General features: G+C 67.4%; 107 protein-coding genes and 1 other RNA gene (2 of these 108 cut by a window edge). 61 read left to right on the top strand and 47 right to left on the bottom strand.

All coding sequences use genetic code 11. The annotated features are described in order from the left end of the window. From rho to ACTHQV_RS03760, 8 genes are all read left to right on the top strand, one after another. A protein-coding gene (gene rho, locus ACTHQV_RS03795; RefSeq protein WP_066692595.1) for a transcription termination factor Rho crosses the window boundary here: on the top strand, nt 1–1,221 show its 3' portion. It extends 36 nt beyond the left edge of the window; 1,221 of the gene's 1,257 nt are visible here — the last part of the coding sequence; the start codon falls outside the window, past its left edge; its stop codon occupies nt 1,219–1,221. A 198-nt stretch (nt 1,222–1,419) separates the two neighbouring features. After that, nucleotides 1,420–1,650: a DUF6489 family protein gene (locus ACTHQV_RS03790; protein WP_242414913.1), complete on the top strand. Its 231-nt coding sequence runs from the start codon at nt 1,420–1,422 to the stop codon at nt 1,648–1,650. Next, nucleotides 1,640–2,923 (top strand): tRNA uridine-5-carboxymethylaminomethyl(34) synthesis GTPase MnmE, encoded by a 1,284-nt coding sequence (gene mnmE, locus ACTHQV_RS03785; RefSeq protein WP_440488447.1) that lies wholly within the window; start codon nt 1,640–1,642, stop codon nt 2,921–2,923. Before ACTHQV_RS03790 ends, mnmE begins: the two co-directional genes overlap by 11 nt. A gap of 21 nt (nt 2,924–2,944) precedes the next feature. Continuing rightward, a complete protein-coding gene (gene mnmG / locus ACTHQV_RS03780) occupies nt 2,945–4,771 on the top strand; it encodes a tRNA uridine-5-carboxymethylaminomethyl(34) synthesis enzyme MnmG (RefSeq protein ID WP_440488446.1) in 1,827 nt (608 codons plus the stop codon). Continuing rightward, nucleotides 4,768–5,388 carry a 16S rRNA (guanine(527)-N(7))-methyltransferase RsmG gene (rsmG, locus tag ACTHQV_RS03775; RefSeq protein ID WP_440488445.1) on the top strand — a complete coding sequence of 207 codons (621 nt, stop codon included), beginning with the start codon at nt 4,768–4,770 and terminating at the stop codon, nt 5,386–5,388. The genes mnmG and rsmG overlap by 4 nt, the downstream gene beginning before the upstream one ends. Beyond that, complete coding sequence (locus ACTHQV_RS03770; protein WP_056457743.1) at nt 5,385–6,164, top strand: ParA family protein; 780 nt, start codon at nt 5,385–5,387, stop codon at nt 6,162–6,164. Before rsmG ends, ACTHQV_RS03770 begins: the two co-directional genes overlap by 4 nt. Then, complete coding sequence (locus ACTHQV_RS03765) at nt 6,161–7,087, top strand: ParB/RepB/Spo0J family partition protein (RefSeq protein WP_440488444.1); 927 nt, start codon at nt 6,161–6,163, stop codon at nt 7,085–7,087. The genes ACTHQV_RS03770 and ACTHQV_RS03765 overlap by 4 nt, the downstream gene beginning before the upstream one ends. A 38-nt stretch (nt 7,088–7,125) precedes the next feature. Beyond that, nucleotides 7,126–8,775 carry an ATP-binding protein gene (locus ACTHQV_RS03760; protein WP_440488443.1) on the top strand — a complete coding sequence of 550 codons (1,650 nt, stop codon included), beginning with the start codon at nt 7,126–7,128 and terminating at the stop codon, nt 8,773–8,775. Here the strand turns inward: ACTHQV_RS03760 and ACTHQV_RS03755 are convergent, their stop codons facing one another. Next, nucleotides 8,776–10,221: a M23 family metallopeptidase gene (locus ACTHQV_RS03755; protein WP_440488442.1), complete on the bottom strand. Its 1,446-nt coding sequence runs from the start codon at nt 10,219–10,221 to the stop codon at nt 8,776–8,778. A gap of 198 nt (nt 10,222–10,419) precedes the next feature. Here ACTHQV_RS03755 and ACTHQV_RS03750 point away from each other — a divergent pair, with 198 nt between their 5' ends. From ACTHQV_RS03750 to ACTHQV_RS03725, 6 genes are all read left to right on the top strand, one after another. Then, nucleotides 10,420–12,927 carry a helicase-related protein gene (locus ACTHQV_RS03750; protein WP_440488441.1) on the top strand — a complete coding sequence of 836 codons (2,508 nt, stop codon included), beginning with the start codon at nt 10,420–10,422 and terminating at the stop codon, nt 12,925–12,927. Continuing rightward, nucleotides 12,927–13,250: an RNA-binding S4 domain-containing protein gene (locus tag ACTHQV_RS03745; protein ID WP_440488440.1), complete on the top strand. Its 324-nt coding sequence runs from the start codon at nt 12,927–12,929 to the stop codon at nt 13,248–13,250. The genes ACTHQV_RS03750 and ACTHQV_RS03745 overlap by 1 nt, the downstream gene beginning before the upstream one ends. A gap of 39 nt (nt 13,251–13,289) precedes the next feature. After that, nucleotides 13,290–13,628, top strand: coding sequence for a ferredoxin FdxA (gene fdxA / locus ACTHQV_RS03740; RefSeq protein WP_055757295.1), 339 nt, complete (start codon nt 13,290–13,292; stop codon nt 13,626–13,628). A 261-nt stretch (nt 13,629–13,889) separates the two neighbouring features. After that, nucleotides 13,890–14,423, top strand: a complete 534-nt coding sequence (locus ACTHQV_RS03735) for a CarD family transcriptional regulator (RefSeq protein ID WP_055757298.1) — start codon at nt 13,890–13,892, stop codon at nt 14,421–14,423. Nucleotides 14,424–14,544: 121 nt separating this feature from the next. Then, complete coding sequence (locus ACTHQV_RS03730; RefSeq protein WP_440488439.1) at nt 14,545–15,240, top strand: head GIN domain-containing protein; 696 nt, start codon at nt 14,545–14,547, stop codon at nt 15,238–15,240. Between the two features lie 40 nt (nt 15,241–15,280). Next, nucleotides 15,281–15,958: a GIN domain-containing protein gene (locus ACTHQV_RS03725; RefSeq protein WP_440488438.1), complete on the top strand. Its 678-nt coding sequence runs from the start codon at nt 15,281–15,283 to the stop codon at nt 15,956–15,958. A 1-nt stretch (nt 15,959) separates the two neighbouring features. On the opposite strand, the gene ACTHQV_RS03720 is transcribed toward ACTHQV_RS03725, so the two are convergent. Beyond that, nucleotides 15,960–17,048, bottom strand: coding sequence for an alkene reductase (locus ACTHQV_RS03720; RefSeq protein WP_440488437.1), 1,089 nt, complete (start codon nt 17,046–17,048; stop codon nt 15,960–15,962). 94 nt (nt 17,049–17,142) lie between these two features. Between ACTHQV_RS03720 and ACTHQV_RS03715 the strand changes: the two genes are divergently transcribed. Beyond that, the gene (locus ACTHQV_RS03715; RefSeq protein ID WP_440488436.1) at nt 17,143–18,015 is read left to right on the top strand and encodes a DMT family transporter; all 873 of its coding nucleotides are present in this window, start codon (nt 17,143–17,145) and stop codon (nt 18,013–18,015) included. On the opposite strand, the gene ACTHQV_RS03710 is transcribed toward ACTHQV_RS03715, so the two are convergent. From ACTHQV_RS03710 to ACTHQV_RS03690, 5 genes are all read right to left on the bottom strand, one after another. Then, the gene (locus ACTHQV_RS03710; RefSeq protein WP_440488435.1) at nt 18,016–18,621 is read right to left on the bottom strand and encodes a hypothetical protein; all 606 of its coding nucleotides are present in this window, start codon (nt 18,619–18,621) and stop codon (nt 18,016–18,018) included. Continuing rightward, nucleotides 18,618–19,820, bottom strand: coding sequence for a M48 family metalloprotease (locus ACTHQV_RS03705; protein ID WP_440488434.1), 1,203 nt, complete (start codon nt 19,818–19,820; stop codon nt 18,618–18,620). The genes ACTHQV_RS03710 and ACTHQV_RS03705 overlap by 4 nt, the downstream gene beginning before the upstream one ends. Then, nucleotides 19,817–20,581, bottom strand: coding sequence for a hypothetical protein (locus ACTHQV_RS03700; protein ID WP_440488433.1), 765 nt, complete (start codon nt 20,579–20,581; stop codon nt 19,817–19,819). The genes ACTHQV_RS03705 and ACTHQV_RS03700 overlap by 4 nt, the downstream gene beginning before the upstream one ends. Nucleotides 20,582–20,693: 112 nt before the next feature. Next, nucleotides 20,694–21,884 carry an amino acid aminotransferase gene (locus tag ACTHQV_RS03695; protein ID WP_440488432.1) on the bottom strand — a complete coding sequence of 397 codons (1,191 nt, stop codon included), beginning with the start codon at nt 21,882–21,884 and terminating at the stop codon, nt 20,694–20,696. An 88-nt stretch (nt 21,885–21,972) separates the two neighbouring features. After that, nucleotides 21,973–22,227 (bottom strand): glutaredoxin domain-containing protein, encoded by a 255-nt coding sequence (locus ACTHQV_RS03690; protein ID WP_440488431.1) that lies wholly within the window; start codon nt 22,225–22,227, stop codon nt 21,973–21,975. A gap of 99 nt (nt 22,228–22,326) precedes the next feature. Between ACTHQV_RS03690 and ACTHQV_RS03685 the strand changes: the two genes are divergently transcribed. Genes ACTHQV_RS03685 through feoB form a run of 3 tightly spaced genes read left to right on the top strand, consistent with a single transcriptional unit; the run spans nt 22,327 to nt 25,188 of the window. Next, nucleotides 22,327–23,013 (top strand): COQ9 family protein, encoded by a 687-nt coding sequence (locus ACTHQV_RS03685; RefSeq protein ID WP_440488430.1) that lies wholly within the window; start codon nt 22,327–22,329, stop codon nt 23,011–23,013. Between the two features lie 52 nt (nt 23,014–23,065). Continuing rightward, a complete protein-coding gene (locus tag ACTHQV_RS03680) occupies nt 23,066–23,323 on the top strand; it encodes a FeoA family protein (protein ID WP_056457784.1) in 258 nt (85 codons plus the stop codon). 11 nt (nt 23,324–23,334) lie between these two features. Then, nucleotides 23,335–25,188: a ferrous iron transporter B gene (feoB, locus tag ACTHQV_RS03675; RefSeq protein WP_440488429.1), complete on the top strand. Its 1,854-nt coding sequence runs from the start codon at nt 23,335–23,337 to the stop codon at nt 25,186–25,188. A 20-nt stretch (nt 25,189–25,208) separates the two neighbouring features. Here the strand turns inward: feoB and ACTHQV_RS03670 are convergent, their stop codons facing one another. After that, nucleotides 25,209–25,385, bottom strand: a complete 177-nt coding sequence (locus ACTHQV_RS03670; protein ID WP_440488428.1) for a DUF4169 family protein — start codon at nt 25,383–25,385, stop codon at nt 25,209–25,211. 119 nt (nt 25,386–25,504) lie between these two features. On the opposite strand from ACTHQV_RS03670, the gene ACTHQV_RS03665 reads away from it, so the two are divergent. Next, the gene (locus tag ACTHQV_RS03665; RefSeq protein WP_440488427.1) at nt 25,505–26,398 is read left to right on the top strand and encodes an endo alpha-1,4 polygalactosaminidase; all 894 of its coding nucleotides are present in this window, start codon (nt 25,505–25,507) and stop codon (nt 26,396–26,398) included. A 66-nt stretch (nt 26,399–26,464) separates the two neighbouring features. Next, nucleotides 26,465–27,028 carry a single-stranded DNA-binding protein gene (gene ssb / locus ACTHQV_RS03660; RefSeq protein ID WP_440488426.1) on the top strand — a complete coding sequence of 188 codons (564 nt, stop codon included), beginning with the start codon at nt 26,465–26,467 and terminating at the stop codon, nt 27,026–27,028. A 104-nt stretch (nt 27,029–27,132) separates the two neighbouring features. On the opposite strand, the gene ACTHQV_RS03655 is transcribed toward ssb, so the two are convergent. Both ACTHQV_RS03655 and ACTHQV_RS03650 read right to left on the bottom strand, forming a co-directional pair. Further along, complete coding sequence (locus tag ACTHQV_RS03655) at nt 27,133–28,629, bottom strand: glycoside hydrolase family 30 protein (RefSeq protein WP_440488425.1); 1,497 nt, start codon at nt 28,627–28,629, stop codon at nt 27,133–27,135. A 63-nt stretch (nt 28,630–28,692) separates the two neighbouring features. Continuing rightward, nucleotides 28,693–29,397, bottom strand: a complete 705-nt coding sequence (locus tag ACTHQV_RS03650) for a FadR/GntR family transcriptional regulator (RefSeq protein WP_440488424.1) — start codon at nt 29,395–29,397, stop codon at nt 28,693–28,695. A 157-nt stretch (nt 29,398–29,554) separates the two neighbouring features. Here ACTHQV_RS03650 and ACTHQV_RS03645 point away from each other — a divergent pair, with 157 nt between their 5' ends. The 11 genes from ACTHQV_RS03645 (at nt 29,555) to ACTHQV_RS03595 (ending at nt 44,280) form a co-directional block, all read left to right on the top strand. Beyond that, nucleotides 29,555–32,398 (top strand): TonB-dependent receptor, encoded by a 2,844-nt coding sequence (locus ACTHQV_RS03645; RefSeq protein WP_440488423.1) that lies wholly within the window; start codon nt 29,555–29,557, stop codon nt 32,396–32,398. 60 nt (nt 32,399–32,458) lie between these two features. Beyond that, nucleotides 32,459–33,160: a DUF6445 family protein gene (locus ACTHQV_RS03640; RefSeq protein WP_440488422.1), complete on the top strand. Its 702-nt coding sequence runs from the start codon at nt 32,459–32,461 to the stop codon at nt 33,158–33,160. After that, entirely contained in the window at nt 33,157–34,674 is a 1,518-nt protein-coding gene (locus ACTHQV_RS03635; RefSeq protein ID WP_440488421.1) for a tryptophan halogenase family protein, read from the top strand. The genes ACTHQV_RS03640 and ACTHQV_RS03635 overlap by 4 nt, the downstream gene beginning before the upstream one ends. 55 nt (nt 34,675–34,729) lie before the next feature. Beyond that, a complete protein-coding gene (locus tag ACTHQV_RS03630; protein ID WP_440488874.1) occupies nt 34,730–37,930 on the top strand; it encodes a glycoside hydrolase family 2 TIM barrel-domain containing protein in 3,201 nt (1,066 codons plus the stop codon). Then, complete coding sequence (locus ACTHQV_RS03625) at nt 37,930–39,285, top strand: family 43 glycosylhydrolase (RefSeq protein ID WP_440488420.1); 1,356 nt, start codon at nt 37,930–37,932, stop codon at nt 39,283–39,285. The genes ACTHQV_RS03630 and ACTHQV_RS03625 overlap by 1 nt, the downstream gene beginning before the upstream one ends. 175 nt (nt 39,286–39,460) lie before the next feature. After that, nucleotides 39,461–40,672 (top strand): alpha/beta hydrolase, encoded by a 1,212-nt coding sequence (locus ACTHQV_RS03620; protein WP_440488419.1) that lies wholly within the window; start codon nt 39,461–39,463, stop codon nt 40,670–40,672. Nucleotides 40,673–40,741: 69 nt separating this feature from the next. Beyond that, on the top strand, nt 40,742–40,930 hold the full coding sequence (locus tag ACTHQV_RS03615; protein ID WP_440488418.1) for a hypothetical protein: 189 nt from the start codon (nt 40,742–40,744) through the stop codon (nt 40,928–40,930). Between the two features lie 116 nt (nt 40,931–41,046). Then, complete coding sequence (locus tag ACTHQV_RS03610; RefSeq protein WP_440488417.1) at nt 41,047–41,943, top strand: amidohydrolase family protein; 897 nt, start codon at nt 41,047–41,049, stop codon at nt 41,941–41,943. 9 nt (nt 41,944–41,952) lie between these two features. Next, nucleotides 41,953–43,638, top strand: a complete 1,686-nt coding sequence (locus ACTHQV_RS03605; RefSeq protein ID WP_440488416.1) for an alpha-L-fucosidase — start codon at nt 41,953–41,955, stop codon at nt 43,636–43,638. An 85-nt stretch (nt 43,639–43,723) separates the two neighbouring features. Then, nucleotides 43,724–44,077 carry an alcohol dehydrogenase catalytic domain-containing protein gene (locus ACTHQV_RS03600; protein ID WP_440488415.1) on the top strand — a complete coding sequence of 118 codons (354 nt, stop codon included), beginning with the start codon at nt 43,724–43,726 and terminating at the stop codon, nt 44,075–44,077. Continuing rightward, the gene (locus ACTHQV_RS03595; protein WP_440488895.1) at nt 43,987–44,280 is read left to right on the top strand and encodes a hypothetical protein; all 294 of its coding nucleotides are present in this window, start codon (nt 43,987–43,989) and stop codon (nt 44,278–44,280) included. Before ACTHQV_RS03600 ends, ACTHQV_RS03595 begins: the two co-directional genes overlap by 91 nt. Here the strand turns inward: ACTHQV_RS03595 and ACTHQV_RS03590 are convergent. Both ACTHQV_RS03590 and ACTHQV_RS03585 read right to left on the bottom strand, forming a co-directional pair. After that, the gene (locus ACTHQV_RS03590; RefSeq protein WP_440488414.1) at nt 44,270–45,316 is read right to left on the bottom strand and encodes a serine hydrolase domain-containing protein; all 1,047 of its coding nucleotides are present in this window, start codon (nt 45,314–45,316) and stop codon (nt 44,270–44,272) included. The two genes, ACTHQV_RS03595 and ACTHQV_RS03590, sit on opposite strands and share 11 nt — an antisense overlap. Before the next feature lie 92 nt (nt 45,317–45,408). Beyond that, a complete protein-coding gene (locus tag ACTHQV_RS03585; protein WP_440488872.1) occupies nt 45,409–46,710 on the bottom strand; it encodes an MFS transporter in 1,302 nt (433 codons plus the stop codon). Nucleotides 46,711–46,926: 216 nt separating this feature from the next. Here ACTHQV_RS03585 and ACTHQV_RS03580 point away from each other — a divergent pair, with 216 nt between their 5' ends. The 4 genes from ACTHQV_RS03580 to ACTHQV_RS03565 all read left to right on the top strand — a co-directional run bounded on the left by ACTHQV_RS03580 (nt 46,927) and on the right by ACTHQV_RS03565 (nt 52,684). Continuing rightward, nucleotides 46,927–48,696 carry a sensor histidine kinase gene (locus ACTHQV_RS03580; protein ID WP_440488413.1) on the top strand — a complete coding sequence of 590 codons (1,770 nt, stop codon included), beginning with the start codon at nt 46,927–46,929 and terminating at the stop codon, nt 48,694–48,696. Then, nucleotides 48,680–49,984 (top strand): sigma-54-dependent transcriptional regulator, encoded by a 1,305-nt coding sequence (locus ACTHQV_RS03575; protein ID WP_440488412.1) that lies wholly within the window; start codon nt 48,680–48,682, stop codon nt 49,982–49,984. The genes ACTHQV_RS03580 and ACTHQV_RS03575 overlap by 17 nt, the downstream gene beginning before the upstream one ends. Further along, entirely contained in the window at nt 49,981–51,321 is a 1,341-nt protein-coding gene (locus tag ACTHQV_RS03570) for an FAD/NAD(P)-binding protein (protein ID WP_440488411.1), read from the top strand. Before ACTHQV_RS03575 ends, ACTHQV_RS03570 begins: the two co-directional genes overlap by 4 nt. 67 nt (nt 51,322–51,388) lie before the next feature. Next, nucleotides 51,389–52,684, top strand: a complete 1,296-nt coding sequence (locus ACTHQV_RS03565) for a dicarboxylate/amino acid:cation symporter (RefSeq protein WP_440488410.1) — start codon at nt 51,389–51,391, stop codon at nt 52,682–52,684. A gap of 2 nt (nt 52,685–52,686) precedes the next feature. Here ACTHQV_RS03565 and ACTHQV_RS03560 read toward each other — a convergent pair whose 3' ends face one another. Continuing rightward, complete coding sequence (locus ACTHQV_RS03560) at nt 52,687–53,283, bottom strand: ankyrin repeat domain-containing protein (protein WP_440488409.1); 597 nt, start codon at nt 53,281–53,283, stop codon at nt 52,687–52,689. A gap of 54 nt (nt 53,284–53,337) precedes the next feature. On the opposite strand from ACTHQV_RS03560, the gene ACTHQV_RS03555 reads away from it, so the two are divergent. From ACTHQV_RS03555 to ACTHQV_RS03545, 3 genes are read left to right on the top strand one after another with little or no spacing between them, the layout of a single operon-like run. After that, nucleotides 53,338–53,946, top strand: a complete 609-nt coding sequence (locus ACTHQV_RS03555) for an SCO family protein (protein WP_440488408.1) — start codon at nt 53,338–53,340, stop codon at nt 53,944–53,946. After that, nucleotides 53,934–54,377, top strand: coding sequence for a YcgN family cysteine cluster protein (locus ACTHQV_RS03550; RefSeq protein ID WP_440488407.1), 444 nt, complete (start codon nt 53,934–53,936; stop codon nt 54,375–54,377). The genes ACTHQV_RS03555 and ACTHQV_RS03550 overlap by 13 nt, the downstream gene beginning before the upstream one ends. Continuing rightward, nucleotides 54,374–55,168 carry a M48 family metallopeptidase gene (locus ACTHQV_RS03545; protein WP_440488406.1) on the top strand — a complete coding sequence of 265 codons (795 nt, stop codon included), beginning with the start codon at nt 54,374–54,376 and terminating at the stop codon, nt 55,166–55,168. The genes ACTHQV_RS03550 and ACTHQV_RS03545 overlap by 4 nt, the downstream gene beginning before the upstream one ends. On the opposite strand, the gene ACTHQV_RS03540 is transcribed toward ACTHQV_RS03545, so the two are convergent. The 11 genes from ACTHQV_RS03540 to rimP all read right to left on the bottom strand — a co-directional run bounded on the left by ACTHQV_RS03540 (nt 55,135) and on the right by rimP (nt 68,620). Then, nucleotides 55,135–57,279, bottom strand: coding sequence for a PBP1A family penicillin-binding protein (locus tag ACTHQV_RS03540; RefSeq protein ID WP_440488405.1), 2,145 nt, complete (start codon nt 57,277–57,279; stop codon nt 55,135–55,137). The two genes, ACTHQV_RS03545 and ACTHQV_RS03540, sit on opposite strands and share 34 nt — an antisense overlap. A 137-nt stretch (nt 57,280–57,416) precedes the next feature. Continuing rightward, entirely contained in the window at nt 57,417–59,747 is a 2,331-nt protein-coding gene (pnp, locus tag ACTHQV_RS03535; RefSeq protein WP_440488404.1) for a polyribonucleotide nucleotidyltransferase, read from the bottom strand. A gap of 230 nt (nt 59,748–59,977) precedes the next feature. Then, nucleotides 59,978–60,247 carry a 30S ribosomal protein S15 gene (gene rpsO, locus ACTHQV_RS03530; protein ID WP_242118915.1) on the bottom strand — a complete coding sequence of 90 codons (270 nt, stop codon included), beginning with the start codon at nt 60,245–60,247 and terminating at the stop codon, nt 59,978–59,980. Between the two features lie 11 nt (nt 60,248–60,258). Next, a complete protein-coding gene (gene truB / locus ACTHQV_RS03525) occupies nt 60,259–61,260 on the bottom strand; it encodes a tRNA pseudouridine(55) synthase TruB (RefSeq protein WP_440488403.1) in 1,002 nt (333 codons plus the stop codon). Continuing rightward, nucleotides 61,260–61,823 carry a thymidine kinase gene (locus tag ACTHQV_RS03520; RefSeq protein ID WP_440488402.1) on the bottom strand — a complete coding sequence of 188 codons (564 nt, stop codon included), beginning with the start codon at nt 61,821–61,823 and terminating at the stop codon, nt 61,260–61,262. Before ACTHQV_RS03520 ends, truB begins: the two co-directional genes overlap by 1 nt. Beyond that, nucleotides 61,824–62,231 carry a 30S ribosome-binding factor RbfA gene (gene rbfA, locus ACTHQV_RS03515; RefSeq protein ID WP_440488401.1) on the bottom strand — a complete coding sequence of 136 codons (408 nt, stop codon included), beginning with the start codon at nt 62,229–62,231 and terminating at the stop codon, nt 61,824–61,826. Between the two features lie 3 nt (nt 62,232–62,234). Beyond that, a complete protein-coding gene (locus ACTHQV_RS03510) occupies nt 62,235–62,840 on the bottom strand; it encodes a hypothetical protein (RefSeq protein WP_440488400.1) in 606 nt (201 codons plus the stop codon). Next, complete coding sequence (infB, locus tag ACTHQV_RS03505; RefSeq protein ID WP_440488399.1) at nt 62,837–65,695, bottom strand: translation initiation factor IF-2; 2,859 nt, start codon at nt 65,693–65,695, stop codon at nt 62,837–62,839. Before infB ends, ACTHQV_RS03510 begins: the two co-directional genes overlap by 4 nt. Before the next feature lie 4 nt (nt 65,696–65,699). Further along, nucleotides 65,700–66,455, bottom strand: a complete 756-nt coding sequence (locus tag ACTHQV_RS03500) for a DUF448 domain-containing protein (RefSeq protein ID WP_440488398.1) — start codon at nt 66,453–66,455, stop codon at nt 65,700–65,702. Beyond that, a complete protein-coding gene (gene nusA / locus ACTHQV_RS03495; protein WP_440488397.1) occupies nt 66,436–68,058 on the bottom strand; it encodes a transcription termination factor NusA in 1,623 nt (540 codons plus the stop codon). Before nusA ends, ACTHQV_RS03500 begins: the two co-directional genes overlap by 20 nt. Before the next feature lies 1 nt (nt 68,059). Next, complete coding sequence (gene rimP, locus ACTHQV_RS03490) at nt 68,060–68,620, bottom strand: ribosome maturation protein RimP (RefSeq protein WP_440488396.1); 561 nt, start codon at nt 68,618–68,620, stop codon at nt 68,060–68,062. 185 nt (nt 68,621–68,805) lie between these two features. On the opposite strand from rimP, the gene ACTHQV_RS03485 reads away from it, so the two are divergent. Next, nucleotides 68,806–69,978, top strand: coding sequence for a PQQ-dependent sugar dehydrogenase (locus ACTHQV_RS03485; RefSeq protein ID WP_440488395.1), 1,173 nt, complete (start codon nt 68,806–68,808; stop codon nt 69,976–69,978). On the opposite strand, the gene ACTHQV_RS03480 is transcribed toward ACTHQV_RS03485, so the two are convergent. After that, entirely contained in the window at nt 69,975–70,391 is a 417-nt protein-coding gene (locus ACTHQV_RS03480) for a DUF1810 domain-containing protein (RefSeq protein ID WP_440488394.1), read from the bottom strand. The two genes, ACTHQV_RS03485 and ACTHQV_RS03480, sit on opposite strands and share 4 nt — an antisense overlap. A 127-nt stretch (nt 70,392–70,518) precedes the next feature. Between ACTHQV_RS03480 and ACTHQV_RS03475 the strand changes: the two genes are divergently transcribed. Then, entirely contained in the window at nt 70,519–71,046 is a 528-nt protein-coding gene (locus tag ACTHQV_RS03475) for a hypothetical protein (protein WP_440488393.1), read from the top strand. Nucleotides 71,047–71,064: 18 nt separating this feature from the next. Here ACTHQV_RS03475 and ubiG read toward each other — a convergent pair whose 3' ends face one another. Then, nucleotides 71,065–71,805, bottom strand: coding sequence for a bifunctional 2-polyprenyl-6-hydroxyphenol methylase/3-demethylubiquinol 3-O-methyltransferase UbiG (gene ubiG / locus ACTHQV_RS03470; RefSeq protein ID WP_440488392.1), 741 nt, complete (start codon nt 71,803–71,805; stop codon nt 71,065–71,067). Between the two features lie 80 nt (nt 71,806–71,885). Between ubiG and ACTHQV_RS03465 the strand changes: the two genes are divergently transcribed. Then, nucleotides 71,886–73,133, top strand: coding sequence for an aspartate kinase (locus ACTHQV_RS03465; protein WP_440488870.1), 1,248 nt, complete (start codon nt 71,886–71,888; stop codon nt 73,131–73,133). A 28-nt stretch (nt 73,134–73,161) separates the two neighbouring features. Here the strand turns inward: ACTHQV_RS03465 and ACTHQV_RS03460 are convergent, their stop codons facing one another. Continuing rightward, nucleotides 73,162–73,578, bottom strand: a complete 417-nt coding sequence (locus tag ACTHQV_RS03460) for a secondary thiamine-phosphate synthase enzyme YjbQ (RefSeq protein ID WP_440488869.1) — start codon at nt 73,576–73,578, stop codon at nt 73,162–73,164. Between the two features lie 47 nt (nt 73,579–73,625). Between ACTHQV_RS03460 and ACTHQV_RS03455 the strand changes: the two genes are divergently transcribed. Next, complete coding sequence (locus ACTHQV_RS03455) at nt 73,626–74,654, top strand: NAD(P)H-dependent flavin oxidoreductase (RefSeq protein WP_440488391.1); 1,029 nt, start codon at nt 73,626–73,628, stop codon at nt 74,652–74,654. A gap of 194 nt (nt 74,655–74,848) precedes the next feature. On the opposite strand, the gene ACTHQV_RS03450 is transcribed toward ACTHQV_RS03455, so the two are convergent. After that, nucleotides 74,849–75,256, bottom strand: a complete 408-nt coding sequence (locus ACTHQV_RS03450; RefSeq protein WP_440488390.1) for a hypothetical protein — start codon at nt 75,254–75,256, stop codon at nt 74,849–74,851. 55 nt (nt 75,257–75,311) lie between these two features. After that, nucleotides 75,312–76,325, bottom strand: a complete 1,014-nt coding sequence (locus ACTHQV_RS03445) for a polyprenyl synthetase family protein (RefSeq protein ID WP_440488389.1) — start codon at nt 76,323–76,325, stop codon at nt 75,312–75,314. A 117-nt stretch (nt 76,326–76,442) separates the two neighbouring features. On the opposite strand from ACTHQV_RS03445, the gene ACTHQV_RS03440 reads away from it, so the two are divergent. After that, nucleotides 76,443–76,733, top strand: a complete 291-nt coding sequence (locus tag ACTHQV_RS03440) for a chorismate mutase (protein ID WP_440488388.1) — start codon at nt 76,443–76,445, stop codon at nt 76,731–76,733. After that, complete coding sequence (locus tag ACTHQV_RS03435; protein ID WP_440488387.1) at nt 76,730–77,839, top strand: glycosidase; 1,110 nt, start codon at nt 76,730–76,732, stop codon at nt 77,837–77,839. The genes ACTHQV_RS03440 and ACTHQV_RS03435 overlap by 4 nt, the downstream gene beginning before the upstream one ends. 144 nt (nt 77,840–77,983) lie before the next feature. Here ACTHQV_RS03435 and ACTHQV_RS03430 read toward each other — a convergent pair whose 3' ends face one another. Together ACTHQV_RS03430 and ssrA are read right to left on the bottom strand one after the other, a co-directional pair. Next, nucleotides 77,984–78,757 carry a TSUP family transporter gene (locus ACTHQV_RS03430; RefSeq protein WP_440488386.1) on the bottom strand — a complete coding sequence of 258 codons (774 nt, stop codon included), beginning with the start codon at nt 78,755–78,757 and terminating at the stop codon, nt 77,984–77,986. A 78-nt stretch (nt 78,758–78,835) separates the two neighbouring features. Further along, nucleotides 78,836–79,181: a transfer-messenger RNA gene (gene ssrA, locus ACTHQV_RS03425) on the bottom strand. Between the two features lie 43 nt (nt 79,182–79,224). On the opposite strand from ssrA, the gene ACTHQV_RS03420 reads away from it, so the two are divergent. The 5 genes from ACTHQV_RS03420 (at nt 79,225) to ACTHQV_RS03400 (ending at nt 84,293) form a co-directional block, all read left to right on the top strand. Next, nucleotides 79,225–79,656 (top strand): RrF2 family transcriptional regulator, encoded by a 432-nt coding sequence (locus tag ACTHQV_RS03420; RefSeq protein WP_056455391.1) that lies wholly within the window; start codon nt 79,225–79,227, stop codon nt 79,654–79,656. Nucleotides 79,657–79,717: 61 nt separating this feature from the next. Further along, nucleotides 79,718–80,539, top strand: coding sequence for a sulfurtransferase (locus tag ACTHQV_RS03415; RefSeq protein WP_440488385.1), 822 nt, complete (start codon nt 79,718–79,720; stop codon nt 80,537–80,539). Continuing rightward, complete coding sequence (gene metC / locus ACTHQV_RS03410; RefSeq protein WP_440488384.1) at nt 80,536–81,729, top strand: cystathionine beta-lyase; 1,194 nt, start codon at nt 80,536–80,538, stop codon at nt 81,727–81,729. The genes ACTHQV_RS03415 and metC overlap by 4 nt, the downstream gene beginning before the upstream one ends. Continuing rightward, nucleotides 81,726–83,006: a mechanosensitive ion channel family protein gene (locus ACTHQV_RS03405; RefSeq protein WP_440488383.1), complete on the top strand. Its 1,281-nt coding sequence runs from the start codon at nt 81,726–81,728 to the stop codon at nt 83,004–83,006. Before metC ends, ACTHQV_RS03405 begins: the two co-directional genes overlap by 4 nt. A gap of 156 nt (nt 83,007–83,162) precedes the next feature. Then, a complete protein-coding gene (locus ACTHQV_RS03400) occupies nt 83,163–84,293 on the top strand; it encodes a GNAT family N-acetyltransferase (protein ID WP_440488382.1) in 1,131 nt (376 codons plus the stop codon). A gap of 139 nt (nt 84,294–84,432) precedes the next feature. On the opposite strand, the gene ACTHQV_RS03395 is transcribed toward ACTHQV_RS03400, so the two are convergent. The 3 genes from ACTHQV_RS03395 to ACTHQV_RS03385 are packed head-to-tail and all read right to left on the bottom strand — an operon-like array spanning nt 84,433 to nt 88,199. Beyond that, entirely contained in the window at nt 84,433–84,747 is a 315-nt protein-coding gene (locus ACTHQV_RS03395) for a hypothetical protein (protein WP_440488381.1), read from the bottom strand. Nucleotides 84,748–84,758: 11 nt separating this feature from the next. Then, the gene (locus ACTHQV_RS03390; RefSeq protein ID WP_440488380.1) at nt 84,759–86,399 is read right to left on the bottom strand and encodes a hypothetical protein; all 1,641 of its coding nucleotides are present in this window, start codon (nt 86,397–86,399) and stop codon (nt 84,759–84,761) included. A 9-nt stretch (nt 86,400–86,408) separates the two neighbouring features. Continuing rightward, nucleotides 86,409–88,199: a hypothetical protein gene (locus tag ACTHQV_RS03385; RefSeq protein ID WP_440488379.1), complete on the bottom strand. Its 1,791-nt coding sequence runs from the start codon at nt 88,197–88,199 to the stop codon at nt 86,409–86,411. A gap of 104 nt (nt 88,200–88,303) precedes the next feature. Here ACTHQV_RS03385 and ACTHQV_RS03380 point away from each other — a divergent pair, with 104 nt between their 5' ends. Beyond that, entirely contained in the window at nt 88,304–89,518 is a 1,215-nt protein-coding gene (locus tag ACTHQV_RS03380; RefSeq protein WP_440488378.1) for a glycosyltransferase family 2 protein, read from the top strand. 18 nt (nt 89,519–89,536) lie between these two features. Here the strand turns inward: ACTHQV_RS03380 and ACTHQV_RS03375 are convergent, their stop codons facing one another. The 5 genes from ACTHQV_RS03375 to ACTHQV_RS03355 form a co-directional block, all read right to left on the bottom strand. Then, nucleotides 89,537–90,754: an argininosuccinate synthase gene (locus tag ACTHQV_RS03375; protein ID WP_242118648.1), complete on the bottom strand. Its 1,218-nt coding sequence runs from the start codon at nt 90,752–90,754 to the stop codon at nt 89,537–89,539. Nucleotides 90,755–90,994: 240 nt separating this feature from the next. Beyond that, the gene (locus ACTHQV_RS03370) at nt 90,995–94,396 is read right to left on the bottom strand and encodes a chromosome segregation SMC family protein (RefSeq protein ID WP_440488867.1); all 3,402 of its coding nucleotides are present in this window, start codon (nt 94,394–94,396) and stop codon (nt 90,995–90,997) included. Nucleotides 94,397–94,442: 46 nt separating this feature from the next. After that, complete coding sequence (locus ACTHQV_RS03365; protein WP_242118646.1) at nt 94,443–95,174, bottom strand: thioredoxin domain-containing protein; 732 nt, start codon at nt 95,172–95,174, stop codon at nt 94,443–94,445. Nucleotides 95,175–95,200: 26 nt separating this feature from the next. Beyond that, the gene (locus tag ACTHQV_RS03360) at nt 95,201–95,902 is read right to left on the bottom strand and encodes a thioredoxin domain-containing protein (RefSeq protein WP_440488377.1); all 702 of its coding nucleotides are present in this window, start codon (nt 95,900–95,902) and stop codon (nt 95,201–95,203) included. Then, a complete protein-coding gene (locus ACTHQV_RS03355; RefSeq protein WP_440488376.1) occupies nt 95,902–96,435 on the bottom strand; it encodes a DUF721 domain-containing protein in 534 nt (177 codons plus the stop codon). Before ACTHQV_RS03355 ends, ACTHQV_RS03360 begins: the two co-directional genes overlap by 1 nt. Nucleotides 96,436–96,463: 28 nt before the next feature. Here ACTHQV_RS03355 and ACTHQV_RS03350 point away from each other — a divergent pair, with 28 nt between their 5' ends. Genes ACTHQV_RS03350 through nudC form a run of 3 tightly spaced genes read left to right on the top strand, consistent with a single transcriptional unit; the run spans nt 96,464 to nt 99,671 of the window. Beyond that, nucleotides 96,464–97,495, top strand: a complete 1,032-nt coding sequence (locus tag ACTHQV_RS03350) for an A/G-specific adenine glycosylase (RefSeq protein WP_440488375.1) — start codon at nt 96,464–96,466, stop codon at nt 97,493–97,495. Continuing rightward, nucleotides 97,492–98,817, top strand: coding sequence for a serine hydrolase domain-containing protein (locus ACTHQV_RS03345; protein ID WP_440488374.1), 1,326 nt, complete (start codon nt 97,492–97,494; stop codon nt 98,815–98,817). Before ACTHQV_RS03350 ends, ACTHQV_RS03345 begins: the two co-directional genes overlap by 4 nt. Next, the gene (nudC, locus tag ACTHQV_RS03340) at nt 98,814–99,671 is read left to right on the top strand and encodes an NAD(+) diphosphatase (protein ID WP_440488373.1); all 858 of its coding nucleotides are present in this window, start codon (nt 98,814–98,816) and stop codon (nt 99,669–99,671) included. The genes ACTHQV_RS03345 and nudC overlap by 4 nt, the downstream gene beginning before the upstream one ends. Before the next feature lie 31 nt (nt 99,672–99,702). Here the strand turns inward: nudC and ACTHQV_RS03335 are convergent, their stop codons facing one another. Continuing rightward, nucleotides 99,703–100,395 carry an extensin family protein gene (locus ACTHQV_RS03335; protein ID WP_440488372.1) on the bottom strand — a complete coding sequence of 231 codons (693 nt, stop codon included), beginning with the start codon at nt 100,393–100,395 and terminating at the stop codon, nt 99,703–99,705. A gap of 209 nt (nt 100,396–100,604) precedes the next feature. Between ACTHQV_RS03335 and ACTHQV_RS03330 the strand changes: the two genes are divergently transcribed. From ACTHQV_RS03330 to ACTHQV_RS03320, 3 genes are read left to right on the top strand one after another with little or no spacing between them, the layout of a single operon-like run. Further along, nucleotides 100,605–101,258, top strand: coding sequence for a GntR family transcriptional regulator (locus ACTHQV_RS03330; protein ID WP_440488371.1), 654 nt, complete (start codon nt 100,605–100,607; stop codon nt 101,256–101,258). 26 nt (nt 101,259–101,284) lie between these two features. Further along, nucleotides 101,285–102,136, top strand: a complete 852-nt coding sequence (locus ACTHQV_RS03325; protein ID WP_440488370.1) for a DUF4886 domain-containing protein — start codon at nt 101,285–101,287, stop codon at nt 102,134–102,136. Beyond that, nucleotides 102,133–102,561, top strand: a complete 429-nt coding sequence (locus ACTHQV_RS03320) for a c-type cytochrome (protein WP_440488369.1) — start codon at nt 102,133–102,135, stop codon at nt 102,559–102,561. Before ACTHQV_RS03325 ends, ACTHQV_RS03320 begins: the two co-directional genes overlap by 4 nt. Here ACTHQV_RS03320 and ribA read toward each other — a convergent pair whose 3' ends face one another. From ribA to glpX, 4 genes are all read right to left on the bottom strand, one after another. Further along, complete coding sequence (gene ribA, locus ACTHQV_RS03315) at nt 102,562–103,623, bottom strand: GTP cyclohydrolase II (protein WP_440488368.1); 1,062 nt, start codon at nt 103,621–103,623, stop codon at nt 102,562–102,564. After that, nucleotides 103,620–104,414, bottom strand: coding sequence for an exodeoxyribonuclease III (locus ACTHQV_RS03310; RefSeq protein ID WP_440488367.1), 795 nt, complete (start codon nt 104,412–104,414; stop codon nt 103,620–103,622). The genes ribA and ACTHQV_RS03310 overlap by 4 nt, the downstream gene beginning before the upstream one ends. Before the next feature lie 249 nt (nt 104,415–104,663). After that, nucleotides 104,664–105,284 carry a LolA family protein gene (locus ACTHQV_RS03305; RefSeq protein WP_440488366.1) on the bottom strand — a complete coding sequence of 207 codons (621 nt, stop codon included), beginning with the start codon at nt 105,282–105,284 and terminating at the stop codon, nt 104,664–104,666. An 82-nt stretch (nt 105,285–105,366) separates the two neighbouring features. After that, the gene (glpX, locus tag ACTHQV_RS03300) at nt 105,367–106,326 is read right to left on the bottom strand and encodes a class II fructose-bisphosphatase (RefSeq protein ID WP_440488365.1); all 960 of its coding nucleotides are present in this window, start codon (nt 106,324–106,326) and stop codon (nt 105,367–105,369) included. 114 nt (nt 106,327–106,440) lie between these two features. Between glpX and ACTHQV_RS03295 the strand changes: the two genes are divergently transcribed. Together ACTHQV_RS03295 and ACTHQV_RS03290 are read left to right on the top strand one after the other, a co-directional pair. Then, the gene (locus ACTHQV_RS03295) at nt 106,441–106,800 is read left to right on the top strand and encodes a hypothetical protein (protein WP_440488364.1); all 360 of its coding nucleotides are present in this window, start codon (nt 106,441–106,443) and stop codon (nt 106,798–106,800) included. A 56-nt stretch (nt 106,801–106,856) separates the two neighbouring features. After that, nucleotides 106,857–107,132, top strand: a complete 276-nt coding sequence (locus ACTHQV_RS03290; protein ID WP_440488363.1) for a hypothetical protein — start codon at nt 106,857–106,859, stop codon at nt 107,130–107,132. 34 nt (nt 107,133–107,166) lie between these two features. Here the strand turns inward: ACTHQV_RS03290 and ACTHQV_RS03285 are convergent, their stop codons facing one another. Then, nucleotides 107,167–107,682, bottom strand: coding sequence for a YciE/YciF ferroxidase family protein (locus ACTHQV_RS03285; protein ID WP_440488362.1), 516 nt, complete (start codon nt 107,680–107,682; stop codon nt 107,167–107,169). Between the two features lie 59 nt (nt 107,683–107,741). Continuing rightward, nucleotides 107,742–108,524: a histidinol-phosphatase gene (gene hisN, locus ACTHQV_RS03280; protein WP_440488361.1), complete on the bottom strand. Its 783-nt coding sequence runs from the start codon at nt 108,522–108,524 to the stop codon at nt 107,742–107,744. Nucleotides 108,525–108,621: 97 nt separating this feature from the next. On the opposite strand from hisN, the gene ACTHQV_RS03275 reads away from it, so the two are divergent. The 3 genes from ACTHQV_RS03275 (at nt 108,622) to ACTHQV_RS03265 (ending at nt 111,382) form a co-directional block, all read left to right on the top strand. Further along, on the top strand, nt 108,622–109,617 hold the full coding sequence (locus ACTHQV_RS03275; protein WP_440488360.1) for a phospholipase A: 996 nt from the start codon (nt 108,622–108,624) through the stop codon (nt 109,615–109,617). A gap of 41 nt (nt 109,618–109,658) precedes the next feature. Next, nucleotides 109,659–110,210 (top strand): peroxiredoxin, encoded by a 552-nt coding sequence (locus tag ACTHQV_RS03270; RefSeq protein ID WP_440488359.1) that lies wholly within the window; start codon nt 109,659–109,661, stop codon nt 110,208–110,210. Nucleotides 110,211–110,329: 119 nt separating this feature from the next. Beyond that, entirely contained in the window at nt 110,330–111,382 is a 1,053-nt protein-coding gene (locus ACTHQV_RS03265) for a GGDEF domain-containing protein (protein WP_440488358.1), read from the top strand. A gap of 250 nt (nt 111,383–111,632) precedes the next feature. Here ACTHQV_RS03265 and ACTHQV_RS03260 read toward each other — a convergent pair whose 3' ends face one another. Next, nucleotides 111,633–111,813: the end of an NAD(P)/FAD-dependent oxidoreductase gene (locus tag ACTHQV_RS03260; protein WP_440488357.1), read on the bottom strand. 1,442 nt of this gene lie beyond the right edge of the window; 181 of the gene's 1,623 nt are visible here — the last part of the coding sequence; its start codon lies beyond the right edge, outside the window — the gene reads right to left on this strand; it ends in the stop codon at nt 111,633–111,635.

Below are 111,813 nucleotides of genomic sequence, written 5' to 3'. Positions count from 1 at the left end.
GAACTGGTCTCGATGGCCGAGGAATTGGGGGTCGAAGGCGCGTCGACGATGCGCAAGCAGGACCTGATGTTCGCGATCCTCAAGGCGCGCGCCGAAAATGGCGAGCAGATCATGGGGGTCGGCACGATCGAGGTTTTGCAGGACGGCTTCGGCTTTCTGCGCAGCCCGGAAGCCAATTACCTGGCCGGACCGGACGATATCTATGTCTCGCCCAACCAGGTCCGCAAGCACGGCCTGCGCACCGGTGACACGGTCGAGGGCGAGGTCCGCGCGCCCAAGGACGGCGAGCGCTATTTTGCGCTCAGCAAGCTAGTCTCGGTCAATTTCGACGATCCCGATGCGGTCCGCCACCGGGTCAACTTCGACAATCTGACGCCGCTCTATCCCGAGCAGAAGCTGACGCTCGACCAGCTCGATCCGACGATCAAGGACAAGTCGGCGCGGGTCATCGATATCGTCAGCCCGCAGGGCAAGGGCCAGCGCACGCTGATCGTCGCGCCGCCGCGCGTCGGCAAGACCGTCATGTTGCAGAACATGGCGAAGGCGATCACCGACAACCACCCCGAAGTCTTCCTGATCGTCCTGCTGATCGACGAGCGGCCCGAAGAAGTGACCGACATGCAGCGCAGCGTGAAGGGTGAGGTCATCTCCTCGACCTTCGACGAACCGGCGCAGCGTCACGTCCAGGTCGCCGAAATGGTGATCGAAAAGGCCAAGCGGCTGGTCGAGCACAAGAAGGATGTCGTGATCTTGCTCGACAGCATTACGCGTCTGGGCCGCGCGTACAATACGGTCGTGCCTTCGTCGGGCAAGGTGCTGACCGGCGGTGTCGACGCCAATGCGCTCCAGCGGCCGAAGCGCTTCTTCGGTGCGGCGCGCAACATCGAGGAGGGTGGGTCGCTGTCGATTATCGCCACCGCGTTGATCGATACCGGCAGCCGCATGGACGAGGTCATCTTCGAAGAGTTCAAGGGCACCGGCAACTCGGAAATCGTGCTCGACCGCAAGGTGGCGGACAAGCGCATCTTCCCGGCGCTCGACGTCGGCAAGTCGGGCACCCGCAAGGAAGAGCTGCTGGTCGACAAGACCAAGCTGTCGAAAATGTGGGTCCTGCGTCGCATCCTGATGCAGATGGGCACGGTCGATGCGATGGAGTTCCTGCTCGACAAGATGAAAAATTCGAAGACCAACGAAGACTTCTTCGACAGCATGAACCAGTAAGCGTTCGCCCTGCGACATACTGTCGCAGGAGTCGAACGCGACCGGCCGGCGGGGCAAAGCCCCGACCGACGACGCGGGCTCCGCCCGCGTGCCGCCCCAACCCCCAACGCCCGCTTTTCCATCGGGAAAGGCGGGCGTTGTCGCATTCCGAACCTTTTCCCCCTATCTTGGCGCAAACTCGTATCGGGAAGGGCTCCCATGAAGATCAACGTCGAAGTCGATTGCACCCCGGAGGAAGCGCGCCGCGCGATGGGCTTGCCCGACTTCACGCCGGTCCACGAACGCTATGTGGCGATGCTGACCGAGACGATGGAGAAGGGCGCCAGCCCCGAACTGCTGAACCAGCTGATGCAGAGCTGGGCGCCGATGGGCGAAGCGGGCATGACCTTCTGGCGCAAGATGTTCGAGACGGCGGGCCGTGGCGGCTGACACGATCTTCGCGGTGTCGAGCGGGCGTCCGCCCGCCGCGATCGCCGTACTGCGGATTTCGGGACCAGATGCTGTCGCCGCCGCGACCCGATTGGCGGGCAGGCTGCCGGCGCCCCGCCGTGCGGGCGTTCGGGCGCTGCACGATCCTGTGGATAACCAGTTGCTCGACCGGGCGTTGGTGCTGGTGTTTCCGGGACCGGCGACGGCGACCGGCGAGGATCTGGTCGAGTTGCATCTTCACGGGGGTCGTGCAGTCGTGGCGGCGGTCGAGCGAGCGCTGGCGGTGATGGAGGGGCTGCGCGCGGCCGAGGCGGGGGAGTTCACCCGGCGGGCATTGGCGCATGGCCGTATTGACCTGACCGAGGCCGAGGGGCTGGGCGACCTGTTGTCGGCAGAGACCGATGCGCAGCGGCGTATGGCGCTGGCCAACAGCGACGGACGGTTGCGGCGCACGGTGGCCGATTGGAGCGCCACTGCCACGCGACTGTCGGCAATGGTCGAGGCGGTGCTCGACCATGCCGACGAGGACGATGTCGATGCCAGCGACGATGTGCTGGCGATGGTTCGTCGCGAAGCGGCGGCGCTGTCTGGCGCGATCGATGATGTCTTGGCGGTGCCGCCTGTCGAGCGGTTGCGCGACGGCGTCCGGGTCGTCCTAGCTGGGCCACCCAATGCCGGCAAGTCGACCCTGCTCAACGCACTGGTTGGTCGCGAGGCAGCGATCGTTTCGCCGCTGGCCGGCACGACGCGCGACGTGATTGAGATACCGGTCACCCGCAGCGGCATCGCATGGCTGTTCCTCGACACTGCCGGGCTGCGCGACGATACGAGCGATCCGATCGAACGCATCGGCATCGATCGCGCGACCGGGTCGATGGCGACGGCGGACATCGTGTTGTGGCTGGGGGACGGAACGGCGCCGGTCGAAGCGGTCGCGTTGCATGCCCGTTGCGATGCCCGCGACGACGTTGCGCCGGATCGCATCGCGGTATCGGCGACCACGGGGCAGGGGTTGGCGGTGCTTTGGCAGGTACTGGTCGACCGGGCATCGGCCCTGCTGCCGAAGGTCGACGATCTAGCGCTCAACCGGCGGCAGGCAGGTCATGCCGGTACCGCGGCAGCGGCGCTGCGCCGTGCAAGCCGGCAGCAGGATCCACTGTTGCTGGCGGAAGAACTGCGCTATGGCGTGCAGGCATTCGCGGCACTGACCGGAATGCGCGCGACCGAAGCCGTTCTTGACGATCTGTTTGGTCGCTTCTGTATCGGCAAATGATGTTCCACGTGGAACCTGTGCATGACTTTTGATGTGATAGTGATCGGTGGCGGCCATGCCGGTACCGAAGCGGCGTCGGCAGCGGCGCGGCGCGGCGCGACGACGCTGCTGATCGATTTCGAGCCGGCGCGGATCGGCGCGATGTCGTGCAATCCGGCGATCGGCGGATTGGGCAAGGGCCATATCGTCCGCGAGATCGACGCGTTTGACGGGTTGATGGGACGCGCAGCGGATGCGGCAGCGATTCATCACCGGATGCTGAATCGGTCGAAGGGATCGGCGGTACAGGGGCCGCGGGTGCAGGCGGATCGCGTTCGCTATGCCGCCGCGGTGCGCGCGTTGCTGTTGCATCCGAAGCTGACGATCATGGCGGGCGATACGGTTGCGCTGACCGTGGATGGCGAGGGTGTCAGCGGCGTCGAACTGGCCGATGGCACGCGGATCGCGGGGCGGACCGTCGTGCTTGCGACCGGCACGTTTCTCGGTGGAACGATGTTTCGCGGTGACGAGCGGGCGATCGGCGGCCGGACCGGCGAACGGGCCGCGACACGGCTGGGGCAGCAGTTGCGCGATCTCGGGCTGCCGATCGCGCGGCTGAAGACCGGCACGCCGCCAAGGCTGGACGGGCGGACGATCGACTGGGCGGCTTTGCCCGAGCAACCGTCCGATGCCGATATCTGGACGATGTCGCCGCTGTCCGATCCGGCACGACGGCTGCCGCAACTGGCCTGCGCCATCGCTCGGACGACCGCGCAGACGCATGACATCATCCGTGCCGGGCTGGACCGATCGCCCTTGTTCAGCGGATCGATCGAGGGGCGCGGTCCGCGCTATTGCCCGTCGATCGAGGACAAGGTCCATCGTTTCGGCGATCGCGACGGGCACCAAATCTTTCTCGAACCCGAAGGGCTCGACACCCATCTGGTCTATCCCAACGGCGTGTCGACCTCGCTGCCGACCGATGTGCAACAGACGATGCTACGCAGTGTCGCTGGGCTAGAGCGTGTCGAGATTGTTACACCGGGCTATGCGGTCGAGTATGACTATATCGATCCGCGCGCGTTGACGCCGACGCTGGCGCTGCGGGCGCTAGGTGGCCTGTATTTCGCCGGACAGATCAACGGCACGACCGGATATGAAGAAGCGGGCGGACAAGGATTGATCGCCGGTGCCAATGCCGCTGCGGCCGCGCTGGGATTGGACCCGCTCTTCCTGTCGCGCGAGTCGAGCTACATCGGGGTGATGATCGACGATCTGGTGTTGCAGGGCGTATCCGAACCCTATCGGATGATGACGGCGCGTGCCGAATATCGCCTGCACCTCCGGTCCGACAATGCCGCGACCCGGCTGGGTGCGATCGGTGCGGCGGCGGGGCTGTTGTCGCCCGCGCGTCAGGCACAGCAGGATGCTCGCAACGCGCGACGCGATGCGTTGTCCGACGAGCTTGCCCAGCGACACGTTGCGAACGCGCTGGCCGCCAGGGGAGCGCCGGTGAGCGGCAGCGACACGCGCAGCGGTAGCGAGTGGTTGCTGGTCGCGGGGATCGAACCACGCCATCTTGGGATCGTCGACGAGGACGAAGTGCTCAGCGAATTGATCGAGGATGCGCGCTACGCGCCCTATCTGGAACGGCAGGCGGCGGAACTGGCGGCGGCGCGGGTCGATCATGTCGATCTTAGGCCGGACTTCGCCTACCGGGCGGTTCCCGGTCTGTCGAACGAGATGGTCGAGAGGCTGACCAGCGCTGCTCCGGAGACGCTGGCAGCGGCCGGGCGCATCCAGGGCGTAACGCCGGCGGCGCTGGTTGCGATTCTGCTGCATCACCGTTCCGGCAAGCTCGCGGCATGACCGAAGCGGAGGCGCGCGACTGGATCGAGTCGCGCTTTGGGACCGAACGGACCGCGCTACTGGCGCGTTTCGCCGATCGCATCATTGCCGAAACCGAGCATCAGAACCTGATCGCGGCGTCGACGATTGACCATATCTGGGAGCGGCACCTGCTCGATTCTGCGCAACTCGTACCGCTGGCAGCGACCGCCGGTACCGGCGACTGGATCGATATCGGATCGGGGGCGGGCTTTCCCGGCATCGTTGCGGCGGTGCTGACCGATCGGCGGGTCGTCCTGGTCGAACCGCGCGCGCGGCGGGCCACACTGTTGACGGACATGGCGCGGGACCTTGGCCTGACGAATGTCGTCGTGCATCAGGCAAAGATCGAAAAACTAGCCGCCGATCGCCCTGCGGCGATCATCAGCGCGCGTGCCGTCGCGAAACTTTCGATGCTGTTCGCGATCGGCCATCGGCATAGCAACGCCGATACGATATGGGTGTTGCCGAAGGGACGTTCGGCCGCCGATGAGGTCGCCGAGGCCGGCGCCGACTGGGCCGGAACGTTCCACGTGGAACACAGCGTAACCGATCCGACCTCGTCGATCGTGGTCGCCAGGGGAGTGCGCCGAGCATGATTTGCATCGCCATCGCGAACCAAAAGGGGGGCGTCGGCAAGACCACTACTGCGATCAATGTCGGCACCGCGCTGGCGGCGACTGGGCTCGATGTGCTGATCCTCGACCTTGATCCGCAGGGCAATGCTTCGACCGGACTCGGTATCGGCCGCAACGACCGCGAATATTCGACCTATGACCTGTTGGTCGGCGACATGATGCTGAACGAAGCAGCCGTCGCGACGCGGGTGCCGCGGCTGTCGATCGTGCCGGCGACCGTCGATCTGTCGGGGGCCGAGATCGAGTTGATCGAGTTCGAGGCACGGACCCACCGACTCGATCGGGTAGTCGAAGCAAGCGGCGGCAAATGGGACGTGATCCTAATAGACTGTCCGCCGTCGTTGGGGCTGCTGACGATCAACGCGATGGTCGCTAGCCATGCGCTGCTCGTGCCGCTGCAGTGCGAGTTCTTTGCGCTGGAGGGTTTGAGCCAGTTGCTGACCACGGTCGAACGTATCCGTGGTCGGTTCAATCCGGGGCTGGCGATCCTGGGCGTAGTGCTGACAATGTATGACCGCCGCAACCGGCTGACCGATCAAGTGTCGGACGATGTGCGCGCGGTGTTGGGGAAAGTGGTGTTCGATACAGTGATTCCGCGCAACGTCCGTCTGTCCGAAGCGCCGAGCCACGGGATGCCCGCGCTGATCTACGATTATCGCTGTGCCGGGTCGGAAGCCTATATCGCGCTCGCCCGCGAAGTGATCGCACGACTGCCCGGCCTGGCGGAGGCGGCATGAGCGAACAGGCAGCACCGCGTCGACCACGCGCCGGCGGGCTGGGACGCGGGTTGAGCTCGCTGCTGGGCGAACCCGATGGCGAGCCGACCAACCCGCGCAGTTCGAGTCCGCCCAGCGGCGTCCGCCAGATGCCCGTTACCGCACTGTCGCCGCTGCCGGGACAGCCGCGACGCTTCTTCGACGAATCGGCGCTCGACGAACTAGCGGAATCGATTTCGGCACGCGGCGTGATCCAGCCAATCGTCGTGCGCCCGCACGGCAAGGGCTATCAGATCGTCGCCGGCGAACGCCGCTGGCGCGCGGCCCAACGCGCACGACTGCACGAGGTGCCGGTGGTCGTTCGCGACTTCACCGATACCGAGACGATGGAAATCGCGCTGGTCGAGAATATCCAGCGTCGCGACCTGACCGCGATCGAGGAGGCGGAAGGCTATCGTCGACTGATAGATGAATTCGGCCATACGCAGGAGGCGCTGGCGAACCTCGTCGCCAAGTCGCGCAGCCATGTCACCAATTTGCTCCGGCTGCTCGAACTGCCCAAGCCGATCCAGGATATGGTCGGCGATCAGCGGCTGAGCATGGGTCATGCCCGCGCACTCATCAACGTGCCGGGCGCGGAAACGATCGCCGAGAAGGTCGTCGCCAAGGGGCTGTCGGTTCGCGACGCCGAACGGCTGGCCCGCAATGCGCGCGAACCACGCGAGGGCAAGCCGACGCGCAACCCCCGCCCAACGAACGAAGGTGGCAGCGGGGACGGTGCCAGCGACGCCGATCTGCGCGCACTCGAACGGCAGCTTGGTGACGTGCTCGGACTGAAGGTCGATATCGTCTTCGGCGAGAAGGGCGGGACGATCACCGTTGGCTATTCGACGCTCGGGCAGCTCGATATGGTTTGCCAACGGTTGAGCGGCGAACGCATCTAATACGCAAAATTTACGGGTCCGTCGGTAGGTTGCCGGGCATGACGCTTCACACCCGCCCGCCATCGTCCGTTCCAATAGCGGCCGAGTCGATCGACGTGGCAGGACCGATCGGCATCCTGCTGGATATCGCCGGCGCATCGAGCCGGTTGCTGCTCGACCTGCCCTCGCTACAGGCGCTGGCAACCGATCCCGACGATCCGGCGGGCCAGGTCGGGCAGGTCGGGTCGCTGGTGACGATGCAGGTTGGCCAGATGTGGATCGTCGCTGCCATTCGATCGATCCGACTGGCCGATGACGGTATCAACCTGGTCGCCGATGTCGATTTGATGGGCGAGGCGTATCAACCCGACCCTACCCAAGGGCTGCGCGGGTTCCGGCGCGGGGTGACGCGCTATCCGTTGCCGGGAAGTCCGGTCTATCCGGTGTCGCGCGACGCGCTGCGACAAATCTATGCCAAGCAGGACCGGCCACATATCACGGTCGGACGGGTGCATATGGCCCCCGATATGCAGGCCGCGCTGTATGTCGACGCGCTACTCGGAAAGCATTTTGCCCTGGTTGGGTCGACCGGCACCGGCAAGTCGACCTCGGCCGCCCTGATCCTGCACCGCATCTGCGAGGCGAGCCCGCACGGTCACATCGTCGTAATCGACCCGCATGGCGAATATGCCGCCGCATTCGTCGGCACCGGCGAACTGCTCGACGTGACGAACTTGCAGCTGCCCTATTGGCTGCTCAGTTTTCAGGAGCATTGCGACATATTGCTGTCGCCCGATGGTCCGGCGCGGCAGGTCGAGGCGGATATTCTCGCCCGCTGCCTGCTCGCCGCCAAGGGCAAGAGCCGCATGGCGGCGGAGGTCGCGCGCCTGACCGTCGATACGCCGATCCCCTATCTGCTGACCGACCTGTCGAACATCGTCCAATCGGAGATGGCACGGCTCGACCGGGCCAGCGACAATGCGCCGTTCCTGCGGCTGAAGGCGCGGATCGAGGAACTGCGTGGCGACCCGCGCTACAGCTTTATGTTCTCAGGCATGCTGGTCGCAGATACGATGGCGGCGTTCGTCAAACGCGTGTTCCGTCTGCCGGCACAGGGCAAGCCGATCTCGATCATCGACGTGTCGAGCGTACCGTCGGAAATCACCTCGGTGGTGGTCGCGGTGCTCAGCCGGCTGGTGTTCGATTTCGCGCTATGGTCGCGCGGGGAAGCGTCGCGGCCGGTGCTGTTGGTCTGCGAAGAGGCGCATCGTTACGTGCCGAACGAACGCTCGGGCACCAATTCGGCGGCGGCGACGATCCTTGGCCGCATTGCCAAGGAAGGGCGCAAATATGGCGTGTCGCTGGGGCTGATTACCCAGCGCCCCTCCGACCTTGCCGAAGGGGTATTGTCGCAATGCGGCACGATCCTGACCATGCGGCTCAACAACGAACGCGATCAGGCGTTCGTGCGCGCAGCGATGCCCGAGGATGCGCGCGGCTTTCTCGACGCGATCCCGGCGCTGCGCAACCGCGAATGCATCATCGTCGGCGAAGGGGTGACCACCCCGATCCGCGTCGCCTTCGATCCGCTGGAGGCCGAACGCTGCCCGGCATCCGCTTCGCCATCGTTCACGTCGCTGTGGCAGGAATCGGGTGGCGAGGAGGTGATGGTCGACCGCACCATTCGTCGCTGGCGGACGGGGCGTTGATTAGCGCGCGGCGACGCCCATCAGGCGGCCGACCAGCGCGCGGAAGCGACCGAGTTCCGCACCCTGCAGCCGCTGCACCGTCGCGAAGGCGACCGAGCGCGGATTGACCGGCACGCCGTTCTTCCACAGTTCGTAATGCAGATGCGGGCCGGTCGACAGGCCGGTCGACCCGACATAGCCGATCACCTGGCCACGCGCGACGCGCGTACCGGGAGCGACGACGATCCGGCTCATATGGCCATAGCCGGTGGCGAGACCGCCGCCATGGTCAAGCTTCACGAAATTGCCATAGCCGCCGTGCCGTCCGGCGATCGCGACGCGGCCATCGGTCGTCGCGCGGATCGGGCTGCCATAGGCGGCGGCGAAGTCCATCCCCTTGTGCAGTCGGCGGAAGCCGAGCACCGGATGGACCCGCCAGCCGAAGTTGGACGAAATGCGCGCCGCGACCGGCCAGATCATCGAGCCCTTGCGCTCGCCGACCCCCTTGGGATCGAGCCATTCGGTGCGGCTGCCATCCTGCCAACGGACGAGGCGGACGTCGCGACGCCCTTCGAGCCCGGCATAGAGGAGTTGGCCGAGCTGGACCTCGCCAGTAGCGGCGCGGGCCTGCTCGACGATCAGGTCGAATCGGTCGTCCTGTCCGACCTGGCCCATGGGCACGAGGCCGGAGACGGTGCGGATATAGGATTCGACCGCCTTGGCTGGGGCGCCGGCGGCGCGCGCGGCACGGTACAGGCTGGCACCGACGCGCCCACGAATGCGCAGCGGCGTGTGGTCGATCGCGATCGGGCGCGCGTCGAGGCGCAGCGTGCCGCCTTCGCGCACGACCTCCAGCGCAAGATCGAACTTGGCACGGAAGGCGAGCCGTTCGAGGGGGCGCGGCAGGCTGGGTGTGGCGCGACGACCAAGCGTGATGTCGAGCCGGGTACCGGGCGTCAGTTCGGCGGGATCGACGCGGCCCGCGATCATCGCCGCGACCTGCTGCGCCTCGCCCGCACCGACGCCGGTGCGCTGCAATGCGCCGGCGACGCCGCTGCCAAGCGTCGCGGTCGCCTCGACGATCGGGCGTTCGGGGGTGTTGGCGAGCGGACGGACCCGCGATGTCGCCGCCAGCCGCATGCCGCTGGTGCCGCCCAGCGCACTGGCGCCGAACGACAGGCTGCGCGCTTCGTCGAGCGCGCTACCGTCGAGCGCCGCGGGCACCGCGCTATAGATCGGGCGATCGAAACCGGGTGAGAGCATCCACACCGCGCCGCACAGCGCGGTGCAGGTGGCAAGGCCCCGCCACCAGTCGCGCGATCCGATGTCGGCGCCAAGATCGGGGGTCCAGTCGAACGACTCGATCCGCCCGCGCCATGCCGGGGCAGCGACTACAGGCGCACGACCGAAGCGCAGCGCGCTGGTGCCGCCGGCCAGTTCCAGTCCTTCATCGGTACGCAGGAACACCCATAGCCCCCAGTTTAGGCCGCCCGACCCGGCCCCATCTTCTCCCCTGTGAAGCCGAAGATTTAAAGTCAAATGAACCATTCCGCAGACGGTCGCCCCCTGCGGCAGTCCGTGGTGCGGTAGCGGCAGGGCGAAACTGTCCCACGGAACCGCGGAAAGCCGTTGCGTCGTGCCGCGACAGCCCCGATGTTGTAGGGGATGAGCCAGTTCGCGCGTAGCCCGGTCACCGCTGTGCTGGGGCCGACCAATACCGGCAAGACCTATCTCGCGATCGAGCGGATGTGCGGGCATGCGTCGGGGATGATCGGGTTTCCGTTGCGCCTGCTCGCGCGCGAGAATTACGACCGGGTCGTGGCGCTGAAGGGCGTCGAGAATGTCGCGCTGGTCACCGGCGAGGAACGCATCGTTCCGCCCAAGGCGCGCTGGTTCCTGTGCACCGCCGAATCGATGCCGCTGGAGCGCGAGACCGCATTCGTTGCCCTGGACGAAGCGCAACTGGGGGCTGATTCCGAACGCGGCCATGTCTTTACCGACCGGCTGCTGCGGGCGCGCGGGCGCGAGGAGACGATGATCCTTGGCTCCGATTCGCTGCGGCCGATGGTGCGCGCGCTGATCAAGGATGCCGAGATCATCTCGCGCCCGCGCTTCTCGACGCTGAGCTATGCCGGCGCGCGCAAGCTGTCGCGACTGCCGCGCCGGTCGGCGATCGTCGCCTTCTCGTCCGAGGAAGTCTATGCCGTGGCGGAGGCGATCCGCCGGATGCGCGGCGGAGCGGCGGTGGTCATGGGCGCGCTGTCGCCGCGCACCCGCAATGCCCAGGTCGAGATGTTCCAGTCGGGCGAGGTCGATTATCTGGTCGCGACCGATGCGATCGGCATGGGGCTGAACCTCGACGTTGCGCATGTCGCCTTCGCTTCGCTGCGCAAGTTCGACGGACGGCGGCAGCGGCGGCTGACCATCGCCGAAATGGCGCAGATCGCCGGCCGCGCCGGACGGCATCACCGCGACGGGACGTTCGGCGCGCTGGTCGAGGAAGGGCCGAACGCCTTCACGCCCGAGGAAGTGCTGGCGATCGAGGGGCATCATGTCCCGCCGCTCGAACGGCTGTATTGGCGGCGCGGCGAGCCTGATTTTTCGAGTATCGACGCGCTGATCGATAGCCTGTCCGAACGGCCGACCGATCCGGTGCTGACCGCCGCGCCCGAGGCGATCGACCTGATCGTGCTGAAACGGTTGGCCGAAGAGGATTGGGTGCGGGCGCGGACCCGGTCGCCGGCAATGGTCCGCCGGCTATGGGCGGCGTGCGGCGTGCCCGACTTTCGCAAGCTCGGCCCCGATCCGCACAGCCGTTTCGTCGGGCGCATCTTTGGTCACTTGAGCGAGGGGGCCGGGCATATTCCGCATCAATGGTTTGCCGACGAATTGCAGCGGCTCGACCAGATGAGCGGCGATGTCGAGACGATCGCCGGGCGGATTGCGGCGGCGCGCAGCTGGGCCTATATCGCGCATCGCGCTGACTGGCTGCTCGACCCCGAACATTGGGCGGCCCGGACCCGCGGCGTCGAGGAAAAGCTGTCCGATGCGCTCCACGACCGGCTTCGCCAGCGCTTCGTCGATCAGCGGACCACGCTGCTGCTGCGGCGTATCGGGGCGGGCGCAGCCGACCTGCCGGTCGATGTCGCTGTCGATGGTGCGGTCAGCGTCGACGGCCATGCGCTCGGCCGGCTGACCGGCTTCCGGTTCGAGGTGTCGCCCGATACCAAGGTCACCGACAAGCGCCTGCTGATCGCCGCTGCCGAGAAGGGGCTGGCCGCCGAACTGCGCAAGCGTGGCGCCGAACTGGCGGTCGCGGGTGAGGCCGAACTTGCGCTGGTGGCCGAGCCCGGCTCCGTGCCGGCGTTGACGTGGAACGGGTTGCAGGTGGCGACGCTGACTGCTGGGACGACGCTCGACCGACCGGTAGTGACGCTCGACCGCAGCCTGCAGGTGCTGGACCGTACCGCACAGGGGCAGGTGCGCGATCGGCTGACGGCATGGGTACAGCATGAAATGGCCAAGCGTGCGCCGACGCTGGGCGCGTTGGCGGCGCTGGCGCGCGATCCCGATGCGGGCGGTAGTGTGCGCGCGGTGGCGGCGGCGCTGACCGAGGTCGGCGGCATTGCGCCGCGCGATGGGTTCGAGGCGATGCTGGTGCCGCTGTCGGCGGACGACCGGCGGCGGCTGCGCAAGGCCGGGGTGGCGATCGGCACGCTCGACCTGTTCGACGCGCGCCTGTTCAAGCCGGCCGCGGCGCGGTGGCGGGCGGCGCTGCTGGCGGCGCGTGACGGGCATGTGATCGAACCGCTTGCCCCCAATGCCGCGACGGTGCTGCCGGCAGGGCAGGGGGCGTGGGGCTATCGCCGCTTCGGGCCGCAAGCGGTGCGCGTCGACCTGGTCGAACGGCTTGCCCGCGCGGCGCATGACGCGCGGCGCGGCAATGCGCCCTTCGCCCCCGATCCGGCGCTGGCGACGTCGATCGGGCTTAAGCAGGAGACGATCGCACGAATGATGGCGCAGCTCGGCTTCCGCCCGATCGCGGCAGAGGGCGAGCCACCGCAATGGCGTTGGCAACCGCCGCGCCGCCGTGGCCCGCCGCCGGTACAGCCACCCCGCCCGCGTCCCGGCAACGCGTTTGCCGCGCTCGCCGAACTCACGTCGCGCCGTTGATGGCGGCACGCGCGCCCGAGCCGGTCCCGCATATGCGGCTCGACATGTTCCTGTGGTATGCGCGCTTGGCAAAGACGCGCAGCGCGGCGCAGGCGATCGCGATCAAGGGGACGCTACGCCTCAACGGACGGCGGATCGAACGCGCGCATTGCCCGGTGCGCGTTGGCATGGTCATCGCCTTTCCGCAACAGGGCCGGGTGCAGATCCTGCGGGTCGAGGCACTGCCGACCCGGCGTGGACCGCCCGCCGAAGCGTTGACGCTGTACACCCGGCTGGAACCGACCGGGTCCGCCCCCGTTGACGAGGGCGAAGACCCGGCATAACGCGGGATCGACTCGATTTTCCCGGAGCTTGTTCGACCCATGACCTACGTCGTCACCGACGCCTGCATCCGCTGCAAATATATGGACTGCGTTGAGGTGTGTCCGGTCGACTGCTTTTATGAGGGCGAGAACATGCTCGTCATCAACCCCAGCGAATGCATCGATTGCGGGGTGTGCGAACCCGAATGCCCGGCCGAAGCAATCCTGCCCGACACCGAAAGCGGCTTGGAACAGTGGCTGGAGCTCAACAATACCTATTCGGCGCAATGGCCTAACGTCACCCGCAACGCCAACCAGACCCCGCCCGACGCCGACAAGTGGAAGGGCGTCGAGAACAAGATCGAGCATTTCTCGGCTGAACCCGGCGCGGGCGACTGACCGGCCGGCCGGGCCGGCGCACTGTCCCAAATCGTTTCACGTGGAACCACGGCCGGTCCGCACGCGCGGTTCTGGACGCGTGGCTTTGCACTGGTAATTTTCTTACCAAGATGTTATAGACTGACGGGACGGAGGCAAACATTCCATGCTCCGCCCGGAGATCACCTTTAGCAACGTTCCCTGACCACCCCGCAGCCGCCGTTCGAACAGCGATTGGCGGAGGACGATGGTATCGGAGCGACGACCACGGAAAGGTTACCAATGGCTGCCAAGGCATTGTCCTTCGATGTCGGCGACTATGTCGTTTACCCCAAGCACGGCGTCGGCCGTGTGATCGAACTCCAGCGTAGCGAAATCGCTGGCATGCAACTCGAACTCTATGTGCTGCGCTTCGAGAAAGAGCGGATGACGCTGCGCGTTCCGACCAACAAGGCGGAAAGCGTCGGCATGCGCAAGCTGTCGTCGGACAAGACGATGCGCGAAGCGATGGAAACGCTGAAGGGCAAGCCTAAGGTCAAGCGGACCATGTGGTCGCGCCGTGCGCAGGAATATGAAGCGAAGATCAATTCGGGCGACCTCGTGTCGATTGCCGAAGTGGTCCGCGACCTCTTCCGTGCCGACGACCAGCCCGAGCAGAGCTATTCCGAACGCCAGATCTTCGAAGCCGCGGCCAGCCGTCTGGCGCGCGAGCTGGCGGCGATGGAACAGGTCGACGAACCCAAGGCGTTGGAGCGGATTATCGAGATCCTGCGCGATGCCGCGGCGATCTATAACAAGGAAAAGACTGCCGCCTGAACCGGTTGCAGTCGAACGACAAAAAGGGCGGCCGGCAACGGTCGCCCTTTTTCATGTCGTTGCAGTAGCATGGTCTTCCGCCTTAGTGTATCGTATCACCGATACACATCGGGAGAGGGCGATGCGGTGGGCGGCAGCGATGATAATCGGTCTGGCCGGCTGTAGCAGCGGCGAGACGGCGCGCGATGCGGCGCCGACCGTCCGTGAGATAGCGCTGCGCGACTTTACCGGCGTTGCGCTCGACAGCGGCGATCAGGTCGAGATCACGCAAGGTGACGGCTTTTCGGTTCGTGTGGAGGGCGATGCCGCGACACAGGACCGGATCGACATCCGCCGCGAAGGCGACCTGCTGAAGATTGGCCGCAAGCCTGGCGGGCTGTGGAGCAGCAGCGATACGGTCGCCCGAGTCCGCGTCACCATGCCGGCGATTCGCGTCGGCGTGCTCGCCGGGTCGGGCGACCTGTCGATCGACCGTACGGGCGACGACTTCGCAGGGACGCTCGGCGGATCGGGTGACATGACGATCGGCCAGTTGCACGGGGACACGGCGGCGCTGACCGTCGCTGGCACCGGCAAGATCGCCGCGGCCGGCGCGGTGCGACACCTGAACCTGTCGGTCGCGGGCAGCGGCGATATCGATGCGCGACAGGTCAAGGCGTCGGAGGCGACGGTATCGGTGGCGGGCAGCGGCGACGTCGCCGCCGACATCGCCGGGCCGGTGCAGGTCTCGCTGGTCGGCAGCGGATCGGCGACGCTCGGTCGCGATGCCCGCTGTGTCGTCAACCGGATCGGCACCGGCAGCGTCGATTGCGGCTGATCCGCTTGCCAACCGCCAAGCGACAGGGGATGCAGGAGCCATGCTCGCCGCCCTGATCGTGCTCGCCCTTACTCCGCCCCTCGTGACCCAGCCGATACAGGCCGAGCGGCGGCTGATGCTGACCTGGTTCGATCGGATTCGCGTCGATGGCCCCTTCACGGTCGAAATCCGCGCCGGCCCGGGACCGAATCGGGTGGTCGGCGATCCCCATTCGATCGAGGCGGTGCAGGTCCGCCTTGATGGCCGCACGCTGGTCGTCAGCCCGGCGCGCGACGACCGTGGCCGCCCGGTCGCCGCGCCCTCGCCGGTGGTCGAGCTGTCGACCGATCGGCTGACGGCGATCGCCGCCGATGGCGCGGGGATGGTCCGTATCGATCGCATGGCCGGGCCGCGCGTCGATATTGCACTGAGCGGCGACGGCGCGGTCACGATCGGCGCGGTCGATGCGGAAGTCCTTTCCGCGATGGTGATCGGCAGCGGCAGGCTGACCCTGTCGGGCAAGGGCGGGCAGGGCCGCTTTGCAGTCAACGGTCCGGGCAGTATCGACGCGGCAGCGCTGACCATCGACATGCTGCAGGTCCGCAGCGAAGGGGCAGGCAACAGCCACTACCGCGCCCGCTATTCGGCCGATGTCAGCGCCGAAGGGTCGGGCAGCGTCACGGTCGACGGATCGCCGCAATGCCGGCAGCGCGGCACCGCGACGATCCGCTGCGGCTGACTTACGCCGCTTCGCGCGCCAGCACCGGATAGTCGGTATAGCCCTCGCTCCCGCGCGAATACCATGTCGCCATATCGTCGGCGTTCAGGTCCGCGCCGAGCTTCAGCCGCTCCGGCAGGTCGGGATTGGCAAGGAACGGCCGGCCGAAGGCGATGGCATCGGCGATGCCGGCATCGAGTTCTGCCTGCGCATTCTCGCCGCGATAATCCTGGTTCAGCACCAGCGGTCCGGCAAAGACCTTGCGGATCTCGGGCGACACGCGCGGCTGGGTCGCGCTGCCGAAGGTGCCGTCGGGGCCCGGTTCGCGCAGTTCGAGGAAGGCGATGCCCTTGTCCGCCAGTAGCTTCGCCGCGGGGACGAACACCGATGCCGGATCGCTGTCGATCACCCCCTGCGTATCGCCATTGGGCGAGAAGCGCACCGCGGTCCGTCCTGCGCCGACTTCGGCGATCAGCCGGTCGACGACTTCGTCGAGCAGCCGGATACGGTTTTCGGGCGACCCGCCATAGGCATCGTCGCGGTGGTTGGCGCCGTCACGCAGGAACTGGTCGATCAGATAGCCATTGGCAGCATGCAACTGCACGCCGTCGAACCCCGCGGCCTTCGCATTGCGCGCGGCACGCGAATAATCGTCAAGCACCCGCGCAATATCGTCCAGTGTCGCGGCGCGCGCCGCCGCATACGGCTTCTTGCCGTCATAGGTATGCGCCTTGCCCGGCGCGGTCGTCGCCGACGACGACAGCGGGGCGGCACCACCCAGGAAATCGGGATGCACGACCCGGCCCATATGCCATAGCTGGGTCACGATCCGGCCGCCGGCTTTGTGGACGGCGTCGGTCACCGGCTTCCACGCGTCGACCTGTTCGTCAGTCCACAGTCCCGGCGCATAGGGCCAGCCCAGCCCTTCGCGGCTGATGCCAGTCCCTTCCGAAATCAGCAGCCCCGCCGAGGCGCGCTGCGCATAATAATCGGCCATGATCGCGGTCGGCACATGCTCCCGCGTTGCCCGGCCACGGGTCAGCGGCGCCATCAGCACGCGGTTGGGCGCTTCGATATCGCCCAGCGTGATCGGATCGAACAGAGTCGGCATAGGGTAAACTCCACAAAACTTGGAAATCAGGCGACGCCGCAAAAATAGGGCGGTAGGGGGCGGCATGCAGCCGGTAACGCCTGAAACAAAAATTATGCCGCACCCAAGATCACCGCGTCGCGCAATTGCCGCCGTCATCGCCGCCAATGTCGCGCTGGCGTTCGGGCCATGGTTCGTGCGGTTGGCCGATACCGGGCCGGTCGCCGCCGCCTTCTGGCGGATCGCGCTGGCGCTGCCGGTGCTGCTGATTGCAGCGCTATGGACCGATCGCCGTGCGGTCGGGCGGGCGGGATCGATATTGGCGCCGCTGCTGATCGGTGGCATCGCCTTCGCCGTCGATCTCGGCGCATGGCATATCGGTATCCTGCGCACGACGCTGGCTAATGCGACGCTGTTCGGCAACTGCGCGGTGCTGATCTTCCCGATCTATGGCTTCGTCGCGATGCGCCGCTGGCCGACGCGGGCGCAGGGGGCGGCACTGCTACTGGCGGCGGTGGGCGGGGTGCTGCTGCTCGGGCGCTCGGCCGAATTGTCGTCGCGCCATCTGGCCGGCGACCTGTTCTGCGTGCTCGCCGGAGTCCTCTACGCAGTCTATTTCATCGCGATGCGCCGCGTGCGGCAGACGATGGCACCGGTGCCCGCGCTCGCTCTGTCGAGCATTGCCAGCGTACTGCCGCTGCTGCTGCTGGCGATGGCGCTGGGGGAAACGATCCTGCCGACGCAATGGGGTCCGCTATTGGCACTGGCGCTGGTCAGCCAGATCGCCGGGCAGGGGCTGATGATCTATGCGCTCGGGCATCTCAGCCCGCTGGTCGTCGGCCTCGCGCTGCTGGTCCAGCCGCTGGTCGGCGCGACGATCGGCTGGGCGGCCTATGGCGAGCGGCTGACGATGCTCGACGCGGTCGGCGCCGTGCTGGTCGCCGCGGCGCTGGCATTGGTCAGCGCGCGGCGACCGGCGGCGCAGTAGTCAGGACAGCGTCGCCGTATCGGTCAGCGCGCGGAAGTCGCTCAGCGACCGGTCGAAGAAATGCGTCCGCGGCGCATCGAAGGTCGCCATGTACAGCTTGCCCGCGATCAGCGTCGCACGCGCCTCGCCCCGGCGGGGCAGACGGTCATTGTCGAGATAGCTATAGCTGAAGCGGATACCCGGCTGGCCGAGAAACGGGTCCGGTGCCGATCCGGTGACCTGGAAATCGGCGATCTGCCGTTCGGTGCGATAGGTCGTCTCCAGCAGTTCGGGGATTTCGACCAGCAGCGTCGATTGCTTGAGTTTCGGCAGCGGCTTCTGCTTGCGGCTGGTTTCGCGGACCAGCGGTTCGTCGGCGGCAATTCCAGCATACCAGGTGACGTCGTTCAGCTGCTCGCCGTCGAGCGTCCACGTCTCGGCCTTCTTGCCCGGACGGATCGACAACAGGTTCCAGTCGCGCGGCGGCGTGACGCGCAGCGTCGATCCGGCGATCACGACCGGCTTTCCCTTCTCGCGATAGCCATTGGCGGCGACCGGGGCCGCCAGCATCGAAACGGCAACGAACAGCAGCGCACTACGGCGCAGGCGGCGGACAGACATGGTCATGGCTCCACGGGTTCGGCCGGGGCGAGCATGGCGATCATGCCAGCATCCGGCGCATCGGGTTTCAGGTGCAGATAGCGGCGCAGCGCTGTGCGCCCCTCGCTCGGCCGGCCGGTCTTGAGCAGCGACAGCCCCAGCCCGCGATAGGCATCGGCAAGCGCGGGATCGCCGGCGACGGCATTGGCGTAGAATTCGGCGGCATTGACCAGATCGCGCGGATTGCCGCGCGCGCGGTACAGGTCGCCGCGCGCCAGCCACAGCCGCGGGGTCCAGCCCTGTTCGGCCAGCATCGCGATCAGATAGTCGCTGGCGCCGAAATCGTTCAGCTTGATCTGATCGTCGAGAAAGGTTGGCAGCCACGGCGCCAGCGCCTGCGCATAGCGATCCGCCCCGTCGTCGCGGGCGTCCCCCTGCGGATCGGCGAGCGCCGCCATCGTCGCAGCGCGCTCGGCGTCGGGCGGATGTGACGCGGAAAAGGCGAACAGGTCGTAGCGCGGCTTCGACAGTCCGCGCGCACGCGACGACGCTTCAGCCTCCGCCATGACGTTGCGCCAGACGCTGGCCGCTGCCTGTGGCCGCAACATGCCCTGATTGAGATAGCCGAGACCCAGCAGATCGGCCTCGCGTTCCTGATCGCGCTTGTACCGGTACAAATGGCCGTACACCGACCATTGCAGGTCATTGTACCCGGCGCGCGTCTGATAACCCGGTGCCATTGACGCCAGCACCGCCGCCCAGCTCAGGATGTCGGTCCCAGTCCGCCGCGCCTTGAACCTCTCCAACGAATGGCGGCGTTCGAAATGGCCGAATTCATGGCCGAGGATCGCGCCCAGTTCGGCCTCGTTGCGCACCCGCAGCAACAGGCCGCTATACACACGCATGGTGCCGTTCGGGGACATGCTCGCGTTGAAGAACGGCACGCGCAGGATATAGATTCGCGTCGCTGCGCAGCGATCCTTGCCGACCGTCGCGCACAGCACGCCGCGGACATAGCCGTTCAGCGCCTCGTCGCGGATCACCTCGGGCGCATTGGCCAGCGCGCGCTCGTCCTCGTCGGCCTCGCGCCAGAAACCGATCTCGTCGACACCCTGCGGCTGATAGACGCCGGCATAGGGCGGCGGGGGCGGTGCCTTGTCTACGGGCACGGCGGCGGTGGCGAGCAGCGCGACCAGCGCCGCCGCGCCGCGCGCGAACGCGGTCATCGCGCGGCGGTCTTGACCGGCGTCGCCGCTGCGGCCGGGGCCGCGGTGCTGCCGGGAATGCCTTCGAGCAACTGGCTGATCCGCTTCTGCGCACCCTCCGGCGTCCGCACGTCACCGCCCATGGCATTGTCGGCGTTCAGCCAGACCAGTTCACCGGTCTTCAGATCGACTAGTCCGGCATAGCCAGCATGTTCGCCCGACTTGACCGCGACGCCCGGCCCGAGCAGCGCCACGACCTGCAGGATCTTGCGCCCGGTCGATCCGTACGCGTCCTTGTTATACAGGAACAGCGCATAGTCGGCGTCCTTGGCACCGGGCAGCGCGGCGATGCCGCTGCCCAGCGACCAGTCGAACACGCTCGATTTGTTGTCGCGCTTCTTCGTCGGCAGGCGGTTGCCGGGGAAGAATTGATAGTTGATGACCGATTGCGAGACCGCCGCGAACAGCCCGGCATATTCCTCGACCAACTGCGCATCGGCGCCATAGCTTTCGGGGGCGGTAATCACCTTGTTGCCCAGCCGCTGCTGCTGTTCGGCAAGCGCGGTTTCGAGGTTCTTGCGCGCCTGTTCGGTCCAGTCGCCATTCGGTTCGAACATGCCGCCGGTCGATTGCGCACCGACCGACACGGTCGGACGGAAGACCAGGATCGTCTTGCCGCTGCCGGCGGGCAGTTCGAACCCGGCCTTCGCCGCGGTACGCTCCTGCGCGCTCGCATCGACGACCGCCAACGACAGCACCGCCGCAACCGCGACGGCCAACATCCGACCTACGTACATGAAGCCCCCCAGCTTGATATACGATCGACGATATCGCCGCGACCGTAATCGCGCAAGCCGGCGGCAGCAGACAGACCGCACCGTTTCGGGGCGATCGTCAGGCGACTCCCGCCCGGCCGAGATCAACCAGCGCCTCGCCGAAGCGGGTGATATCGCCCGGCGCGAAACCGGCGATGTTGATCCGGCCGGAGCCCGCCATATAGATGCCGTGCGTCGCGCGCAGCCATTCGATCTGGGTCGGCGACAGCGGCAAGGTGGCGAACATCCCCTTGCCGCGACCCAGCGGGGCGAGATCGACCGATCCCGCCCGTCCGATCGCCGCCAGCTCGGCGCGCAGCCCTTGCAACCGGGTGCGCAGCGCATCGAGCTCGCCGCGCCAGTCGGCGGCGAGCTGTTCGTCCTCCAGCACGATTCGCACCGCCGCCGCGCCATGATCGGGCGGCATCGACCAGTTCGCCCGGGCGAGCGCCAGCAGGTTCGACAGCACGATGTCGCGCGCCTCGGCATCGGGCGCGGTCGCCCACAGCGCACCGGTACGTTCGCGGTACAGCCCGAAATTCTTGTCGCAGGAATAGGCGACCAGCGCGAACGGCACCGCATCGATCACCGCGCGCGTGCCCGCCGCATCGCTCGCCATGTTGTCGCCCAGCCCCTGATAGGCGAGGTCGATGAACGGCACGAGCCGGCTGTCGGCGATGGCGGCGGCGATCGCTTGCCAATCCTCGGGCGTGGGATCGATGCCGGTCGGATTGTGACAGCAACCGTGGAGCAGGATCGCGTCGCCCGCCTCCGCCTGACCGATCGCGGCCTGCACCGCAGGCAGGTCGACAGTCTGCGCGCCCATATCGAACATGGCGTGGGGCACGACGACGATGCCGGCGGCGGCAAAGACCGGCGCGTGATTGGCCCAGCTCGGCTGCCCGATCAGGATGCGGCGCACGCCCGCCTTTGCCAGCAACTCCGCGCCCAGCCGCAGCGCGCCGGTCCCGCCCGGCGTCTGCAATCCGCAGCGGCGGTCGGCGGCAGGGGTGGGGCCGAACACCAGCGGTTCGAGCAGCGCGACGAAGCCCTTGTCGCCCTCCGGCCCCAGATACGCCTTGCTGTCCTGCGTCGCGATCAGCCGCATTTCGGCTTGCTTCACCGCCTGCATCACCGGGGTATGGCCGTGATCGTCGCGGAAGACGCCGACGCCCAGGTCGATCTTGTGCGCGCGCGGATCGGCCCGGAACGCACCGATCAGGCGCAGCAAGGAGTCGGCGGGCTGCGCGACCAGCGAACGAAACGGCATGAACATCCCCGAAATGGCGGTACCGCCGCGCCTATAGGCCGATCGATCCGGCGAAGGCAGGCCAAAACGGCGTACCGCTTTCGGACGATTACTCCTGTCGTTCGGCCAGATAACGTTCGAGATCGTCGCTGCCGCCGATGCGCTCGCCGTCGATGAACACCTGCGGGGTCGTGCCGACGCCGTGCTCGGCCTTGAACGCGTCGACCTCCTCGCGCGATCGCAGGATCTGGTCGTCGACGCTGTAGCCCGCCGATTGCAGCAACTGCTTGGCATGCACCCCGAACGGACAGATGTGATCGGGCAGGACCATGCGATAGAGCGTGGCGTTCGGGGTATCGGCCATGACGAAATCCTTCTGGAACAGGCGGTCCCCGCCACAGCGCCCGGACCGTCCCCGGGTTCCGCCGTTGCCGTTTGTGCCGCCACCCCCTAGCTAGACGAGATGATGGAGGATGCGATGGCCCCGCTGGCACCTGCCGACCTGACGCTCGACGAACTGCGCGCGGCGCTTGCCCCGCTGGTCGCGGCCAATGCTGCGTTCGACGGCTGGAACGACAAGGCGGTTGCCGCCGCCGCGCAGACCTTCGGCGCCAATCCCGATGTCGCGCGCCTCGCCTATGCCGGTGGCGCGGTCGACATGATCGATGCCTGGTTCGCCGAGATCGATCGGCGCATGATCGACGCGTTGCCCGCCGACCGCCTGTCGGCGATGAAGATCCGCGAGCGCATCACCGCGCTGGTCGAGGCGCGGCTGGCGGCGGTAGCGGGCGAGCGCGAGGCGCTGCGCCGCGCGCTGGCGATCCTCGCCATGCCGCAGAATGTCGCGCGTGCGGCGAAGCTCGGCTGGCGGACCGTCGACCTGATGTGGCGGTTGGCCGGCGACAGCGCGACCGATTACAACCATTATACCAAGCGGGCGATGCTGGGCGCGGTCTATGCCGCGACCGTCACCGTGTTCCTCGACGACGAAAGCGGCGGCCATGCCGATACCCGCGCGTTCCTTGCGCGGCGGATCGACGGCATCATGCGCTTCGAAAAGTTCAAGGGGCGGATGCTGGCATCGCGCGATCCCGAACGGCGGTTAAGCCTGTCGCGCTTCGTCGGCCGGCTGCGCTATCCGGCTGTTTGAGCCAAAAAAGAATCCGCTTTCCTTGGGTCGGGCTTATTGCTAATTAGTCGCAATGCTCGCTCCCAACCTCAATCTCGCCCAGTTGCCGCGGACCCAGCAGGCGACGGTCGCGTCGATCGAATGGGACCGGATGTCGCCGACCGAGGCACGGCGCCTGCGTGAATTCGGGCTGGATGAGGGCGTCGATATCGAACTACTCCACCGCGCAATGCTAGCCGGCGGGCCGCTCGCCTGTCGCATCGGGCGGATGACCGTCGCGCTGCGTGCCCATGTCGCCGGCGCGATCCGCGTCGCACCGTTGGCAGGCTGACCGGACCCGACGTGAACCCCGCACCTCTGGTCGCACTGGTCGGCAATCCCAATGCCGGCAAGACCGCGCTGTTCAACGCGCTGACCGGCGCCCGGCAGAAGGTCGGCAATTATCCGGGCGTAACCGTCGAACGCCATTCGGGTCGCCTCGCGCTCGACGACGGGCGACCGGTCGAGCTGGTCGACCTGCCAGGTACCTATAGCCTTGATCCGTCCAGCCCCGACGAAGCGGTCACCCGCGACGTCGTGCTCGGGCGGCAGGCGGGCGAGCGTGTCCCCGATGCGATGATCGTCGTCGCCGATGCGACCAATCTCGACAATCACCTGCGCTTCGTCCTCCAGCTGAAGTCGCTTGGGCGGCCGATGGTGCTGGCGCTCAACATGATCGACATGGCGGCGCGCGACGGGTTGAAGATCGACCTCGCCGCGCTGTCCGCCGAACTCGACCTGCCGGTGGTGGCGACCGTCGCGGTGCGCAAGCGCGGGCTCGACGAATTACGCGCCGCGCTGGCCGCCGCGCTGTCGGGCGCTGCACGCTCGACACCGATCGATGGGGTCGAGGCCGATATCCGCCATTTCCAGCGCGAGGCGCGCCGCATCGCCCGCACCGCCGTCGTCGAACAACCCCGCTCGCGCGCGGTGACCCGCGGCGTCGACCGCATCGCGCTCCACCCCGTCGCCGGGCCGATCCTGCTGCTCGCCATCCTGTTCGTGATGTTCCAGGCAGTGTTCAGCTGGTCCGAAGCGCCGATCGGCTGGATCGAGGGGGCACAGGGCTGGTTGGCCGATACGGCGGTGGCGACGCTGCCCGACAATTTCCTGCGCGACCTGCTGGTGGAGGGGGTCATTAACGGCGTCGGATCGGTGGTGGTGTTCCTGCCGCAGATCCTGATCCTGTTCGTGTTCATCCTGCTGCTCGAGGCATCGGGCTATATGGTCCGTGCCGCCTTCCTGATGGACCGGTTGATGAGCGGGGTCGGCCTGTCGGGTCGCGCCTTCATCCCGCTGCTGTCGTCCTTCGCCTGCGCGATCCCCGGCATCATGGCCACGCGCTCGATCGACGATCCCAAGGAACGCTTGACCACGATCCTGATTGCACCGCTGATGACCTGTTCGGCGCGGCTGCCGGTCTATGCGGTCATCATCGGCGCGTTCATCCCGGCACGACAAGTGCTGCCGGGGGTCGGGTTGCAGGGGCTGGTGCTGCTGGTGCTATACCTGACCGGCATATTGGGCGCGGTCATCGCCGCCTTCGTGCTGCGCCGCACCGCGACCAAGGGCGTGGGCGGCGGGTTCCTGATGGAAATGCCGCGCTATCAGCTGCCCTCGATCCGCGACATCGCGATCGGGCTTTGGCAGCGCGCCTATGTGTTCCTGCGCCGCGCAGGCACGATCATCCTGCAGGTCACGGTCGCGCTGTGGTTGCTCACCTCCTACCCGGTCGCACCGGCGGGGGTGAAGCAGTCCGAATATTCGATCGCCGGGCGGATCGCGTCGGGGCTGGAGGTCGTGCTGCGGCCGATCGGCTTCAACCACGAAATGTCGCTGGCGGTGATCCCGGCGATGGCGGCGCGCGAAGTCGCGGTGTCGGCGCTCCAGACCGTCTATGCGATCGATGCGGCGGACGAGGAACAGGGCGCGCAGGAACTGGGCGGGCGGCTGGCCGGTCGTTGGAGCCTCGCCACCGCGCTCGCCTTCCTCGCGTGGTTCGTGTTCGCGCCGCAATGCCTGTCGACGATCGCCGTTGCCCGGCGCGAGACCAATGGCTGGAAATGGCCGCTGGTGATGATCGGCTATCTGTTCGCGCTCGCCTATATCGCGGCGGGGGCGACCTATTGGACGGCGGTCGCCTTCGGGCTCGGCTGACCTTCTCCGACAATCCGGGATCAATCCTCCCGCTTGACCCCATCCAGCAACGCCTTGCGCCGGGCGGCATCGGCGTCGTCGCGGGCCTTTTCGGCGGCGGTCCGACCGAATTTCGCGCGGTTGGCATCGGCTTCGTGGGCACGTTCCGCCTTGGCGCGGGCCTTGCGGAAACGGTTGAGGTTGATGACGTCGCCCATCGCGATTCCTTTCGACCCGAAATCTGCCGTGTCATCGCCGGATTGACCAGTCCGAAACGCATGTTGCCGCAAGGGGCGATGCGGCGTAGCGGGCGCCGGCGGGGAAGGGCGACAGGCGGATGGGAACAGGCAGGACGGCAGCACTGGCGCTCGCGCTATTGGCGACTGCCTGTGGCGGCGGTGGTGAGGCGGAGGGCGGCACGGTAATCGCGCCGAATCCGACGCCGACCCCGACGCTCGCACCTTCGCCGACCCCAACCCCGACGCCCAGCCCGACCGGCTGGTGGCGCCCGACGTCGGCGACGACGTGGCAATGGCAGTTGAGCGGCACGATCGACACCCGCTATGCCGTCGACGCCTATGATATCGACCTGTTCGACGCGCCGCCCGCGACGATCGCCGCGCTGCATGCCGCCGGGCGGCGCGTCATCTGTTATTTCTCCGCCGGATCGTCCGAAAACTGGCGCAACGACGATAGCCAGTTCACCGCCGCCGATCGCGGTGCGGCGCTCGACGGCTGGGCGGGGGAGCGCTGGCTGGCGGTCACCTCGACCAATGTCCGCCGGGTGATGGCGCTGCGGCTCGATCTGGCCAGGGCCAAGGGCTGCGACGCGGTCGAACCCGACAATGTCGATGCCTATGCCAACCGCAATGGCCTCAACATCACCGCCGACCAGCAACTCGACTATAACCGCTTCCTCGCCGCCGAGGCGCATAAGCGCGGCCTGTCGGTCGGCTTGAAGAACGATCTGGATCAGGTGGCGCTACTCGCCCCGGCGTTCGATTTCGCGGTCAACGAACAATGCCATGAATATGCCGAATGCGGCCGACTGGCCCCGTTCCTGACCGCCGGAAAGCCGGTGTTCGTCGCCGAGTATAAATCCGCCTATCGCACCAACAGCGGCGGTGCACGCGACACGATGTGCGCGGCGTCGCGGGCGCAGGGGCTGCGGACGCTGGTGCTGCCGATCGAACTCGACAACCGCTTCCGCTTCAGCTGCGACGCCAACTGACGCTGGCAAAGCGGTCCGCGCTGGCATAACAGCGACGATCAGGTTTCGAACGAGGATTTTTCAGCGATGGCTGGTAGCGTCAACAAGGTCATTCTGGTGGGCAATCTGGGCCGCGACCCCGAGTCGCGCTCGTTCCAGAATGGCGGTAAGGTGGTGAACCTGCGCATCGCCACGTCGGAATCGTGGAAGGACCGCAATTCGGGCGAGAAGAAGGAAAAGACCGAATGGCATTCGGTCGCGATCTTCAACGAAGGGCTGGCGAACGTCGCCGAACGCTTCCTGCGCAAGGGCTCGAAGGTCTATATCGAAGGTCAGCTCCAGACCCGCAAATGGCAGGACCAGAACGGTCAGGACAAGTACAGCACCGAAATCGTGTTGCAGGGTTTCAACAGCGTGCTGACGATGCTCGACGGTCCCGGCGGTGGTCAGGGCGGCGGCGGTAATCGTGGCGGCGGCGACTTTGGCGGCGGTGACGATTTCGGCGGCGGCTCGGGTGGCGGCTATGGCGGCGGCCAGAGCGGCGGATCGCGGGGCGGCGGCAGCGGCGGCGGCTATAATTCGGGCGGTAACAAGGGCGGGAATTTCGGCGGCGGCTTCGGCGACGATCTCGACGACGACGTGCCGTTCTGATCGCGGGCGCGGTACGTCTCCCTCTCCCGCCGGGAGAGGGAAGCGGCCCGTCCGGCGCAGCCGGAGGGGAAGGGTAAGGGTGAACCTTATCGGGCAGAAAACCCTTAGCCCGGCCGTTTCAACACGAAGGTCGTAACCGACCGGGGCGGCGCGACCATCACGCGCCCCGCGACCGGCGCGGCATTGTGTGTCGCATCGGTCACCACCGTTTCCGACAGGCGATAGCCGGTCATGGCCAGCGACAGGTCGCGGCGGATCGGCCCCGGATTGACATGCACCACCACCAGCGTCGCTCCATCGGGCGACAGGGCGGCGATGCTGTCGATATCGTCGATCGGCACCAGCCGGTAGCCGGGCCGGATGTAGCGGCTGAAATTGGCCATCGCCCAATATTTGCGGGTGATGTGGATCGGATGCGGAGCCGCCGCGGGTGCGGTCAGGTCCATCTTGATAAGGCCCCAGTTCGATCCCGGCTTGCCGTTGCGCCCGCTCAGCGTCTCGACCGCCTGCCAGAATACCCAGGCCGCCGGTTCCAGCCGCCGGAAATCGCCGACCAGATGCTCGGCAAAGGCGAGCGGCGTCGTCATGCTCTCGAAATTCTCTAGGTCCTTGTCGGCGCTCATGTCGTGCTCGCTCATCCACAGCCGGATGTTCGCAGCGCGCGCGATGTCGCGGACGGCGGTCTGGTGGGTGTTGCCATAGCTGTGGACGTTCAACTGCCCGACCCGCGCCCGCGTCGCCGGGCTCCAGCCTTCCCAGTCGCGGACGAACAGCGTCGAATTGGTCTCGTCGGGGGCGGCGATCACCGTCTTGAGCCCGCGTGCTTTCAGCGCCGCGTCGGCCGCATCGATCATCTGCCCCTGCCGCGCCGGGCTCCAATGCGCGCCCTCCTGCGTATTGGCGGCGAACCAGTAATCGGTATTCGGCTCGTTGACCGGCGACAGCGTGCGGAAGGTGATGCTGTGGCGGCGCTGCAACTCGTCGACGACCCGCGCCAGATAGGCCGCGAAGTACGTCTCGGCACCGGGGCGCAGATTGTCGTCAGTCCCCTTGGTCGCGCCCGACACCCGCCCGCTGACGGTCATGAACCATGGCGGCGAATTGGAGAAGGCTTCGAAGATCGGCTGGCGGACGCGGCTGCGGATCGCGTCCAGCCACCATCGTTGATCGGCATCGGCCGACCAGTCCCACATCGCCGGATCGTCGGGCCGCCACCAATCGGTACCCGTTGCACTCGCGGGTTGCCGCCAGAAACCCGGCACCGCCGCCCCGGTGCGCAGATAGGGCGGGGTATCGGCGGCATTGCCCCCACCGATATTGTAGCGCGCGATCGTCCAGCCGAGCCCGCCCGGACCGTAGAACAGATCGGCCAGCCGCTCGCGCGTGGCCGGCGGATAGCCGCCGGTGACGTTCGCGAACCAGGCCAGTGCCGTGCCCCAGCCTTCGAACGTCGTCCCCGGTCGGTCGGTCGCGACATGCAGCGTGATCGCCACCTTTGCCGGTGCCACCGCAGTGGGTGCCTGCGCAACCACCGGCGCCGATATGCCGGCCAGAAGCAGCATCGCCGCCAGTTTCCGCATCGTCCGCCGCCGTACTTTCATCGTCACTCCCCGAATTGTCCGACAAGCGTCACATTCTGGATCGCCTGCCCATTTTCTGAAACGTCAGCCGATTGACGATTGCGTGTCCTCACGCGCCTGCTGCAACAGCGCGACCGTCGCTTCGCGCGCGCCCGCAGCGTCGCCAGCGGCGATCGCTCCGAACAGTTGCCGATGCTGCGGGATCGAGTCGCGCGGCTGGCGACTCTTGCGGTGTTTGAACATCGTCGTCCACCGCACCGCCGCCCCAATACTCCCCGCCAGGCTGACCAGCAGTTCGTTTGCCGTCGCCTCGAGGATGATGTGGTGAAAGCGCTGGTCGGCAGCCTGCCCGGTCGCGCTGGCGAGGCCATGGCGCGCCATTTCCTCCAGCGCATGGCCCATCTGCGACAACTGCTCGCCAGTGCGCAGCACGGCGGCCAGTTCGGCAGCGGCGGGTTCGACGATCATCCGCAACTGGAACAGGTTGTCGACGAAGCCCGCCGGCGGCTCGCCTTCGAACATCCATGCCAGCACATCGGGATCCAGCAGGTTCCACCGCGTGCGGTTGCTCACCTTGGTGCCCGTCTTCGGCCGGCTGACGATCAGTCCCTTGCCCGACAACATCCGCAGCGCCTCACGTACGACGCCGCGCGAAATCCCGCGTTGGTCGGCTAGGTCATATTCCCCGGGCAGGATCGATCCCGGCGGATAGCGGCCGGTGACGATGGCGATGCCGATATCGCGCGCCGTCTGGGCATGGGCCGATCCCGTGTTCCGCTCATTCGTCAATGTGGTGTCGCTCCTGCCCGCCTAACCTGAAGCAATCCAAAAAATCGTCAACACGGTATATTGTTTAACAAATAGGATACGGTTATTAAATCGGACAACTGGACGGCGTTACGACGCGATCATGCGCGACGACCGCCCGGTAATGGGGAGGATGACGATGGCTTCTTTGCGTACTTCGTTCCGTCTGGGCGCGTCGCTCACGGTAATCGGGATCGCCGGACTGGCCCAGGTCGCGGCGGCACAGGACGCGCCGACGCGCGGTTCGCTGAATGCCGCACAGGCCGCCGAACAGGGTGTCGATGGCGACGATATCGTCGTGACCGGGGTGCGCGAGAGCCTTCGCACCGCACAGGCGATCAAGCGCAATTCGGACCAGATCGTCGATTCGGTCAGCGCGCAGGACATCGGCAAGCTGCCCGACGTCAATACCACCGAAGCGTTGCAGCGCATCACCGGCGTGCAGATCCAGCGCCGATATGGCGAAGGCGCCACCGATTTCGACCACCGTACCCAGCCGGCGATCACCGTCCGCGGCCTGACCCAGGTGCAGAACTTCCTCGACGGCCGTGCGGTCTATTCGGCGTCGGGCGGCCGCGCCTTCGACCTCGAAGGGATTCCGCCCGAACTGCTGTCGGGCATCGACGTGTACAAGAACGCGCCGGCCAACATCATCGAAGGTGGCGTCGGTGGAGCGGTCAATCTGCGTACCCGCCGGCCGTTCGATTCGTCGGGCGAAGTCATTTCGGCAACCGCCCGTGGCAATTACTATGACCGCGTCGATAAGCCGGGCTATGCCTTTTCCGGCCTCTATTCCAACCGTTACGATACCAGCATCGGCGAAATCGGCCTGTTGGTGAACGCGGTCTATTCGAAGAGCCAGTATCGTCAGGACGGCCTGCTCGCCGGACCGTTCGGCGAAGCGCGCCCCGGTTCGATCGCCAACGCGCCGTCCAACGCACAAATTCCCTACGGCTTCGAAGTCTATGACGATACCGGCGACCGCAAGCGTTTCGGCATCGCCGCCGCGGTCCAGTGGCAGGCGAGCGACGATCTGCTGCTGACCGCGCAATATCAGGGGACCAAATACTGGTTCAACCGGACCGGCGCCTATTATTACGATTACAACAACCTGCCCGGCAACCAGTATGATGCGCAGGGCCGAGTGACGCAGTACAACACGTTGCCGACGCCGGGCGCCGCCTTCACCTTCAACGACGATGGCTATGCGACCAGCGGTTCGCTGTCGCCGCAGACGTTCGAAACCGGCCGTTTTGACCAGGAATTGTGGAGCGCGTCGCAGAACCTGACGTTCAACGCCGCATGGCAGGCGACCGACCGTGCCAAGGTCAGCTTCGACGTCCAGTATCTGACGTCCTATTACAATGCCGACCGCAACGGCCACGTCCTGTCGCTCTACAGCCGCACCGGACAGAATGCGACCGGTCAATATGGCAGCACGGTTGCGCCGCACCCGTCGACCGTCATCTTCGACCTGCGCGGCAAATATCCGCGCTGGGACGTGACCAATCCGGCGGTGCTCAACAATCCGGCCAACTATACGCTGCCGTTCATCGCCGACTCGCTCCAGCGCAACGACGCCGATACGCTCGCGCTCGCCTACGACCTCGAATATGAGGTCGAGGGCGGCTTCCTGAAGAAGCTGCGCGGCGGTGCGCGCTATGCCGACAATTCGATCGATCTGCGCGGCACGTGGAACGGCGTCTGCCTGTATCAGGGAATCGCACCGGGCTGCCGCGACGTGCCGCAGGGTACGCCGCTGATCCCGCTCAGCAACTTCCCGCAGCTGGCGATGAAGGGTCCGTCGAAGAACTGGTTCGACGGCAATACCGTGACCGGCGGCATCCTCTACCCGGCCTTCCCGGCCGGCGACGGGGTGTGGGAACAGACCAAGGCGCTCTACGCGCTGTTCGGTGCGCAGACCAAGGATGCGTTCACCCCGGGCGACCTCAACACCCAGACCGAAAAGACCTATACCGCCTGGGGTATCGCCGATTACGCCTTCGACGTCGGCAGCGTGAAGCTGGATGGTGGTCTGGGCATCCGCATCGTCAAGACCAAGACGACGTCGATCGGTACCCAGTTCAATGCGAATGGCAGCATCACGCCGCTGTCGGTCGGCAACGACTATACCAATGTCCTGCCGAGCGTGAACATCCGCGCCCGCTTCACCGACCAGTTCCAGATGCGTTTCGCCTATTCGAAGGGGGTGGCGCGGCCGAACTTCGACGTGCTGTCGACCAACGTGACGTTGCAGAACCCGAACCAGGTCGATCCCAGCAACGGGCTGCCCTTCGCCAGTTCGGGCAACCCATATCTGCGCCCGATCAAATCGGACAATCTCGACCTGACCGCCGAATGGTATTTCGCGCCCACCGGATCGCTGACCGCCGGCCTGTTCTACAAGTCGGTCAACGGCTTCCTGTCGAGCGGCCGGTTCATCGGCACCTATGGCGGACGGTCGTACAACGTGAATTCTTCAGTCAACTCGGGCGACGGCACGGTCAAGGGGCTGGAGGCCGGCTATCAGCAGTTCTTCGACTTCCTGCCGGGCGTGTTCAGCGGCCTGGGCGTGCAGGCGAACTACACCTATGTCGATTCGAACGTCGAAAACCCGTTCTCGTCGTCGGCGAACAACCTGCCGTCGTCGCTGCCGCTCGAAAAGCTGTCGAAGCACAGCTACAACCTGATCGGCCTGTACGAAAAGGGTCCGATCACCGCCCGCGTCGCGTGGAACTGGCGGTCGAGCTATCTCGAACAGACCACCGGCAGCGGCGCCAACGGCCAGGGCCAGTTCGCCAAGCCCTATGCCTCGCTCGACGCATCGGTCAGCTACAACCTGACCGACAAGATCGCGGTATCGGCCGACGTCGTGAACCTGAACAACCGCATGAACGTGCTCTACATCGGCACGCCATCGGCACCGCTGCAATATCAGTTGAACGATCGTCGCTTCGGCCTGTCGGTCCGCGCGACCTATTGATCCCCTCCTGCCGGCGTGGTGACCTCCGCCACGCCGGCAATTTTTCGGGGTAGAGTTTCGATGCGGATCGCACTGGATCGGGTGACCGTCCATCATGTCGGAAACGAACGCGAACCCGTCGTGGTGATCGACGGCGCGACCGGGGTTGCCGATGCGCTCATCGATCATGCCGCGACGCGCGCTACCTTCGCACCGGCGGCTAGTGTCGGCAGCCATTATCCGGGGCTGCTCGGCACCGCGCCGACCGCCTATATCGATGGGCTGGTGCGCGACGTCCTGCCCTTGCTCTCGCATCATTTCGGCGGACCGGCGTTGCGCCCGGTCCGCGCGCGCGGCAATTTCTCGCTGGTGACCGCCGATCCCGCCGACCTGTCGGTCGAACAGCGCGCGCCCCATGTCGATGCCGCCGACCGGCTGCAATTCGCAGCGGTCCATTATCTTTGTTCGGGGGATCAGGGCGGGACCGGCTTCTTCCGGCACCGCGCGACCGGCTTCGAAACCATCGATCCCGATCGCCTGTCCGCCTATGACGCCGCCCGGCGCGAGGAGGAGGCACGCTCCCCCGATGGGTATCCCGGACAGGACGGCGATGCTGCCTTCGCGCCGATCGCCCAGTGCCGGGCAGTGCGCGACCGGATCGTGCTGTACCGCGCGGCGCTGCTCCATTCGGGGCTGATCGCGCGCGTGCCCGACCATGCCGACGATCCGCGGCGCGGGCGGTTGACTGGCAATCTCTTCCTGCAATGCGCGGTCGCGGCATGAGCGCGCCGCTGACCAGCATTGCCATCATCGGCGGCGGTACCGCCGGCTGGATGGCCGCCGCGGCGCTGTCGCGGGTGCTCGGCCGATCGGTCGCGATCACCCTCGTCGAATCCGAAGCGATCGGCACGGTCGGGGTGGGGGAGGCGACGATCCCGCCGATCCAGGCGTTCAATGCGCTGCTCGGCATCGACGAGAATGATTTCGTCCGCGCGACCCAGGGCAGTTTCAAGCTCGGCATCGAATTCGTCGATTGGGGGGCGAAGGGCGACCGCTATTTCCATCCGTTCGGGGTGTATGGCATCGATTTCGGCCCGATCCCGTTCGAGGCGATGTGGCACCGGCTGCGCGCGGCCGGCGAAGCGGGGCCGCTCGACGCCTATTCGATCTGTGCGGCAGCGGCGCGGAGCAACCGGTTCCAGCGTCCGCTCGATCCGCCGGGCAATACTCCGCTCCACCATATCGGCTATGCGTTCCACTTCGATGCGGCCCTCTATGCCGCCTATCTGCGCCGCCTCGCCGAGGCGGCGGGCGTGGTCCGACGCGAGGGGCAGGTGGTCGATGTCGTGCGCGCCGCCGGGGACGGCCGGATCGAGCGCGTGACGCTCGCCGATGGCGGGCAGGTCGCGGCCGATCTCTTCATCGACTGTTCGGGCTTCCGCTCGCTGCTGCTCGGCGAGACGCTCGGCAGTCCGTTCCAGGACTGGTCGCACTGGCTGCCCAACGACCGTGCGGTCGCGGTGCCCAGCGCCAATGCCGGACCGCCGACGCCCTATACCCGATCGACCGCGCGCGCCGCGGGCTGGCAATGGCGCATTCCGCTCCAGCATCGCACCGGCAATGGCTATGTCTTTTCGAGTGCGCATTGTTCGGAGGACGAAGCGACCGCGACGCTGCTTGCCAATCTCGACGGGGCACCGCTCGCCGATCCACGCATGCTGCGCTTCCGCACCGGGCGGCGGCAGGAATGCTGGATCGGCAATTGCGTCGGCCTCGGGCTGTCGACCGGCTTTCTCGAACCGCTCGAATCGACCAGCATCCATCTGATCCAGGCGGGTATCGCGCGGCTGCTCGAAATGCTGCCGGGGCGCGACCCCGATCCGGCGATGGTGCGGCGCTACAACCGGCTGATGGCGGCCGAATTCGACGGCATCCGCGACTTCGTCATCCTGCATTTTCACGCGACGGCACGCGACGATACGCCCTATTGGGACCATGTCCGCACCATGGCGGTGCCCGACACGCTGGCCGACCGCATCGCCGAATATCGGGCGACCGGGCGAGTCTATCGCGAGGCCGACGATCTGTTCACCCGGACCAGCTGGCTGGCGGTGCTGGATGGGCAGGGGGTGCGCGCGGCCGGGCATGATCCGCTGGCAATGGCGATGCCGCTGGCCGAAGCGCGCGAACGGCTGGCACGGATCGCGGCGGTGACGGCGGCGGCGGCGGGACGGATGCCGGGGCATGGCGCGTTCATCGCCGCGCACTGTGCGGCGCCGATTGCATCGCCGGCCTGATTGTATATTGTCAGACAAAATTGGTAGTCGGGAGAGAGACGTGAAGCTGAGCAGGATGCTGGTCGGGGCCGGTGCGATGGCATTGGCGATGCCGGCAATGGCGCAGGCGCCGAAGGTCGATCCGGTACAGGTCGATCCCAGCCGGCCCGACTGGGAAAATCCGGCGGTGTACGCGCGCGGCAAGATGCCGGCGCACGCGACCGGTTTCGCCTTCGAGACCCGCGACCGCGCGCTCGCCGGCGATCGCGCGCAGTCGAGCCGCTTCCTGTCGCTGAACGGCGACTGGCGCTTCAACTTCAGCCCGTCGGTCGATGGTGCGCCAAAGGGGTTTGAGGCGCCGAACTACGACGTGTCGGGGTGGAAGACGATTCCGGTGCCGGCGATGTGGCAGGCGCAGGGCTATGGCCAGCCCAAATACAACAACATCACCTATCCGTTTCCCGCCAATCGCCCGCTCGTTCCGCACGACACCAACGAAACCGGTTCCTATCGCCGCGACTTCGACCTGCCCGCAGCGTGGAGCGGCGACGATGTGATCCTGCACATCGGTGCGGCGGGATCGGCGTACCGCGTCTGGGTCAACGGACAGGAGGTCGGCTATTCGGAGGACAGCAAGCTGCCGTCCGAATTCGACGTGACGCGCGTCGTGAAGCCCGGCCGCAATACCGTGGCGGTACAGGTCATCCGCTGGTCCGACGGTTCGTATCTGGAGGATCAGGATTTCTGGCGCGTGTCGGGGATCGAGCGCGAAGTCTATGTCGCGGCGGTGCCAAAGACGCGGATCGCGGACTTCTTCGTCCATGCCGGGTTGGACCCGCAATTTCGCGACGGCCGGCTGGCCGTCGACGTCGCGGTCAAGGGGACGGGTGCGGCCAAGGCGCGCATCGTCCTGCTCGACGGCACCCGCGAAGTCCTGTCGCGCGAAGCGGCGGTCGGCGGGCGCGGCGATGCGCGTGCGGTAACGCTCAAGGCCGATGTGGCGGGGGTGCGGCAATGGAGCGCCGAGACGCCCAATCTCTACACCCTGCTGGTCGAACTGGTCGATGCGCAGGGCCGGGTGATCCAGTCGACGCCGCAGCGGATCGGGTTCCGTGACGTGCGGATGCTGAACGGCAAGGTGACCGTGAACGGCCGCCCGATCGTGATCCGCGGCATCAACCGCCACGAGCATGACCCGGTGACGTTCCACGTCATTTCCGAAGAATCGATGCGCCGCGACATGGAGTTGATGAAGCGCAACAATTTCAACGCGATCCGCACCTCGCACTATCCCAACGACCCGCGTTGGTATGCCCTTGCCGACGAGATGGGCATGTACGTGATGGACGAGGCCAATATCGAGAGCCACGCGTATATGGACTACGCGAACAAGCATCCGGAATCGCGCGCGAAGTTCCAGATCGGCTTCGATCCCGCCTGGGAAGGTGCGCATGTCAGCCGCGTCATGAACATGGTCGAGCGCGACAAGAACCACCCGTCGGTCATCTTCTGGTCGCTCGGCAACGAAGCCGGCATCGGCCCCAATTTCGAAAAGGCGGCGGCGGCGATCCGCAAGCGCGATAGCGGGCGGCTGGTCTCCTATCTCGGCTGGGGCACGCTCGACTGGGATCATCAGCCCAACCCCTATGTCGATATCTATGCGCCGATGTACGACGACGTCGAAAAGATGGTCGACTGGGCCAAGGATCCAAGCCGCAAACAGCCGATGATCCAGTGCGAATATGCCCATATGCAGGGCAATTCGGGCGGCAATTTCAAGGAATACTGGGACACCATCTACCGTTACCCGGACAAGCTGCAGGGCGGCTTCATCTGGGACTGGGTCGACCAGTCGATGTACCGCACCAACAAGGACGGCAAACGCTATTGGGGCGATGGCGGCGAATACGGCCCCAATCCCGGCGGCGATATCGAGTTCGGCGACGGGCTGAACCAGCCCGACCGCACGCCCAATCCGCAGCTCTACGAGGTGCAGAAAGTCCTGTCGCCGATCCAGTTCGAAGGGTTCGATCCCGCGACCGGCCGCCTGACCGTGCGCAACCGCCACGATTTCCGCGACCTGTCGGGCTTCGCCTTCGACTGGGTGATCGAGGAGGACGGGGTGCCGGTCGCGACCGGGCAGTTGCCCGCGCTGACCACCGTCGCGCATGGTACCGAGGCAGTGACCGTGCCGCTGGCGTCGCTGCAACGCAAACCGGGTGCCGAATATCTCGTGACGGTCCGCGCGCGGGCAAAACAGGGCGCGGTGCCGATGGTCCCCGCCAACTATGTCGTCGGCTGGGAACAGTTCGCGCTCGGCAAATCGGTCGCGCCGGTCGCAGTGCGCAAGGGTAATGTGACGGTCGCCGATAGCGCCGATGCGGTCCGGCTGTCGGCGAACGGCGCGTCGCTGTCGATCGATCGCAAGACCGGCCTGCTGGAGGGATATCGTAGCGGCGGTACGACCCTGATCGAAGGGGGCGCGCCGAATTTCCACCGGGCGCCGACCGACAACGACCTTGCCAACGGCAACCTCGCCGATACCTCTGCCTGGGAGCCGATCGCCGCCAACCGCCAGGTCCGCTCGGTCACGACCGAGCGTGGTGCGGACGGTACGGCCAGCGTGCGCGTCGATTACGAGATGGGCGCGGGCGCCGCTTCGTTCGTCACCACCTACACCATGGCTGGCGACGGTTCGGTGGCGGTGGTCGGTGACTTCGTACCGCTCAAGAGCGACCTGACCGCACCGATCCGCATCGGCATGGCGTACACGCTGCCGACGTCGATGAAGACCGTCGAATGGTATGGCCGCGGCCCGCACGAAAGCTATGTCGATCGCAAGACCAGCGCCGCGATCGGCTTGTGGCGCGGCGCCATCGCCGACCAGAACCATGATTACATGCGACCGCAGGATACCGGCAACAAGGTCGATGTGCGCTGGATGGAGTTGAGCGGGGCGGGACGCGGGGTCCGCGTCGTCGGCGACACGCCGCTGATGATGCAGGCGCTGGCCTTCCCCTACACCGACCTCGACCGTCGCGAACCGGGCACGTGGAAGTCGAGCGACATCGTGCCGCACGATCATGTCACGTTGAACATCGACGCCGCGCAATGGGGCATCGGCGGCGACACGACATGGGGCCATGTCGGCCAGCCGCACATGGAATATCGCACCAAGCTGGTGCCAACGCGCATCGCCTTCCGCCTCGAACCGTTCAGCGGCGAGGGAACCATGCCGAACAAGGCACGTCCGGCCCGCGCGACTGAGGCGCAGTGATGCACCGCGCGGGCATTGCGGTGGTGCTGGCGGCGGGACTGCTGGTGTCCGCCGCCGCGCCCGCGCCACGCTGGGACAAGCCGGCTGCGGCCAACCCGCTGCTGCCGGGCTATTTCGCCGACCCGTCGATCGTGCGCGACGGCGGTCGCTGGTACATCTTCGCTACCATCGATCCGTGGGGTGACGACCGGCTGGGGCTGTGGACGTCGGACAATGGCCGCGACTGGCGCTTCTCGCTACCCAACTGGCCGACCAAGGCGGCGGCGACCAGCCCGAGTTCGGGCGATTCGAAGGTCTGGGCACCCTCCGTCGTAAAGGCCGCCAATGGGCGCTGGTACATGTACGTCTCGGTCGGCAGCGAGGTGTGGGTCGGCAGCGCGGCCTCGCCCGCCGGGCCATGGGCCGACGCCAATGGCGGCAAACCGCTGATCGCCAAGGCGTTCGCCCCTGACTATCACATGATCGATGCCGAAGCGTTCATCGACGATGACGGGCAAGCCTATCTCTATTGGGGATCGGGCTGGAACTGGACCAACGGCCATTGCTTCGCCGTGAAGCTGAAGCCAGACATGGTGACGTTCGACGGCGCCCCGCGCGACGTCACCCCACCCAATTATTTCGAGGGGCCATTCATGGTCCGGCAGGGGCGGCACTATCTGCTGACCTATAGCGACGGCAAGACGACCACCGACACCTACAAGGTCCGCTATGCGATCGGCGACACGCCGTTCGGGCCGTTCCGCGAAGGGCCGGACAGCCCGATCCTGTCGACCGACGCGGCACGGCAGGTCATCAGCCCCGGCCATCACGCCGTGTTCCGCTCGGGTGGCCAGCCCTATATCCTGTATCACCGGCAGGGCCTGCCCTTTCCGCCGCCGGGCGACGCGGTGCTGCGGCAGGTGGCGGTCGATCCGCTGACGATCCGGTCCGATGGCAGCATCGCGCGGGTCGTGCCGAGCCATGGCGGCGCGGTTAAGGGCTTCGCCGCGCGGCGCGACACCGGCTTGCACTGGCAAGCGAGCGGGCAGGGCAGCGACGCGCTCCACGGACCGGAGCGGGCGGCCGACGACAATTACGCGACGTGGTGGGAACCGGCCAAGGGCGCGCCGCCGCAATTGACCGCCGATTTGAGCGCGGTGCGATTGGTCAAGGGCAGCGCTTTGCGGATGCGCTTCCCAACCCGGCGCTACATGTTGTCGGTCGAGGGATCGCGCGACGGGCGGGTCTGGCAAAAGCTGGCGACGGCGGATCAGGCGACCGGATCGCCGATCGAGCTAAACCACCCCGCCGGTGTCCGCTATCTGCGGTTGCAGGTTCCCGCCGATGCTGGCGTCTGGGAGTGGACGTTGCGTTAACGCGATCCCCCGAACTGCACTGAAACACTGATGCCTACGCCCTGACAGGACCGTGGAAGGGTGGAGCGATCGGCGCTGGTCGCGGTCGCAGCCATGCAGCACGCCGCCCCAGATTTCCGTTGCACGAACGCCGCCTTTCCCCAACCATGCCTGCAACGAACAGGGGGAGGGATCGATGAAGGCACCGGTTTCGCTCGCGATATTGGCGTTTGCGCTCTGGCCAGCGGTTGCGGCGGCGCAAACGCCGGCACCGGCCGCGCCGGTCGCCAATTGCCTGCCGAAAAGCTGGCTCGACCTGCAACCGCCTTATAAGTCGGTCGAGGTCCTGCCCGATGGTCGCGTCACCTTCCGCCTGTGTGCGCCGCTCGCGCGCGAGGCGAAGGTCATCAGCCCCGATTTGGGCGATCTGATTCCCGGCGGGGTGACCGATGGCGTCGTCAACGGGCTGGCGCTGACCCGCGACGCGACCGGCCTGTGGACCGGCACGACCGGCCGCGCGGTGCCCGCCTCCCCCTATCGCTTCAGCTTTCAGGTCGATGGCGCCCCGGTGCCCGATCCGCAGGGGACGATGTTTTCGGAACGGCTGACCGGCGTGACCAGCGTGTTCGAAGTCCCCGGCCCCGCCGCCGCGTTTCAGGAATATCGCAAGGACGTCGCGCACGGCATGGTCGGCACGATCGAATATTGGTCGAACGGTCTCGGGATGAAGCGGCGCGCGCATGTCTATACGCCGCCGGGCTATACGGGCGATGCGCGGCGCTATCCGGTGCTGTATCTGGTCCATGGCGCCGGCGACAGCGACGACAGCTGGACCAGCATCGGCCATGCCCAGTACATCCTCGACAATCTGATCGCCGCTGGACAGGCGGTGCCGATGATCGTCGTCATGCCCAACGGCCATACGCCGATGCGGCCGAACCAGAATATGCTGGTCAACACCGATTTCGGCAGCGACCTGACCACCGATCTGATCCCCCTGATCGATCGCAGCTATCGCACCGTCGCCAAGCCCGACATGCGGGCGATGGCGGGATTGTCGATGGGCGGCGCGCATACGCTGAACTTCGGCCTGCCGCGCTCCGACCTGTTCCGCTATGCCGGCATCTTCTCGATGGGATTGGGGTTCCAGGACCCGGCGAAAGAAATCCCCGACTACGAAACCCGCAACGCCGCCGCGCTGCGCCGTTCGGCCCGCGACATGAAGCTCGTCTGGTACGGCATGGGCAAGACCGATTTCCTCTACCGCACCGTCGCACCGACGCGGGCGATGCTCGACCGATACGGCATCCGCCACACCTATGTCGAAAGCGAGGGCGGGCATGAATGGGGCAATTGGCGCAGCTATCTCAACCAGTTCGTACCGAAGCTGTTTCGGGTCCGCAGCTGACGCCAATCTACCCGACAGGCGGTAGTTCTGTACGATATGGCGGACCCGGTGGCGGGGGTAGGATCGGCCATGCCCAACCAGACCCCACCCCAACCGCACGTCGCCCCCGAACCCGAGGATCGCGACTATCTGCTCAAGCGCGCCGACCAGCATCGGCGGCAGGGCGAGCAGTGCGACGACGCCAGCCGCGCGCTCCATGCGCGGTTCCAGCGCATGTATGAGGATCGCGCCGCCGCGCTGCCACCCGGCGACGACTGACCGCTTGCCACCGGGCGGTTTCGCACCGTAGGATCGCACCCATAAAAAGGTCGCGCATCGGCACGCGGCCTGTCGGAAGAGGCAGCGACGATGCGTCGGCAGCAACAGGAACGGCGGTGACTGCAGGCGACGCCCATCGCCCGCCGTTCATCGATGCGCATTTCCATCTGTGGGACCATGGCGTGCTGCGCTATCCGTGGCTCGACGATCCGGCGAACGCCGCGATCGCCGCCGACTACCGGATCGACGATTACCGGCGCGAGACCGCGGCATGGAATCCGGTCGGCGCGGTGCATGTCGATGCCGGGGCGCATCCCGATCAGGGGCGGGCGGAAACCGACTGGCTGGGCGGGGTCGCGGCAGCGGATCACCTGCCCAGCGCGATCGTCGCCCGCGTCGCGCTCGACCGCGCGGATGTCGAGGCCGAACTGGCGTGGCAGGCGGCACAACCGGGGGTGCGCGGAATCCGCCACCTCATCAACTGGCATCCCCGCGATGCCGCCCGCTGCGCCTATGATCGCGACCTGACCCGTGATTCCGCATGGGGCCGGGGGTATGCGCTGCTCGGCAAGTACGGGCTAAGCTTCGATTTTCACGGTTTTCCGCCGCAACTGGCGGGCCTTGCCGAACTGGCGCGGGCGCATCCCGACGTTCCGGTGGTGCTAAACCACCTCGGCCTGCCGATCCTGTCCGACGGGCTCGACGAATGGCGGCGCGGACTGATCGCCTTTGCCGAACTGCCGCATGCCGCGATCAAGCTGTCGGGGGCGGGGTTCGTCGACCCGGCGCTCGACCGTGCGGTGCTGGCGCCGATCGTGGGGGAGGTGATCGACCGCTTCGGTCCCGACCGGGTGATGATCGCGACCAATTTCCCGACCGACCGGCTGGCGGCGGGGCTCGATGCGACGTTGGCGACCTATGCGGCGCTATTGTCGGACCTGTCCGACGATGAACGGCGGGCGGTGTGGGGGCGGAGTGCCGATCGCTTCTATCGGCTGGGCCTGAATCTGTAGGAGAGACGCATGAAGGCGACACGGCGCGAGATGATCGGGGGCAGTCTGGCTGCGGCGGCAATGGCGCCCGCTGCGGCGTCGGCCGTACCGACCCAGCCGACGCCGATGGGCGCGGGCCGCGCGCTGAAGGTGCCGCCGCCCGCGCGCTTCACTGCCGACTGGGCCTCGCTCACCTCGGGCTACAGCGCGCCCGACTGGTTCCGCGATGCGAAGTTCGGCATCTGGGCGCACTGGACCGCGCAGTGCGTGCCGGAGGCGGGCGATTGGTATGCGCGCGAGATGTATCTGCCGGGCAGCCGCGCCTACGACCATCACCTCAAACACTATGGCCACCCCGCCGATCGCGGCTTCATGGAAATCCAGAACCTGTGGAAAGCGGACCGCTGGGACCCCGCGCGGTTGCTCGACATCTACAAGAAAGCCGGCGCCCGCTACTTCATGGCCTTGGCCAACCACCACGACAATCTCGATGCCTATGCGTCGCGCCATCATGCCTGGAACACGACGCGGGTCGGGCCAAAGCGCGACATCGTCGGCACCTGGGCGAAACTGGCGCGGGAACGGGGACTTCGTTTCGGGGTGTCGAACCATTCGGCGCACGCGTGGCACTGGAACCAGCCCGCCTATGGCTATGATCCCGACGGGCCGCGTGCGGGACAGCGCTACGACGCGTACAAGCTGACCGCTGCGCAGGGGCGGGGCAAATGGTGGGACGGGCTCGACCCGCAACAGCTTTATACCGGGCGGCACATGCCGATGCCCGACGGCATCCGCACCCGCGACGAAGCCAATCTCTGGCACGAGGCGACCGACCGGCTATGGACCGAGGGCGTGCCGGCCAACAGCGACTTCGCGCGCAACTGGGAACTGCGCTGCCGCGACCTGATCGAGCAGCACCGCCCGGACATGGTCTATTTCGACAATTTCGACCTGCCGCTCGAACAGCACGGGCTCGACCTGACCGCATGGTATTACAACCAGTCGATGGCGTGGAACGGCGGCCGGTTGGAAGCCGTGGTCACCGCCAAGACGACGCCGCCGCAGCGGCGTATGGGAATTGTCGATGACGTTGAACGTGGCGGCAAGAGCTATATCGAGCGTTTCCCCTGGCAAACAGATACTTGCATCGGCAATTGGCACTATGACGCCGATCTGGCGGCGCGCGACGGATACAAGTCCGCGGCCACCGTCATCCATACGTTGTGCGATGTCGTGTCGAAAAACGGCAATCTGATGCTGTCGGTGCCGATGCGCGGCGACGGCACGATCGACGAGAAGGAGGAGCGGATCGTCGGCGAGATCGGCGACTGGATGCAGCGTTTCGGCAGCGCGATCTATGCGACGCGGCCGTGGAAGCGGTTCGGCGAGGGGCCGACCCGGGCAGGCCAAGGGCTGTTTTCGGAAGGCGGTCCCAAGTCGCCCTATGGTGCCAAGGACATTCGCTACGCGACGCGCGGCGACGATCTGCACGCGCTGGTGCTCGGCTGGCCCGACGACAATGTCGTGCGGCTGACGCTGCTCGGCAGCAACGATCCGACGCTGACCGGCGAAGTGCGCCGCGTGACCTTGGCCGGCGATACCACACCGCTGTCGTTCCGCCGCAGCGGCGAAGCGCTGGAGGTGACGCTGCCGCCCGCCGCGCGTCATCCGATCGGGGTCGCGCTGGTGCTGTCGGGGCGGGGGCTGACCGCTTGAAGGCGCTGGTCTGTGCCAGCCGTTCGACCTTCGCCTCGAATCCCGCGAACCGCCGCGTCCGGCGGCGGGCGAGGTACTGCTGCGGATGCGGCGCGTCGGGCTGTGCGGCACCGACTATCACATCTATGCCGTCAAGCACCCGTTCCTTAAATATCCGCGCCTAATCGGTCACGAACTGGCGGCCGAGGTCGCCGAGGTGCCGACAGGCAGTCGGTTGACCGTCGGGCAGGTGGTGACGGTCAATCCCTATCTGCCATGCGGTACCTGCCGCGCATGCCGGCGCGGCAAGCCCAATTGCTGCGCAGCAATTCGCGTGCTGGGCGTGCATGTCGATGGCGGGCTGTGCGAATGGCTGCCGTGCCCGAGACGGCGATGGTCGAATTTCTCGCGATCGGGGCGCACGCCGTCCGGCGGGCGGAGGTCGGCACCGCGCTGTTAGCGCGTATCGCGGGGACCGAGCGGATCGTACTGGCCGATACGCAGCCGCAACGGTTCGACTATGCCCGCGGCCAGTTCGGGTTCGAGGAGAGGGTCGTCGCCGATGCGGCGTTGGCCGATACGCTGGCGGCGATGGCGCTGACGCGGATGCCGCAACTGATCGACGACGCGGACAGCGTGTTGAAGGCGATCGTCATCCTTTAGCGCCTGCCTCCGCCGCCGGGATCACGCCATCGGCGACCAGCCGGTGCAGCGCGTCGATATGGCCATTGTCGCGCGCGGCGTCGGCGACCGAGGTCATGACGACGGTGAGGCGCAGGTCGGGTACGACATACACCATCTGCCCGCCATAACCCCAGGCGAAGCGCACCGGATGGCCGCGCATCTCGGTCAGGAACCAGCCATAGCCATAGGCCTGTCCGCTCCATGGCGAGACCGCGCGCGGCGTCCAGCAGGTCCGTACCCAGCCGGCCGGCAGGATACGGCGTCCGTCGACCACCCCGTCCAGTCGGTAGAGTTCGCCGAACCGAGCGAGCGCGCGGGGCGACAGTCGCATCTCGTTGCCACCGAAATAAATGCCCTGCGGATCGGCCGGCCAGACCGGAATGGTGAGCCCAAGCGGTTCGCCCAGCCAGTCGCGGGCATTGGCTAGCGTACTGCGACCGCTCGCGCGGGTTAGCGCGGCGGAGAGCAGATGCGTCGATCCGGTCGAATAGAGCATCGCCGTTCCCGGATCGGCGACGAAGGGACGGGACAGCGCGAAGCGGACCCAGTTGGGGCTCGATACCCAGCGGCCATAATATTCGCCCGAGGTCCGCTCCAGCCCGGCCTGCATCGACAGCAGGTTGCCGATCGTCACCCGGGCCAGCCGCGGGTCGGGATCGGCCGGGGCATCGGCGCGCAGGATCGGCAGCACCGGCTGGTCGACGCCGGTGAACACGCCGCGGGCGATGGCGATGCCGACCAGCGCCGACATCACCGATTTCGACGCCGACTTGATATTGACCGGCCGGTCGAGCGCCGGGCCGCCATTGAACACCCGTTCAGTCAGCGGCCGACCGTCGCGCAACACCAGCAGCGAGCGCAGGCGGGGCAGGCGTTCGGCATCGGCGATCGTCGCCCGCATCCGCCCGGCGTCGAGCCCGTTTGTCGTCGGAGTCGCCATCGGTTGCGGCGGGGGTGTCGCGCCGCCGTCGCACGCGGCGGTCAGCAGCAACAAGCAAGGGAGCAGGGCGCGCATCCATTCCCATGTCGGCGGCCGTCGCCCACATACAAGTCGGGCGGCAGGTTTCCCCGCCGCCCGTCGAAGGTGGAAGGAGATCGGGAAGCCGATCAATCCTCCTGAATGAGGCTGGTCTTGGCCGAGTCGCGCATCCGCAGATAGACGATCAGCGAGATGCCGATCATCGCGGTGACGTACCAGTAGAAGCCCTGTTCCCAGCCGGCATCCTTGAACTTCAGCGCGACGAATTCCGCCGTGCCGCCGAAGATGGTGTTGGCCAGCGCATAGGGCAGCGCCACGCCCAGCGCCCGGATATGCGCCGGGAACAGCTCCGCCTTCACCACTGCGTTGATCGAGGTGTAGCCGGTGACGATGATGAGCGCGGCCATCACCAGCAGCCCGGCGGTCGTGGCATCGCGCGTTTGTTCGAGCGCGCTGAAGATCGGATAGGTGAACAGCACGCCGGCAATGCCGAAGCCGATCATCAGCGGCTTGCGCCCGATCTTGTCCGACAGGCCGCCCGCGATCGGCTGCAACAGCATGAACACGAACAGGGTGATCGCGTTGATCTGGGTCGCGGTCTCCTTGGTGAAGCCCGAGGTGTTGACCAGGAACTTCTGCATGTAGATCGAATAGGCGTAGAAGGCGAGCGTACCGCCGGCGGTCAGCAGCATGACCAGCGCGGTTTCCTTCGGATGGTTGCGCAGCAGCATCAGGAAGCCCGACTTCGGCGCATCGGTCTTCTTGGCGTTCTTGTAGCTCTCGGTCTCGGCAAGGCCGCGGCGCAGGTAGAAGACGACGACGGCGAGCACCGCGCCGACGAAGAACGGGATGCGCCAGCCCCATGCCTCCAACTCCGCCTTCGGCATGACCGATTGCAGCAGCAGGAGCAGCAGGATAGCGAGCAGCTGGCCGGAGATCAGCGTGACATATTGGAACGACGAGAAGAAGCCGCGCCGGTCCTTGCCCGCCATTTCCGACAGATAGGTCGCGCTGGCGCCATATTCGCCCCCGACCGACAGCCCCTGCATCAGCCGCGCGAGCACCAGTAGCGCCGGGGCGATCAGGCCGATCGATTCATAGACCGGGGTGCAGGCGATGATGAGCGAGCCGGCGCACATCAGCGTCACCGACAGCGTCAGCCCGGCCTTGCGACCATGGCGGTCGGCATAGATGCCCATGATCCACGCGCCGATCGGCCGCATGACGAAACCGATCGCGAACACCGCCGCCGCGCTCAGCAATTGTGCGGTCTGGCTGGTTGATGGAAAGAAATGCGGCGCGAAATAGAGGGTGAAGGCGGAATAGACGTACCAGTCGAACCACTCGACCAAGTTGCCGGTCGATCCGCCGATGATCGATTTCAGGCGCGAATTGGTCGACGGACCGGTCGCGACCGATGGATGGGGTATGGAGGCCACAGCATCTCTCCCAAGATTGCTCGTGCCGACATTGTTGCCGCACTACGAACCATAGAATGACCGATCCCAAGCATTCTACGAACCGCTTTTCGCGTTATGATAACATACTGAAAAATAGCGTTATAAACTCTTGCCGGCATATTTGCGCGGTGGATCCGCGCAAAAATCCGCATGGCGCTGTGGGGCGCCGTGCGATAACCTGCACGCATGGGCTGGCTGTACCGCAGGACGACGTTGATCGCCGGGATCATCGTCGCGATCGCCACGATCGGGATGATCTGGCTGGCGGCTTTCCTCTGGTTCGAGCAATCGGGGCTTGCCGCGTTGCGCGACGATACCGCCCGCACCGCGCGGCAGCAGGTGCGCCTGTTCGCCAGCGACCTTGCCAAATTCCGGCTGCTGCCGATCGTGCTCGGCGAATATACCGACCTGCTCGATGCGCTGCGCTGGCGCGATCCGGCGGCGACCGATCGCATGAACGGGAAGCTGGCGCTGTTGGCGCAGCGGACCGGCGCGCCGGTCATCTATCTGCTCGATCGGACCGGGATGACGGTGGCGGCGTCGAATGCCGGCACGGCGGAGAGCTTCGTCGGGCGCGACTATCGCTTTCGACCCTATTTCGTCCGGGCGATGCGACAGGGCGCGGCCGAATATTTCGCGGTCGGCAATGTCAGTGGCCGGCCGGGCCTGTTCCTCGCCCGCCGGATCGGCAGCGCCGGCGACCCGGCGGGGGCGATCGTGGTGAAGGTCGAGTTCGACGACCTGATCCGGGCCTGGGCCGGCGATCCGGGTCAGACATTGGTGACCGATGGTCGCGGCATCATCTTGTTCGCGACCGATGCCGGCGAACGCTTCCGCATTACCCGGCCGCTGTCGGGGGCGGCACGCGCCGATATCGCCCGCAGCGGCCAGTTCGGCGACGCGCCGCTGTCGCCCAGCCGCTATCGCTTCGACGGCGGCACCGCGCGGGGGCCGGGGGGCGAGGCAATGCTGCTCGCCCGTGCCGCCATGCCGCTTGCCGGGTGGCAGTTGCTGCATGTGGTGCCGACGCAGCGGACGCTGCGCGATGCGGCGGCGCTGGCGCGGTTGACGACGATCGCGGCATCGCTGGCGATTGCCGCGCTGCTGGCGCTGTTCCTGTGGCGATCAGTGCGGGCGGCGCAGGCGGCGCGGTACCGTGCGTCGCTGGAAAGGGTGGTGGCGGAGCGGACCGCCGCCCTGCGCGCGGAAATCGCCGAGCGCGCGACGATCGATCGTCGCTTCCGCGAGGCGCGCGAGGAACTGGCGCAGGCCAATCGGCTGGGGTCGCTGGGGTCGATCACTGCTGGCCTCGTCCACGAAATCAACCAGCCGGTGGCGACGATCCGTACGCTGTCGGAGAATGCGCAGCATCATCTGGCGAGCGGGCGGATCGACCGGGTGGCGGCGAACCTGTCGACCACGGTCGAACTGACCGCGCGGATCGGCGCGATCACGCAGGAGATGCGGCGCTTCGCCCGGCGCGGAAAGGGGACGATCGGTCCGGTGCCGCTTGATGCGGTGATCGCCGGCGCGCTGCTGCTGGTCGGGGACCGGTTTCGCATGGCCGGGGTAACGCTCGCGGTGCCGGCCGCCGGGCAGCCGGTGGTGCGCGCTGGGCGGGTGCGGCTGGAACAGGTGCTGGTCAATTTGTTGACCAATGCGTTGGAGGCGGTGCGGGACACGCCCGACGCGCGGGTCGAGGTGCAGGTCGAACCGGCCGGCGATCGGGTATTGCTGATCGTCGCCGACAACGGCCCCGGCATCGATCCGGCGATCGCCGACGACATTTTTCAACCCTTCGTCACCAGCAAGGCCGATGGGCTGGGACTGGGGCTGGGGATCGTGCGCGACATCGTCACCGAATTCGGCGGCACGGTGACGGTGGTGCCGTCGCCCGCCGGGGCGACGTTCCGCGTGACATTGCAGAAGGAGACGGGCGATGATCCTGCTGATTGATGACGACGACGCGCTGCGCGCGGCACTGGTCGATTCCTTCGCCATTGCCGGGCTGGAGGTGGACGACTTCGCCGATGCAGCGGCCGCGCTGGCGCGCGTCACGCCCGACTTTCCGGGCATCGTCGTCACCGACATCCGCATGCCCAAGATGGACGGCCATGCCGTGTTCGAGGCGGTCAGCGCGCGCGATGGCGAGATTCCGGTGTTGCTGATGACCGGCCATGGCGACGTCGCGATGGCGGTGGCGGCGATGCGCGACGGGGCGTTCGACTTCATCGCCAAGCCCTTTGCAGCCGATCACCTGATCGCCAGTGTTCGCCGCGCGTTGGAGGTCCGGCGGCTGGTGCTCGAAAACCGGCGGCTGCGCGCGTCGGTCGATGCGGCGGCGGAGGACGATTATCCGCTGATTGGGACGACGTCGGCGATGGATGCGCTGCGCGACAAGCTGCGGCAACTGGCGCAGATCGACGTCGACGTGCTGATCGAGGGGGAGACCGGCACCGGCAAGGAACTGGCGGCGCGGCAACTGCATCGCTGGAGCAAGCGGCGGCATCACGGCTTTGTGTCGGTCGACTGCGCGGCGCTGCCCGACCATCTGGTCGACGAGATATTGTTCGGCACGCGCGGCAGCGGCGGGCGGATTGCCGAGGCGGATCGCGGCACGCTGTTCCTCGACGAGATCGACAGCATGTCGAGCGCGGTACAGGGCAAGCTGCTGCGCGTGATCGAGGAGCGCGAACTGCCCGCCAATGGCCGCGAACCGCCGCGCGTCGTCAATCTGCGCGTCATCGCCGCCGCCAAATCGAACCTGGCCGAGGAAGTCGCGAGCGGGCGGTTTCGCGAGGATCTGCTGTACCGGCTGGAGACGATCCGGCTGCGCATCCCGCCGCTCCGCGAACGCCGCGCCGACGTGCCGATGCTGTTCGCCTGGTTCCTGCGCGATGCCGCCGCCCAGTATAATCGGCCGGTGCCGGCGATCACCGCCGAGGTCGAGGCGCGGCTGATGACCGATCCGTGGCGCGGCAATGTCCGTGCGCTGCGCAATTTCGCGGTGCAGACCGTGCTGGCGCTGACCCGCGACGATCCGGGCGAAGCGGGGCTGTCGCTGACCGAGCGGCTCGCGCGGCTGGAGGCGGCGATGATCGGGGAGGCGCTGCAACAGGCGGGCGGCGACGTGACCGCCACGGCCGAGACGCTGGGACTACCGCGCCGCAGCCTGTACGACCGGTTGCAGCGCCACGGCATCGACGCCAGCAGCTTCCGCCGGCGTGAGGGGGATGCGGCATGATCGGCCATGTCGCGATCATCGGCGCGGGCTTTTCGGGAACGCTGCTCGCCATCAACCTGCTGCGCCATGACGGGCCGCGCGCCACGTTGATCGAACGCGGCGGGGCGGCCGGGCAGGGGGTCGCCTACGGCATGGCGCAGCCCGACCATCTGCTGAACGTCCGTGCCGCCAATATGAGCGCCTTTCCCGACCGGCCCGATCATTTCGTCCGCTGGCTGGCCGAGCGCGGCGACGGGCAGGGTGGCGGCGATTTCGTGCCGCGCGCGACTTATGGCACCTATCTGCGCGACCTGCTGGCCAGCGCGCAGGCAGCGGCGCCCGACCGGCTCACGATCGTCGAAGGCGAGGCGGTGGACTGCGACGGCGGCACGGTTCGCCTGCACGACGGGCGGACCGTCGCCGCCGATGTCGCGGTGCTGGCGGTCGGCAATCTCGCGCCGCAGGTGCCGCCGGGGCTCGATGCGGTGGCCGGATCGCCCGCCTATGTCGGCAATCCATGGGAGGCGCGGGCGACGGCCGGGCTTGGCGACGAGGATTGCGTGCTACTGGTCGGCACCGGGCTGACTATGGTCGATGTCGTGCTGACGCTGGAGGCGCGGGGGTTTGCCGGGCGGATGGTCGCGCTGTCGCGGCGGGGGCTGTTGCCGCACCGTCATGCCCCCGCCACGCCCGGCGACCCGCCGCTGGCCGAACGACCGCGCCCGCCGCTGTCGGCACTGGTGCGCGCGGTCCGCGAACGGGGCGACGCGATCGGCTCGCGCAGCGCAATCGACGAACTGCGCCCCTTCACGCAAGGCATCTGGGCGGCAGCGGACGGCGAGGAACGCCGCCGGTTCCTGCGCCATTTGCGGCCATGGTGGGATATCCATCGCCACCGGCTGGCCCCCGCCGTCGCCGACCGGATCGCCGCGCTGGTCGACAGCGGGCGGCTGACCGTGCTGGCGGGCAAGACCTGCGATGCCGCACCGGCCGAAGGTGGCATCGACGTGCGCTGGCGACCGCGCGGCAGCGATGCGGTGCAGACGCTGCACGTCACCCGGATCATCACCTGCACCGGACCGCAGGGCGATCTGGCGCGGACCGACGAGCCGCTGCTCGCGCATCTCCATGCCACCGGCCGCATCCGTCCCGATCCCGAGCATCTGGGCATCGAGGTCGAATCGACCGGTCGGGTGGTTCGAGCCGATGGCGCGAGCGACGATGCGCTGTTCGCGATCGGCCCGATGACGCGCGGTGCGTTCTGGGAGATCGTTGCCGTGCCCGACCTGCGGCGCCAGGTGTGGGACGTCGCCCGCTATCTGTCGAACGCGCACTGGGTCGGCGGCGAGGGACTGTAATAGTGCGTTGCAGCAACGCTAGTTTTGCTTCGTTGCTGCGCAGGCCCCTCGCTCCGACATAGGTGCGATGCAGATTTCCAGAGTTTGGCCGTCGTTCGGCGTACAGGTCGCGATCGGTATGACGGTCGGTGTCGGTCTCGGCTTCGTCGCGGCGCAGGCGGGCGGGGCCGATGGCGCGATCGGTACGACGCTGCACACCGTCGGGCAGATTTTCGTGCAGCTGCTCAAGGTGCTGGTCCCGGCGCTGGTGTTCACCGCGATCGTCGGATCGATCGCGGCGCTGCGCGACCTGCCCAATGCCGCGCGGCTGGTCGGGCAGACGCTATTGTGGTTCGCGATCACCGCGCTGATCGCGGTATCGATCGGTATCGTGCTGGCATCGGTCATCCAGCCCGGCCTGCACAGCAGCGCGGCCGTCGCCACCGCCACCGCGCCGACGACCGTGGGTAGCTGGCTCGATTTTCTGAAAGGGCTGGTGCCGGCCAATCTGATCGGCCTGACCGCGACGACGAAGGTCGCCGACGGCGCGGCGACCACCGCGCTCGGCTTCAACGTCTTGCAGATCATCGTCGTCGCAATCGCGGTCGGCGCCGCCGCGGTCCGGGTCGGGGCGGCGGGCGAACCGTTCCTCGCCTTCAACACCTCGGCGCTGATGATTCTGCGCCGGCTGCTGCGCTGGGTGATCGCGCTGACCCCGATCGGGTCGGCGGCGCTGATCGGCGATGCGATCGTCCGCTATGGCTGGAGCACGCTGTCGTCGCTCGGCGCGTTCGCAGGCACGGTCTATCTCGGCCTCGGCCTCGTGCTGCTGGTCGTCTATCCACTGTTGCTGGCGGTGCATCGCATCGATCCGCTGTGGTTCTTCCGCCGCGCATGGCCGGCGATCCAGCTGGGCTTCGTCACCCGCTCGTCGGTCGGCACGCTGCCGGTGACGCAGGAGTTGACCGAGCGCGCCCTAGGCGTGCCGACCGCCTACACCGCCTTTGCCGTACCGCTGGGGTCGACGACTAAGATGGACGGATGCGCCGCCATCTATCCGGCGGTCGCGGCAATCTTTGTCGCGCAGTTCTTCGGCCTAATGCTGCATGCCGCCGACTATGCGCTGATCGTAATGGTATCGGTGCTGGGATCGGCGGCGACCGCCGGGCTGACCGGTGCGACGGTGATGCTGACGCTGACGCTGACCACGCTCGGCCTGCCGCTGGAGGGGGCGGGGCTGTTGCTGGCGATCGACCCGATCCTCGACATGGGCCGCACCGCCGTGAACGTCGCCGGACAGATGCTGGTGCCGACGATCGTCGCCAAGCGCGAGGGGCTGCTGACCGAACGGTCCGCGCCGGCCGAGGTCGCGCTGGCTGGCTAAGTTTAAAGCCGCGGGCCGGCGACCGGTGCCTTTTCGGCGGCGGCCGGCTTGTCCTCAATCGTCTTGAGCAGCACCGGGGTGCGGGTATCGCGCTTGGCGTAGTCGCGCGCCGACATGCCGGCGAGGACGTCGGGCTGATCGGGATTGGCCCCGGCGGCAATCAGCGTGCGCACCATGTCGACGTTGCGCAACTGGACCGCGCGGATCAGCGGGGTCTCGCCGCTGCTGTTGCCGAGGTTCAGGTTCGCCTTGCGCGCCGCTAGCGCGTTGATCGCCTCGACCGACCCGGCCTCGACCGCCAGCAGCGCGGGCGTGTTGCCGCGATTGTCCTGGATATTGGGGTTGGCGCCTTTGGCGAGCAGGAAGCGGAGATAGGTCAGGTTGCCGTTCTTCGCGACGATATGCAGCGCGCTTTCGCCGGTCGACCGGTCCTTGGTATTGATGATCGTCTGGCCCGGCTGGCCGAGGATGTCGTTGACCTTGTTCCCGTCCTCGTCGCGGATCGCCTTCAGGAAGGTATAGCCCGGTGACATCTGCTGGGCCTGCGCGGCGGCGGGCAGCATCAGCGCGGCGGCGAGGAGGAGGCGGATGGCGGGCATGGAACAGGCTCCGAAAGGACGTTACGCGGCTTGCAAGGCGTCGCCTATCAGATCATGGCTGGCAACACCATGAACAGCATCGTCCGCATCCTCGCGCCAGCGCTCGCGCTGGTCCTTGCCGCCTGTGGCGGACAGGCCGAATCGCCGGGCACGCCGCCTTTGGCCGGGGCGCGTATCGGCGGGCCGTTCGTCCTGACCGATTCGTCCGGCAAGGTGGTGCGCGACACCGATTTCGCCGGCAAATGGCGGATCATGTATTTCGGCTATACCTATTGCCCCGATGTCTGCCCGGTCGATGTCCAGAACATCGCCGCGGGCGTGAAGGCGTTCGAGGAGGAGTCGCCCGAATTGGGGGCGAAGGTCGTGCCGATCTTCGTCACGGTCGATCCCGAACGCGATACGCCGGCGGTGGTCGGCAAGTTCGTCTCCGCCTTCCACCCGCGCATGGTCGGCCTGACCGGCAGTGCGCAGGCGATCGCCGACGCCGCGCGTGCGTACGGCGTCACCTATGCCAAGTCGCAGCCGCCCGGCGCCACCGAATATCTGATGGACCATAGCCGCACCGCGATCCTGATGGACCCACAGGGCCGCCCGGTCGCGCTGCTGCCGCAGGACGAGGGCGGGCCGGCGGTCGCCGCCGAGCTGAAGAAATGGGTCCGGTGAGCGGGCGTTTCTGGGAAGAGCTGCCGCTCGCCGCGCTCGACCGTGCGCAGTGGGAGGCGCTGTGCGACGGTTGCGGCAAATGCTGCCTGCACAAGCTGGAGGATGAGGATACCGGCGAAATCCATGCGACCAATGTCGCGTGCAAGCTGCTCGACCGGCGCATGGGCCAGTGCAGCGACTATCGCCACCGCCATGCCTATGTTCCCGAATGCGTCCGGCTGAACGCGCGCAATGTCGGCGAGATCGAATGGCTGCCCTCTACCTGTGCCTATCGGTTGCGGAACGAGGGCAAGCCGCTGCCCGACTGGCATTATCTGAACAGCGGCGACCGCGAGAGCGTGCATACCGCCGGCCAGTCGACGCGCGGCTGGACGGTGTCGGAGAATGACGTCGGCGACCTCGAACATCACCTGACCGACCGGACGCTGTGATCGACGGGGTCGAGGTCGTCCGCCATCCCCGCGCACGCGTCGCGCGGCTGTCGGTCGATCCGGCGACCGGGCGGGTACGGCTGACCGTGCCGAAGCGGATGGCGCTGGCCAAGGCGGTGGCCTGGGCCGGCGAGAAGGCGGAGTGGATCGCGGCACAGCGGGCAAAGCTGCCGCAAGGGCGGCCGTTCGTCGATGGCGCGGTAGTGCCGGTGGCGGATCGCGCGGTGCGGCTGGTGTGGGTTGAAGGAGGTTCGCGGACGGTGCGCTTCGTCCCTGCCGCCGACCGTGCCCCCGCGCAGGCGGGGGCCCAGGGCCAAGCAGAACAGCCGTCAGCGATTGGAGCTCTGAATCCCCGCCTGCGCGGGAATACGGCTGAGGATGACGAATGGGCGCTCACCTGTGGCGGCCCGATCGAACAATTCCCCGCCCGTATCGAACGCTGGCTGAAGCGCGAGGCACTGCGCCTGCTGACCGAGGATACCGCACATTATGCGGCAAAGGCCGGGGTCACCGTCGCGCAGGTCGCGGTCGGCGATCCGAAAGCGCGCTGGGGCAGTTGCAGTTCGAGCGGAACGATCCGCTACAGCTGGCGGCTGCTGCTCGCCCCCGGCCATGTCCGCCGCGCGACCGTCGCGCATGAGGTCGCGCACCGGGTGCATATGCATCACGGCCCGACCTTCCACGCGCTGTTCGCCACGTTGTTCGAGGGCGATCCCGACGCCGCCCGCCGCTGGTTGCGCGCGGAAGGGGCGGCGCTTCACTGGTTCGGGCGGGGGTCCTCTTCCGGGTAGCCAAGCGGGGGCTGGCGACGATCGGGCAGTGGCCGGCGCTGCGCCGGTGCCGGCTGATCGGGGCGCGGGCCGCGGCCGAGCGCGCGGTCGATCCAGTCCTGGTCGAGCTGTTCGTCGGGCACGCGCGGCTGCGCCGGTGCGTCGTCGCTCGGATCCACATCGCCCTGTTCGTGGCCGGTGCGCGGTTGTTCGATCGGATTGCCGTCGGGATCGACATAGACCCGGTCGTCGGGCGCGCCGTAATAGCTCTCCGCGTCGGGCTCCTCCTGCCATTCGGGCAGCGTCACCTTGGTATTGAACTCCTCGACCGGGCGGTTGGCCACCGCTTGGCGCATGAACGCGGCGAAGGCGCGCGCGGGGGCGGTGCCGCCCTGCAGACCGGCGACCGCCTTCGCATCGTCGCGGCCCATCCACACGCCGGTGGTGATGCCCGACGAGAAGCCCATGAACCAGCCGTCCTTGTACGACGTGGTCGTGCCGGTCTTGCCCGCGACCGGGCGGCCGATCTGCGCCGCGCGACCGGTGCCGGTGTTGACCGCGGTCTGGAGCAGGTCCGTCATCTGCTGCGCGACATAGGGCGCGACCAGTACCCGCGAACTGTCGACCTGATGCTGGTAGATCACCGATCCGTTGGCGGTGACGCGGGTAATGCCATAGGGCACAACCGCCGTCCCGCCGCTCGCGACCGAGGCATAGGCGCGGGTCAGGTCGATCAAGCGGACGTCCGACGTGCCGAGCACCATCGCCGGCTTGGTATTGATCGGGGTGGTGATGCCGAAGCGGCGCGCCATGTCGGCGACGGTCGCGAAGCCGACCTCCTGCCCCAGCCGCGCCGACACGGTGTTGAGCGAATAGGCGAAGGCGGTGCGCAGCGACACCTGCCCGCTGAAGCGGCGCGACGCGTTGCGCGGGGTCCAGCCGTCGATGGTGATCGGCGCGTCGTTGACTTGGCTGTCGGGGTTCATGCCGGCTTCGAGCGCCGCGAGATACACGAACAGCTTCCATGCCGACCCCGGCTGACGCGTCGCCTGCGTCGCGCGGTTGTATATCGACGACACATAATCCTTGCCCCCAACCAGCGCCCGCACCGCGCCGTCGCGGTCGAGCGCGACCAGCGCGCCCTGCACGCCGGCCGGGGCGTTGGCGCGGATCGCGGTATCGGCGCTTTGCTGCATCGCCGGGTCGAGCGTGGTCCACACGTCGAGCGGCGCCTCGGTCTCGTCGATCAGCGTTTCAAGCTGCGGCAGCGCCCAGTCGGTGAAATAGCGCACGCTGTTCTGCTGCGGTTCGGGGGCGAGCTTGATCGCCTGCGGATCGGCGTCCATCGCCTGCGCCGCGGTGATCGCGCCGGTTTCCTGCATCAGCTTCAGCACGACGCCGGCCCGCCCGACCGCCGCCTCGGCATCGGCAGTGGGGGAGTAGCGCGAGGGTGCCTTGACCAGCCCGGCGATCACCGCCGCTTCGGACAGCGACAGGCTGGTGCCGGGATGGTTGAAGAAGCGCCGCGACGCCGCGTCGATGCCGTAGGCGCCGCCGCCGAAATAGACCTTGTTGAGGTACAGCTCGAGGATCTGGTTCTTGGTGAACTTGCGCTCCAGCGCCAGCGCGAGGATGATCTCGCGGAACTTGCGCCCGACGGTATAGCTGTTCGACAGGAAAATGGTGCGCGCGACCTGCTGCGTGATCGTCGATGCGCCCTGCAACCGCCGGCCGGTGCCGCGATTCTCGATCGCGAACTTGGTGATTCGCGCCAGCGCCACCGGATCGACGCCCCAGTGCGAGCGGAAGCGGCGATCCTCGACCGCGACCATCGCCTCGCGCATCGGCGCCGGGATCTGCGAATACGGGATCCATTCGCCATAGCTCGGCCCGAGCGACACTAGAATCGACCCGTCGGCGGCGCGCACGCGAATCATCTGCCCATTGGGTGATGATTTGAGCTGGTTGAAGGACGGAATGTTCGATTTGGCGTTGTAGACCGCGACGACCAGCGCGATCGCCGCCATCACCGCCAGGCCCAAGCCGATCCCCAGCGTCCAGCGCAGGACGCGCCGCCAGCGGGAGGGAGCGGCGGCGGGCCGCTTCTGCGGACGTTGGGAAGAGCGTGCCATGAAGATGCGCCGGATACCGCTTCCATGCCAAGGGGCACAAGCCCTGTGCGGCGATGCGCGCCGGACTCGCCGCGTTCCGCACAACGAAAAAGGGCTCGCGTCGCCGCGAGCCCTTCTTCAAACCGATCGGCGGACGATCAGTTGTCGGTGATGAACGACGGCAGGCCGTTGCCGCCTTCGTTACCCTCTTCGCGACGCGGACGGTCGCCACGGTCGCGGCGCGGACCGCGATCGCCACCGTCGCGGCGGGGACCACGATCGCCGCCTTCGCCGCGGGGACCACGGTCGCCGCCATCACGACGCGGCCCGCGCGGGCCACGGTCGCCGCCTTCACGCGGTTCGCGCGCCGGGCGGGTGTCTTCCAGCTCGGCACCGGTTTCCTGATCGACGACACGCATCGACAGGCGCACCTTGCCGCGCGGATCGACTTCGAGAACCTTGACCTTCACTTCCTGCCCTTCGGACAGGACGTCGGCGACCTTCTCGACCCGCTCGTTGCGGATTTCGCTGACGTGGACGAGGCCGTCCTTGCCGCCCATGAAGTTCACGAACGCGCCGAAATCGACCAGGTTGACGACCTTGCCGTTGTAGATCTTGCCGACCTCGGCTTCTTCGACCAGTCCCTTGATCCAGTTAACGGCGGCTTCGATCTGCGCCGGATCGGACGACGACACCTTGATGACGCCCTCGTCGTCGATGTCGACCTTCGCGCCGGTGGTGGCGACGATCTCGCGGATCACCTTGCCGCCGGTGCCGATCACTTCGCGGATCTTCGACTTGTCGATCGAGAAGGTCTCGATGCGCGGCGCGTGGGCCGACAGCTCGGTGCGGGTTTCGCCCAGCGCCTTCGCCATTTCGCCGAGTATGTGGGCGCGGCCTTCATTGGCCTGCGCCAGCGCGACCTTCATGATCTCTTCGGTGATGCCGGCGATCTTGATGTCCATCTGCAGGCTGGTGATGCCTTCGCTGGTGCCCGCCACCTTGAAATCCATGTCGCCGAGGTGATCCTCGTCGCCCAGAATGTCGCTGATGACCGCATAGTCCTTGCCTTCGAGGATCAGGCCCATGGCGATGCCCGACACCGGACGCTTCAAGGGCACGCCTGCGTCCATCATCGACAGCGATCCGCCGCACACCGTCGCCATCGACGACGAGCCGTTCGACTCGGTGATGTCCGACAGGACGCGGATCGTGTAGGGGAACTCCTCCTTCGACGGCAGCACCGGGTTCAGCGCGCGCCACGCCAGCTTGCCGTGACCGACCTCGCGACGGCCCGGCGCACCGAAGCGACCGACTTCACCGACCGAATAGGGCGGGAAGTTGTAGTGCAGCATGAAGCGTTCATAGTGCAGGCCGTTCAGGCCGTCGATCATCTGCTCGGCGTCCTTGGTGCCGAGCGTGGTGGTGCAGATCGCCTGCGTTTCGCCGCGGGTGAACAGCGCCGAACCATGCGCGCGCGGCAGGAAGTGGACCATCGCCTCGATCGGGCGGACCGTCTTAGTATCGCGACCGTCGATGCGGCGGCCGTCTTTCAGGATGGCGGTGCGAACGATCTCGGCTTCCAGCTTCTTCACGAGCTTGAGCGTGCCGAGATACTGCGCCGGATCGCTTTCCTTCAGGTCGGCGAACGCGTCGCGCGCCTTGGTCCGGGCGTCGTTGATCGCGTTCTGGCGGGCCTGCTTGTCGGTCAGCTTGTAGGCGGCGGTCAGGTCCTTGCCGATCAGCGACCTCAGCTTCTTCTTGGCGGCCGACTGGTCGGCGACCGGTGCCAGTTCCCACGGATCCTTGGCAGCCTGTTCGGCCAGGTCGATGATGCAGTCGACGATCTTCTTCGACGCGTCGTGCGCGAACACGACGGCGCCCAGCATGACCTCTTCCGACAGCTCCTTGGCTTCGGATTCGACCATCATCACCGCATCGCCGGTGGCGGCAACGACCAAGTCGAGATCGCCTTCCTTCACCTGATCCAGCGTCGGGTTCAGGATGTAGTCGCCGTCCTGATAGCCGACGCGCGCCGCGCCGATCGGGCCCATGAACGGCACGCCCGAAATCGTCAGCGCCGCCGATGCCGCGATCATCGCGAGGATGTCGGGCTCGTTTTCGCCGTCATAGCTCAGCACCTGGGCGATGACGTTGATTTCGTTGTAAAAGCCTTCAGGGAACAGCGGGCGGATCGGACGGTCGATCAGGCGGCTGACCAGCGTTTCCTTTTCGGTGGCACCGCGCTCGCGCTTGAAGAAGCCGCCGGGGATGCGGCCCGCCGCCGAATATTTCTCCTGATAATGGACGGTCAGCGGAAAGAAGTCCTGCCCCTCCTTGACCGAGCGTGCGGCGGTGACCGCGCACAGCACCACCGTCTCGCCCAGCGTCGCGATGACCGCGCCGTCGGCCTGGCGAGCAACGCGGCCCGTTTCGAGGGTCAGCGTCTTGCCGCCCAGGTCCATGGTGCTTTTCTTGATATCAAACATGTCGTTTCCTTTACACCGGCGGCCCTATGCGCGCCGGGGCAGCTTGGATGGATGCCCATCCCGAGTGTCGGACCGTTTCGGCCCGGTGTCCCATGTCGCCGGATTGCGACGGGACGGCTTGGCCGGAGATCCGGTCGCAAAGCCTATACCCCGTTTTGCGGGGAATTTCGTGGGCGGAGTTGGCCGCCCCCCATGGAAAAAGGGCGGCCCGTCGGACCGCCCTTTCTTCGTTACTTCCGAAGGCCGAGCTTCGCGATCAGCGCGCTGTAGCGCTCCGCGTCCTTCTTCTTCAGATAGTCGAGCAGCGAACGCCGCTTGTTGACCAGCATCAGCAGACCGCGACGCGAGTGGTTGTCCTTCGCATGGGTCTTGAAATGCTCGGTCAGGTTCTGGATGCGGGTGGTCAGGATCGCGACCTGCACTTCGGGGCTGCCGGTGTCGCCTTCGGCGCGGGCATGTTCCTGGATGAGGGCCTGACGGTTTTCAGCAGTGATCGACATCGTCGTCCTTTCTATTCGAGGTTGAAGCCGCGGACGACCCGGGTTTCCCCGCCTTGGGTCTCGACCAGCGCCACCGGCACATCGTCCAGTGTCGCAAAGCCCAGACCATCCTCCGCTGCAAACCCGATCAGTCGAAGCCCCTTGCGGAGCCGCCCTGCCTGATCGGGGTCGAGGGACAGAGCCGGGATGTCGTCCAGCCCCGCCCCCAGTGGCAGGAGCGTTTCTTCAAGCGCGTGGCCCTTACCCAATTCCGCCAGTTTGTCCAGCGAAATGGCCGGGGCGAGGGTGAAGGGGCCGGCCTTGGTGCGGCGGAGCATGGTGACATGACCCACTGTGCCGAGCGCCAGCGCGATGTCGCGGGCGAGGCTGCGGATATAGGTGCCCTTCGAGACGAAGGCCGAAAGGGTGATTTCCTCAAGCTTCTCCCCGGGACGGGGAGGGGGACCATCCGCAGGATGGTGGAGGGGGGAGGCCTCGTCCACAACGGTTGCGTTGCGGGGCGCACCCTCTCCACCAGCTTCGCTGGTCCCCCTCCCCGTGCCAGGGAGGATTTGAAGTTCGAACACCGACACCTGGCGAGTCGCGAGGACGACTTCCTCGCCCTTGCGGGCAAGGTCATAGGCGCGTTCGCCATCGACCTTGAGCGCTGAATAGGCCGGCGGCACCTGCTCGATCGGTCCGGTAAATTGCGCCAGCACCGATTCGACACCGGCCAGCGTCGGCCGCACGGGCGACTCGGCGATCACCTTGCCCTCAAGGTCCAGCGTATCGGTCTGCACCCCGAACCGGATGGTGAAATCATAGACCTTCGACGCATCAAGCATCCGCCCAGCGAGCTTCGTCGCCTCGCCGATCGCCACCGGCAGCACGCCGCTCGCCAGCGGGTCGAGCGTGCCGCCATGGCCGACCTTGTGCTTGCCATAGCCGCCCTCGCGCAGCGCGCGCTTGACCGCCGACACGATCTGGGTCGAGCCGGGGCCGAGCGGCTTGTCGATGATGATCCAGCCGTGCATCAGCGCATTGCCTCGCAGAAATGGCGGCGGCACAGCGCGACATAGCGGTCGTTGCCGCCGATCTCGGTCTGTTGACCGGCGCGGACGGCATGGCCGTCTGCATCGACACGCAGGTTCATCGTCGCCTTGCGCCCGCAGGTGCAGACCGACTTGAGTTCGATCAGCGCGTCGGCAATCGCCAGCAGTCGCGCCGAGCCGGGGAACAGGTGCCCCAGGAAATCGGTGCGCAGGCCATAGGCCAGCACCGGCACGCCAAGTTCGTCGGCGATGCGGGCAAGCTGGTCGACCTGCCCCTCGGTCAGGAACTGCGCTTCGTCGACCAGCACGCAGCCAACCGGGTCGGCGGCGATACAGGCGTACAGGTCGCTGCTCTCATCGAACGGGATCGCGGGCGCCGACAGGCCGATGCGCGATCCGATCACGCCCATCCCCTCGCGCGTGTCGATCGCGGCGGTGAACAGCTTCGTCGTCAGCCCGCGCTCCCGATAGTTGAAATCGGCCTGAAGCAGGGTCGTCGATTTGCCGGCGTTCATCGACGCGTAGTAGAAATAGAGCTTGGCCACTCAGTCCTCGGCCGTACCATTGCCCGGTTCGAGGTCGCGCGCGACCTTGGGATCGCGCAGCAGCTGGTCGATACGGGTGCCTTCGTCGAAGCTTTCGTCGATCAGGAATTTGAGCTTCGCGGCATATTTCAGGTTCACCCGCCGCGCGACCTCCGACTGGAGATAGGCGGTGTTGGTGCGCAGCGCCTTCAGCACCACCTCCTCGTCCTTGCCGAGGAACGGTTTCACGAACACCGTCGCGTGGCGCAGGTCGGGCGACATGCGGACTTCGGTGACCGAGACGAAATGGCTGGCCAGCACGTCGTCATGCACGTCGCCGCGCGCGAGAATGTCCGAGAGGATGTGGCGGACCTGCTCGCCGACACGGAGCAGGCGGACCGAGCGGGTTTCTTGCGTGGAGTCTGACATGATCTAACCGAATTGACAGTGGAACCAGTGGCTGTCGAGTCGCTGGCACCAGATGGTGTGGTTGCCGAACACCCGTGCGATGTCGGCGGCGACCGGTCCGCCGTTCCAACCGCGCGCGGCGGCCATGCGGTCGGTCGGGTCGTGGACGATGGCGGCCCAAGTGCTGGTCGCAGCCATTACGGTGGGAAAGGCGATCCGCGATCCCGATCGTTCGATACCGGCGACGCCGCCTGGCACCGGGCCACCGGCAATCGCTCGATCAAACCCGCTACGCTCCGATCGCAACCGCCACCATGACGGCGCGACATGCGACCAATAGAGCGCGTTGCTTGCGAGGAACGCGGCGAAGGGGAGAGTGAATATCGGAATAAAGGTCGGCAACAGTGCCGGCATTCCTGCCGCGCGCCACCGCCAACTCCGTACCAGTCCGTCGATCAGCAGTCCCAGCCAGCACAGCGCCAGCAGACTAGCGACGACCGGTATCGCCCCATAGGAAAGAAGGTTGGCGACGAACAATGCCGCCGCCCCGCCGATCACCCAGGCGGCGGTGAAGCGCAACCGGGGGCGGAGGGTGGCGGCAAGGGTTGCCCCCTGCCGCCCGTCACTCACAGCGTGCGGTCGCGCAGTTCGACCTCATAGGTTTCAAGGAAGTCGCCCGCCTTGATATCGGTGAAGTTCTGCGTGAACGTGACACCGCATTCCAGACCCGCGCGCACTTCGGGGACATCGTCCTTGAAGCGACGCAGCGACGCGATCTCACCCTGGTAGATGATGACGTCGTTGCGGGTGATACGTGCCTTGAGCGCCTTGCGGATGATACCTTCGACCACCAGCAGACCCGCGGCCTTGCCATGTTTGCCCGCCGAGAAGACCTCGCGGATTTCGGCACGGCCGACGACCGTCTCGAACGCTTCCGGCCCCAGCGTACCTGCCATGCCCGCACGGATATCGTCGGTCAGCGTGTAGATGACGTCGTAATATTTCAACGCCACCTTGTTCCGCTCGGCAATCTCGCGCGCCTTGGCATTGGGACGGGTGTTGAAGCCGATGATCGGCGCTCCCGATGCCGCGGCCAGCGTCACGTCGCTCTCGGTGATGCCGCCGACGCCCGAATGCAGGATGCGCACCCGGATATCGTCGGTCGAAATCTTGTTGAGCGAGCCGACAATGGCCTCGACCGACCCTTGGGTATCGGCCTTGACCACCAGCGGATATTCGATCGCCTGCTTCGACTTCAGCGCCGAGAACATGCTTTCGAGGCTGGCCGGCGCCTGGGTCGTGCGCTTCTGAAGCAGCACGCCCTGACGATATTCGGCGACTTCGCGGGCACGGGCCTCGCTCTCGACGACCTGGAGCGGATCGCCCGCCATCGGTACGCCCGAAAGACCCAGTACCTCGACCGGAGTCGAGGGCCCTGCGGTCTTCACCTGGCGGCCCTTGTCGTCGATCAACGCGCGGACCTTGCCGCTTTCCGCGCCGACGACGAACACGTCACCGACCTTCAGCGTCCCGCGACGGACCAGCACTGTCGCGACTGGACCACGACCCTTGTCCAGCTTCGCCTCGATCACGCTGGCTTCGGCCGGGCGATCGGGGTTGGCCTGCAACTCGAGCAGTTCGGCCTGGAGCTGAATTTTCTCGATCAGCTGGTCGAGACCGGTCTTCTTGAGCGCCGACACTTCGACGTCCTGCGTTTCGCCGCCCATTTCCTCGACCTGCACGTCATGTTCGAGCAGGCGTTCGCGGATACGCTGCGGGTTCGCCTCGTGCTTGTCGACCTTGTTGATCGCGACGATCATCGGCTTGCCCGCGGCGCGGGTGTGATGGATCGCCTCGATCGTCTGCGGCATCAACCCGTCATCGGCCGCCACCGCGAGGATGACGATGTCGGTGACGTCGGCACCGCGCGCGCGCATTTCGCTGAACGCTTCGTGGCCGGGCGTGTCGAGGAAGGTGATCCGCGACTTGTCCTTCAGCGTGACCTGATAGGCGCCGATATGCTGGGTGATGCCACCGGCCTCACCGCGCACCACGTCGGTGCCGCGCAGAGCGTCGAGCAGCGACGTCTTGCCGTGATCCACGTGACCCATGATCGTGACGACCGGTGGACGCGGCTGCAACGCTTCGGCCGAGTCCTCGGCGGTATCGAGCGCCAGATCGACGTCCGAATCGCTGACGCGCACGATGTTGTGGCCGAATTCGGTTACCAGCAGTTCGGCAGTGTCCTGATCGATCGTCTGCGTCATCGTGACGGGCATGCCCATCTTGAAGAGCGTCTTGACCAGATCGGCACCCTTTTCCGCCATGCGGTTGGCGAGTTCCTGCACCGTGATCGCCTCGGGCACCTGCACGTCGCGGACCTGCTTGACCTGCGGTTCACGCGGACCGCCAAAGCCACGCTTTTCCTTCTCGCGTGCACGCTTGAGCGCGGCGAGGCTGCGCGAGCGTGCGCCGTCGTCGCCCAGCGCACGGGTGACGGTCAGCTTGCCCGACTGGCGACGATCGTCGCCCTTGCGGTCGCGCGACGGCGCGGGACGCGCCGGTTCGTTGCGACGCGGAGTCGCCTGTCCGGTGCCCGACGGCGTCGGGCGTGCGGTCTGGCCACCGGCAGCGGCGGTCCGGGCGGCCGGAGTCGCGGCCGCCGCCGGTGCGGGCGCGGGGGCCGGCTCGGGCTTGGGCTGTGGCTTCGGGATTTCCGGGCGCTGCACCGGAGTGAAGCGACGCGGTGCCGGCCGGTTGGGGTCGGCGGTCAGGATGATCGGCTGCGGTGCCGGCGTGGGTGCCGGGGCCGGACGCGGCGCGGGCTTGGCCTGCACCGGGGTAGGCTTCGGCGTGACCGGCGCGGGGGCAGGGGCGGGCGTCGGTTCCGGCGCTGCCGCGACCGGTTCCGGCTTCGGTGCCGGTTCGGGCGCAGGCGCAGGTGCTGCCTCGACCGGTGCGGGCGTCGGCTCGGGTGCCGGCGTCGGCGCAGGCGCTGGTTCGGCCACCGGCGCAGGCGCAGGAATCGGTTCCGGCGCAGGCGTCGGCTCGGCGGCAGCGCGTGCCTTTTCCTCGGCCCGAGCGCGCTCGGCTTCCGCCGCTTCACGGGCAAGGCGTTCGTCGCGACGACGATGTTCCTCGGCCGCGTTCATGCGGGCCTCTTCGGCCTCGCGCAGCAACTTGGCTTGCAACTCGTGGCGCGACAGGCCGGCATTGCTGCTGGCGGCCGGACGCGGGGCGGGGGCCGCCGGCGCGGGCGCCGGACGCTGCTGTGGCGCGGGCGCCGCTTCGGGGGCTGCCTGTTCGACAGGCTGCTGTTCTTCGCCGGGACGGCCAAGCACACGGCGGCGCTTCACCTCCACGACCACCGTGTTGGAGCGGCCATGGCTGAAGCTCTGCTTCACCTTGCCGGTTTCCACGGTGCGCTTGAGGCCGAGCGGCGCGCGGGTGCCCAGCTTCGGCTTGTCGTTGTCGATGTCGCTCATCCGGTTACTCAGGTTCCTGCTTCAATTGGTCGACGCCAATGTGTCCGACAACGTCCGTGCCGGAAAATTGCGCCGTCGATGCGCCCTGCGAAGATGTTTCGCAAGCCGTAGGGATAGGTTCGGGTCCGATAAAGTGCAGCCAGCGGGACAGCGCGTCATTGGCTCGCTGTGCCGCCCGTGCGTCGGTCAAGCCGACATGTACCACATTTTCGCGCCCAAGCGCCAATGACAATATGGTGCGTGGGACCGGCAATGCCAATCCCTTGCGCCCGGAACCTTCGTCATCGGTTCCGACACGCCATGCCTGCGCCAATTTTCCGGCGCCATCGGGGGCGGCATCGGACGCATGGTACAACGCGTACAACTTGCCGCTGCGTGCCGCCTTGTCGATCGCGGTGCCGCCGATCACGACGAAGCCCGACTTCGCCTCCAGCCCCATCCGGTCGAGCGCATGGCGCCGCAGCGCATCCTCGACCAGTTGCGGCAGGTCGGCGGGGATCGTCAACGCCGCGCTCTTGAACGCGCGCGCCAACGCGCCTTTCAACCGCCCCTTGGCGATCGCGGTTTCCAGCTCGGCACGCGTCACCCCGATCCACGCGCCGCGGCCGGGAGCCTTGGCACGGACATCGGGCAGCACGTCGCCGTCGGGCGAGAGCGCGAGTCGGACCAGCCCGTCGCGTGAGCCATGTTCACGCGACAGGATACAACTACGCTCGGGGCTGTCGGTTAGCCGCGCGGTGTCATTGTTCGGATTCCGCAACTGCGTCCTCCGACTCTTCGACCGCAGCGTCTTCATCGGCGAACCAATGGGCGCGGGCGGCCATGATGATCTCGTTACCCTGTTCGTCGGTCAGGCCATATTCGGCGAGGATGCCGCCCTTGGGCGTTTCGCGCTTCGGAGCGTCGTCGCCGCGACGGCGGGGTTCGGCCTTCTTCTTTTCGACCAGTTCGTCGGTGGCGAGGTCGGCGAGATCGTCGAGCGTTTTGATCCCCGCCTTGCCCAGCGTGACCAGCATCGCTTCGGTCAGATAGGGCAGTTCGGCCAGCGCATCCTCGACGCCCAGAGCACTGCGCTCTTCGCGCGCGGCCTGTTCGCGGCGCTCGATCGCTTCCTGCGCACGGCTTTGCAGCTCCTGCGCAAGGTCTTCGTCGAAGCCTTCGATGCTCGCCAGTTCCTCGATCTCGACATAGGCGACTTCTTCGAGTTCGCCGAACCCTTCAGCGACCAGCAGCTGCGCCAGCGTCTCGTCGACGTCGAGTTCCTTCTCGAACATGCCCGAGCGTTCGATGAATTCCTTCTGCCGCTTTTCCGACGCATCGGCTTCGGTCAGGATGTCGATCGCCTTGCCGGTCAGCTGGCTTGCCAAGCGGACATTCTGGCCGCGACGACCGATGGCGAGGCTCAGCTGATCGTCGGGAACGACGACCTCGATGCGGTCTTCCTCTTCGTCGAGCACCACGCGCGCGACGTTGGCCGGCTGTAGCGCGTTGACGACGAAGGTCGCGGTGTCGGGCGACCACGGGATGATGTCGATCTTTTCGCCCTGCATTTCCTGCACGACGGCCTGCACGCGGCTGCCCTTCATGCCGACACAGGCGCCGACCGGATCGATCGAGCCGTCATGCGAGATGACGCCGATCTTCGCGCGCGACCCCGGATCGCGGGCAGCGGCCTTGATCTCGATGATGCCGTCGTAGATTTCGGGCACTTCCTGCGCGAACAGCTTCTTCATGAAGTCGGGATGCGCGCGGCTGAGGAAGATCTGCGGGCCACGGTTTTCGCGGCGGACGTTCAGGATCAGCGAGCGGACGCGGTCGCCGACGCGGACCGCTTCGCGCGGGATCTGCTGGTCGCGGCGGATGACGCCCTCGGCGCGGCCGAGATCGACCACGACATGGCCGAATTCGACGCGCTTGACGACGCCGGTGATGATCTCACCCTGGCGATCCTTGAACTCTTCGAACTGGCGCTCGCGCTCGGCGTCGCGGACCTTTTGCAGGATGACCTGCTTCGATGCCTGCGCCTGGATACGGCCGAATTCGATCGGGGGCAGCGGGTCGACGATATAGTCGCCGACGGTCGCACCCTTCTGAAGCCGCTGCGCGTCCTTCTCGCCGATCTGCTTGAAGTGATCGTCGACCAGCTCGACGACTTCGAGCACGCGCCACAGGCGCAGGTCGCCGGTGTTCGGATCGAGCTTTGCACGAATGTCGTTTTCCGACCCGTAGCGCGTCTTGGCGGCGCGCTGGATCGCGTCCTCCATCGCCTCGATCACGATGGCCTTGTCGATCATCTTTTCCGATGCGACCGAATTCGCGATCGCGATCAGTTCCGCCCGGTTGGCGGTGACGGCGGTGGCCATGTCAGTTCAGTCCTTCTGCGTCAGCCGGTTCGTCGTCGGCAGGTTCGTCTTCATATTCGTCGGCGCCCTCGGTCGACAGCGGTGCCGTCGCCTTCAGGAGGGCATCGGTAATCAGGAGCTTGGCATCGACGATCGCGGCGAAGGGCACGGTCATCGCCTTGTGCTTGCGCACGTCGATGCTGACCTGCCCGCCCTCGGTGCCGAGCAGTATGCCGGTCAGCTGCTTGCGATTGTCGATCGGCGCATCGAGGGTCACGCGCGCCTCGAACCCCTTCCAGTCGTCATAATCGGCAAGGCGCGTCAGCGGCCGGTCGATGCCGGGCGACGAAACCTCCAGCCGATACGCTTCCTCGATCGGGTCCTTCTCGTCGAGCATGTCGGAGATGCGGCGCGACAGTTCGGCGCAGTCGTCGATGGTCAGCTGCCGCGTGTCGGGACGCTCGGCCATGACCTGCAGCGTCGGGTCCGACTTGCCGCCGATCATTTTCACGCGCACGAGTGCGAAGCCCAGCGCCTGCGCCTCGGGTTCGATCAATCGCGTCAGTTCGGCGATATCCGCCATGCCGTCTCCATCAGCTACGCCGCTTCGCTGCCGGTCCCTGTCGGGGCCGGCCTCGGCACGTTGGCGATGTCGAGGAAGCAACGTCCATATATGTAAAATTGCGTGTCTCGGCAAGGGGCGCAGGATCGTCACGCCCGACACGGCGTTGCCACCGGCAAAACCGTCTGTTCGAGAGGATTTCGCTGATGCTGCCGTTCCGTTCGCTGATTCCCGCCGCCGCCCTGCTGGCAGCGTGCAATGCCGGCAGCGATGTCGATGCCGCGCCGGTCGTAGTGTCGCCCGCACCGACCGCCACTGCGACACCGACACCGACACCGACGCCTAGCCCGACTACCGGCGGCGTGCCGTTCGCGACGCGCGAGGTGGCGACGTTCAATGCGCCATGGGCGATGACCTTCCTGCCCGACGGACGGATGCTGGTGACCGAAAAGGGCGGCACGCTGTTGCTGGTCAGTGCCGATGGCAGCCAGCGGACCACCGCCGCGACGATTCCGGTCGATTCGGCAGGGCAGGGCGGGTTGATGGACGTGGTGCTCGCCCCCGACTTCGCGAACAGCCGGCGCGTGTATCTCAGCTATTCGGTGGCGGGTGACGGCGGCAAGGGTGTGGTGCTCGCGCGCGGGGTGCTCGACGGCAACCGGGTGACCGGCATCACCGAACTGTTCCGCGCGACGCCGTTCGTCAGCGGTGACGGCCATTATTCGGGCCGCATCGCCTTTGCTCCCGATGGCCGACACCTGTTCTTCACCAATGGCGAACGGCAGAAATTCGATCCGGCGCAGGATCCCAAGGCGACGCTGGGCAAGGTGTTGCGCCTGACGCTCGACGGACAGCCGGCGGGCGATCCGGGACTGACGGCGCGGGGGTTCCATCCGGCGGTGTGGTCGTACGGGCACCGCAACCTGCTGGGCATCGCCTTCGACGCACAGGGCAATTTGTGGGAACAGGAAATGGGGCCGAAGGGCGGCGACGAGGTCAATCTGATCCTCGCCGGGCGCAACTATGGCTATCCTTTGGTGTCGGAAGGCGATCATTATGACGGGCGCCCGATCCCGCGGCACAGCACCCGCCCCGATCTGGAAGCACCCAAGGTCGCGTGGAACCCAGTGATCTCGCCGGGCGGGCTGATCGTCTATTCGGGCCGGATGTTCCCGCAATATGCCGGCGACCTGTTCATCGGCGGCCTGTCGAGCGAGGCACTGGTCCGGGTCGACGTCAACGGCACCAATGCCGCCAAGGGCGACCAATGGCCGATGAACGCCCGTATCCGCGAGGTGGAGGAGGGGCCGGACGGCGCAATCTGGGTGTTGCAGGACGGCGCCAATGCCAAGCTGCTGATGCTGACCCCGCGGGGTTAGAGACGGGCGAGCGTGGCCGGGTCGCGCTTACCACCATAGAAGGTGTCGAGGATCGCGGCGAACAAAGGCTCGCCGCCATCCGCCGCCACTTCGAACAGCGTCATCGACGAACGCAGCTTGATCGCGTCGATCGATCCGAGGATGCGGCCGATATCTTGTCCACGATGCGGCAACAGGGCCTGTGCCGATTCGCGGAGTCGCGGCCCGAGCAGCGGATGGTCAAGATAGGCGCGGGCCTCGGCGAGGTCGCGAATCGCGAAGTGGCGTGCGGTCGGGCTCTGGCCGAGTCCCGCGATCTGCGGAAACACGTACCACATCCAGTGGCTGCGCTTGGACCCGGCGCGCAATTCGATGAGCGCTTGCCGGTAGCTGTCGCGCTGTCCCTCGACGAAACGGTGCAGGTCGCTGTCCATCGACGGGACATGGGGAGGCGCGGCGGCATCGCCAGTGCTGACAACGTTTACCGTTGATCCGTATACCAAGGCTGGCCTAGCATGGTGGCACCAACGATCCTTGGGAGGGGACATGTACAAAAGCTGGATGGCGGCCGCTCTGGTTGCCGTGGTCGCTGCGCCGTCGACCGCGCAGACCGCCGAAGATTTCGCCGCGAAGGTCATCAATGCGCCGATGCCAGGCAGCCTGCAGGTCTATGGCATTCCCAAGCCAGCGCTGACGCGGACCAAGGATGTCGACGGCGGCAAGATGCTCAAGCTGGTGATCCCCGGCGCCGACAAGGACCCCTGGAAGATCCAGCTCCAGTCGCCGACCGTCGCGCCGGTGGCAAAGGGTGACCGCCTCGTCCTCGCCTTCCATGTCCGCGCGACCGGCATGCCGGCCGGCACCAAGGCGAAGATCGCGAGCGCCGGCATCCAGCTGAACAAGGAACCCTATACCACCATCCTCGGCGGGCCGATCGAAGTGGGTGAGGCGTTCGAGTTCCAGCAGGTGTCGGGCAGGGCCGATCGCGACTATGCGGCGGGCGAGCTGATGGCGTCGCTGCAACTGGCGACCGGCAAGCAAACCTTCGAATTCGGGCCGATGTTCATCATCAACCTCGACAAGAAGTGAGGCCGGGGGCGACGCGGGTCAGTCCCGCGTCGCCGTCAGAAAATAGTCGAGCGAGATATCGTCGGACAGCTTGAAGCCGTGCGTCGCCGAGAAGGCGAGGCCGGTCGGCGGCGATACGGTCATGCCGCCGTTGCGCAGATGCGCGGCAAGTTCGTCGGGGGTCAGGAACCGGTCCCAGTCGTGCGTGCCGCGCGGGATCAGGCCGATCCCCTCACCGACCGCGATCATCGCGAGGCGCGACAGCGCGGTGCGGTTGGGGGTCGACACGATCAGCAGCCCGCCCGGTGCCACCGCCTGCGTAAGGGCATGGGCGAAGGCGGCGGGATCGGCGACATGCTCGATCACCTCCAGCGAGGTGACGAGGTCGAACTGCCGCCCGGCGACCGCTTCGACGCCGCCGGCCAGATATTCGATCGACAGGCCGGATTGGGCGGCATGGGCGCTGGCCGCGCCGATATTCTCGGGCGCGGCATCGACGCCGGTCACTTGTCCACCCAACCGGGCGAGCGGTTCGGCGAGCAGCCCCGCGCCGCAGCCAACATCGAGCACCGTCCTGCCCGCCAGCGGGGTGAAGCCGAGCCCGTCGCCGCCCCAGTGCGAATCAATCGCCGACCGGAGGAAGGCGAGGCGCACCGGGTTCAGCCGGTGGAGCATCGCCGAGGTGCCATGCGGGTTCCACCAGTCGGCGGCGAGCTCGCCGAAATGCGCCGCCTCGCGCGCGACGACGCTTGATTGCGTGGGCGCCGCTTTTCCGGACATAAAGATTGCTTCGCTTGCGTTCGTCATGACGCTCTCCTATCAGCCGCCGCCATTCCCCCCAAGGATGAATGGCAAAACGCATGGCGCGGATCGTGATGAAGTTCGGTGGCACCTCGATGGCGGGGATCGAACGCATTCGCAACGTCGCCCAGCGCGTCAAGCGCGAGGTCGAATCGGGCAATCAGGTCGCGGTGGTCGTGTCGGCGATGGCGGGCGATACCGACCGGCTGGTCGGCTTCTGCCGCGAGGCGTCGGCGCTGTACGACCCGCGCGAATATGATGCGGTGGTGTCGTCGGGCGAACAGGTGACCAGCGGGCTGCTCGCCATCGCGCTACAGGCGATCGGGGTGTCCGCACGCTCGTGGCTCGGCTGGCAATTGCCGATCCGCACCAGCGACGCCCATGCGACCGCGCGCATCGAATCGATCGACACGGCCGCGCTCGACGAAAGCCTCGCCCGCGGCGAAGTGGCGGTGATCCCCGGGTTCCAGGGCGTGACCGACGACCATCGCATCACCACGCTGGGGCGCGGCGGGTCGGACACGTCGGCGGTGGCGATGGCGGCGGCGATGCAGGCCGATCGCTGCGACATCTACACCGATGTCGACGGCGTCTATACCACCGACCCGCGCATCGTGCCGCGCGCGCGCAAGCTGGCGCGGGTGACCTATGAGGAAATGCTCGAGCTCGCCTCGGTGGGGGCGAAGGTACTCCAGACCCGGTCGGTCGGGCTGGCGATGAAGGAACAGGTCCGCGTCCGCGTGCTGTCGTCGTTCGACGATACGCGCGACGAGGATGGATATCGTGGAACGCTGATCGTCGGCGAAGAGGAAGTGACGGACATGGAACGGCAGCTCATCACCGGCATCGCGCACGACAAGAACGAGGCGAAGATCACGCTGGTCGCGGTGCCCGATCGCCCCGGTGCGGTCGGATCGATCTTCGGCCCGCTGGCCGCCGCCGGCATCAATGTCGACATGATCGTACAGAACATCGCCCATTCGGCGGGGTCGACCGACGTGACCTTCACCGTGCCTGCCGCCGAACTGGCCCGCGCGCTTGACACGCTGGAAAAGGCGAGCGGCGATATCGGCTTCGCCAAGCTGCTCCACGACACGCGCGTCGCCAAGATCTCGATCGTCGGCGTCGGCATGCGGAGCCATGCGGGCGTCGCGTCGACCATGTTCCAGACGCTGGGCGACCGCGGCATCAATATCCAGGCGATCACCACGTCGGAGATCAAGGTCAGCGTGCTGATCGAAGAGGATTATACCGAACTGGCGGTGCGCGTGCTGCACACCGCCTATGGGCTGGACGCCGAGGCGTAACCAGATCCTCCACGCGGAGCGGGGAGGATTATTCGCCGATGAGGTGGACGGCGATCCGGCGCCGGTGGGCCGCGCGGCGGTGTTCGAACAGGTAGATCCCCTGCCAGGTGCCGAGCACGGGGCGGTGGCCGATCACCGGAATCGACATCGACGTATTGGTCAGCGCCGTGCGCAGATGCGCGGGCATGTCGTCGGGCCCTTCCTCGTCATGGGCATAGCGGTCGCTTTCCGGCGCGATGTGGCGGAAATAGCGTTCGAGGTCGTCGCGCGCCGCCTCGCTCGCATTCTCCTGCACCAGCAGCGAGGCCGAGGTGTGGTGGCAGAACAGCGTCAGCAGCCCGCTGGCGATGCCCGTCGCATCGACCCAGTGCCTCACCTGTCCGGTAATTAGCACCAGCCCCTGCCCGTTGGTGGTGACGATCAGTTCGCCATGTTCCTGTCGCATCATCGTCGCTGCTTGCCCGAAGCCGTCCCGGCGCGCTAGGCGGAGCAATGACCAATGTTTCGATCGGCGCCGAGCGCCTTGCGCGCCGCATGGCGCGTGGCTGTGATTTCCTGGGCACCGAGACCGCGATCCTGTGCGGCGCGATGTCGTGGGTGTCCGAGCGCAACCTCGTCGCCGCTATCTCCAATGCCGGCGGGTTCGGGGTGATCGCATGCGGGGCGATGACCCCCGAGCTGCTCGATGCCGAGATCGCCGGGACCAAGGCCCTGACGACCAAGCCGTTCGGCGTGAACCTCATCACCATGCATCCGGCATTGTTCGACCTGATTGCGGTGTGCGGACGGCATGGCGTGACCCATGTCGTGCTGGCCGGCGGCCTGCCGCCCAAGGGGTCGCTGGAGGCGATCAAGGCGACGGGTGCCAAGGTCATCGCCTTCGCGCCGGCGCTGGCACTCGCCAAGAAGCTGATCCGCTCGGGCGCCGACGCGCTGGTGATCGAGGGGATGGAGGCCGGTGGCCATATCGGGCCCGTCTCCACCAGCGTCTTGGCGCAGGAGATGCTGCCTGAGGTCGCCGATCAGGTGCCGGTGTTCGTCGCCGGCGGGATTGGTCGGGGCGAGGCGATCGCCGGTTACCTCGACATGGGCGCGGCGGGCGTGCAACTCGGCACGCGCTTCGTCTGCGCGACCGAATCGATCGCGCATCCGGCGTTCAAGAAGGCATTCCTGCGCGCCTCCGCCCGCGATGCGGTGGCGAGCGTACAGATCGACCCGCGCCTGCCGGTCATCCCGGTGCGCGCGCTGAAGAATGCCGGCGGCGAATTGTTCACCGCCAAGCAGCGCGAAGTCGCGCAAATGCTCGACGAGGGCGGCGTGGCGATGGCCGAGGCGCAGTTGCAGATCGAACATTATTGGGCAGGCGCGCTGCGCCGCGCGGTGATCGACGGCGATGTCGAGCATGGGAGCCTGATGGCCGGGCAGTCGGTCGGCATGGTGACGAAGGAAGAACCGGCGGCGGAGATCATCACCACGCTGATGGCCGAAGCCGCGCAGGCGCTGGAGAAGCGGGCGGCCTGAAGGTCAAAGTTCACTAAGTTCACACTCGCGCGATTTGTGTCGCGGACATGCCGGGTCGATCGGCGCGCGGTTTTTGACCGGTGCGGGTCGGGGCGGCGACGATGCGAAAGAGCGTTCGGCGAGCCTGTCATGGCTTGGCGGTGTAGGAAAGCGTCGTTCGGGGCAGGACAGGGCGATCTGTCCGCCCTTGCCGATTAGCGCGCTGGCGGGCCGTCTTCCTTCAGCCACGCCAGCGCCGGCTCCCGGTCCTCGAACAGCGCGACGTTCGGGGCGAGGCGCCTAGCCTGCATCTTCAACAGCGTGCTGTTGACGATGATCGCGATCCGGCGGGAGGACACGTTGGGGTCGGCGGCGATCTGTTCGAGCAGCGGCAGCACATCGCGCGGCTGAACTGCGAAGGGCGTCATGTCGAACAACGTGACCTGTTGTCCCAGCGTACAGCCCAGCGTCGGCAGGCGCGCGAGCGTGGTGGCCAGCGCGTCGCGGAACCGGGCGACGATCGCCGGGTCCCATAGCCCACGCAGTTCGATGTCGAGCAGCTTGCGCGCCGGATCGATCCGGATGGTGAAGGTAGCGTCGTCGATCTGCAGCGAATCGGGCATTCTAACCTATTCCGCCATCAGCGGTTTTTAGGCAACCGAACGCCGCCGATGTCGATCAATAGGCGCGGCGGACCGCAAATTCGACCGCCTCGACCATTGCATCCTTGGCGGGGCCATCGGGGAAGCGACCGATCGCGTCGATCGCGCGCTGGCCATAATGGCGGGCGCGGGCGAGCGTGTCGTCGACCGCGCGCGACGACTGGACCAGCTGGATCGCATGCGCGAAATCGGCGTCGCCCGCGCGCTTGCCCGACACCGCATCGCGCCAGAAGCCGCGTGCCGCTTCGTCGCCGCGGGCATAGGCGAGGATGACCGGCAGCGTCATCTTGCCTTCGCGGAAATCGTCGCCGGCATCCTTGCCCATGGTGTCGGCATCGGACACGTAATCGATCGCGTCGTCGACCAGCTGGAAGGCGATGCCGAGATTGCGGCCATAGGCGTCGAGCGCGGCCTCGTCGGCGTCGGAGCGTTCGGCGACGATCGCGGCGATGCGACAGGCGGCGGCGAACAGCGCGGCGGTCTTGGCGCCGATGATGTCGAGATAGCGATCCTCGGGCGTGTCGATGCGGCGGATCGCGGTCAACTGGTTGACTTCCCCTTCCGCGATGACCGCGGAGGCCCCCGACAGGACGCGCAGCGCCTTCAGGCTTTCCGCCTCGACCATCAGCTCGAAGCTCTTGGAGAACAGGAAGTCGCCGACCAGCACGCTGGCGGGATTGCCCCAAATGATGTTGGCGGTGCGCTTGCCGCGGCGCAGGTCGGACCCGTCGACGACATCGTCGTGGAGCAGCGTCGCGGTGTGGATGAATTCGACCGCCGCCGACAGCAGGTGATGGCGCGTGCCGCCATATCCGATCAGCTTCGCACAGGCGAGCGTGAGCATCGGCCGCATCCGCTTGCCCCCGCCCGCGATCAGATGGCCGGCGAGTTCGGGGATCAGCGGGATTTTCGACTGCATCCGGTCGAGGATCACCGCATTGACGCGATTCATGTCGTCGGCGACCAGCGCCATCAGCGGATCGAGCGAGGGTTCGGTCCGCTTGTCGAGGCGGTGCAGGGTAGCCGTCATGTCCCAGCGATGTGGCGGTTCATGTCGGCGAACGCAAGGGAAAGGCGGGGTTGCGCGACGCGCCCGGTCGCGCGAAAGGGGCACCCCGGCACCACTCGCCGTTCAGGAAGGATCGCCATGTCCGATGCGACGCTGCAACGCTTTCGCCAGAGCATCGACAATATCGATGCCGCGCTGGTCTTCCTGCTCGCCGAACGGTTCAAGGTGACGCAGGCGGTCGGTCGGTACAAAGCGGACGAAGGGCTGCCCGCCGCCGATCCGGGGCGCGAGGAGGCACAGATTGCGCGGCTGCGCGCGCTGGCCCGCGACGCCGATCTCGACCCCGAATTCTCCGAAAAATTCCTGCGGTTCATCATTGACGAGGTGATCCGCCATCACCGTTCGATGCAGGACGGCAGCAACAAGTGAGCGACGACCGGATCGTCTTCGCCCCCGACGATGTCGACCTGACCCGCTCGCCGCTGCGCCGCGACATTGCCGAGCCGACCTATGTGCTGGGCGCATTCAATCCGGCGCTGACGCGACTGCCGAACGGCAATCTGCTGCTGCTGGTGCGGATCGCCGAGGCGCTGCGCGAGCCGGTGCGCGGCGGGCAGGTACGGTCGATCCGCTGGACGCCGCAGGGCTATGTGCTCGACGCCTTCGCGGCCGATGCGGCGGACGTCCGCGACCCGCGGTTCTTCGCGCTGATGGGCGGGGCGTATCCGTTTCTCGGCCTCACCTCGCTGTCGTGGCTGTTGCCGGTCGAGCTGTCGGCCGATGGGCGGCGGGTGGTGGCAGTGCATTACGACCGCGCGGTCGAACCGTCCGCCGATTATGCGCAATACGGCATCGAGGATCCACGCATCGTCCGCATCGACGGCGCGTACTGGATGACGGTGTGCGGCGTGTCGGGCGGACGGCTGTGCACGGTGATGTACCGCTCGGACGACGGGTTCGACTGGCGGTCGCAGGGGATCGTGCTCGACCATGGCAACAAGGACATGGTGCCGTTCGAGGGGCGGGTGGGCGATCGCTTTGTCTCGCTCACCCGGCCGCTGTCGGATGCGTGGTTCGTCGCGGCACCCGATGGCGCGGAGGGAAGCGGGCCGAGCATCAACCTCGCCACCTCGCCCGACATGCTGCACTGGCGGCCGCTCAGCGAACCGGCGATCAGACCGTTGAAGGGGGCGGCGGCGTACAAGCTGGGTGGCGGCACGCCCCCGGTGCGGACGGCGCGCGGGTGGACGCTGCTGTATCATGGCGTCGAGAAACAGGGCGCGGTGGGGGTGTATCGCACCTATCGTGCGCTGATCGATGCCGATGCGACCCGGGTGCTGGAGCGCGACGAATCGGTCGCGGTGCTGGAGGCGGCGCCGGCGCTGATCGCGCCGATCGCGCACCAGGCCTATCTCCCGCAGCCGGTGGTGTTCACGACCGGGATCGTGGCCGATGGCGACGACTGGATCGTCGCGTCGGGCGAGGCGGATCTGGCGTGCCGGCTGACGCGGATCGCGGGGCGGCGGCTGGACTGATCCTCTGTTGTTACCTTTCCCGTTCGCTTCGAGCGCAGCTTCGAGCCTGTCGAAGGCCCGTATCGAAGCACTGCCTCAGACGGTCCTTCGATACGCCATTTCGACAAGCTCGAACCTGCTCGAACCGAACGGGTAGCCTAGAGGTCAGACCCCCAACCACATCCTGAGCGGATTGGCCGGGTCGGCCATCAGCTTCACCGTCAGTGCCAGCGAGATGACGACCAGCAGCGGCCGGATCGCCCGTCCGCCGAAGCGGATGGCGAGCGCCGCGCCGACCTGTCCGCCCGCCAGGCTTGCAACCGCCATGGCGATGCCGAGCGTCCACCATACATGCCCGCCCGCGACCAGCACGGCGACCCCGGCGAGATTGCTGGCGAGGTTCAGCAGCTTGGTATGCGCCACCGCCCGCGTCGCGCCCATGCCGGCGGCGGTGACGAGCAACAGGGTGAAGAACGATCCGGTGCCGGGGCCGAAAAACCCGTCATAGGCGCCGATCGCCGCGACCGCGAGCAGCAGCCCGGCGGGCGCGAGACGGGTATGGGTATCGACGTCGGACAGGCGCGGACCGAACAGGAAATACAGCGCCATTGCGACCAGCAGGACCGGCAGCACCCCCGACAGGAAATGCGGGTCGATCGCCTGCACCAGCGCCGCGCCGCCCGCCGCCCCGGCGAACGAGGCGAGCGCCGGCCAGGCGAAGCGGCGCAGGTCGATATGGCCCTTTCGCCAGAAGGCGAAGGTCGCCCCGGCTGTCCCGCACGAACTCTGCAGCTTGTTGGTGCCGAGCGCCGCGACCGGCGGGACGCCCGCGGCGAGGAGCGCGGGCAGGGTGATGAGCCCGCCACCACCCGCCATCGCATCCAGCGTCGCCGCGCCGAACGCGACCAGCATGAGCAGGGCGATGAGGTCGATGTCCATGCGCGCGGCCGTAGCGGGCATGGGCGTGTTGCGAAAGGGAGTGGGGAGCTTCTGTTGCCCGGTGCTCCCCGTACCGCTGGAATCCCCTTCTGTTGCCCGGTGGGGTCCAACCGCGCTATTTTGGAGTAACTTCAGGCCGTGAGGCCCTTAGTTACGCCGCAATCGCGAGTGCTTCGTTATCGTTGGCACTTGTGTGTATGGGCCGTTGCGGTGGTCCCATTCCGAACGAAAACAGCGCTTTTCAACACACGTCGATCCTGGTTCGGCCCCGTCAGAAACGGTGTCCAGAAACACCACCTTATGGTGGAGCCGCCGGGTACTGCCCCCGGGTCCGCTGCGTCTATTGCACGCCGCAGTTTATCGTCATAGCCGGCTGGAAGCCGACAAGGGGGATATAGGCGGTTGTCCCGGCTTTGAAAAGAAGCGTACTTCCCTTGCCGTATCGCAAGTGGCATGGGCGTTGAACGATGTTGACCCAGCGTTCCCGCTATGCGTTGCGCGCGATGCTGTTCCTTGCCGAACAACCCGCGGGCGAGGCGCCGATGCCGATGCACCGCATCGCCACCGCCGCCAACGTGCCGCGCAAGTTCCTCGAACTGATCCTCGCCGATCTGCGCGAAGCGGGGTTCCTGTTGTCGACGCGCGGCAAGGCGGGCGGCTATCACCTCGCCCGGCCGGCGCACCTGATCTCGCTCGGCGAAATCATCCGCGTGATCGAAGGGCCGCTGGCGTTGGTGCCGTGCGTCAGCCGCACCGCCTATCGTCCGTGCGGCGATTGCAAGGACGAGGCAAGCTGCGCAATCCGCCACGCCATGGCGCGGGTGCGCGACGAAACCGCACGCATCCTCGACGGGACCAGCTTGGCACAGGCGGCGGCGCTGGAGCTGGCAGCGGCGTAACCGCGCGCGGGCAGGATCACGACGCTTGACCGGCAGGTCCGCTCGCCTAAGCCTCTCCGCCATGCAATCGCTCGTTTCCACCACATGGCTGGCCGACCGGATCGGCACGCGTGGCTTGATCGTCCTCGACGCGACGTTCGTGCCGGTACAGCCTGATCCCCCACGCGACGAAGCCGCCGACTATGCCGCCGCGCATATCCCCGGCGCGCGCTTGCTCGACCTGCGCGGCCTGTCGACGGGGCAGGCGACGTCGCTGCCCGCCGCGGACAAATTTGCGCAACGGATGGAAGCGATCGGGGTCGGCAACGACGCGGCGGTCGTGCTGTACGACGATTCGCCGCACCATACGGCGGCGCGGGCATGGTGGCTGTTCCGGCGGTTCGCGCCGTCGCTGCCGGTCGCGATCCTCGATGGCGGTTTTGCGAAGTGGCAGGGCGAAGGGCGATCGGTCGAAACCGGCGAGGCGATGACGGAGGCCGCGCGGTTCATCGCCGATCCCGATCTGGCGGCGGTCCGGACCAAGGCGATGCTGATGGCTGGGGATGGCGCGCAGCTCGTGGATGCCCGGTCGCCGGCGCGGTTCGACGGGAGCGAGGCCGATCCGCGTGGGTTGCCGTCGGGGCATATTCCGGGCAGCACCAACCTGCATTATGCGCGCTTCTTCCGCGACGACGGGACATGGCGTTCGCCCGACGAACTGGCGGCGCTGTTCGCGAGCGAAGGCGTCGATCTGGACCGGCCGGTGACGACGACCTGCGGGTCGGGCATCACCGCCGCGATCCCCGCCTTCGCGCTGCACCTGCTGGGCCGCGATGCGGCGCTGTACGACGGCAGCTGGAGCGAATGGGCCGCCGATCCACACACGCCGAAGGTGACCGCATGAGCAAGCACGACACCCCGCAATCGCCCGCGACGCGTGTCGTCACCGGCGGGCGGCGCGACGAATGGACCGGCGGCGTCGTCAACGTGCCGGTCTGGCGTGCCTCGACGATCCTGTACGACGACGTCGCCGATCTGCGCGCGGCGGCGGGGGCGAACACGCATCACCGGCTCTATTATGGCCGGCGCGGTACGCCGACCCAGTGGTCGCTGGCCGAGGCGCTGACCGAATTGGAGCCGGGGGCGGAGGGGACGTTGCTCTACCCCTCGGGCGTGGCGGCGATCACGACCGCGCTGCTCGCCTATCTGAAGCCCGGCGATCACCTGTTGCTGCCCGACAGCGCGTACGACCCGACCCGCGCCTTCGCCAATGGGATGCTCAAGACGATCGGGGTTGAGACGACGCTGTACGATCCGGTCGTCGGCGCCGGCATCGCCGAGTTGATCCGGCCGAACACCAGGGTGCTGTTCCTCGAAAGCCCCGGCAGCCTTACCTTCGAGGTGCAGGACGTGCCGGCGATGGCGGCGATCGCGCGGGAACGGGGCATCACGACGATCCTCGACAATACCTGGGCGACGCCGCTCTTGTTCCCGGCGATGGCGCATGGCGTCGACGTGACGATCATGGCCTGCACCAAATATGTGGTCGGTCATTCGGACGCGATGCTGGGATCGGCGACGGCGGTCGCGTCGCATTGGCAGGCATTGCGCGATGCGACCTATCAACTGGGCCAGCATGTCGGGCCGGACGACGCCGCGCTGGGCGCACGCGGGCTCCGGACGATGGCGGTGCGGTTGAAGCAGCACGGCGAGTCGTCGATCCGTATCGCCAAATGGCTCATGGACCAGCCGGGCGTCGCGCGGGTGCTGCATCCCGCGCTGCCCGGCTGTCCGGGGCACGACGTCTTCGTCCGCGATTTCCGGGGGAGTGCCGGGCTGTTCGCCTTCGTCCTCGACGGGGGTAGCGACGATGCGCGCGCGGCGTTGATCGACGGCCTCGCGCTGTTCGGCATCGGCTATAGCTGGGGCGGGTATGAGAGCCTCGCACTGCCGATCGATCCGCATCGCTATCGCAGCGTCACACGGGCGCAGGCCGAAGGACCGATGATCCGGTTGCAGATCGGGCTGGAGGATACCGACGACCTCATCGCCGATCTCGACGCCGGCCTCGCACGGTTCCGGGCGACGCGGTGAACGGGGTCGCCGACTGGCTGGCGGCGCGCGGCCTGCCGGTCGGCGGCGGCGCGGGATTGATCGAGGCGGGCGTAGCGCTCGGCCTCGTGCTGTTGTCGTTGGCGCTCGGCTGGTTCGCAGGGCGCTGGGCGGGGCCGGGGCTGACCGGGCTGTGGCGTGAGCGGGTGGGCGAGCATGCCACCGGCATCGTCGAGCGGCTGTGCGACATCGTCCGCCATCTGGTCGCGGTGCTGGCGCTGGCGATCGTCGCGCAGGGACGCGACTGGGGGGCGCTGGCCGACATCGTCGTCGGCGTGGCGCTGGGCGCGGCGGTCGCACGGCTGGCGGTGCAGTTGCTGCGCGGCGTCCATCTGGCGCGGTGGATGGCGTGGACCGTCGGTTTCATCCTGTTCGTCGCCGTGCTGTCGGGCGCGATCGGCGGGCTGGAGCCGATCACCGATACCCTCGATGCGATCGGCTTTTCGATCGGGCGAAGGCGATTGTCGCTGCTGGCGCTGGTCAGCACGCTGCTGACCGCCGTGGTGCTCTATGCGAACGTGCGGATCGTCAACAAGCTGGTCGCGCATGGCGTGGCGCAGGCCAAGGGGCTGGACCCGGCGCAGAAATTGCTGGCGCAGAAGCTGGCATCGATCGCGGTGGTCATCACCGCCTTCTTCTTCGGGATCGACCTGCTCGGCATCGACCTGACGACCTTCGCGATCTTTTCGGGCGGATTGGGACTGGCGGTCGGCTTCGGGTTGCAGAAGACGGTCGGCAATCTGATCGCAGGGATCATCCTGTTGATGGACCGCTCGATCAAGCCGGGCGACGTGATCGTCGTCGGCGACAGCTTCGGCTGGGTCAACAAGATCGGGGTGCGCGCGGTGTCGGTCATCACCCGCGATGGCAAGGAACATCTGATCCCCAACGAAAACCTGATGACGCAGGAGGTCGAGAACTGGTCCTTTTCCGACCGCAACGTCCGGGTGCGGATTCCGGTCGGGGTGGGGTATGAGACCGATTTGCGGCTGGCGCAGAAGCTGATGTTGCAGGCGGCGGTGGAAAGCCCGCGCGTGCTGCGCAGTCCCAAGCCGAATGTGTGGCTGATCTCGTACGGCGATTATGCGGTCGAGCATGAGATACTGGCGTGGATCAGCGACCCCGAACAGGGGGTCGGCAATGTCCGGTCCGACGTGCTCAACCGGCTGTGGGACCTGTTCAAGGAGAACGGGATCGAGATTCCGGTGCCGCGGCGCGAGCTGCTGTTCCGCGATGGGTTGACGGTGACGCGGGAGTAGGGTGCGCCTGCTTTCCTCACGTCACCCCAGCGAAGGCCGGCGTCTCCCGGTTATAGTTCAGGACGGGAGCCGGCAGAGACCCCAGCCTGCGCTGGGGTGACGTGAGGGGCGGCCGACACCTTTCCTCGCAACGTCTCACCCCCTATCTTCGCCACCGTGACGACCATCACCGCCCGCATCGCCGAGGGCGTCCGTGCCGTGCCCGCCGATCAGTGGGATGCGTGCGCGGGCACGGGCAATCCGTTCCTGTCCCACGCCTTCCTCTCGGCGCTCGAGGCGTCGGGCAGCGTCGGCGGGCGGTCGGGATGGCAGCCGCTGCCGATCATCGTCGACGATGCCGCCGGCATGCCGGTCGCGATCGCGCCCGCCTATGCCAAGGGGCACAGCCAGGGCGAATATGTGTTCGATCACGCCTGGGCCGATGCGTGGGAGCGGGCGGGGGGCGATTATTACCCCAAGCTGCAGATCGCGGTGCCCTTCACCCCGGTACCCGGCCCCCGACTGCTGCTGCGCGATGCCGAACAGGCGCCAGCGCTGATCGGTGCGATCGAGGCGGTGGTGCGGCAGAACGGGCTGTCGTCGGCGCACGCGACCTTTGTCGACGAGGCGCAGTTGGCTGCGTTTCAGGCGGCGGGCTGGCTGACGCGGGCGGGGACGCAGTTTCACTGGGCCAATCGCGGCTATGGCGGTTTCGACGATTTCCTGAACGAGCTTGCCAGTCGCAAGCGCAAGGCGATCCGCAAGGAACGCGCGGCGGCGCTCGACGGGCTGACGGTGCGGCACCTAACCGGGCGCGACATCCGGCCCGAACATTGGAATGCGTTCTGGGCCTTTTATCAGGACACCGGCAACCGGAAGTGGGGCCGGCCGTATTTGACGCGCAGCTTCTTTCCGCTGTTGACGGAGACGATGGGCGACGCGGTGCTGCTGATCCTTGCCGAGCGCGACGGCCGGCCGATTGCGGGGGCGCTCAACCTGATCGGTGGCGATGCGCTGTATGGACGCTATTGGGGCGCGGTGGAGGAGGTGCCGTTCCTCCATTTCGAGCTATGCTATTATCAGGCGATCGATGCCGCGATCGCGCGGGGCTTGCAACGGGTCGAGGCGGGGGCGCAGGGCGAGCACAAGCTGGCGCGCGGCTATGTGCCGGTGACGACCTGGTCAGCGCATTTCCTGCCCGATCCCGGTTTCCGCCGCGCGGTCGCCGAGTTTCTGGAACGCGAGCGCGCGGCGGTGGGCCACGAGCAGGAATATCTGGGCGAGATGACCCCGTTCCGGCGGGGGTGAGCTTTGAATTACCGGCATTGAACCGTACGTCATCCCAGCGCAGGCTGGGATCTCCCGGTGATGGCACGCAGCAGGAGCCGCGAGAGGCCCCAGCCTGCGCTGGGGCGACGTGTTCAGTCGGATGAATCGGGCTTTGCGTTTACTTCCGCCCGAACATCCCGCCGAGATTGCCGAGCACGTCGCCCGCACCCTTCGGATCGAGGTCGAAGCCGAATGCCTGCGCCACCTGTCCCAGCGCGTCGGCGCCGCCGATTTCGGACAGGATCGCCTCGATCTGATGGCGTGACACGCCGCTATGGTCGGCGGCGTCCTGTGCCGGGTCGGCATGGCCGGCGAACTTGCCGAGCAGGCCGATCACGGTCTGCACCTGTTCGGGGGTGATGCCCGCCTTTTCGGCGATGGCGGGCAGGTCGAAGCGGCCGGCAAGGTTCAGCGCGTTGTTGAGAAAGTCCATGGGCGTCTCCTTTACCGGACGATCGTGTCGCGTGCCGCCATCTGGCGTGACGGGCGGCGGCGGGGTTTGGCAAACGGCCGATTGCCCAGATCGCTCCATGTCAGCACCGGCGGGGGCACGCGGTGGTCGATCCGGAACAGCGCGCTGCGACCGTTGCGCCAGATCGGCACCAGCCCCTGTTCCAGCCGGCGGTCATATCTGGGCGGGCGGATCAGCCAGACATAGTCGAAAGCGTCGCGCGGGAATTTGTACAGCGCCCCGGCGATCGGCCGCCAATATTCGCGCGGGCATTTGACGTCGGTGACCAGTTCGGATGGATCGTGCGAAAAGCCGCGCGCGGGCTTGTAGCGCACCGTCAGCAATTGCCCGCCCGCCATCGACCATTGATCGTTGGCATAGGCCAGCCGCCGCGCCAGTGCCATGCCGGGCAGATGTTGCAGCCGGGTCATCCGCCATTCGTTGTAGCAAGTCTCCCCGACGAAGGTGACCAGCCGCGCGCCGACCGGGACATGGTCGAGCGCCGCCAGTTCGCGGTCGTAATCGCGATCGTACAGCCAGAAGCTGGCGGTGGTGGCGCCGATCCGCCCGACGAAGATGGCAAGACCGATCGCGGCCAGTACCCCGGCATGGCGGATCGACAGGCCGGGCTTGGGGCGGAGCGCGATCAAGCAGATGCCGAACAGATACGGGACCAGCCGCATATCGGCATAGGCCGACCCGAACACGATGCGCGGCAACAGGATATAGACCGCGATCAGGAACAGCGCCGACAGGCCGAGATTGCGCGAATAGCCGATATTGGGATCGCGCAGCCCCTTGAACAGCACGAGGTAGAAGACCGCGACCGAAGCGAGGTCGTAGAGTTGCCATCGGTCGCGCAGCGTCATGGTCATCCACAACATCTTGGCGCGCCAGTTGAACCAGTCGGCGGTCTGCCCGCCGACATGCCCGCCCGAACGCCACAGCAGCATCAGCAGCGCGGGCGGAGCGAGCACGAGGCAGTGCAGCCCGGCATGGAAGGCGGCGGCGAACCAGTTGCGCCGCCGGTCATGTTCGCGGATCAGCTCGGCCGAGGCGGCGAGCACGCCCAATGTCCCCCAGCCGAAAGTATGGGTCAGCCAGATCAGCCCCGCGATCGGCACGAACACGATCCCGCGCAGCAGCAGCCGCCCCTGCCGCCCCAGCCGCAGCCACAGCGCGAAGGCGTTGAGCGCGAGCGCCATCGACAGCGCGAAGTTCGCGAAACCGAAATGCAGCGGAAAGCTGTAGACGATCGGCAGCGCGAACAATGCGGTCGCCGGGATGCGGCCATGCACCTCGCGCGCGATCCACAGCAGTCCGACCGCGGTCAGCGGCGGGATCGCCATGATGATGAGCTTGACGGTCGGTTCGAGGCCGAGCAGCGGCTCGAACAGCCAGACCAGCAGGTCGACGCCGAGATTGCCGATCAGGCTCCAGTCGAAATTATACCAGTCGTGGAACCAGGGTGCCTGTCCGGTGTCCCAGAGCTGCTGGACACGGTAGCGCCCCATATGGCCGGGCAGGTCGACCAGCGGCGGGACGTCGGGCCATAGCAGCGGGACGACCGCCAGCACCGCCATCAGCGCGACGAACCATCGCGTCTGCCACCAGTAAAGTCGATCCCCCTGCATCGCGCGCTTTTAGTCGCCGCCGCCCCCGTTCGACAAGCGTTCAGCATCGACGACGCGAAAGGCACGCAGCGTACCGCCTGTCGCGACCGGTACCAGCCATGCGGGGGTATCGCCGCGTTGCAGCAGTTCGATCAGGCTTCCCGCGCGCAGCCGCTCGATATTGTGCTCACGCAGGTCGCCGGGACACACCGCGACATAGTCGATTGCCCAGCGACGGGCCATCGCCTGCGCCCGATCGGGCGACCCGAGGAAGAAGCGGTAGGAGGCGAGATTGCCGCTGTTGTTGCGGTGATAGGGGGCGGCCACGACGTGGTGCCGGGTCAGCCCGATGAAATAGGCGCCGTCGTTGATCGGGGCCATGATCGTGCCCGTCGGCAGCCGCCCGACCATCAGGAACGGCGCGGCACGGACGCAGTCGTCATAGATGCGCCGCGCCTGCGCCTCCGGCCGCGCGACGATCCGGTCGAGGCCAACCCCCATCAGATACCACAGGATGCCCGATCCCGCCGCCCACCAGCCGAGGCGTCGGAAGAGGTCGGCCCTGTCGTTCGACGCGGCGATCCGGACCGCCATCGGAATCGTTGCCAGCCCGGCGAGGATATAGGTGACCCGAACCCGCGCGATCGCCGCGATCAGGCTGATGCAGAGCAGAACCGCGAATGCGATCCATCGCCGATCGGCGGACCGGACGGCCTGTACGATCGCGGCCAGCGATCCGATCGTCGACAGGGCGCCGAAGGCGAGGATCGTACCTGGCGAGTTCTGTTCGAAGAACAGGCCGCGTGCCTCGCTGACATTCGCCATCCAGGCCTGCTTCAGAAACGGATGCAGCGCGTCATAGGGGCCGGCAAGGCAGACCATCGAGGTTTGCATGACCGACAGGGCGACGACGGCCCCAATCAGCGCCGCCGCCACCAGTCGCATCCGCCAGCCCCGCGCCCGGCGACCAGCAAGGCCGAGCGCCACCCAGCCCGCGCCTAATGCCAGCGCGGCGCTGGTCGAGGCCGGGGTGAAACCGTCGCACCATTGGCGCGGCCATGCGTTGGGATGGAGGAAGGCGAGCATCAGCCCGGTGCCGAGCAGCAGCGTCGCGCCGAACCCGCGGGCGCGCGCGTCTTCCGCGGCATTCCCCGTCAGCCACAGACAGCCGAGCCCCGCCATCGCCGCGACCAGTTCGGGTGCGGACTCCAGCCCGATCGCCAGTGTCGCCACCGCGATCAGCCCCATTGCCGCGCCATTCGCTGTCGACGGACGCCCGATCAGCCCGGCGGCAAGCGCGAAGATCAGCACGATCTGCAGCGCGTGATGATCGATCCGGCCGGGCACGAACAGGATGATCGTCGGGAAGGCGATCGCAGCGAGCAGGATCGCGACCGGGCGCGCCGCCCGCCCGCCCAGCGTCGTGGCGATATGCGCGGCAAGCAACAGGTACAGGAACAGCAGCAGCGCGGGCCATGCGATCACCGCCGACACCTCCGCCCAATGGGCACCGACCAGCGGCGTCAGCGTGAGAATCATCGCCGCGGGCACCGCATCGGCCAGCCGCGACCAGTGCATCGGCGCCCCCCCGGGCGGCCCCAGCCGATATTGCATCAGGTCGTTCAGCCGTTGCCCGCCGATCCAGTCGCGAATCTGCGCAAGCCGCATCATGTCGTCATTGTCGGGCAGTCGCAGCAACCGGAGCGCAGGCCATTCGGCGAGCGTCCGGGTCAGGGTTAGCAAGATCGCCAGCGTGACCGCGAGCAGCAACGACACCCGCCAGGATGCGCGATCGGTGGACGGTTGGGTGGCGGGGATCATGTCCTGCCAAATGCCCGGAGCATGCTTAATTTTGCGTATAGCCGTTAACCAACTCTTCGTTCCTTGCCCGGCATAGCGATACCATCGCCGCATGGAGCGTCCTGATGCCCGCCGTCGCCGTTTCCCCGTTGCCCGACGAACCCGCAGCGACGCTCGATCGCATCGAATTGTCGATCGTCATGCCCTGCCTGAACGAAGCCGAGACGCTGGCCGTGTGCATCAAAAAGGCGCGGGCGTTCCTCGATACCCATGGCATTGCCGGTGAGGTCATCGTCGCCGACAATGGATCGACCGACGGATCGCAGCAGATCGCCAATGCGATGGGTGCGCGGATCGTCGCCATTCCGGTGCGCGGCTATGGCGCGGCGCTGGCTGGCGGCATCGATGCGGCGCGCGGCACATTCGTGGCGATGGGGGACGCCGACGACAGCTATGACTTCGGCAGCCTGTTGCCGTTCGTCGAGCGGCTGCGCGGCGGTGCCGATCTGGTGATGGGCAACCGGTTCCTCGGCGGGATCGCGCCCGGTGCGATGCCGTTGCTCCACCGGTTCCTTGGCAATCCGTTACTCAGCTTGCTCGGCCGCGCTTTTTTCGGAACGCCGGTCGGTGATTTCCATTGCGGTTTGCGCGCATTCCGTCGCGATAGGGCACTGGCGCTGGGCCTGACGTCGCCGGGCATGGAATTCGCTAGCGAGATGGTGGTCAAGGCATCGATCGCGGGGTTCGCCATCGCCGAGGTGCCGACCACGCTGGTGCCCGATGGGCGATCGCGCCCGCCGCACCTGCGCACGTGGCGCGACGGCTGGCGGCACCTGCGCTTCCTGCTGCTCTATGCGCCGCGCTTCCTGTTCCTCTATCCGGGGCTGGCGCTGCTCTTCGCCGGGCTTGGCGCAACCGCGATGCTGGCGACCGGCGACGTCGCGATGGGGGGCGTCGCGTTCGGCGTGCACACCATGATCTTTGCGACGATGGCGGCGCTGATTGGGGCGCAGATGGTCGGGCTGGCGGTGCTGGCGCGACTGTTCGGCATCCGCACCGGCATGTGGCCCGAAAGCCGAGGAATGCGCCGGGTACGCGGCTCGTTCACCGTCGAGCGCGGCTGTATTGTCGGTGCGCTGTCGCTGCTCGCGGGACTGGCCGGCGGGGTCACGGCGACGATGGTCTGGGCACAGGCCGGGTTCGGGCCGCTCGTGACGGGCGAACTAATGCGGCTGACGATCCCGTCGATGCTGCTCGGCTGTCTCGGCGTGCAGATTGCGGCGACGTCGTTCTTCGCCGGGCTGCTCGACCAGCCGCAGGACATCCGCCCCACGGTCTGATCGAGCGAGCGGTTCGCCTTACCGGTCGCGCCGGCCCAGCAGGCGCAGGCGCAGCGCGTTCAGCTTGATGAAGCCCGCCGCGTCGCGCTGGTCATAGGCGCCCTGATCGTCCTCGAACGTCACGACCTTTTCGCTGTAGAGCGAGTTGGGCGACCGGCGGCCGATGACATGGACGCCGCCCTTGTACAGCTTCAGGCGGACTTCGCCCGACACCTTGTGCTGGCTATGGTCGATCGCCGCCTGCAGCATCTCGCGCTCCGGCGAGAACCAGAAGCCGTTATAGACCAGCTCGGCATAGCGCGGGGCGAGTTCGTCCTTGAGGTGCGCGGCACCGCGGTCGAGCGTGATCTGTTCGATCGCACGGTGCGCGGCGTGCAGGATCGTGCCGCCCGGCGTTTCGTACATGCCGCGCGACTTCATGCCGACGAAGCGGTTCTCGACCAGGTCGAGCCGGCCGATGCCGTGCGCGCGGCCCAGTTCGTTCAGCTTCGCGAGTAAGGTCGCGGGCGACATACCCTCACCATCGACCGCCACCGCATCGCCGCGTTCGAAGGCGACGGTGATGACCTGCGGCGTGTCGGGCGCGTCCTCAGGATTGACGGTGCGCGAGAAGACATAGTCCGGCACCTCGTCCCACGGATCCTCCAGCACCTTCCCCTCGGACGAGGTGTGCAGGAGGTTCGCATCGGTCGAGAAAGGCGATTCACCGCGCTTGTCCTTGGGCACCGGAATCTGGTGCTGCTCGGCAAAGGCGATCAGCGCGGTACGGCTGGTCAGGTCCCATTCGCGCCAAGGCGCAATGACCTTGATATCGGGCTGGAGCGCATAATAGCCGAGTTCGAAGCGGACCTGGTCGTTGCCCTTGCCGGTGGCGCCGTGGCTAACCGCGTCGGCATTCACCTGACGCGCGATCTCGATCTGGCGCTTGGCGATCAGCGGGCGCGCGATCGAGGTGCCGAGCAGGTACAGCCCTTCGTACAAGGCGTTCGAGCGCATCATCGGGAACACGAAGTCACGGACGAATTCCTCGCGCAGGTCGTCGATGAAGATATGCTCGGGCTTGATGCCCATCAGCTCGGCCTTCTTGCGCGCCGGCTCCAGCTCCTCGCCCTGGCCGAGATCGGCGGTGAAGGTCACCACCTCGCACTTATATTCCTGCTGCAGCCACTTCAGGATGACGCTGGTGTCGAGACCGCCCGAATAGGCGAGGACGACGCGGTTGATGGATTCGGCCATGGGCAGGCTCCTTGGGGGTCGCGAAAACGGTTGGCCGGGCGACTAGGCGACAAGGGGGCAGGGCGCAAGGATGTGCGGAGGTGTTCCGTCTACCCGCCACCCGTTTGCTTCGAGCGCAGGTTCGAGCCTGTCGAGAACCGAAGTCGAGAAGTGGGTGCCCCAAGCGGGCCGTTCTCGACCGACGCTTCTCGACAAGCTCGAAGCTGCTCGAACCGAACGGGATGGGGTAGGCTGCGAAGGTTACTCTGCCGCGAGCAGGCTGGTCGCGCCGCCCAGGTCGACCGATACCAGCCGGCTGACGCCGCGTTCGATCATCGTCACGCCGAACAGGCGATGCATGCGGCTCATCGTCGCGGCATTGTGGGTGACGATTAGGTAACGGGTGTCGGTGTCGGCGGCCATCCGGTCGAGCAGGTCGCAGAAGCGGTCGATATTGGCGTCGTCCAATGGCGCGTCGACTTCGTCGAGGACGCAGATTGGCGCGGGATTGGTCAGGAACAGCGCGAAGATCAGCGCGACGGCGGTCAGCGCCTGTTCACCCCCCGACAGCAGGGTCAGCGATTGCAGGCGCTTGCCCGGCGGCTGGGCGAGGATTTCGAGACCCGCCTCCAGCGGATCGTCCGAATCGATCAGCTCGAGTTGCGCCTGCCCGCCATCGAACAACGCGCCGAACAGGCGGCGGAAATGGGTGTCGACCGCCTCGAACGCCGCGAGCAGCCGCTGGCGGCCCTCGCGGTTGAGCGTCCCGATCGAACCGCGCAGCCGCTGCACGGCTTCGGCAAGGTCGGCACGCTCGGCCGCCGTTTCGCCCTGCGCCGCTTCGAGTTCGGCGAGTTCGGTCTCGGCGATCAAATTGACCGGGCCGATCCGGTCGCGGGTCGCGAGCAACCCGTCATGCGCTGCCGTCTCGGCCGCGGCGTCGCCGACCTCCGCCGCGACGAAGCCGATGCGCGGCAGCAGCGGCGGCGGACATTGGAAGCGCTCGCCCGACAGCCGGCCGAGTTCGAGACGGCGCTGCTCATGCCCCTCGGCCCGTGCCGCAGCGCCGGCGCGGGTTTCGCGGGCGGCGGCGATCGCTTCGGCGATGTCACCGGCGGCGCGTTCGGCGGCGCGTAGCCTAGCGTCGGCGGCCTGTTCGCCGGTCGCGGCCTCGGCGGCGGCGGTGCGCAATCGGGCGAAGTCCTGCTCGATCGCGACGAGTTCGGTGGCGAGTGCGGCGGGACGGTCGCGCAGCGCGTCGCGATCGGCGGCGATGGTCGCCATGCGGTCGTCGATCTCGGCGATGCGCCCGGCCGCGTCCGTCGCGCGGGCGTGCCACGATGCGATTTCGGCCTCCGCCGTGGCGGCTCGCGCACGATCGCGGACCAGGGCGGTATCCAGCGTCGACCGTGCTGCATGGGCGTCGGCGACACCGGAGCGGGCGGCATTGGCTTGCGCCAGCAAGGCGGCGACGCGGGCACCGGCGAGCGTGCGGTCGGGTAACGCGCGGACGGCGTCGGCGGCGCGATCGGTATCGGCGGCGGCTTCGGCCAGTTCGCCGCGCAGACGCTCCAGTCTTGCCGCGACGTCGTCGGCGCGCGCCTGTGCGCGTTCGATCGCGGCGACGGCGCGGTCTTCGGCACGTGCGGCCTCGCGGGCGGTAGTCTCGGCGCTGTCGAGCGTGCGCCGCGCGGTGGTCAACGTCGTTCGCGCTTCGGCGATGGCGGTATCGGCGGCGGACAATGCGGTGTCGGCAACGGCACGTCGATCGGCCAGTGCCGGGCGGCTCTCCCGCAGCGTACGCAGGCGATTGGTTCGGGCGAGGCGCTCGGCCGCCGCCGCTCCCGATCCAGCACGGCTGCGCAGCCCGTCCCAGCGGCGCAGCGCACCGTCGAGCGTCACCAGCCGCTGTCCGACCGCCAATGGCGTGCCGTCGTCGCGCTCGACGACCAGGATCTGCGCCAGTCGCCGGGCGAGGAGCGGGGCGGTGACATGCGCCGACAGGCGGCCGATGCCGACCGGTACCGCTGGCTGTTCGCCGGCAATCGCGTCGTCCCGCCAATAGCGATCGTCGGCGGGATCGGTGCCGGCGTCGAGATCGTCGCCCAACGCCGCCGCCAGCGCCGCTTCGAACCCCGGTTCGACTACGACCGAATCGATGATTCGCGCCCGCCCGGTCCGCCGTAGCGCGCGGTCGAGCGCGGCGATCTCGCTATCGATCGCGGCGAGTTCGGCGGCGGCGGCGGCGCGGTCGGACTGGGCGCGGCCGCGCGCTTCCTGGGCGGACCGGTCGGCGGCTTCGGCGGCGGCGATCGCCGCGCGGGCGGTGTCGGCATCGTTCAGCGCCGCCGCGCGGCGTTCGGCTGCCGCCGTACGTTCGGCGACGAGCGGCGCGACCGCCGATAACGCACCCTGTTCGGCGAGCAGCCGTGCCTCTTCCCGCCGAGCCCGGTCGAGCCGCGCGCGTGCGGCATCGTGGGCGGCGGTGGCGACGCGCGCCTCGGCCAGTTCGGCGGCCTGTGCGGCCAACGCCTCGGCATGGGCGGCGTCGGCACGGGCGGCAGCACGGGTCGCCGCGTCCAGTGCCGCATCGAGCAGCGGCAGGCGCGCGGTGGCGTCGGCCAGCGCGTCGGCAAGTTGCGCGCGTTCGGCGTCGAGCCGGGCGAGCGCGGTTTCGGCGTCACCGGCCAGCGCCGCTTCGCGCGCGCGATCTTCGGTCAGGCGTGCGGTCTGTGCGGTCAGGTCGGCCAGCCGCCGCGTCGCGGCATTGGCCTGCGCCTGTACCCGCTCGCGGGCATGGCCGACGTCGCTCAACTGCTGGCGCAGGCGTTCGGCATCGGCGCGGGCCGTCGCCAGCGCCTGGGTCGCCGCCGACAGGTCGCCGGCGGTCCGACCCTGCATCCCGGCGTGACTGGCGACCAGCGCCTCGGCGGTCTTGGCTTCGGTAGTGGCGGCTTCGGCCGCGGCGACCGCGTCGCGCCAGCGGGCATAGATTGCCCGCGCCTCCGCCACCCGGATCGCATCGGTCAGTTCGCGATACCGTGTCGCGACGCGCGCCTGCCGCCGGAGCGTCGCGGCGCGCGCATCCTGTTCCTGCACCATCTCGGCCAAGCGTTCGAGATTGGCCTCGGTGGCGCGGAGCTTGCCTTCGGCATCCTTGCGCCGGACGTGCAGCCCGGCGATGCCGGCGGCTTCCTCCAGCATCGCGCGGCGTTCGGCGGGGCGCGCGGCGATGACCGCGCCGATCCGGTTCTGGCTGACCAGCGCGGGCGAATGCGCGCCGGTCGCGGCATCGGCGAACAGCAGCGACACGTCCCTGGCGCGCACATCGCGACCGTTGATGCGATAGGCGGAACCGGCACCGCGCTCGATCCGGCGGACGATCTCGACCTCGTCGCCATTCGCGTCTTCGGCAAGGATCGCGACTTCGGCGAAATCGCGTTGGGGCCGCGTCGCGGTGCCGGCGAAGATGACGTCGTCCATTCCCGCGCCGCGCAGCGACTTGGCGCTGTTCTCGCCCATGGTCCAGCGCAACGCTTCGAGCAGGTTCGACTTGCCGCAGCCATTGGGGCCGACGACGCCGGTCAGCCCCGCCTCGATCACCAGATCGGCAGGGTCGACGAAGCTTTTGAACCCGCTCAGCCGCAGCCGCCGGAGCGTCAGCCCCGGCGCGGGAGGAAGGGCCGCGTCATCCGGCGCGGCCATGGGGTCAGGCGCCGGCCGCCTTCAGCGCCGCTTCGACCTGCGGCCACGACAGCGCATTCTCGGCCTTCTCGCCGTTGATCAGGAAGGTCGGGGTGCCGGTGACGACCGCGCCGCCCTCTTCGGTGATCTTGACCACCTGTTGCAGCAGATTCTGGTCGGCAAGGCACTGGCGGGCCTTGGCCTCGGGCACGCCGCGCTGCTTGACGAAGTCGACATAGCCCGCCGCATCGGCCCATGCCGAGACCGCCTGGAGCGGCGGGATCGACTGGAGCCGGGCCTGTTCGGCCTGCGGCAGCGCCTGCATCCGGTCGAGCGTCGCGGCCTGGTCCTGATACATCGCCTCGAGCAGCGGGAAGAAGGTGGCGGTGCCGTTGCAGCGGCCCAGCACGGCTGCGGCGAGGTCGGGTGCGCCATGGATCGCGAAATCGCGGAATTCGAAGCTGACCTTGCCGGTCGAGACATAGTTGTTGATGAGCGGCTCGTTGCCTTCGCGGCCGAACGCACCGCAGGTCGGGCAGGTGCGCGAGCCATATTCGACCAGCTTCACCGCTGCATCGGGGTTGCCGATGCGATAGCCGCCCTCGGGCGTGACCGCGACCATGTCGGTCCATTTCTGCCCGGCAGGCGCGGCGACATTGGCGACCGGTGCGGCGGCGCTGCCATTGCCGCCGGCGTCACCGCCGCCGCCACAGGCCGACAGCGAAGCGAGCGCGATCAGGGGAAGTGCGAAACGCATGGGCGATACTCTCTTGGCGACAGGGGTTATTTGGCGGCGAGCAGCAGCGGCTTGAGCGTCGCCCAGTCATGGACGTCGGCCTTCTGCCCGTTGATCTCGAAACTGGGCGTGCCCGCGACCCCGGCGGCCTGCGCCGCTTCGGCGATGGCGATGACGCGCTTCTGCGCCGCTTCGTCGTTCAGGCAGGCGGTGATCTGCGCATCGGCGAGGCCGTGCCCGCGCATCAGCGTGCGCAGCCCGGTGGCATCGGCCAGTTGCAGCAGGCGGATCGCGATCGTCGCGGTGCGGGTCTGGGCAGCGGGCGTCGTGGCAAAGGTATCGGCCCGGTCGAGCATGTCCTTTTGCTGCGCCATGATCGCGTCGTGCGCGGCGAGGAAGCGGTTCGGCCCGCCGCAGCGCACGAGGATCGCGGCGGCGAGGTCGAGCGCGTCGCGCGGCAGCGTGCGATATTCGACCCGCACCCGGCCCGACTTCAGCATGGCGGGCAGCTCGGCCTTCGCCTCCGTGGCGAAGACGGCGCAGTGCGGGCAGGTATAGCTGACCCACTCGACCAGCTGCACCCGCGCCGTCGGGTTGCCGACGGCGATGCCGCCGTTCGGCAGGAAGGCGACGTTGTTCGCCCAATTACGCGACACTTTGGCGCGTGCCGGTGCCTGTGCCTGTGCCTTGGCAGGCGGCAGGCCGAACAGCGCGAGCAGGAACGAACAGACGAGGAGGAGGATACGCATCAGCGGACCTTGCCGAGGATGGGGATGGCGGGGGGCGGCGGGGCGGCGACGGCCCCGGCCAGCGCGGCGAGCACTTCGCGCAGTTCGGGGTCGGCGATGTCGCGGATCGATTCGCCCATATCGGCCGGTACCGGCGGCGGATCGCGCCGCACCGGCACCGCGCGGCGCGGGCGGACCTCGCCATGGCGGAACTGCAGCCGGGCGACGGCGGGATAGCCGAAGAAGCGGTTCACCCGCTCGACGATCTCGGGCGCGATATGCTGCATCATCGTGCCATGCGCGCCCGACACGATCAGCGTCAGCGTACCGTCGGCGCGCTTGCCCGGCGGGAAGCGGATCGATTCGGGCGCGGACACGCGGGCGAAGCGTTCGCCGACGATCTCGCCCCAGCGGCTGACCACCGCCGACTGGACGAAACCGAATTTACGGAACGCCGCGCCACCGATTTCGGGCAGCAATTCGGCCACTGCGCGCGCACCGCCGCGGCGGCGGGGTTCGGGAATCGTCGCATGGGGGCGGGGACGCGTCGTCATTGTCGCCACCCCATGCCATAGAGCCGGCGTGGACGCCAAGCATCTCTCTGTCGCCGAACGATTGCTCGACTGGTACGACCGGCATCATCGCAGCCTGCCATGGCGCAGCCCGCCCGGCACGCCGCCGCCCGATCCGTATCGCGTGTGGCTGTCGGAGGTGATGCTGCAACAGACGCAGGTGGCGAGCGTACGCCCCTATTTCGAAGTATGGACCGCGCGCTGGCCGTCGTTCGCGGCGCTGGCGGCGGCGGACGATGCCGATGTCATGGCGGCATGGGCGGGGCTCGGCTATTATGCGCGGGCGCGCAATCTGCTGGCCTGTGCGCGGGCGGTGGCGGCGCTGGGGGCGCTGCCCGACAGCGAAGCGTCCTTACGCGCGCTGCCGGGGATCGGCGACTATACCGCCGCCGCGATCGCCGCGATCGCCTTTGGCCGGCGGGCGGTGGTGGTCGATGCCAATGTCGAGCGAGTCGTGGCGCGGCTGTTCGCGATTTCGCAGGCGCTGCCCGGCGCCCGTCCGGCGATCCGCGCGGCGACCGACACGATCACCCCCGACGACCGCGCCGGCGATTTCGCGCAGGCGATGATGGATCTGGGGTCGACCGTCTGCACGGTACGCAATCCACGCTGCCTGCTGTGTCCGTTGCGCGCGGATTGCGCGGCATTCGCGGCAGGTACGCCCGAAGCCTTTCCGGTCAAGGCGGCGAAGAAGGCCAAGCCGCAACGTTTCGGCACGCTGTTCTGGGCGGAGCGGGACGGGCGGGTGCTGCTGGTGCGGCGACCCGACAAGGGGTTGCTGGGCGGCATGCGCGCGCTGCCGACCGGGCCATGGGCCGATAGCGATCCGGGGCCGGAGGGCGCGCCGTTCGCCGCCGACTGGCGCGCCATCGGACTGGTTCGCCACGGCTTTACCCATTTCGATCTTGCCTGCACCATCATGGTGGCGGATGCAGGCGACGCCGTCGCGCAGGGCGAATGGTGGCCGGTGGCGGCAATCGCCGATGCCGGGCTGCCGACGCTGTTCGCGCGGGCGATACCGGTGGTGGAGGGAATGCGATGACGATCGGACGTTGGACGCACGGATCGATGGCGCTGGCGGTGCTGCTGGCGCAACCGGTGGCCGCCTTCGCGCAGGCCGCGCCGCCCCGCGCGCCGGCCGCCGCCGCCACCCGGACGCTGCCCGCGACCGAGGCGATGGTCCGGCGCTATGTCGCGGCCAACAAGGTGCCGGGCATGGTCGTGGTCGTGGGCGGTCCAGACTGGACCAGCGCCCATGCCGCCGGGCGGACCGCCACCGATGCCGGCGCGCCAGCCGCCACCGTTGACACGCTATGGCGCGTCTATTCGATGACCAAGCCGATCACCGGCATGGCGGCGATGATGCTGGTCGAGGACGGCAAGCTGAAGCTCGACCAGCCGATCAGCGACTTCATCCCGGCGTTCAAGTCGATGAAGGTGCTGACCGATCCCGACAACAGCCTTGCCAGCCGCCCGGCGACGAAGCCGATCACGGTCCGCAACCTGCTGACCCATACCGCCGGCCTTGGCTATACCATCGTCACCAAGGGGCCGTTGCTCAAGGAATATGAGCGGCTGGGCATCATCCCCGCCGCGGTCAATGCCCAAGCCGAGGCGGCGATGGCGCCGGTCCGCCCGAAATCGCTGGAGGAATTCGCCAACCGCGTCGCGACGCTGCCGCTGATCGCCGAACCGGGGACGAAATGGAGCTATTCGATCGGACTCGACGTGCTCGCCCGCGTGGTTGAGGTCGCGAGCGGGATGTCGTTCGAGCAATTCCTGCAAAGCCGGATGTTCGGTCCGCTCGGCATGACGTCGACCTATTGGCAGGTGCCCGAAAGCCAGAAGGCGCGGCTGGCGACCAACTATGCCTGGGCCGGGGACAATCTGCTGCCGATCGATCCGGCGGCGACCTCGGTCTGGTTGCAGCGGCCGAGCTTTCCCTATGGCGGCGCGGGGCTCGCCATGTCGGCGCGCGATTACGACCGGTTCCTGCACATGCTCCAGAATGGCGGGACACTCGACGGCAAACGGGTGATGAAGGCGGAGACGGTCGCGCTCGCCATGTCGAACCTGCTGCCCGCCGGCGTTACCTTCGGTGGGGTCGACGGCGCGACCGGGGGACAGGCGGGGCCGAAAATGGGCTTCGGTGCAGGCGGTTCGGTCTATCTGGAAACGCTGCCAGGGCGGCCGGGTAAGGGCACCTATGGCTGGGGCGGTGCGGCGGGGACCGTCGCGTTCGTCGATCCGGTGCGGCAGGTGCGCGGAACGGTGATGGTCAATTATTTCCCGGCCGACCGCTTTCCGCTGCGCGACGATCTGGTGAAGGCGCTGGCGAGCGACCTGACGTTCGTCGCGCAATGATCGGCTTTACCGGGGCGCCGCTCGAACGTGTCGATCACGAACGCGACGATCCGGCCGCCTTCGCACGGGCGCTGGCACATCCGGGTGCGCGGCTGCTGGTGCTGCACGGCCTCGAACCGCCGGTCGTGGACGATCGGCTCGCGCTAGTGCCGATGGACCCGGCGCGCGGCGATGCGCTGTTGCTCGGCAATCTCGACGGGGCGCCGCTGTTCGCGACCGGGGACGGGGTGGCGACGGCACCGGCGATGCGGTCGCCGACGCTGATGAGCGCGCTGGCCGCCATGCCGGCGGGCGAGGCGGCGCTGTACGGCATCGCCCGCAGCCTGATCGACTGGCATGTCCGGCACGGCTTCTGTGCCAATTGCGGGCAGGGCACCGCGGTGTCGCGCGCCGGCTGGGCCCGGTCCTGCGGCAACTGTACCGCGCAGCATTTTCCGCGGACCGATCCGGTGGTCATCATGGCGGTGGAACATGGCGACCGGGTGCTGCTGGGGCGGCAGCCGACCTGGCCGCCGGGGCGCTATTCGACGCTCGCCGGCTTCGTCGAGGTCGGCGAATCGATCGAGGAGGCGGTGGCGCGCGAGGTGTTCGAGGAAGCAGGTGTGCGCGTCGGCGCCGTACGCTATGTCGCCAGCCAGCCCTGGCCGTTCCCGTCGCAACTGATGATCGGCTGTGTCGCAGTCGCCGACGACGACCGGTTGCAGGTCGATACCGACGAGCTGGAGGATGCGTTGTGGGCGACGCGCGACGAGGTGCGCGCGGCACTGGCCGGCGAGGGCGGCCGGTTCGTCGCGCCGCCGGCCTATGCGATCGCGCACCATCTGCTGGCAGTCTGGGCGGCGGGCGAGGGCTGAACCGCGCCCGCTGGCACCCGCGGGCGACCGATCACCGGCATAGCGGCCGTCCGCCCATGTCGAAATGGAAGTGGTTGGCGTGCGCGGCGTTATAGTCGGGGCCGAGCGTGGTGACGAAGCGCTTGCACGCCGATCGGTGGACGATGCGCAGGAAGTCGCGGACCTGCGGGTCGGGGCTGTTCCAGTCGCGCTCGATCGAGATGCGCCGCCCGTCGGTCAGCACGAAGCTGCCGATATCGACCGCATTGGCGAGGCCGTGTTCGGACACCCGCCCCGCCGCACGGCTGCCCCCGCCGACGATCCCGCGACAGACATAGGTGCCATAGCTGTCGATCCGGGTCACGTCGCTGCCTAGCAGCTGCCGCGCCGCCGGGCGCACCCCGTGGCGGACCCAGCCGACCAGCGCGCGCGCCGCCGGACAGCGGATCGCCTTCAGCCCATTCACCGGCGTGCCGATGTCGAGCAACTGCACCGCCCCCAGCACGACGCAGCCCGACCCGTAATCGCGGTCGGGGAGCGGGCTGAAACGGACCTCGGCGCGCGACAGGTCGGCGAAACATTGCTGGGTGTCGCGCGGCGTCTGCCCCTGCAACGTCACCGGTCCCGAAGCGCGCGGTGCGATCGGCCGCGTCGGCGGCGGCGGGGCGGGTTCGCGACGGTCGCCGCCGATACAGGCGGACAGCAACAATATTGGCAGTAGCGCGGTGTAACGGGGAAAGGCCATTCCCATCTTGGTTCCACGTCGCCGCGGCCACGACAAGCCGCGATGCGATCGGCCGTGCTGCCCTGTCGTGAACCGGATCAGCCGGTAACCGTTGTCACGAAAAGATTGATTACCGGTCGGTTTTTTGAATATGTACGACTTTTGGATGTCCGGCCGCCGGATATCCGCTTCTTCATCCGGTAACGGACCGCCTTGCAAAGGAATGCAGCGTGACCATCGTCGTCCGAACCCTGTCCGATCGCGTGTTCGAGATCGTCCGCGAACGAATCGTCAGCGGTGCGCTGCCCGAAACCTTTCCGATCCGTCAGGACGCGCTGGCCAGCGAATTGGGCGTCAGCAAGATTCCGCTGCGTGAGGCGCTGGCCCGGCTGGAACAGGAAGGGCTGGTCGCCGGACAGGCCAATCGCGGCTATACCGTGCGGCCGATGTCGGCGTTGCAGGCCGAGGAAATCTACGAACTTCGCCTGTCGATCGAACCGGGCGCGGCCGCCTATGCCGCGATCCATGCCGACGAACAGCGGCGTACGGCGGCGATCGATGCGTTCGAGCGGCTCGACGGCGCGCCGGCGCGCGATCTGCTGGAGGCGGCGGCACGCAATCGCGCCTTCCACGCCGCGCTGGTGGCGGCGAACGGGCGCGACCTGACCATCGAACTGGTGCAGCGGCTGTCGGTGCTGGCCGAACGCTATGTCGTCGCCCATCTGCGCCCGGCCGGACGCGGCGACCGTGCCTATGTCGAGCACCGCGCGCTGCTCGATGCATGGCTGGCGCGCGACGGGGTAGCGGTGCGCGACATGCTGACCCGCCATCTCGAAGCGACGATCGAGGATCTGCGCACTCAGTTCGCCGCGGCGGTCGCCTGACGCACGCGGCTGGGGTAGAAGGCGGCATGATCCGGCTGCTCCTGACCCTGACCGCTCTCGCGCTGACGGCCGCCCCGGCATCGGCGCGCGACATCCTGTTCATCGGCAACAGCTTCACCTTCGGCGCAGGATCGCCGGTCGAGCGCTATCGCCCCGACAGCGTCACCGACCTGAACGGCGAGAAGATCGGCGGCGTGCCCGCGCTGTTCCGCACCTTCGCCGAACAGGCCGGGCTGGACTGGACCGTCTCGCTCGAAACCTCGCCCGGCAAGGACCTTGCCTATCACTATGCCAACCGGCGCGCGGCGATCGACCGGCGCTGGGACGTGGTGATCCTGCAAGGCTATTCGACGCTCGATGCCCGGCATCCCGGCGACGCCACGCGGCACGGTGAGGCGGCGGGCAGGCTCGCCGCGCTGTTCCGTGCGCGCAACCCCAAGGCGCGGATCGAACTGGTCGAGACCTGGTCGCGCGCCGATCTGACCTATCGCCCCGGCAGCCGCTGGTCGGGCAAGCCGATCGCGGCGATGGCGAACGATCTGGCCGCCGCCAACCGACAGGTGGCGCGGACGGTACCGGGCATCGCCGGCACCATCCCGGTCGGCAGCGCGTGGAACGACGCGATCGCCACCGGCATCGCCGACGCCGACCCCTATGACGGCATCGATCCGGGCAAGGTCGGGCTATGGGCCGACGATCATTATCATGGCAGCACCGCCGGCTATTATCTGGAGGCGCTGACCATCTTCGGACGGGTTACCGGCTATGATGTCCGCCGGCTCGGCCCCGATGAGCGCGCCGCCCGCGACCTCGGCCTGACCCCGGCGGTCGCCAAGGCGTTGCAGCGCGTCGCGTGGAAGGCGCTGCGGCAGCGGTGACGCGCTGGTTGTTCCTCGCGCTGCTGCTGGGGGGATGCGGGGGCGGCGATGCCGACCGCGCCGGACGGTTGCGCGCGGCCGGAGCGAACGCCGACCTCACGACGCTGCTCGCCCATGCGAATGTCGATGCCGGCCGCCGCGCCTTTGGCCAGTGCGCCGCTTGCCACACCATCGGCGCGGGGCGGCAGGCGCTGGCCGGCCCCAATCTGCACGGCATTATCGGCCGCGCGGTCGCGAGCGATCCGCGCTTCGGCTATACCCAGGCACTGAAGGACCATGGCGGCCGCTGGGACGCCGCTCGCATGGACGCATGGCTCGCCGCGCCGTCGCGGGTGGTGCCGGGCACGCGCATGGCCTTTGCCGGCGTCCGCGATCCGATGGAGCGCGCCGACCTGATCGCCTATCTCCAGTCGGAGAGCCGCTGACTACAACTGGTGCCCGGTCCGGTCGCGCTTCGTCGCCAGATAGCGTTCGTTATGCGGATTGGGCGGCAGGTGGTGCGGCACGCGCTCGACGACGGTGATCCCCGTCGCCTCCAGCCCTGCGACCTTCGCCGGATTGTTGGTCAGCAACCGGATGTGCCGCTGCCCCAGCAGCGTCAGCATCCGCCCCGCCACTCCGAAGTCGCGCGCATCGATCGCAAAGCCCAGCCGGGTATTGGCGTCGACCGTGTCGAACCCCTGATCCTGCAGCGCATAGGCGCGCAGCTTGTTCACCAGTCCGATGCCGCGCCCCTCCTGCCGCAGATACAGCAGAATGCCCCAGTTCGCGTCGGCAATGGCATGGATCGCGGCGTGCAGCTGTGGCCCGCAATCGCATTTCAGGCTGCCGAGCACGTCCCCGGTCAGGCATTCGCTGTGGAGCCGGACCAGCGGCGGGCGACCATCGGGCCGACCGATGACCAAAGCGACATGCTCGCCCGCAGCATCGGGGGTGCGGAACGCGACGATCTCGCTGTCCTCGGCCCCCGCCACCGGTAGTCGCGCGCGGGTGACGATCGCCAGTCGATTGGCGTCCTCATGTGCGTCGATCGCCGCCGGGGTGATCGTCAGCTCTGCCCCCGTCCCGCCGGTCACGAAAGCGGGCAACAGCCCCGCCACCCGGGCCAGGCGGAGCGCCGCGCCAGCGGCAACGGGCGCCGCCAACTCGACACTGCGAAACGGCCCCTTCATCGGCGTGGCGAGGTCGAGCTGCGGATCGGCCAGCGCGGTCGCGGCGGCGAAGTCGGTCCACGCCTCGCGCCGGATCGCCACCGGGTGATCGGGCTGGGCGGCGGCGCGCTGGTTGACGATGCGCAGCGTCTCGGCCCGGCCGAACGACAACAGGATCTGGCCGCTGCCGTCGGGGTCGAAGCGCGCCAGCCGTTCGGGATCGGCGGTCTCGATCGGCAGCAGCGTCAGCGCCGGCTCGCCCGGCGCGTGAATCGCGATCGGCCAGCCGCGGCGCAGCGCGTCGATCGCGCGCGCGACATCGCGGATCTCGCTCAAAATGCGAACTCGGTGACGATCGGGATATGGTCGCTGGGTTTCAGCCAGCTGCGGCAGGGTTCGTGGACGCGGTGGGAGACCGCCTTGGCCGCGACGTCGCGGCTGGCCCACATATGGTCGAGCCGCCGCCCGCGATCCGACGCCGCCCAATCCTTCGCGCGGTAGCTCCACCAGGTATAGAGCCGCTGCGGCGCGGGGATGAAATGGCGGCCCAGATCGACCCAGTCGTTCGCCGCCTGCAACCGCGCCAGCGTTTCCACTTCGATCGGCGTATGGCTGACCACGTCGAGCAGCTGCTTGTGGCTCCACACATCGCTTTCCAGTGGCGCGACGTTGAAATCGCCGACCAGCAGCGTCGGGATGCCCGACAGCCCCTTCGACCAGTCGATCATGCGTTCGAGGAAATCGAGCTTCTGCCCGAATTTCGGGTTCACCTCGCGGTCGGGCACGTCGCCGCCGGCGGGGATATAGACATTCTCGATGCGCAAACCATTGGCCAGCCGCACGCCCAGATGCCGCGCCTCGCCATTGGCCTGCCAGTCGAGCCGATCGTCCTCCGCCAGCGGCACTTTCGAGATCACCGCGACACCGTGGTGCATCCGCTGCCCGTTGATCGCGATATGGGTATAGCCCAGCCGCCGGAGCGGATCGTGCGGGAAGTCGCGATTCTCGACCTTGGTTTCCTGAAGGCAGAGCACATCGGGCTGCGCCTCGCGCAGGAATTGCTCGACGATGTCCATGCGGAACCGGACCGAGTTGATGTTCCACGAAGCGACCGAAAGCGTGTCCATGGGAAGCCTGTATCGTCGGAAAAGCGCCGGCGCCAGACATGGAAAGGCCCCCGCTCCGGGGGCATGGAGCGAGGGCCGACCTGGCGTTCGTTACGCAGGCGGGCGCTGGAGACCCGGGCAACAGGGGGGAAAATCCCGGACGCGCTCCAACACCGCGAAAACAGCCTTAGGGCCCGGAACCTGTCGCCAAGATGAACGCATTCCGTAATTTTGTAAAAAAGCCGGACGGATGCGATTCTCGGCGGGCGGTCAGCGGCGGGTCCGGCGCGGTTCGTTGAACCGGAATGCGTTGTCGGCGACCGGCACGTTGAACCGCTGGTTGGTCAGGCGCACCGTCGTGCGGTTCGCCTGCGCATCCAGCGCGACCCAGCCCTGCAGCATCAACCCGGCGGGGGCCGAGGGCTGACGCGCGAACACCATCGTGATCCGGCCATATTCGGGGCGCTTGGGATCATACGCCTCGACGCTGACGATGCGCGGATCGTTCGACGGCACGACGCGCGCATATTTCGACGCATCGCGTTCGGGGTTCAGCAGGATGCCGAGCGGCGAATTGCCGATCGGCCAGCGCTGTTTCTGTCCAACTTGGTAATCGAGGAAGTAGAGCGACTTGCCATCCGACACGAGCAGGATCGGCACGCCCTTCTGATATTGGAAGCGGATCTTGCCCGGCTTCTTCAGCGTCAATTGCCCGGTCAGCACCCGGCCGTTGCGGTCGGTCTGGCTGAAATCGGCGGTCATCGTCTGCGTCGCCGACAAATGCCGCTGGACCGATGCCAGGTCGTTCTGCGGTGCCTGCGCATGGAGCGCGACGGGGGCGGCAAGGGCGACGGCGAGGGCGAGCGGGCGGATGGTCAGTCTCCGTTTCATGGGGCCGGGATAGGATCGGCGCATTGAACGCGGCGTGAACCCGGTGGGTTGCGCCGCGTATCATGCCGAGCCCGCGCGCCGGTTACAGCCGGTGCTCGCCCTTCACCCAGCGCACCGTGCCCGAGCTGGCGCGCATCACGACGCTCTCGGTGGTCATCTTGCCCTTCAGCCGTTTGACCCCTTCGAGCAGCGATCCGTCGGTGACGCCGGTCGCGGCGAAGATGCAGTCGCCGCGCGCCAGTTCGGTCAGGTCATACTGTTTGTCGAGGTCGGTGACGCCCCACTTTGCGGCGCGCGCGCGCTCGTCGTCGTTGCGGAACAGCAGTCGGCCCTTGAACTGCCCGCCGACGCAGCGCAGCGCCGCGGCCGCCAGCACGCCCTCCGGCGCGCCGCCCGAACCCATATACAGGTCGATGGTGGTGTCGGGGTCGCTGGTGGCGATCACGCCCGCCACGTCGCCGTCGCCGATCAGCATCACCCCGCACCCGACCGCGCGCAATTCGGCGATCAGCGCTTCGTGGCGTGGGCGGTTGAGGACACAGACGATGATGTCGCGTGGGTCGACACCCTTGGCCGCGGCGACCGCCGTCACATTCTCGGTCGGCGACTTGTCGAGGTCGATGATGCCGTCGGGATAGCCCGGCCCGCAGGCGATCTTGTCCATATACACGTCAGGCGCGTTCAGCAGGCCGCCCTTCTCGGCGATCGCCAGCACCGCGAGGCTGTTCGGTCCGGCGGTGGCGCAGATCGTCGTGCCCTCCAGCGGATCGAGCGCGATGTCGATTTCGGGGCCGGTGCCGGTGCCGACCTTCTCACCGATATACAGCATCGGCGCCTCGTCGCGCTCGCCTTCGCCGATCACCACGGTGCCGTGCATGTCGAGTTCGTTGAGCGCGGCGCGCATCGCTTCGACGGCAGCGGCGTCGGCAGCCTTTTCGTCACCCCGCCCGACCAGCGTCGACGCGGCGATCGCCGCCGCTTCGGTGACGCGCACCATTTCGAGGACGAGGACGCGGTCGAGGGTGTTGCTGACAGGCTGCATTGGACGAAGCTCCTAACCGTTAAACGGGTTAAACGAGCGATAGGCGAGCGAGGCTTGCCGGGCAAGCCGCGTCGTTCGATAAGCGGGGAAGGGGCGTTCGCGAAAGGCACAGGCATGACGGCGTGGATCGCGTTGCTGGCGTTGGTGCAGGACGAGTGGCGGGCGGCGGCGATGATCGCGCGGGCGCGCAGCCTCACCCAGGTCGCGCAAGCCTGTCGCGTCGACGCCGATCCCGACGAAATCCTCGTCTGCGCGGCCCGCAATGCCGACCGGTTCCGCGTCCCGCTGACGACGGCGCCGGCCGATGGCGATCCACGTGCCGTCGATGCGCTGGGCGAGCGCGAACGGTTGCTGGCGGTGCCGCAGCCATCGTGCGGCACCGCGGCGTTCTTGCAAGGGTGCGGCTTCGTCGGTGTAACCGCGTCGACCCGGCGCGGCGGCAGCATCGGCGCGCCGCGGCCGTTAGCAAAATAGGCAACTATCGCGGCAATACCGGGTTGGGATATCGAGCTTTTTGGGGGAGCAAGCCCATGTCGATGACGCTGTTGTTCGCGCTGGTCCTGCAATCGGCGCCGGTCGTGACGAAGCTGAACGTCGCCGAACCGGTCGACTGTGTCGCCACACCACGCGCGCTGGGCTGTCCCGAACGGCGCAGCGAGCGCTATCGGCTGGGCGACGACGACGAACCTGCGTTCGATCGCAAGGCCGATGGATTGAAGCAGGACGGGCGGCAATGCGGACTGCTCGGCTCGCAGCAATATTGCACGCGCAAGCCGCGCACGATCCTGTCGGCGCCGACCAACTGAACGGACGGGGCGGCACGGCGCCGCCCCGCGCGCCTTATGCTTCGGCTAGTTCGGCCTGCGCATTGACCTTGTGTTCGGCCATCGACGTCAGCTTCTCGTCGGTCGCGCGTTCCTCGGCCAGCGTCTCGGACAGCAGCGCCGCGCAGTCCTCGCGACCCAGTTGCTTGGCCCATGCGATCAGCGTGCCGTAGCGGGTCATCTCGTAATGCTCGACCGCCTGCGCCGACGCGATCAGGGCGGCGTCGAGCACCTTTTTGTCGGCGATGTCGCCTGCGACCTCGTTGGCTTCCTTGATGATGCCGTCGATCGCCGGACAGGTCACCGCCTTCTTGGAAGCGCCATGCAGTTCGAAAACCTGCTCGAGACGGCGAATCTGCCCCTCGGTTTCGGCGAGATGGCGTTCGAACCCGGCCTTCAGTTCGGGATCGGTCGCCTTTTCGATCATCTTGGGCAGCGCCTTGGTGATTTGGTTTTCGGCGTAGTAGATGTCCTGAAGCTGGTGGACGAACAAGTCGTCGAGCGTCGCGATATCCTTTGAAAACAGGCCCATGACGGTTTCCTTCGCTGCGGGTGATGCCTCCTCAACGATGCCGGCCGGCCGGGGTTGCGTCACCCGCCGCGACAGGCGAGCAGTTCAACGACGTCCTCCAGCCGCGCGGCGTCGCCCAGCGCGATCACCTCACCGATGCTGCCGGCATGGAGTGGATCGCCCGACCAGTCGCTCATCGTACCGCCCGCGCCCTCGACGACGGGCACGAGGGCGGCGAAATCGTGCAGCTTCAACCCGGCCTCGACCACCACGTCGATATGGCCCGACGCGAGCGTGCCATAGGAATAGCAGTCGCCGCCAAGCACCGTCGAGCGCACCTTCGCCTCGACATGTTCGAAGCCGTGCAACTGTCCGTCGTCGAACAGCGCGGGACTCGTCGTCGCCAGCAGCGCGTCGGCAAGGTCGCGGCAGCGGCGGGTCCGTGCCGGCTGGCCGTTGAAGGTCGTGCCGCGCCCGACCGCACCGATCCAGCGTTCGCCGATGATCGGCTGGTCGATCACGCCCAGCACCGGCCAGCCATCCTCGACCAGCGCGATCAGCGTGCCGAAGATCGGCCGCCCGGCGATGAACGACCGGGTGCCATCGATCGGATCGAGCACCCAGACCCGCCCGCTGGTCCCCTCCGACACGCCATATTCCTCGCCATGGATGCCGTCCGACGGCCGCTCGCGTTCGATCAGCGTGCGCATCGCCGCCTCCGCTTCGCGATCGGCGAGGGTGACGGGGGACGCGTCGTCCTTGATTTCGAGGCCATAGTTGCTGCGGAAACGCGGGCGGATCGCGGCACCGGCGGCATCGGCCAGTTGCGCGGCAAGGGTCAGGTCGGCGGCGGTGACGGGCATGATGGGCCTTTGCATTGCGAACCGCCAGATAGGCGGTCGAGCGGGCAAAGCGCAAACGCTGCTCGCGGTTGTCGCAAATGACTGGCACAGACGGCGCATGATCGCACTCGCCCTGCTGCTCGCCGCCCCGCAAACCCTGCGAATCGTCGCCGAACCGCCGGCATCGGCGAGCGCGGCGGACGCCGGGGTGCAGGTATTCGCGCTGAACGAAGGCAGCGAGCCGGTCGAGGCCGTACCGACCGAAATGACGATCGTTGCCGCCGATGGTGCGCGGCTGCGGATCGTACCGGTGGAAACGACGGCCGCGACCGTTGCACCCGGCGGTTTTCGCGCCCTGCGCTACCGCCTCGCCCCTGCCATGGTCGCTGACGTTGCACCACAGGCGTCCGGCGAGACAGTGGTCGCGACGGCAGCGGGCACCAAATCAGGCTTTCTCGACCGGTTCGAACCGCATGAACCAATCTACGGCGCGTTCGGTCTCGGATCGGACGGCGCCAAGCTGCAGTTCAGCCTTGCCGTCCGGCCGTTCGAGGGCGCCGGACTGCTCGACGGCGTGCGCGTGGCGTGGACGCAGACGATGTTCTGGGCGATCGACCAGTCGTCCGGCCCGTTCCGTAGCACCAATTACAGCCCCGAAGTCTATTATCAGCGGGTGCTGACCGACGATCTGGTCGGTGCGGTCGGCTATGCCCATGATTCGAACGGGCGCGATGCCGGGTCGATCGACGTCAACCGCCTGTTCGCCACCGCCAGCTATGCCCTGCCGATCGGCGATGGCTGGCAGGTCGAGGCGACGCCGAAGCTGTGGACCTATGTCGGCACCGGCTACCGCGATCTAGACCGCTATTGGGGCAACTGGTCGCTGGGCGCGGCGATCGGACAGGCCGACGGGTTGCGGATCGCCGCCACCCTGCGCAATCCGCTGGGCAGCAGGCGGGCCAGCGAATTGTTCGCATCCTATCCGCTGACCCGGATCGGCGGCGGCACCGCATTGTACGTTTTCGGACAGGCATTCAGCGGTTACGGCGAGGCGATCGACGACTATCGTCTGCGCAGTTCCAGCGCGCGGCTTGGCATCGCCTTCACGCGTTAGCATAACCGATTCAAGCCCTGTCCGACCAAGGAACCCGCCCGATGCGTATCGCCCTGCTCGCCGCCGCCCTGACCCTGCCCTTCGCCGCGCCGCTGTCGGCAGCGCTCGCCCCCGGCGCCAAGGCCCCCGATTTCACCACCAAGGCGGCGATCGCGGGCAAGGCGTTCACGCTCAACCTGCGCTCGCAGCTGCGCAAGGGGCCGGTCGTCCTCTATTTCTTCCCGGCGGCGTTCACCGGCGGCTGCAATGCCGAGGCGAAGGCGTTCGCCGACTCGGTCGACCAGTTCAAGGCGGCGGGCGCGACCGTGATCGGCATGTCGGCCGACCCGATCGACAAGTTGCAGGCGTTTTCGAACGAACATTGCGCCGGCCGCTTCGCCGTCGCCAGCGCCGGTCCGCGCGTGATCCAGGGCTTCGACGTCGCACTCAACCGCCCGGCCGGCGCCGATGGCAAGGCGCGGACCATGACCACGCGCACCAGCTATGTCATTGGTCGCGATGGCCGGATCGCCTTCGTCCATTCGGACATGAACCCGGCCGACCATGTCCGTACCACGCTGGCGGCGGTGCGCGGCCTCGCCGCCCCGCGCTGAGCGGGCCGTGCCGCGGATCGTTAATCGTGCATAGATCGTAAATCGCGGCGCAACCCGATCTTAGCACTCGCGGCATAGTCCTTACGCTCACGGTTTCGCGGGGGCGGAGGGAAGACGCGGTGTATTTGGAAAGATTCGGTAGCGGGGCCCCGACCGGCAACGGTCTGGTTCGTGCGATCATCGCTTTCCTCGAAGACCAGCGCCTCGAACCGACCCCAGTCAACTATACCTTCGCCTATCGCGTGATGAGCGACCCGGCGGGCGAACTGGCGCGCGAAGTCGCACGGCGGACCGATGGCGGGTTCCGGTTGAGCGGCAGCGAAGTCGAGGAACTGGGCAACGCCATCGAAGCCGCCGCGCGCGGGCGCATCGGCCCGGCACCGGCGGCCGAGGCGTCCGCCGCGCCGCACGAACCGGATCCGCGCACGGTCGAGACGCAGCGGTTGGTCGCCGGGTTCGAATCGGCGGTCACGGCCATGCATGACGAGACCCGCAATTTCGGACGCGACCTTGCCGCAAGTGCCGATGCACTGGACGCTGTGCCGTGTATCGACGTCGCCGCGGCGATCACCGATCTGGCCCGGATCACCGCGACGATGCGCGCGCGGGTCGAGATCGCCGAGGCGCGGCTGGCGCAGGCGAAACGCGAGGCGAGCGAGCTGCGCGAGGAACTGGCCGCTGCGCATGAGGATGCGCGGCGCGACCCGCTGACCGAACTGCCCAACCGCCGCGCCTTCGAAGCGGCGCTAGCGGACGCGCGCGGCGACCTGCGCCATGTTGCATTGTGCGACGTCGATCATTTCAAATCGATCAACGACCGTTATGGCCATCCGGTCGGCGACCGGGTGCTGAAGGCGATCGCGGCGACGCTGACGCGCGAATGCGACGGGCATCTGGTCGCACGCTATGGCGGCGAGGAATTCGCCGTGCTGCTGAGCGGCATCGATACGGCGAGTGCCGGGGCGCTGCTCGAACGTGCCCGGCGCGCGGTCGGGGCCCGGCGCTACCGGTTGCGCGAAACCGATACGGTGATCGACGGTATCACCCTGTCGGCCGGGCTGGTGACGCTGCGGTCGGGTGAGACGGTCACACAGGGCGTCGCGCGGGCGGATCGCCTGCTCTATGCGGCGAAGCGTGGCGGAAGAAACCAAATGATTGGCGAAACGCACTAACTGCTGGTGGAGATTTCGCCAATATCGCTGCGGCATCAGATTAAATTATTGTAAAACAGTGGGTTAAAAGACTGGCACGACCCCTGCAAAGCTCTTGGCATCGCCGGCGAGATGGTTCGCACGGCCAGACAGGGAGTAGTTACCATGACCCGCCTCGACCTTCGCCAGCAGTTCGCCGCCGCCTTCGCCGCGTTCTTCGTCTCCGCCGTCCTGCTGTCGGCCGCAGCACCGGTGGTGCCGATCGCCTGAGCTATCGGATAAGGGCGCGGCCGACCGCCTCCGCGACCTTGATGCCATCGACCGCCGCCGACAGGATGCCGCCGGCATAGCCGGCCCCTTCACCGGCGGGGAACAGGTTGGCGGTGTTGACGCTCTGGAAATCGTCGCCGCGGGTGATCCGCACCGGCGACGATGTCCGGGTCTCTACCCCG

This window comes from Sphingomonas sp. SAFR-052 (assembly GCF_051965015.1).
GTDB lineage: Bacteria > Pseudomonadota > Alphaproteobacteria > Sphingomonadales > Sphingomonadaceae > Sphingomonas.
This window is presented reverse-complemented; position numbering and strand designations above follow the sequence as displayed.

What these genes read in the sequence shown, in the direction of transcription:
- ACTHQV_RS03790 (WP_242414913.1), top strand. Translation starts at nt 1,420, where the DNA reads ATGAAGATCAACGTCGAAGTCGATTGCACCCCGGAGGAAGCGCGCCGC.
- mnmG (WP_440488446.1), top strand. Translation starts at nt 2,945, where the DNA reads ATGACTTTTGATGTGATAGTGATCGGTGGCGGCCATGCCGGTACCGAA.
- rsmG (WP_440488445.1), top strand. Translation starts at nt 4,768, where the DNA reads ATGACCGAAGCGGAGGCGCGCGACTGGATCGAGTCGCGCTTTGGGACC.
- ACTHQV_RS03770 (WP_056457743.1), top strand. Translation starts at nt 5,385, where the DNA reads ATGATTTGCATCGCCATCGCGAACCAAAAGGGGGGCGTCGGCAAGACC.
- ACTHQV_RS03765 (WP_440488444.1), top strand. Translation starts at nt 6,161, where the DNA reads ATGAGCGAACAGGCAGCACCGCGTCGACCACGCGCCGGCGGGCTGGGA.
- ACTHQV_RS03760 (WP_440488443.1), top strand. Translation starts at nt 7,126, where the DNA reads ATGACGCTTCACACCCGCCCGCCATCGTCCGTTCCAATAGCGGCCGAG.
- ACTHQV_RS03750 (WP_440488441.1), top strand. Translation starts at nt 10,420, where the DNA reads ATGAGCCAGTTCGCGCGTAGCCCGGTCACCGCTGTGCTGGGGCCGACC.
- ACTHQV_RS03745 (WP_440488440.1), top strand. Translation starts at nt 12,927, where the DNA reads ATGGCGGCACGCGCGCCCGAGCCGGTCCCGCATATGCGGCTCGACATG.
- fdxA (WP_055757295.1), top strand. Translation starts at nt 13,290, where the DNA reads ATGACCTACGTCGTCACCGACGCCTGCATCCGCTGCAAATATATGGAC.
- ACTHQV_RS03735 (WP_055757298.1), top strand. Translation starts at nt 13,890, where the DNA reads ATGGCTGCCAAGGCATTGTCCTTCGATGTCGGCGACTATGTCGTTTAC.
- ACTHQV_RS03730 (WP_440488439.1), top strand. Translation starts at nt 14,545, where the DNA reads ATGCGGTGGGCGGCAGCGATGATAATCGGTCTGGCCGGCTGTAGCAGC.
- ACTHQV_RS03725 (WP_440488438.1), top strand. Translation starts at nt 15,281, where the DNA reads ATGCTCGCCGCCCTGATCGTGCTCGCCCTTACTCCGCCCCTCGTGACC.
- ACTHQV_RS03720 (WP_440488437.1), bottom strand. Translation starts at nt 17,048, where the DNA reads ATGCCGACTCTGTTCGATCCGATCACGCTGGGCGATATCGAAGCGCCC.
- ACTHQV_RS03715 (WP_440488436.1), top strand. Translation starts at nt 17,143, where the DNA reads ATGCCGCACCCAAGATCACCGCGTCGCGCAATTGCCGCCGTCATCGCC.
- ACTHQV_RS03710 (WP_440488435.1), bottom strand. Translation starts at nt 18,621, where the DNA reads ATGACCATGTCTGTCCGCCGCCTGCGCCGTAGTGCGCTGCTGTTCGTT.
- ACTHQV_RS03705 (WP_440488434.1), bottom strand. Translation starts at nt 19,820, where the DNA reads ATGACCGCGTTCGCGCGCGGCGCGGCGGCGCTGGTCGCGCTGCTCGCC.
- ACTHQV_RS03700 (WP_440488433.1), bottom strand. Translation starts at nt 20,581, where the DNA reads ATGTTGGCCGTCGCGGTTGCGGCGGTGCTGTCGTTGGCGGTCGTCGAT.
- ACTHQV_RS03695 (WP_440488432.1), bottom strand. Translation starts at nt 21,884, where the DNA reads ATGCCGTTTCGTTCGCTGGTCGCGCAGCCCGCCGACTCCTTGCTGCGC.
- ACTHQV_RS03690 (WP_440488431.1), bottom strand. Translation starts at nt 22,227, where the DNA reads ATGGCCGATACCCCGAACGCCACGCTCTATCGCATGGTCCTGCCCGAT.
- ACTHQV_RS03685 (WP_440488430.1), top strand. Translation starts at nt 22,327, where the DNA reads ATGATGGAGGATGCGATGGCCCCGCTGGCACCTGCCGACCTGACGCTC.
- ACTHQV_RS03680 (WP_056457784.1), top strand. Translation starts at nt 23,066, where the DNA reads ATGCTCGCTCCCAACCTCAATCTCGCCCAGTTGCCGCGGACCCAGCAG.
- ACTHQV_RS03670 (WP_440488428.1), bottom strand. Translation starts at nt 25,385, where the DNA reads ATGGGCGACGTCATCAACCTCAACCGTTTCCGCAAGGCCCGCGCCAAG.
- ACTHQV_RS03665 (WP_440488427.1), top strand. Translation starts at nt 25,505, where the DNA reads ATGGGAACAGGCAGGACGGCAGCACTGGCGCTCGCGCTATTGGCGACT.
- ssb (WP_440488426.1), top strand. Translation starts at nt 26,465, where the DNA reads ATGGCTGGTAGCGTCAACAAGGTCATTCTGGTGGGCAATCTGGGCCGC.
- ACTHQV_RS03655 (WP_440488425.1), bottom strand. Translation starts at nt 28,629, where the DNA reads ATGAAAGTACGGCGGCGGACGATGCGGAAACTGGCGGCGATGCTGCTT.
- ACTHQV_RS03645 (WP_440488423.1), top strand. Translation starts at nt 29,555, where the DNA reads ATGGCTTCTTTGCGTACTTCGTTCCGTCTGGGCGCGTCGCTCACGGTA.
- ACTHQV_RS03640 (WP_440488422.1), top strand. Translation starts at nt 32,459, where the DNA reads ATGCGGATCGCACTGGATCGGGTGACCGTCCATCATGTCGGAAACGAA.
- ACTHQV_RS03635 (WP_440488421.1), top strand. Translation starts at nt 33,157, where the DNA reads ATGAGCGCGCCGCTGACCAGCATTGCCATCATCGGCGGCGGTACCGCC.
- ACTHQV_RS03630 (WP_440488874.1), top strand. Translation starts at nt 34,730, where the DNA reads ATGCTGGTCGGGGCCGGTGCGATGGCATTGGCGATGCCGGCAATGGCG.
- ACTHQV_RS03625 (WP_440488420.1), top strand. Translation starts at nt 37,930, where the DNA reads ATGCACCGCGCGGGCATTGCGGTGGTGCTGGCGGCGGGACTGCTGGTG.
- ACTHQV_RS03620 (WP_440488419.1), top strand. Translation starts at nt 39,461, where the DNA reads ATGAAGGCACCGGTTTCGCTCGCGATATTGGCGTTTGCGCTCTGGCCA.
- ACTHQV_RS03615 (WP_440488418.1), top strand. Translation starts at nt 40,742, where the DNA reads ATGCCCAACCAGACCCCACCCCAACCGCACGTCGCCCCCGAACCCGAG.
- ACTHQV_RS03605 (WP_440488416.1), top strand. Translation starts at nt 41,953, where the DNA reads ATGAAGGCGACACGGCGCGAGATGATCGGGGGCAGTCTGGCTGCGGCG.
- ACTHQV_RS03600 (WP_440488415.1), top strand. Translation starts at nt 43,724, where the DNA reads ATGCGGCGCGTCGGGCTGTGCGGCACCGACTATCACATCTATGCCGTC.
- ACTHQV_RS03595 (WP_440488895.1), top strand. Translation starts at nt 43,987, where the DNA reads ATGGCTGCCGTGCCCGAGACGGCGATGGTCGAATTTCTCGCGATCGGG.
- ACTHQV_RS03590 (WP_440488414.1), bottom strand. Translation starts at nt 45,316, where the DNA reads ATGCGCGCCCTGCTCCCTTGCTTGTTGCTGCTGACCGCCGCGTGCGAC.
- ACTHQV_RS03580 (WP_440488413.1), top strand. Translation starts at nt 46,927, where the DNA reads ATGGGCTGGCTGTACCGCAGGACGACGTTGATCGCCGGGATCATCGTC.
- ACTHQV_RS03575 (WP_440488412.1), top strand. Translation starts at nt 48,680, where the DNA reads ATGATCCTGCTGATTGATGACGACGACGCGCTGCGCGCGGCACTGGTC.
- ACTHQV_RS03570 (WP_440488411.1), top strand. Translation starts at nt 49,981, where the DNA reads ATGATCGGCCATGTCGCGATCATCGGCGCGGGCTTTTCGGGAACGCTG.
- ACTHQV_RS03565 (WP_440488410.1), top strand. Translation starts at nt 51,389, where the DNA reads ATGCAGATTTCCAGAGTTTGGCCGTCGTTCGGCGTACAGGTCGCGATC.
- ACTHQV_RS03560 (WP_440488409.1), bottom strand. Translation starts at nt 53,283, where the DNA reads ATGCCCGCCATCCGCCTCCTCCTCGCCGCCGCGCTGATGCTGCCCGCC.
- ACTHQV_RS03555 (WP_440488408.1), top strand. Translation starts at nt 53,338, where the DNA reads ATGGCTGGCAACACCATGAACAGCATCGTCCGCATCCTCGCGCCAGCG.
- ACTHQV_RS03550 (WP_440488407.1), top strand. Translation starts at nt 53,934, where the DNA reads ATGGGTCCGGTGAGCGGGCGTTTCTGGGAAGAGCTGCCGCTCGCCGCG.
- ACTHQV_RS03540 (WP_440488405.1), bottom strand. Translation starts at nt 57,279, where the DNA reads ATGGCACGCTCTTCCCAACGTCCGCAGAAGCGGCCCGCCGCCGCTCCC.
- pnp (WP_440488404.1), bottom strand. Translation starts at nt 59,747, where the DNA reads ATGTTTGATATCAAGAAAAGCACCATGGACCTGGGCGGCAAGACGCTG.
- rpsO (WP_242118915.1), bottom strand. Translation starts at nt 60,247, where the DNA reads ATGTCGATCACTGCTGAAAACCGTCAGGCCCTCATCCAGGAACATGCC.
- truB (WP_440488403.1), bottom strand. Translation starts at nt 61,260, where the DNA reads ATGCACGGCTGGATCATCATCGACAAGCCGCTCGGCCCCGGCTCGACC.
- rbfA (WP_440488401.1), bottom strand. Translation starts at nt 62,231, where the DNA reads ATGTCAGACTCCACGCAAGAAACCCGCTCGGTCCGCCTGCTCCGTGTC.
- infB (WP_440488399.1), bottom strand. Translation starts at nt 65,695, where the DNA reads ATGAGCGACATCGACAACGACAAGCCGAAGCTGGGCACCCGCGCGCCG.
- nusA (WP_440488397.1), bottom strand. Translation starts at nt 68,058, where the DNA reads ATGGCCACCGCCGTCACCGCCAACCGGGCGGAACTGATCGCGATCGCG.
- rimP (WP_440488396.1), bottom strand. Translation starts at nt 68,620, where the DNA reads ATGGCGGATATCGCCGAACTGACGCGATTGATCGAACCCGAGGCGCAG.
- ACTHQV_RS03485 (WP_440488395.1), top strand. Translation starts at nt 68,806, where the DNA reads ATGCTGCCGTTCCGTTCGCTGATTCCCGCCGCCGCCCTGCTGGCAGCG.
- ACTHQV_RS03480 (WP_440488394.1), bottom strand. Translation starts at nt 70,391, where the DNA reads ATGGACAGCGACCTGCACCGTTTCGTCGAGGGACAGCGCGACAGCTAC.
- ACTHQV_RS03475 (WP_440488393.1), top strand. Translation starts at nt 70,519, where the DNA reads ATGGCGGCCGCTCTGGTTGCCGTGGTCGCTGCGCCGTCGACCGCGCAG.
- ubiG (WP_440488392.1), bottom strand. Translation starts at nt 71,805, where the DNA reads ATGTCCGGAAAAGCGGCGCCCACGCAATCAAGCGTCGTCGCGCGCGAG.
- ACTHQV_RS03465 (WP_440488870.1), top strand. Translation starts at nt 71,886, where the DNA reads ATGGCGCGGATCGTGATGAAGTTCGGTGGCACCTCGATGGCGGGGATC.
- ACTHQV_RS03460 (WP_440488869.1), bottom strand. Translation starts at nt 73,578, where the DNA reads ATGCGACAGGAACATGGCGAACTGATCGTCACCACCAACGGGCAGGGG.
- ACTHQV_RS03455 (WP_440488391.1), top strand. Translation starts at nt 73,626, where the DNA reads ATGACCAATGTTTCGATCGGCGCCGAGCGCCTTGCGCGCCGCATGGCG.
- ACTHQV_RS03450 (WP_440488390.1), bottom strand. Translation starts at nt 75,256, where the DNA reads ATGCCCGATTCGCTGCAGATCGACGACGCTACCTTCACCATCCGGATC.
- ACTHQV_RS03445 (WP_440488389.1), bottom strand. Translation starts at nt 76,325, where the DNA reads ATGACGGCTACCCTGCACCGCCTCGACAAGCGGACCGAACCCTCGCTC.
- ACTHQV_RS03440 (WP_440488388.1), top strand. Translation starts at nt 76,443, where the DNA reads ATGTCCGATGCGACGCTGCAACGCTTTCGCCAGAGCATCGACAATATC.
- ACTHQV_RS03430 (WP_440488386.1), bottom strand. Translation starts at nt 78,757, where the DNA reads ATGGACATCGACCTCATCGCCCTGCTCATGCTGGTCGCGTTCGGCGCG.
- ACTHQV_RS03420 (WP_056455391.1), top strand. Translation starts at nt 79,225, where the DNA reads ATGTTGACCCAGCGTTCCCGCTATGCGTTGCGCGCGATGCTGTTCCTT.
- ACTHQV_RS03415 (WP_440488385.1), top strand. Translation starts at nt 79,718, where the DNA reads ATGCAATCGCTCGTTTCCACCACATGGCTGGCCGACCGGATCGGCACG.
- metC (WP_440488384.1), top strand. Translation starts at nt 80,536, where the DNA reads ATGAGCAAGCACGACACCCCGCAATCGCCCGCGACGCGTGTCGTCACC.
- ACTHQV_RS03395 (WP_440488381.1), bottom strand. Translation starts at nt 84,747, where the DNA reads ATGGACTTTCTCAACAACGCGCTGAACCTTGCCGGCCGCTTCGACCTG.
- ACTHQV_RS03390 (WP_440488380.1), bottom strand. Translation starts at nt 86,399, where the DNA reads ATGCAGGGGGATCGACTTTACTGGTGGCAGACGCGATGGTTCGTCGCG.
- ACTHQV_RS03385 (WP_440488379.1), bottom strand. Translation starts at nt 88,199, where the DNA reads ATGATCCCCGCCACCCAACCGTCCACCGATCGCGCATCCTGGCGGGTG.
- ACTHQV_RS03380 (WP_440488378.1), top strand. Translation starts at nt 88,304, where the DNA reads ATGCCCGCCGTCGCCGTTTCCCCGTTGCCCGACGAACCCGCAGCGACG.
- ACTHQV_RS03375 (WP_242118648.1), bottom strand. Translation starts at nt 90,754, where the DNA reads ATGGCCGAATCCATCAACCGCGTCGTCCTCGCCTATTCGGGCGGTCTC.
- ACTHQV_RS03365 (WP_242118646.1), bottom strand. Translation starts at nt 95,174, where the DNA reads ATGCGTTTCGCACTTCCCCTGATCGCGCTCGCTTCGCTGTCGGCCTGT.
- ACTHQV_RS03360 (WP_440488377.1), bottom strand. Translation starts at nt 95,902, where the DNA reads ATGCGTATCCTCCTCCTCGTCTGTTCGTTCCTGCTCGCGCTGTTCGGC.
- ACTHQV_RS03355 (WP_440488376.1), bottom strand. Translation starts at nt 96,435, where the DNA reads ATGACGACGCGTCCCCGCCCCCATGCGACGATTCCCGAACCCCGCCGC.
- ACTHQV_RS03345 (WP_440488374.1), top strand. Translation starts at nt 97,492, where the DNA reads ATGACGATCGGACGTTGGACGCACGGATCGATGGCGCTGGCGGTGCTG.
- nudC (WP_440488373.1), top strand. Translation starts at nt 98,814, where the DNA reads ATGATCGGCTTTACCGGGGCGCCGCTCGAACGTGTCGATCACGAACGC.
- ACTHQV_RS03335 (WP_440488372.1), bottom strand. Translation starts at nt 100,395, where the DNA reads ATGGCCTTTCCCCGTTACACCGCGCTACTGCCAATATTGTTGCTGTCC.
- ACTHQV_RS03325 (WP_440488370.1), top strand. Translation starts at nt 101,285, where the DNA reads ATGATCCGGCTGCTCCTGACCCTGACCGCTCTCGCGCTGACGGCCGCC.
- ACTHQV_RS03310 (WP_440488367.1), bottom strand. Translation starts at nt 104,414, where the DNA reads ATGGACACGCTTTCGGTCGCTTCGTGGAACATCAACTCGGTCCGGTTC.
- ACTHQV_RS03305 (WP_440488366.1), bottom strand. Translation starts at nt 105,284, where the DNA reads ATGAAACGGAGACTGACCATCCGCCCGCTCGCCCTCGCCGTCGCCCTT.
- glpX (WP_440488365.1), bottom strand. Translation starts at nt 106,326, where the DNA reads ATGCAGCCTGTCAGCAACACCCTCGACCGCGTCCTCGTCCTCGAAATG.
- ACTHQV_RS03295 (WP_440488364.1), top strand. Translation starts at nt 106,441, where the DNA reads ATGACGGCGTGGATCGCGTTGCTGGCGTTGGTGCAGGACGAGTGGCGG.
- ACTHQV_RS03290 (WP_440488363.1), top strand. Translation starts at nt 106,857, where the DNA reads ATGTCGATGACGCTGTTGTTCGCGCTGGTCCTGCAATCGGCGCCGGTC.
- ACTHQV_RS03285 (WP_440488362.1), bottom strand. Translation starts at nt 107,682, where the DNA reads ATGGGCCTGTTTTCAAAGGATATCGCGACGCTCGACGACTTGTTCGTC.
- hisN (WP_440488361.1), bottom strand. Translation starts at nt 108,524, where the DNA reads ATGCCCGTCACCGCCGCCGACCTGACCCTTGCCGCGCAACTGGCCGAT.
- ACTHQV_RS03275 (WP_440488360.1), top strand. Translation starts at nt 108,622, where the DNA reads ATGATCGCACTCGCCCTGCTGCTCGCCGCCCCGCAAACCCTGCGAATC.
- ACTHQV_RS03270 (WP_440488359.1), top strand. Translation starts at nt 109,659, where the DNA reads ATGCGTATCGCCCTGCTCGCCGCCGCCCTGACCCTGCCCTTCGCCGCG.